Raw genomic sequence first — 111272 nt, forward strand, 5'->3', positions numbered from 1 at the left:
CGCGGCGCGCATCCGACGGCCCATATCCGCGCTATCGATCTAGACGAATTCCAGCGCTGGCAAGCGGCCTGCGACGGGCTGGTCGGCATGGTGACACTGTCACCGCACAGCCCCGACGCACCCGAGAAGATCCGGCACCTGGTGCGCATGGGCACTCAGGTGGCCATCGGTCATACCCATGCCACGCCAGCCCAGATTGCGGCGGCAGCCGAGGCCGGTGCGAGCATTTCGACCCATCTGGGCAATGGCATTGCCGCCACCCTGCCCCGGCATCCCAACGCGATCTGGGCCCAACTGGCCGACGACCGGCTCACTGCCGGGCTGATCGCCGATGGCCACCATCTCGATGCCGATACGTTCAAGGTCATGCTGCGCGCCAAAGGTCCGAACAGGGCCTTCCTGGTTTCCGATGCCGTGGCTTTGGGCGGACTGTCGCCGGGTCGCTATCACCAGCCGATTGGCGGAGACGTCGAATTGAGCGCTGATGGGCGGCTGAGTTTGGCCGGCACGCCTTACCTTGCCGGCGCGGCACGCAACCTGGCCGAAGGCGTCGCCAGCGCCATCGCCATGGCCGACATCACGCTCGCCGAGGCGCTCGACCTCGCCAGCCGTCAGGCCGGCCGGTTGATGGGCGGTCGCGGCAGGCTGGAAATCGGCGCCGCAGCAGACCTGATCTGCTTCGACTGGAAACCGGGGCAAACCAACCTCGATATCCGCAACGTCTATCTGCGCGGGGAGCGCGTTGTGGGATGACGGGTGGCGATCGCAACAGCCAGTTGCGCGACTGGCGCAATAAATATGTGGCCCTCAACCAGGCAAGCCTGCAATGGCTTCTCGATCGCCCCGCTTTGCCCGGTGGGTGGCTCAATACCAAGGTCAACAGCCTGACGCTGGCCGACTACGGTCCCGATGACGGCCTGAGGGCACCGCAATTCACCTATGGCTGGATCCAGGGCCGCGGGCTGGAAGCGCTGGTGACCCATGCCGATTATCTGCAGGCCGAAGCCCCTGATCTGGCCGCACGGGCCATGGACAGGGCTCGCGCACTCTACGACAGCCTCGCCGCGCTCTATGCGGAATATGGCAACGGCTATTTCCTCTACGATGGCGCCCGAATTCCCGTTCACATGGATGCCACCGGCCAGGCGCATCGGCAGCTATCGGGCGCCGGCTTTGCCACCTATTCGCAGGCCTTCATGCTGAAAGGCCTCATTGCCGCTGCCCAGCGCTTCGACACACCGCGCGAAGCCACCTGGCGCGGGCATATGCAGGTGCTCATTGCCGATCTGGAAAAGGGACGCTTCATCCAGAATGAGCGCCAGCCGCTCGATGCGGCAGCCCTGGCCGGCGAGCGCGAAAATTACGGTCCCCGCATGATCCTGCTCGGCGCCGCGGCCCTGCTGCAGGAGTTGGGCCATGGGAGCGATGCTGCCTTCGGCAATCGCTTCATCGATCATGTTCTCAACCGCCACATGGATGCCAAAACGCATCTGCTGCGCGACGAGCCGGACGGCGAGCTATGCAATCCGGGCCATGCCATCGAGTTTTTCGGCTTCGCCCTCGACTTCGTCGCTGCGGATGATCCGCGTATTCCACAATTGCTGCAGGGATTGCAGGCCAGTTGCGAGGCCGGGTTTCACGGCCCCGGCATCGGCATTGCCGTATCCGTCAAGACCGGCGCGGTGCTCGAACCCCATTTCCCCTGGTGGACGCTGCCCGAGACGATCCGGGCGACGGCCCTGGCCTATGAGCGGAACGGCGACGCGCGGTTCATCGAATTCTGGCACCGGGCGGACAGCGCTTTCTGGCAGAATTACCTGCGTTCCGATGCGCCCATGGCCTTCCAGAACCGCGACTGGACCGGACCGGTGGACCGGGTGCCGGCAACACCCGATCTCGACCCGCTTTATCATACCGGCTTGTCGCTATTGGGCGCGATAAGGGCGGTCGACCGCCTCACCCGATAATGCGGCCCAGCACATCGATCCAGTTGCGCCAGGCCAGCCGTTCGATCAGCTCCCGGCCATAGCCGGCATCGGCCAGCGCCTTGGTCAGAACAGGCATGCCGGCAATATCGCCAATGGCCTCCGGCACCACCGCGCCATCGAAATCCGAGCCGAACCCTACCCGACCTTCGCCCAGCCGTTCGATCAGATAGTCGAGCTGCCGCACCATGAGCGCGATATCCGTATCGGCGCGCATGTCGCCGTCATCCCGCAGGAAGGCGGTGGCGAAGTTGAGCCCCACCATGCCGTCGGAATCCCTGATGGCATCGAGCTGACGGTCGGTCAGGTTGCGGGCGGCCGGGCACAAAGCATGGGCGTTGGAATGCGTCGCCACCAGCGGTGACTGCGACAGCTTGGCCACATCCCAAAAGCCCTGCTCGGTAATGTGCGAAAGGTCGACCAGCATGCCGAGCCGGTTGCACTGCCGCACCAGCTCGCGCCCGGCGTCGGTCAGACCCGGCCCGGTATCGGGTGAACTGGGAAAGCGGAACGGAACGCCGTAGCCATACCGGTTGGGCCTGCTCCAGACCGGTCCCAGCGATCGCAGCCCGGCGGCATACAGCACCTCCAGCATGTCGAAATTCGCGTCGATCGGCTCGGCGCCTTCCAGATGCAGCACAATGGCAAGCTTGCCGGCGGCAAAGGCCGCTTCGATATCCGCCCGGTTCAAACACAGTGCCACCCGGCCACCGGCCTGGTCCAGGATGCGACGCAGCAGTGCGACCTGCGCGAGCATCGATGCCTGGGCGGTTTCGAGCGCCAGCAGACCCGGCAGCGGCATGTCGACGCCGTCGGCCGTACGATGCTCGGCAAAATCGAAACTGCCGCCCGACGGGCAGAAAACGGCGAACAGCCCGCCGGCCACGCCTCCCCTCAACGCGCGCGGCAGGTCGATATGACCATCCGTCGAACCATTGAGGAAGGCACCGACCGGATCGGCCACGCCCGACATGACGAGCCGCCCGAGCACATCATTATGCCCGTCGAAAACCCTGACTGGGTTAGTCATTCGCTTCTATCTCCGTGAAGCTGTGTTTCTGGCCCGGCACCGCCGCCAGCAGCCGTTTCGTGTAGTCCGATTGCGGGCTGCCCAGCACCGCCGCGACGCTGCCGGCCTCGGCAATCCTGCCGCGCTGCATCACCACGATCGTATCGCTGATCTGGGCCGCCACGCGCAGGTCGTGGGTGATGAAGAGAATGCTGAGGTCGAGCCGCCGCCTGATATCGTCGAGCAGCCGCACCACCTGCTGCTGCACCGTGGCATCGAGAGCCGAAACAGCCTCGTCGGCAATCAGCACCTCGGGTTGCAAGGCCAGCGCGCGGGCGATGCAGATGCGCTGCCGCTGCCCGCCGCTGAACTGGTAGGGAAACCGATCCAGCGAATCCGGCCGCAACCCGACCAGTTCCATCAGCTCGGCGGCGCGGGCCATGGCCTCTTTCCGCGAGGTGCCGAAATTCATCGGCCCCTCGATGATGGATTCGCCCACTTTGCGGCGCGGATTGAGTGAGCGATTGGGGTCCTGGAACACCATCTGCACGCGCTGGCCATGCCGGCGAGACCCGGCACCTTGCGGGGCATCTCCACCCACCACGATCTGCCCGTCGGACGGGGCAGTCAGGCCGGCAAGGCAGCGCGCCAGCGTGCTTTTGCCCGAACCGGATTCCCCCACCACGCTCAGCACTTCCCCGCGCCGCAGCGTCAGGTCCACGCCACCCACGGCGTCGAACCGCTCCTGGCGGAACAGGCCTTTGCGACGCGAAAAACTCTTGCGCAGGTCGGTCATGCGCACCAGCACCGGCCCGAGTTCCTTGGGCTCGGCGCGCACGCTGCCCAGTTCCGGAATGGCGTTGATCAGGGCGCGCGTATAGTCCTGCTGGGGATTTCCCAGCACGGCCTCAGCGCTACCCTGCTCGACCACCTGCCCATGCTGCATGACCACGACATGGTCGGCAATGTCGCGGACCACGCCGATATCATGGGTGATGAACAGCACGCCCGTGCCGCGCCGCACCTGCAGGTCCTTGATGAGGCGCAGGATTTCGGCCTGCGTGGTCACGTCCAGCGCGGTGGTCGGTTCATCGGCGATGAGCAGCATGGGATCGAGGATCAGCGCCATGGCGATCATGACGCGCTGCCGCTGTCCACCGGACAGCTCATGCGGATAGGCCCGGCTGATCTGTTCCGGACTGGGAAGCTGCACCGCCTGCAAGGCCGCCAGAACCTGCTCTCGCCGCTCCCCGGCGCCGAGCTGCGGGCGGTGGATCTTGAGGACCTCCTCGATCTGCGCGCCCACATTCACCACGGGATGCAGCGCGGTCATCGGCTCCTGGAAAATCATCGACACGTCGCGGCCGACGATCTGCCGCCTCTCCTGCGGCGTGATATTCAGCAGGTCCCGCCCGGCCAGCGAAATGGTCCCGCGCACTCCGCGTTGCAGCACGCGCGGCAGCAGGCCCATCGTGGCCATGGCGGTCAGGGATTTTCCCGAGCCGGATTCGCCCACCAGGCACACCATCTCGCCACGGCGAATGCGAAGGTCGAGATTGGCCACGGCATGCGGACGGTCGGCCCCGATCGGCAGGTCGATCTGCAGACCCGCAATGTCGAGCACTGCAGGCTCTTTGGTCTGGTTCATGTCAGTCACTCTTGAGCCGCAGCGGATCGGTGGAATCGCGCAGGCCATCCCCCACCAGATTGACGGCGAGAACCGTGGCGGTGAGGAACAGCGCCGGCACGAACACGCCCCAGGGCGCGATCTGGAAGGCCAGGCGCCCCTCGGCGATCATGTTGCCCCAACTGGGCATTTCCGGCGGCATACCGACACCCAGGAAGCTCAGCAGTGATTCCGCCACGATGGCATTGGCGCCGACATAGGTGCCGATGACGATGAGCGGCGCGAGCGCGTTGGGAATGAAATGCCGCCACAGCAACATGGGCAGCCGCGTCCCGCCCATGCGCGCCGCTTCGACATAGGGTTCGGTGCGGATGGACAGCGCCAGGCTACGTGTCAGGCGCACCGTATCGGGCAGGCTGGGAATGCCGATGGCAATCAGCAGCGCCCACAATCCGCCGCCCCACATGACGACCATGGCAACGCCGACCAGCACCGCCGGCATGGCCATGATACCGTCGATCACCCGCATGATCAGGCCATCCAGCCAGCGCACCGAGCCGGCCAGCAGGCCAAGCAGCACGCCGACGCAAAGTACGGCGACACCGACAAGAAATCCCACCGTGAGCGAGATGCGGCCACCATGCAGCGCCCGTGTCAGCACGTCCCGGCCGATGCGGTCGGTTCCGAGCCAGTGTTCACCCGATGGCGGCTGTAGCCGCGTGGCGGGATTGATATCGGTGGGACCATAGGGGCTGATCCACGGCGCCAGCACGGCGGTGGCAATCAGCACGGCTAGGACCACGAGACCCAGTATCGTGACGGGATCGAGCTGCAGCCGCCGCATGGCGGGCGCGGATGCGACGTCGCTCATTGGCGGATCCTCGGATCGAGCAGCGCATAGATCATGTCGACCACCATGTTGACGAAGATGTAGATGAGCGCCGTCACCAGGATGACGCCCTGGATGATCGGGAAGTCGCGTTTGAGAATGGCTTCCGTAACCAGCCGGCCCAGGCCGGGAATGTTGAACAGCGTCTCAGTCACCACCACGCCGCCTAGCAGGCCGGCAAAGCTGGAGCCGATAATGGTGATGATCGGCACCGCGGCACAGCGCAGGGCGTGGGCCGTGAGAACGCGCAGCGGCGTGGCGCCCTTGGCCCGTGCAGTCCGCACGAAATCTTCCTTGAGCATGTCGAGCACCGCCGCGCGGCTGACGCGGGCGAAGAGCGACATGTAAAACGCGCCCAAGGTAATGATCGGAAGGGTCATGCCCCGCAGGAATTGTCCCAAGTCAGTCTGCGGCGGCGTAAAGCCCTGCACCGGAAACCAGCCGGGCACCAAAGCGAGCCAATAGACCAGCGTATAGGCCACGATGAAGATCGGCAGCGAAAAGCCGATCGAGGCCACGCCCATCAGCAGCTTGTCGGGCCAGCGCCCTGCGGTGACGGCCGCGAACGTGCCCATGGGCACGCCCAGCAGGACGGCGAAGAGCAGCGTGCCGATGGCCAGCGCAATGGTCGGGCCGATGCGCACGGAGATCATGTCGACGACAGGTGTGCCGTAGAACAGCGAGCTTCCCAGATCACCCCGCAGGGTGCTGCCGGCCCAGTCGAGAAACTGGATCGGCAGCGGACGGTTGAGCCCAAGCGCTTCGCGCAGCGTCTCCACCTCGGCGGCGCCGGCACTGTCGCCAGCGATGATCCGGGCGGGATCGCTCCCGCCCAGATGCACCACAAGAAAGACCGCCAGCATGACGATGGCGATGACCGGCACTGTTGCCAGGGCACGCCGGAGCAGGAATGAGATCATCTATTGCGCGACCTTGGTCACCCCGTAGAGCGGCGATGCCGCGCCGATGACGACATTATCGACATTGACGTTCCAGGCATCGAACAACTGATATTGGCCACCCGGAACGAATGTCATCAGCTCATAGACGCGCTTCTGGAACTCGTCGGCAATCTCACGACGCTCCGCCGGATCGGAGGTGAGGGCAAAGCGTGCCTTGATGGCTTCCGCCTCCTCATCGCACGGCCATCCGGCCCAGGCCGCTTCGCAATTGGTCTTGCCCGGCAGGTTCGAGATCGGCGTGTCGAGCAGACCGCCGGAAGCGGTAGTGATGAACATGTTCCATCCGCCTTCCGATTGCGGCTCGGTCTTGGCCCGGCGCTGGATGATGCTCGCCCAGTCGGAGGCTGCCAGTTCGACATTGAAGCCGATGCTGCGCAATTCCTGCGCCGCGATGAGCGCGAAATTGTTCACCGTGGGCAGGTCGGTGGGCTGCAGCAGCACGATGGACTCGCCGCCATAACCGCTTTCTTCCACCAGTTTGCGGGCCGATTCCACGTCGCCCGAACCGATAAGCTCGGTACCGACATCGGTGGAATAAGGGCTATCGCAGGTATAGATCGACCGGCACTCCTTGCCCTCCCCTGGCGCAACGGCGGCCTGCAGATAGCTCTGCTGATCCACCACCATGGCGAAAGCCTGCCGCGCCTTGGCATTGTCGAAGGGCGGGTTGAGCGAGTTGAAGCGCAGGACGATCAGTTCGCCGCGCGGATCGCGCGCCGCCACTTCCAGGTTGCTGTCCGCCCGCAGGATGGGCAGCATGTCAGCCGGCGGGCCTTCCACGAAATCCACCTCGCCGGCCATCAGCGCATTGGCGGCCGTCTGGCGATCAGCGATGAAGGTCCAGACAATGCGATCCGTTCCGGCAACCTTACCGCCCGACAGCATGTCCTGCGGCTCCGAACGCGGCACATAGGCCGCGTTGCGGTCAAAGACCAACTGGATGCCCGGCTTGGATTCCTCGGCATTGTAGCTATAGGGACCTGAACCGACCGGCACGGTAAACGGAATATTGGGGTCCTCACCGATCAGCGACTTCGGATACATGAAGGGAATGGGCTGATCCACCTTGGCCAGTACGTCCAGCACCAGGCCATAAGGCGCGTTCAGCGTCAGCACAAAGGTCTTGTCGTCAACCGCGACCAGGGATTCAGTGCTCGCCTTGAGCGTCCCGCCCATGCCGTCCTTGGCAAAGAACCGCTCCAGCGAAGCCACGCAATCCTCGGCTGTTACCGGCGTTCCATCGTGCCACGCCAGCCCGTCGCGCAGCACGAAGGTATAGACCAGCCCGTCATCGCTCACCGTGTAGTTGTCGACCATCTGCGGATGCGGGACCAGGTTGCTGTCCATCGAAAACAGCGTGTCGAACACCAGGAAGCCCATATTGCCGGTGATCTTGGCCGTGGTCTGGCTGGGGTCGAGCGTCGGCAGGTCGCTCGACGGCACGAATTTCAGCACGCTTTCCTGCGCGAAGACCGGACCGGCCAGCGCGGTTCCGGCCAGCAAGGCCACGGCCAGAGCAGCCGCGAAAAAGTTACGTTTAGGCATCACCAATTCTCCCTTGTCGCGCCACTACGGGGCACGCGCCGATCCTCCTTGCCCGCGCGGTCCGCAATCTGGAGCAAGCGCTGAAGCAATGTTAGAAACGCTACAGTGCAACCGGTTGCATGTCAACGCAGCCGTAAGTAGGATACCGGCCTCAACACAGGGAATGCCACGCGGCTTCACATGACCCATATTCCGCCCCTCCAGCCTGAAATGCACAAACAGGATTATATTTCAAAGCTCTGGGAGCTGTTTCGCGCCCAGCCGGCACCGGCGCCACAGGTCATTCGAGCGACGGAGGAAGACCGCGGCGACTATGTGGTCGAGACCCTCGATCTGGACTATGCCGGCACCAGCATTCGTGGATTTCTGACACGCCCCAAGGCAACCGGTCGCCATCCTGCCATGCTCTATGCCCATGCACATGGCCGTCGTTATGACATCGGAGCGGGCGAATTGCTGGATGGGCGCGCCGCGTTGCGCGGTCCGCTGGGACCGGTCTTTGCCCGAGCCGGTTTCGTCACCCTGTGCATCGACATGCCGTGTTTCGGCGCACGGTCAGGCGTGTCGGAAGACGCGCTGGTGAAACAGACGCTGTGGCGCGGGCACACCGTCATGGGACAGATGCTGAGCGAACTATCCGGTGCGCTGAGCTACCTCTGCGCACGCAGCGATGTCGATGCGGAGCGCATCGGCACGTTCGGCATATCCATGGGCGCCACCCATGCCTATATGCTGGCCGGGCTCGACGCTCGCATAAAGGCCGTCGCCCATCTGTGCTGCTATGCCGATTTCGAGACACTGATCGAGCTCGATCATCACGACCTGCACGGCCATTATCTCACCATTCCCGGGTTTTCCCACGCAACGTCGGTGGGACAGATCGCCGGCCTCGTCGCGCCACGGCCGCAGCTCATCTGCAATGGGGCTGACGATCCGCTGACTCCGCCGGCAGCGATCGCACGCGCCTACCAGGAAACCGAAGCCGCCTACCAGGCATCCGGCAGTCCGGAAAACCTGAGCTACATCGCCTATCCAGACACCGGGCATACCGAGACCGATGCCATGCGAGACGAGGTCATGGCGTTCTTCGCCACGCATCTGGGACACGCCAAAGGCTAAGCTTGGGGCCTAGAGCGTCCCCCGCAGCGGCGGCGCGTCGGCCGTGATCACGTCGCGACCGAAGACACCGGTATCCTTGGGCACAAGGCGCACCACCGAATAGCCGCGCTCCTGCAATTGCGCCAGGAACAGCGGCAGGGTCTGCACCGTGCGCTGGTGGATATCGTGGAACAGGATAATGCCACTGCCCCGCGCATCCAGCCGGGCCATGGTCCGCGCCACGACGGTTTCGGGTGTATCCTTGTAGTAATCCTTGCTGTCGATATCGACATCCAGAATGACCATGCTGCCCTGCATGAGGTTGGTGCGCAGGAATCCGGTCTGCGACAGGTAGGGAAAGCGGAAGAAGGGCGAGAGCACCTGCCCGCCCCCAGCCAGTGCCAGCCGCACCGCCCTCTCGCCCTTGGCGATTTCGTCCAGCGCCGCCTGTCGATCGAGCGTGCCGAGATCGACATGATCGAATGTATGGCTGCCCACGGTGTGGCCACTCGCCGCCACCTGCTGCGCCAGCGCCGGATGCGCCTGTGCCGACGACCCCAGCATCAGGAAAGTTGCCTTGACGCCGAAGTCCCGCAAGGTGGCAAGAATTTCGGTCGTCTTGCCGGGCCGCGGGCCATCGTCGAAGGTCAGGATGACTTCGCCGGGACGCAGGATGATGTCCGTCGTTGAGGCCACGGCCAGCGTCCGTCCCCCGAGATTGCCGGCCGAAAAGACCCGTTCCGGCATGGGCTGCTGGGAAATGGGCTGCGAGGCCTGCAGGATGCTGTTGGTGATCAGCGGCGCCGTATTGGCCACCCTATGCGGCTCGGGCGGCTTGGCACAGCCAGCCAGTGCCACGCCCGCAACCACAAGACACATAACAAAACGCGAAAGCGACACGGTCTGAACTCAGCACGATAAAAGCTGAGCTCACTTTTCGTGATTATGGTTAACAATCCCCTCGCGAAACCTTAAGGACTACTTACCCGCCAGTGATTTAGCCTTGCGGCCCAACGTATCCAGCGCGCTGAGAAAAGCCGAACGATCGGCCGGTCGGAACCCGGCATTGTAGCCCTTGATCTCCCCCGTCTCGCGCAGATGCTGCTTGAGGTCGCGCATGGCCAGCGCCATGCCGATGGAGGCCGTGGTGAATGGCTTGCCGGTAAAACCCAGCACATGGCAGCCCTTGTCGATGGCACGGCTGGCCAGCGGAATATCGGCGGTGAGCACGATATCGTTGGGCTGCGCAGCATCCACGATCCAGTCGTCGGCCGCGTCGGCCCCTGCCGGCACCACCACGACGCGGATCATCGGATCGCGCGACGGCCGTACGCCGCCATTGCTCACCAGCGTGATGACCAGCCCCAACCGCTCGGCCACCCGCATGGCCTCGTCCTTGACAGGGCAGGCATCGGCATCGACGAAAATACTCGGCTCAGGCATGGGCAATGACGTCTTTCACGAAGGCCAGCCGCTCGGCGACCGGCACCTTGGGCAGTTCGACGATGCGATAGCCCAGTTCTTCATAGACGTCACGCATGGGCTGGTAGATGCGCTGCGCATGCTCCCAGCCCTCGATGCGCTCGGCATCGGTGGCAAATATCTCGCGCCAGGGCGGCGCGAAGAAGACTACCGGATTATAGCGATAAAGCGTGGCGGCCCGGTGATAGTGCTGACTGTCGGCAATCCCGAGCATCCGGCCATAGGCAACAAGGTCGGGGATACCACGGTCGCAGAGCACCGGTCCGGACGCACTTCGCAGGCTCTGCCAGCTCTGGATATCCCGATCCAGCATGAGTTCGGCAAACATGGTCGGGTTGCGCCATTGCACCGCCGGTCCGTCAATCGCGGCCTGGCTCTGGATGACCGCCCGCGCGGCCTCCTGCCCGATGCCCAATCCAGCGCCCGCGGCAGCTTCGAGGAGTGTCGTCTTGCCGCCGGCAGGCGCTCCGGTAACGATGAAGAGATTGTCGGCATGCTGAGTCATGATGCGTCCTCGAGGCAGAAGGGGAGACGAAAATGCAGGGAAAGGTGATCGACAAGGCCGCTTGGGCGGATGCCACAGTGGGTATCGATAGCTGGCGAGGAGAATTCGAGGGCGGCGCCCATGGCGCTGGTATCAGCGTGATTTTCGTCCACACTGAAAAGATAGGTGGAGGGCCGCGCCTGCACAAACACCCCTATCCCGAAACCTTCATCATTCGCAATGGCCGGGTGCGCTTCACTGTCGGCGACGAGACGATCGAGGCCACGGCCGGACAGATCGTGGTCTGCCCCGCCAATGTGCCGCACAAATTCGAAAATCTTGGCCCCGGACTATTGGAGCAGATCGATATTCACGAGGCCGGCGCCTTCGAGACCATCTGGCTGGAATAAGGGCCCACGTCTATTTCGGTGGGTGAAGCCTGGTATCGAGCGCAGAGCCCTCCTGCGACCGCAGGGCGTAGCGTCCAACAGCTTGCGCCGCGATGAAGACGAGGTTCCAGCTATTGGTCGAAACCACGCTGGGCACCAGCACGAAGGGATGCGCCCGCAGCAATGCATCTCCGAAGGCCTGCTGACCCGCACTCGGTATGCCGGGGCGCAGCCAGCTCGCATTGGGCAACACCGACGCCTCGACCACATACACATCGCGCGGATCGAGCACCCGCAGCGACGTCAGGACATGGGGAATAGTATCCATCCGCTTGAAGCCGCGATGCACCGCCACTTCCAGGATGGTCGTCGACGCGTCGAGCGCACAATAGACCGCCCTGGTACCGGCGCTACTCCACCGCCCGCCAAACCGATAGGCGCCCTCCCCGCTATCCCAGGTTGCGGCGAACTGGCTGGCATCGAGCCGCCAGGCAATGAGATCGGTTCCGCCCAGCGGGCCGGGCAGCGGTGCCGTCACACATAGACCCCGTATTCGATCTGGCCGAGCAAGGTTTCCACCAGCTCCGCACCAGCCGACGTGGTCAGCAGGTCGAGCGGCTTGTGGCCATTCAGCCCGATGGCCGGCTCATTGAGCCATTCCTCGGCATCGCGCTGGCTGCCCATGATTGCCGTGGCCTTGGCCAGTATCTCGGCGAATTTCCACACCCGCCCGCTCTGCTCGACGCTGAGCGGCTGGCCGGGATCGGCGCGGCGGCGCTGCAGCGTACGCACGCTCATGCCGATGGCCTTTTCGAAGGCCACGGCATCGAGCACGGTCAACTGCCCCTCGAGATAGCTCAGCGCCTCACCGGGCAGGCCGGCCGCGATGAGCTGATGGGCATCGAGCCCGTCATGCACGGCCTGCTTGAGCAGCCGCTTGCCACCCAGCAGCGCCGAGGCGCATACAGGCTCGCTCACAAAGGGCATTTGGGCAGCTTCGGCCAGACCGTGCATGGCAACCTCCGTCATGTGTCGCAATATTTACGCCACATGTCGCAAATTGTCAATCAATACACCACCACGCTTCTGATGCTCTCACCCGAATGCATCATCTCGAACCCCTTGTTGATGTCTTCGAGCCGCAGCGTATGGGTGATCATCGGATCGATCTCGATCTTGCCGTCGAGATACCAGTCCACGATCTTCGGCACGTCGGTGCGGCCCTTGGCGCCGCCGAAGGCCGTCCCCATCCAGGTGCGGCCGGTCACCAGCTGGAATGGACGTGTGGAGATTTCCTTGCCGGCACCGGCCACGCCGATCACCACCGACTTGCCCCAGCCGCGATGGCTGCATTCCAGCGCCTGACGCATAACCGTGGTGTTACCGGTGCAATCGAACGTGTAGTCGGCGCCGCCGATGAGATCGCCCCGCCTTTTGGTCAAATTGACCAGATAGGGCACCACGTCTTCCCCGATTTCCTTCGGATTGACGAAATGCGTCATCCCGAACCGCTCGCCCCAGGCCTTCTTGTCATTGTTGATATCGACGCCAATGATCATGTCAGCTCCAGCCAGCCGCAGCCCCTGGATCACATTGAGCCCGATACCGCCCAGCCCGAACACTACCGCCGTCGCGCCGATCTCCACTTTGGCGGTATTGATGACAGCGCCAATGCCGGTGGTCACGCCACAGCCGACATAGCAGACCTTGTCGAAGGCGGCCGATGCATCAATCTTGGCCACCGCGATCTCGGGCAGCACAGTGAAATTGGAGAAGGTCGAGCAGCCCATGTAATGATGGATCGGCTTGCCCTCGAACGAGAAGCGCGACGTGCCATCGGGCATCAGCCCCTGCCCCTGCGTCGCGCGGATGGCCGTGCATAGATTGGTCTTGCCCGAGCGGCAGGAATAGCATTCGCGACATTCCGGCGTGTAGAGCGGAATGACGTGGTCGCCCTTCCTAAGGCTGGTGACGCCTGACCCAACATCCACCACCACGCCCGCGCCTTCATGCCCGAGAATGGCCGGGAACAGCCCCTCGGGATCGGCGCCGGACAGGGTGAAGTCATCGGTGTGGCAGATACCCGTCGCCTTGATTTCGATCATCACCTCGCCGGCCTTGGGGCCGTCGAGGTCCACCTCGACGATTTCGAGCGGCTTGCCGGGCTGGAAGGCAACGGCGGCGCGGGTCTTCATGGGGATTCTCCTGTTCGGTTTCCCCATGACTTGGCACAGGCCCGCCTTGCGGGCAACCGAGCCCTATTGTCCCCCGCCCAGCGTCAGCGCCACATTCACCGTGGCTGCCAGGATCACCGTATTGAAGAAAAAGGCGAACGTACTGTGGGCAATGACGCGCCGCCGCATGCTGTTGGACGTCACCTTGATATCAGAGGTCGCAACGGCCGCGCCCAGCACATAGGAAAAGTAGAGGAACGCCACGCCGTTGGGCTCCTCGTCGCCAGGAAAGCTCAGGCCTCCGGCAACCTCGGTATCGCCAGCCGCCTCCTCGGGCGCCTCGTAATATTCATAGGCATAGTGCAGGGCTGCCATCGTGTGGAAGGCAAACCACCCCAGCAGCACCGAAGTCACCGAGATCACCACCTCGCCGATATCGGGATCATCCCCGCCGTTGAGCGCGAGGAACAGGGAAACCACGCAGACCACCACCACGCCCACGGCAATGAAGAAAATTCCCCCGACCGGGGCATCTTCTTCGCGCGCATGTTTGGCGAGAAATTCCGGCGTCAGCTTCGGCAGCTTCCTTGCCACCATGCCGAGGTAGCACAGGAAAAACGCATTGCCGGCAATGCCGACCGCATAGGCCGGCACCAGCCAGATCGTCAGCACAAAGGCCGCAAGCCCCACGCCACACGCCTGATAGAACAATCTATGCCTGTGTGACATGCGGCGCGAAAACATAGAAAAGCGGTTCTTGGACATTGCAGGCTACCAGGAGACGACAGCGCACTGTGCGCCGCCGGCCCGATAGCGTCAAACCAGCCCGTTCTGCGCACCCGGCCCCGGCGTGGCGCCCGGAGGCACCTTGCCGAGAATGATCATGCCCAGCACTTCATCCTTGGTCACGTCCTCGGTACGGGCGCTGCCCACCACCTGGCCGTTCTTCATCACCACGACCCGATCCGCGAGATCGAATACGTCATGGATATCGTGGCTGATGAGGAAAATGCCGATACCATCGGATTTGAGCTGCTTGATGAGTTCCCCCACCTGCGCCGTTTCCTGCGGCCCCAAAGCTGCCGTCGGCTCATCCATGATCAGGATGCGCGCATTGAACAGGATGGCGCGGGCAATGGCGACCGACTGGCGCTGGCCGCCCGACAAAGCCTTTACCGGCTCCTTGAAGCGCCGGAAATTCGGATTGAGCCGGCCCATCACCTCGCGGGCCTTGGATTCCATCGCCGCATCATCGAGCGTGCCGATCGCCGTGGTGATCTCGCGCCCGAGGAACAGGTTGGCGGCCGCATCGACATTGTCGGCCACGGCAAGCTGCTGGTAGATCGTCTCGATGCCATAGGCCTTGGCATCGCGCGGATTGTTGATCGACACATCCTCGCCGTTGATGCGGATCGAGCCCGCATCCCGCTTGTAGGCGCCCGACAGTATCTTGATCAGCGTCGACTTGCCCGCGCCATTGTGGCCGAGCAGTCCCACGACCTCGCCGGGAAACAGGTCGATCGAGGCCCGGTCCACGGCGCGGATACCGCCGAAGGAGATCGAGATGTCATTCATCTCGACGAGAGGTGTCTTGGTGTCCAGCATGACAAGGACTCCCTAGTGTTTATTGCGGCGGTAGAGCGTGTCGAGCCACACCGCGAAAACGAGGACCGCACCGACCACGATGGATTGCAGCGGGCTGTCGAGCCCCATCAGCACCATGCCCGATTGCAGCGACTGCATGACCAGCGCACCCAGCAGCGCCCCTGCAATAGTGCCCACACCGCCCGCCAGTGACGTGCCGCCGATCACCGCCGCGGCGATCACATAAAGCTCATCCAGTGTGCCCAGCGCATTGGTCGCTGCATTGAGACGGGCCGATGAAATGGCCGCCGCGATGGCGCAGAGCGCCCCCATCAGCATGAATATCTTGACCGTCACCCAGCGCGTATTGATGCCGGCCAGCTCCGCCGCTTCGGGATTGCCGCCCATGGCAAACACATAGCGGCCGAAGCGCGTGCGCGTGGCGATAAAGGTCATGACCACGCCGACGCCCAGCGCGATCAGCACCGGGATGGCGATGCCATGCGAGATGAAAAGGCCACTTTCGGGCACCGCAATGCCATTGGCCTCGGCATAGCGTTCGGCAATCCGCACCGGCCAGGGATAGGCATTGGCAACCGTCACGGCGCCGACGACCAGCCCGCAGCCGATAATCGCCAGGGTGACTTCGGCCCAGATCGGCCGCAGCGGAAAATTGAAGCGCAGGCGCTGCCGCCGACCCCAATAGAGGCCGATGAGAATGGCCGCACAGGCGATAACCCCGACCACCCAGCTCCACAGCGCCCCCACCGAGCCCGCCGGGCCACCGCCCATGAGCTGGAATGTCGGATCCATCGGCGCCACCGTGCGGCCCATGGTTACCCACCAGGCCGCGCCGCGCCAGACCAGGTAGCCGCCCAGCGTCACGATGAAGGCCGGCACGCGCAGATAGGCGATGATCGTCCCCTGCAGCGCTCCAATGCCCACGCCAACGATCAGGCCGGCCGCCAGCGACAGCACCCAGATCATCGGATGCCCCAGGCCCAGCCCAAGCTGGCTGGGCAGGATGTCAGTCTGCATCACCCCCATCACCATGCCGACCACGCCCAGGATCGAGCCCACCGACAGGTCGATATTGCGGGTGACGATAACCAGCACCATGCCGGTGACCATGACCGCCACCGAGGCCGTCTGCACCGACAGGTTCCACAGATTGCGCGGCGTCAGGAACAGCCCGCCCGAAAAGATGTTGAAGCCGATCCAGATGATCGCCAGGGCCCCGATCATGCCCAGCAGGCGCGTATCGAGTTCAGTTGCCATCAGGAAGCGTTGCAGCGGATTCTGCACGAACCGGCTCGGATGAACATTGGTTGGAATGGCGTGCTGATCTGCCAAAGGTGCGTCTCCCCGCTCGGCTGCCCCGCCATCCGGCGGTGCTGTCCTGTCACGACGATGCCGCAGCGCGAACGCCGCGGCACCGTTTAAGTCAGGATATTACGTTTACGTCTCAATCACACGCGGCAACCGAACCGGCGGCCACGCCGGCGCAGACCACATCCTTGGACACCCAGCCGGCGTCGATGACGACGTCGAGATTATCCTTGGTGATGGCGACGGGAGCGATGAAGAAGGCATTCATGGCAACGCCCTTCGGCCCACCATTGAACGGCACCACGCCGGTGACGGCGTCGAGTGCGGTGCCGCCAGCCAGTTCGAGCGCCACTTCAGCGGCCTTCTTGCCCAGTTCGCGCGCATCCTTCCAGACCGAGACGGTCTGGGTGCCGAGCGCGATGCGGTTGAGGGCGGCATGGTCGCCGTCCTGGCCCGAAACCGGCACCGAGCCGGCCAGGCCCTGCGCAGCCAGCGCAGCGATGGCGCCGCCGGCCGTGCCGTCATTGGAAGCCACGACAGCGTCGACTTCGTTATTATTGGCGGTCAGGAACTGTTCCATATTCGCCTGGGCGACTTCGGGGTTCCAGTTGTCGGTATAGGCTTCGCCGACATTCTTGATCGCGCCGGAATCGATGCCGGCCTGCAGCACTTCCATCTGTCCTTCGAACAGGAAGTCCGCATTCGGGTCGGCCGAGTTGCCCTTGATGAAGACATAGTTGCCTTCCGGCTGGACGGCAGCGACGCCGGCAGCCTGCAGGCGCCCGACTTCCTTGTTGTCGAAGGTCAGGTAGAAGGCATCGGGGTTTTCGATCAGGCGGTCATAGCCGACCACCGGAATGCCCTCGGCCACGGCAGCGGCAACGGCGGGGCCGACAGCCTCACTATCCTGGGCCAGCACGATGATAGCATCGGCACCCTGCGCGATGAGGCTTTCGATATCGGTGAGCTGCTTGGATGCCGACGACTGCGCGTCAGCCGAGATATAGGTCGCGCCGGCGGCCTCAAGCACGCCCTTGATGGCGGCTTCGTCGGTCTTCCAGCGCTCTTCCTGGAAGTTGTTCCAGCTCACGCCGACAACGATATCGTCCTGGGCATAGCTGGCCACGCCACCCACGCCGGAAATGACGGTCGTGCACAGCAAGACCGTGAGAAACTTGTTCATATCTGTCCTCCCTCGCAGGCAGTCCTGCCCGCATACGTGCCGGTGGCTTCGCCCCAGCGGGCACTCTCCACCAGCGCCCTGAGCATTAATTTCACTGCTCGAAAAAACATGTGGCATACTGCCGTCAGCTGAGTCAACTTCAATTTCGAAACCCGAAATAAATACAGTTTGCGATATTGGCCGGGGAATGGTGTGTTGCAGCGGTGTGAGGAGTAAAGCGGTTGGCGCGGAACGTCAGCGATAGCGACAGCGTCCGGCGTCAGAACCGGGGCCTGGTCCTCGCCGCCCTGCGCGTACAGGGGCCTTTGTCACGCACGGCGCTTGCGGCGGGCACGGGGCTCAGCCATGCCAGCATCACCGCCATCACCCACGATCTCATCAACCAGCAGGTCATTGCCGAGCTGGAGCCACAGGAAAAAGCCGATACGCGCGGCCGCGGCCGTCCGGCCACCCTGGTCGGCTTCAACCGCCAGATCGGCGCGGCCGCCTTGTTCGAAGTCGATGTTAACAGGGCGCGCCTGTCACTGATCGACTATGGTGGCATATTGGTGGATCGCATCGAATCCCCGGTCACCCCCACCACTTTCGCCAATACGCCGCCAGCCGTTTTCTTCGCCGAGCGCCTGCGCCAGCTCCAGGCCCGCAACCCGATAGAGGCCGCCAGCCTGCGGCGGGTCGCCATCTCGGTGCAGGGCATTCTCGACCGCGACGGCGATGGCCTCAAATGGTCGCCCATCGCCCATCTCGCCAACCGCCCCTTCGCCCATGAACTGGCAGCGGCCTTCGCCGTTCCGGTGGCCTTGCACAAGCGCGGGCGCTTGCTCGCCGAAGGCGCACGCTGGCTCGATCCGGCTTTGCACGATGCCAGCGTCGCCACTGTCTTCGTTGGCTCCACCGTCGCCATGGGCATGACCTTTCGCGGCCAGATCATGGGCCGCGGCGACGAAGGCGCCACCGAGTTCGGCCATATGAACCACCTGCCCAACGGCGCGCTGTGCCGTTGCGGCATGCGCGGCTGCATCGAGGCCTATGCGTCCGACTATGGCGTGCTGCGCACCGCCTATTCCGTGCCCGAAACCGCCACCCCTGCCCCCGCCGTGCCACAACAGGAATATGACGGACTGATCGCCCGCGCCGAAGCCGGTGATCGCGCCGCCACCCATGCCTTCAATATTGCTGGCCGCGCCGTGGGCTTCGGGCTCAGCCGCATGATGGCGGTGTTCGACCCCTCCCATGTGTTCATCGTCGGCCCCGGCGCCCGCGCCTTCGGGCTGATGCAGGCCGAAATCAACGCCGCGCTGGCCAGCGCCCTGGTCTGCCGCGTCAACGGCCTGCCCCGGATCGTCGCCCATCACGACGAGAAGGAGCCCATTTTCAAGGGCCTGCTGATGAAGACGCTGAACGAGATCGACCAGTCCGACATCGCCGCTCTGGCCTGAGCCCGAGCCAGTCGAACGTCTGTATTCGCACCCCATCACGATTAACCAACAGTTACAATCATCGGCTATGCTTGGGCCGGAGATAGTATCCAGCACCCTTCCCCGGCGTATATACTCCGGGTGAACGGGGCCTAGTCACTATGACCAAGATCGTACCGGTTATCCTTGCGGGCGGCCAGGGCACGCGGCTATGGCCCATGTCGCGCGCCGCGCGGCCCAAGCAGTTCCTGCCCCTGACTGGCCCTGCCAGCCTGTTCCAGAAGACCCTGGCGCGTGTCGCTGACTCCGCCGTCTATACCCCGGCCATCGTCATCACCAATTCCGACTATCGCTTCATCGTCGCCGAGCAGGCTGCCGAACAGGGCGTACCGCTGGCCGGCATTCTGCTTGAACCGGTCGTCCGCAACACCGCCGTGGCCATTGCTGCCGCCGCCGCCTTTGCCGGCGACACGTTCGGCACCGATGCTGTCCTCCACGTCCTGCCCTCCGACCACAATGTGGCCGTTGACGACGGCTACTGGACAGCCCTGCACCAGGCCCGCGATGCGGCGACAGCCGGCCAATTGGTCACCTTCGGCATTATGCCCACCCATGCCGAAACCGGCTTCGGCTACATCAAGGCCGCCGCCAGCGTCGGCGCCGGCGTCCACCCGGTCGAGCGTTTCGTCGAAAAACCCGATGCCATCAGGGCCGGACAAATGCTCGCCGAAGGCGGCTATTTCTGGAATTCCGGCATGTTTATGCTCGGTGTCGGCACCTTCCTGCACGAATGCGAAACCCTGGCGCCGCAAACCCTTGCCGCCGCCCGCGATGCCGTAGCGCAGGCCCGCAGCGACCTCGATTTCATCCGCCTCGACGAAGCCGCCTTCGCCACCGCACCCGATATCTCGGTGGATTATGCCATCTTCGAAAAGACCACCCGGGCGGCCATCGTCGCCGTCGATTTCGGCTGGTCGGACCTGGGCAGTTGGGATGCCGTCTGGAAAAATGCCAGCCGCGACACCGCCGAGAACCTCGCGCAGGGCCCGGTGACGCTCGACCAGGTCAGCAATTCGCTCGTCGTCTCCGATCACGCCCATGTCGCGGTCCACGGCCTCGACGACATCGCCGTCATCGCCACCAATGACGCCGTCTATGTCGGCCGCCTGTCGGAGGCCCAGAAGGTCGGCGCCATGGTCAAGACGCTGCGCGCCGGCAAGGACACCGCCTCCCTCACCGAAATCCACCGCACCGCCTACCGCCCCTGGGGCGGCTATACCTCAGTGCTCAGCGGCGAGCGCTTCCAGGTCAAGCGGCTCTTCGTCAAGCCCGGCAAGAAGCTGAGCCTGCAGAAACACCACCACCGCGCCGAACACTGGATCGTGGTGCGCGGCACCGCCGAAGTCACCGTGGACGGCGAGACCAGCGAGCTCAGCGAAAACCAGTCCATCTACCTACCCCTCGGCTGCATCCACCGCCTCGCCAATCCCGGCAAGATCGAGCTGGAACTCATCGAAGTACAGACCGGCTCCTATCTCGGCGAAGACGACATCATCCGCATCGAAGACGAATTCGGCCGGGTGTGAGGAGCGTCCACGGCATCTAAAGCAGGTATGGTCATGTTCGGAGCAGCACTCTTCGGGGTTATGGGCGCCACCCTTCTCATCATGGCGGCACGCGGCGCGCTGTCCGGCAGCATCAACGCCTTGCACCGCTTTGGTGGCAGCCCCGTCCCGCTGAACGGGCAGGCGTCGCTTTTCTGGTTCTGGTTCTCGGCCCACGCAATATTGGGCCTGCTATGCCTGAGCCTAGCCGTCTACATGTTCTGGAGCTCCCGCAAGGAAAAGGCCGCTGAAGATCGGTTTCTTCGGCACCGCCGCGCGCTGGCCCCACCGAAGGACAACAGGCCGGAAGCCTGACCACCATGCACACCATCGGGCAAATGGTGCCGGCAGCAGGGTTCGAACCCGCGACCCCCTGATGAACACCTTCTCCGAGGACGCGCTGGACCAGCGCCTGGCCTCGGCCCAGCCCACCCAGATTTTCCCGCTATCCATGCAGGTCCTCGACGTTTCCGGCCGCACGCAGGAGGCATTGGCCCTCAACGAAGTCTCGCTGTTCCGCTCCACCTACCAGGCCGCCAAGATCCAGATCATCGTCGATGGCGACGTCAGGCTTGAGGAACTGATCTGCGACGGCGTGCTGCTCTCCACCCCTGCCGGCTCCACCGCCTACAATCTCTCCGCCCATGGCCCCATCCTGCCGATCGAGGCGCCCTTGCTGGCTTTGACCCCGATCTCCCCCTTCCGCCCCCCGCCGCTGGCGCGGCGCCATTCTCTCCAACCGGGCCGAGGTCAAATTCGTCACGCGCGAGGCACCCAAGCGCCCCATCAGCGCCGTTGCCGACAATGTCGAGTTCCAGAACGTGCTCGAAGTCACCGTCCGCGAAGACCGCACCCACGGCGTCACCCTGCTCTTCGACCCCGGCACCAGCCTGGAAGAACGCGTCCTGAGCGAACAGTTCCGCTTTTAGCCCACTCAACCCAAGAGCGGCTGGCACCATATAGCCCACCCACGGAGCCCCCCTCGCCCCTGGCGGGAGAGGGGGTAATTTCCTCGTCCAGAGGAAATTACGGGTGAGGGGTTCTCTCCACGAGTCAGATGCTCGCAGGTCCCCTACTCAGGAAGGTACGAGCCCAGGATTGATCCTAAGCCGCCGGCAGCGCCAGCCTGGCCTCCCCCATCGGCAGCGCCATTGCCCCCGCCGTTTCCCCGGCAAACGCCGTCATCACCCCGCGCGCCGCCTTGCGCGCCAGCAGGATATTCTGCTCGCTGAGATAGGCAAATGCCTCCTCGAGTTCCTCGGGGATCACCCCGCCATGTTCGGCAATCAGTTCTTCGGTCAGGACAGTCACCACATAGTGGCGCGCCGCCGCGTCGTCGGCCAGGTCGCTGGCCCGCGCATGCAGCACCAGCCGGGCCAGCAGGTTGCGTACGCCCTCGCCCAGCCCGCACCGCACCAGCAGCGCATTGAGCGCCGGCCGGCTGCCATTTTCCAGCAGGCCGAACACCTTGCTTCGCGGCGCCCGCGCCAGTTCGGCCAGGCATTCGGCAAAGAACATCACATGGCCCGTCACCACGGCATGCAGCAGCACCCTGGTATTGACCCGATCGCTCACGATCAGCCCGGCCACATAGGCTCCCGCCCCGGTCCGCGCCGCCTCGCGCTCACCAATGGCCGACAGCGCCGTGTCGCCGCAATCGCGCAGGATACGCCCCAGCCGATCCTCTTCCACCGCGCCCTTGACGATACGGGCGCCCCGCAAAGCCTCGGTCGCCTTCTGCACCAGCAGCAGCCGCGCCGCCGCCGGCAATTCCGGCCGCGCCAGCAGCGCCCCGCGCATTTCGGCATTGCCACCCAGCGAAACCGCCAGCTCCGCCAGCAGCCCATCGCCCAGCGCCACGTCATGCCGGCGCAGCAGCCGCAAGGTCACCGGATCATGCCCCCGCGCCACGATGGCCGCAGCCAGGCGCGGGCTCAGCCTGGTCCGCTGCACCACCGCCACCAGCATGGAAAGATCCAGCGTCTTGATCAGCCCCATCAGGTCCGCATCGATCAGAACGGGAGAATATTGCATCACCGCCCGCGCGATCACCGCGCTGTCATGCAGCAGCGCCAGCATAATCGGCCGCGGCGCCTCGCTGGAATGCAGCAGGCCATAGGCCAGAGCCGCCCGCACCTTCACCGACGGATCATCAAGAAACCCGATCAGCGCCGCATAAAGCGCCGCCTGCTCGTCCGCAGGTCCGACATGGTTGAGATAGGCCAGGGCCGAAAGATGCGCCGCGCTGCCCCGCTCCTCGCTGTCAGGCGATTGAGATAGCGACACGAACTCCTGATACCCAACCATTCCACTCTCCGCACAGCGCGGAACTCACCCTAAAGGCGAAGATTTAAGGAACGGTTCACCATAAATGCGGCGGAGCGGGTTCTACAGGGCCGAGAGCACGAACCCGAACAACTGGCCGGTGCCGGCCCACAGGCCCGCAAACAGCGCCCAACTGGCCAAGGCCCCACCCAGGATGATCCAGCCACGCGGCAGCAGCAGGGAGCGCTGGGTCTGAACGGCTGCAGTGGTCCGGCGCATATCCGCCTCCTTGGCGTCTCGCGGGCACTCGCCCACTACATCTCACTACGCGGCCCACTCGTTAAGCTTCCCTCAACGCCGGTCCACCGCTTTTATCGAGGCCGGCGGCATCGCGCCGATCTCCGTCCGGATACCTACCGGCAGGTAAACGCGTCTGGCGGTCCGACGTTGCGCCTACTGCGCGTAGAGCTGCGTGAAGAAGGCCCCACTATCGCCCTCGCTACTGGTCCCCGACAGGTCCTCGGCTTCATTCTTGAACAGGCCGGTAAACGACATATTTGCCGGGGAGAAGCGCGACGGCACCACCGGCAGCTCCGGCACAGCCGGCTGGCTGGCCATCTGCTGCGCCGCAAAGGCCGCATTGGTCGGCCCGCCTTCATGCTTGGACACCAGGACGCGATAGACGTCGCGGATCGTCCGCGCCTCACCATTGGAATAGAAGATCGCCCGATTGGCCGCCGCCTGCTTGGGAAACAGGTTTGCCGCAATCTGGTCCGGGTCCTGCAACCCCGCGGTAAACATCCGCTCGGCCCCCTGCGCCCCCAGGAAATGGGCGATATAGAGCTCTCCCGCGCTCGGCATCCGCCCGAAGCGCTGGCTCAGATAGTCGCCGTTGCTCTTGGTGAAGGCCGCCGCCAGGTCCGAGGCGATCTTGGGATCTTCCCGCAGCTTGAGAATGTCCGCCTTGGTCGCGGCATCGCGCACGAAATAGTCGCCGTCGGCCGACCGCTCGATATTGCTGGCAATATCGCCATAGCCCAGCCGGGGCCCCTCTTCCTTCATCACCTGCAGCCAGGTGCTTTCGAGAAACTGGAACAGCCCCACCGCCGACGAGGTCTGCGCCTTGGCCTGCGGATTGAGGCTGCTTTCGCGCATCGCCGTCTGCAGGAGATAGTCGAAATCCACACCATTCCGGTCGCCGGCCGCCGTCAGCACATAGGCCAGGCTCTGTGGCACGGAAATTGGCTGTACGCCCATGGAAAGCTGCGACTCAGGGTTGGCTTGGTGTCCCGACTACAGCACCAGAATGGTTAACCACCTGTTAACCATTCCACCCCCCCCAAGACCTCATGGTGAGCTTGTCGAACCACGAGGTCGCGCGAGTGGAGCTATCCTGCCACGCCCTCGTCCTTCGACAGGCTCAGGATGAGGTCTGCTACACCCCCCAATAGCTCACCACATCTCCCAAAGCCGGCCGCGGCCGATCCTCAATCACCGCCGTCGGCGTGCCGATATGCACGAAACCCACGAACCGCTCCCCGTCCCGCGCGCCCAGCATCGCCGCCGCCTCCGCGTCGAACGTGTACCACCGCGTCACCCACGATGCCGCAAAGCCCAGCGCATGCGCCGCATGCACCAGATTGAACGCCACATTGCCCGCCGACAGCAATTGCTCGAATTCCGGCACTTTCGGATGCTCCTTAGGCGCGGAAATCACCCCGATGGTCAGCGGCGCCGGCAAAAACCGCTGCCGCTCGATTTCCTTCCCCGCCTCATCCAGTCCCGGATTGTTCCGCGCCGCGATCGCGGCCAGCTTCTCCCCTGCCTGCCGCCGCGCCTCGCCCGCAATCACCACCAGCCGCCACGGCGTGATCTTGCCATGATCAGGCACCCGCGTTCCAATGGTCAGAATTTGCTCCAGTTCCGCCGCATCCGGCCCCGGCTCCTTCAGGAATGCGATACCGACCGAACGGCGGGTGAGCAGATAGTCGCGCAGAGCGGCATTGGCAGGCATTGCAAAACTCCATTTCGATCCCTGACCACTATCCACAAGCCGAAGCAAAATCCACCGCCCGCGCCATCGGGTGTTTTCTTCCCGTGTGGTCTGTGACACAGCTTTTCCCTAATCACGTCCTAGTAGGACGCAACTGATTCAACCGCTTGGCGCCGGATGCCAGGGAGACGAGATGCCTTTGCGACCCCGATTTGCCCTCCTGGCTTTGCTGGCTGTCGTGGCGTCCTTCGGCCCCGCACCTGCCCTTCCGACCGTTTTCGCGCAGGAAACCGCGGCCGAAATGCCGCCCATGCCGCGCCCCCCGCCCCGATCCCGACAACCTGCCGGCTGGTCCCGTGCCGGTGCCCGCCCCCCGTCCTGCGCCGACGGCCGCGACCGACGCCATTGCGGCCCTCACCTCGGTGCCCCAGCCCGTTTCCCTCAATGTCCGCATCACCCAGGATGGCGCGCCCATTCCCGATGGCGTGGTCTGGCGCATCTTCGATACCCAGCCCGATGCCAATGGCGAACTCGCCCTCGTCGCCAAATCCGATGTCGGCAGCCCCACAGTGGAACTGCCCCCCGGCGAATATGTCGTCCACGTCGCCTATGGCCGCGCCCAGACCAGCGAGCCGCTATCCGTCGTCCCCGGCGCCAATGAAAAGAGCTTCATTCTCGATGCCGGCGCCCTGCGGCTCAATTCCGCCGTGACCGGCGACATCGCCATTCCGGTGGGTCTGTTGAAATTCGACGTCTTCACCGCCGGCGAGGAAACCGATCGGGCCCTGGTGGCCGAGGGCCTCAAGCCCAACGACATCGTCACGCTCAATGCCGGCACCTACCACATCGTCTCCTATTTCGGCACGACCAATGCCGTGGTCCGGGCCGACCTGCGCGTCGAGGCCGGCCAGCTCACCGATGCCACGCTCTACCACCATGCCAGCCAGGTCGGCTTCAAGCTCGTCTCCGAAGAGGGCGGCGAGGCCATTGCCGACGTCGAATGGACGGTCAAGACCACCGATGGCGCCACCATCTTCTCCGAACTCGGCGCCTTCCCCTCCACGGTTCTGGCCGAAGGGGAATACCTCGTCCTCGCCAAGCAGGGCAGCCAGGTCTTCAACCGCGAATTCGAGGTCCAGGCCGGCTCTCCGCGCGAAATTGAAGTCCTCACCACGGTTTACTAGCACCGGACGCCACCGCCTTTGCCCTTGAAGCGCGGCGGCCGATGCCCCAGATTGCCGAAACGTCAAAGCGGGAGAACACGATGACGCCGTTCAGCACCACGTCCCGGCAGCGCCTGGCCATTCTGGCCACCGCCTGCCTCATGAGCGTTGCCCTGCCGGCCGGCAGTGCCTGGGCCCAGAAGGTCAAGGACAAGGGCACCACGCCCCCCGCGACCAGTGCCATGGCCACCGAGTCAGAAATCACCGTCGACATCCCCAGCATCGACGCCGTCGATTCCAATGTCGATGAAGCCACCCTCCGCGCCATTTTCAGCGGCGAGCTGGTCGACAATGCCGATGCGCTGGCCGGATTGACCGCCACCAGCATCACCATCCCCAAAATCACCCTCTCGGCCACCACCACGCTCGATGGCGAGACCAACGAAGCCACCGTTACCTTCTCCGATCTGGTGCTGTCAGACATCTCCGACGGCACCGCTGCCTCGGTGAGCCTGGCCACCATGAGCATGGATGCCGGCGATAATGGCAGCGGCGAATTCGGCCCCCTCTCCGCTTCCGGCTTCAATATCGGTGGCGTGCTCGGCCTCTATGGCCTGGTCGATGCCGGCGGCCAGACCGAACTCGAAACCATCTATACCGATTTCAGTTTCGAGGGCGGCAGCTTCGAATCCCCGAAATCAGTTGCACCATGGGCGCCACCAGCGCCGCCGAATTCAAGGCGCGCCCGCTGAAATATTCCTTCGGCGAGATCATGGCGCTGGCCGAAACGCTCGATGCCCAGGAAGACGATCCCTCCCCCGAGGTTATCGGCGCCGCCCTGCGCATGTATGTCGATATTTTCACCGCCTTTGAAACCTCCCCCGCCACCTTCGGCGGCTTCGATTGCGCCGGCACCGACGATGACGGCCGCGCGATCAGCTTCTCCATTGCCGGCATGTCCATGGGCGGCATGAGCCCGGGCATCTACCCCGCCTTCTCGATGGATGGCCTGGACATGACCATCGAGGACGACGGTTCGGTGCAGGTGGGCAACATGACCGTCAAGGAAATGGACCTCTCCGCCCCGATCGCCGCCATCGAGGGCGCCCCCGAAGCCATTGACGAAGCCTGGTTCATGGCCAATGCCCGCTCGCTCATCCCCGCCTTCGCCGGCTTCTCCTTCAGCGATGTCGCGGTGGACGTGCCCGATCCCGACAGCGATGGCGAACGCATCAAGGTCAGCCTCGGCGCCTTCGACCTGTCGCTGGCCGACTATCTCAACGGCATTCCCACCAATGTGCTGACCACGGCCAGCAACATCCTCGTCACCCTGCCCGAAGATACCGACGACGAGCAGTTGCGCCAGTTGATCGATCTCGGCATCACCGAAATCGACGCCGGCTTCGCCATCGACGCCGCCTGGAACGAGGCCGACAACGCCATCGCCATCAACGAAATCTCGGTTACCGGCGCCAATCTGGCCACTGTCAAGCTGGCCGGCACCATAGCGAACGCCACCGAAGCCCTGTTCGGCCTCGACGAGAACCAGGCTCTGGCCGCCGCCATGGGTGTCGCCATTGCCAACCTCAAGCTCGACGTCACCGATACCGGCCTCTCCGACATCATCCTGGCCACCGTCGCCGCCGAGCAGGGCTCCGACCCCGCCACCATGCGCCCGGTCTTCGCCGGCCTGGCCGAAGGCACCGTGATCGGCCTGCTGGCCGGCGCCGCCGAAGCCCAGAAGGTCGGCGCCGCCATCAACAGCTTCGTCAGCGGCAAGGCCAAATACCTGACCATCGACATGACCGCCAAGGAAGCCCCCGGTCTCGGCCTCATGGACTTCATGGCCGCCGAAGACGACCCCACCGTCCTCATCGGCAAAGTCACCATCGACGCCACGGCGAAGTAGGGTCGCTCCGCGACCGGTCTTTGCGGGAATACCCCCACCTAACCTCCCCCTGATAGGGGGAGGAACAGACCCAGCTTGAGGCACAACGCTGCCACACGCACCGCACGGATTCCTCCCCCTATCAGGGGGAGGTTAGGGGGTATCCCAACAAAAACTCACCTCCGCCGCTACCCCACCTCCCGCGCCGCCACAGCCAGCCCCCACTCCAGCAGCTCCCGCGCGCCAGCCTCCGTCCCCGCCTCGACATAACACCGCAATTCCGGCGCATTACCCGAAGCCCGGAAATGCACCACGTCCCCCGCCGCCGTCCGGAACTGCAACCCATCGATGTCAGACAGCCCCGCAATCCCATGCGGCGCGAACACCCCCGCGCATACTCAGCATCCCCACCCAGCCGCGCCAGAAACGCCGCGCTCGTCTCCCCCGGCACATCCTGCAGCCTTCCGGCCAGCGCATGCTGCAACGGCAAATCCGCCACTACATCAGCAACGCCGCGCCCCTTCCGCGCCGCCAGCCCCAGCGTACACAGCAGCGGCAATACCGCGTCACGCGTCACCAGCGGCGGCAGCGCCACCCCGGCCGCCTTCACATTTTCCCCCACAAACGTCCCGCCATTGGCCTCGAACCCGATCACCGCACCCGGCGCCTCGGCCATGGCCGCGACCACATAGGGCGAGCCCACCCGCGTCCTGACCACGCGCGAAAACGCCCCCGTCCGCTCGATGCCCGAATTGGAGGTCACCGGCGTCACCACGCTCTGCGCCCCCAGATAGCGCGCCGTGATCAGCCCCAGCGCATCCCCGCGCACGAAACGGCCCGCGCCATCCATCAGCAGCGGCCGGTCGCCATCGCCATCCGTCGCCGCAATGGCGTCGAGCCCATATTCTGCCACCCAGCCCGCCAGCGGCGCAAACACCGCATCGCCAAACGCCTCGGTATCGACAGCGACGAAATCCTCACTACGCCCCAGGCTCACCACCGCGGCCCCAAAATCCCGCAGGATACGGCTCAGCAGGTCCCGCGCCACGCTCGAATGCTCGAACACCCCGATCCGCCATCCCGCCAGCACGCCTTCGGGCAACAGTCCGGCAAACCGCGCCACATAGCGCGCCTCCGCCGCCGCAGCCTCATCCGCCATCTCGCCCACAAAATCGGGAACCATCTCTTCCCGCAATGCCGCGACGATCCCGGCCTCGTCCGCCTTGCTGATTTCCCCACTGGGCAGGTAAAATTTGAGCCCGTTGCGATCCTCCGGAATATGGCTCCCCGTCACCATGATCGCCGCGCCGCCAGCCGCCATGGCATGCAGCGCCAAAGCCGGCGTCGGCAGCGTCCCGCAATCCACCGGCACCAGCCCCGCCGCCGCAATCGCCGCCGCGCAATCGCGCATGATGGCCGGGCTCGACACCCGGAAATCCCGCCCCAGAAACACCCTGCCACCGTCAGCCAGCCCGGCATGCCGCAGGAACGCCGCCACATAGGCCCGCGCCGCCTGCCCCTCCAGCTCCGCTGCCAGCCCGCGCAATCCACTGGTGCCGAATTTAAGGCTGCCCCCAGCCATCATGCTCTCCCGTAATAATCCCTGAACCAGTCGACGAACCCCGCCACACCAGCCGCAACCGGCGTTTCCGGCAATTGCCCCACCAATTCCCGTAACAAGGCGGTATCCGATTGCGTCGCCACCACGTCCCCGGGCTGCATCGGCAGCATATTGAGCTGCGCCTTCTGCCCGAGCGCCCCCTCGATGGCCCCGATGAAATCCATCAGCTCGGTCTGCTTCCCGCCGGCAATATTGACCACCCGGAACGGCGCCACTGCCGAAAGGCTGTCATGCGCCACCGGCCTGCCCTGCTCCGGCACCACGTCCTTCAGCCGGTCGATAGCCGCCACCAGGTCGTCGATATAGGTGAAATCCCGCCGCATCCGCCCATGGCCATAAACATCGATGGGCCGCCCCTCGAGGATCGCCGTGGCAAACTTGATCGGCGCCATGTCCGGCCGCCCCCACGGCCCATAGACCGTGAAAAACCGCAGGCAGGTGGAGGCAATGCCGAACAGATGGGCATAGGAATGCACCATCGCCTCCCCCGCCTTCTTGGTCGCCGCATAGAGCGATACCGGCCCGTCGGCCCGGTCCGTCTCGGCAAAGGGCAGTTTGGTATTCCCGCCATAGACCGAACTGGTCGACGCAAAGAGGAAATGCCGCGGCGGCGCAGCCCGCATGGCCTCCAGCAGATTGCCCGTACCCACCACATTGGATTGCACATAGCTCTGCGGCGCTTCCAGGCTATACCGAACCCCCGCCTGTGCCGCGAGATGCACCACGATCTCGGCCTCGCTCCGCGCCAAGGCCGCCGCCAGCCCCGCCGCGTCCTCCAGCATGCCCTCGATAGCAGTGAATGCCGGCTCCCGCGCCAGCAGGGCCAGCCGCGCCCGTTTCAGCGTCGGGTCGTAATAATTGGTAACCCCATCGTAACCGGTCACCTTATGTCCAGCGGCCAGCAGATGCCGCGCCAGGTGAAACCCGATGAACCCGGCCGTCCCGGTGACGAATATCTTCACGTCATGCTCTCATTCCGCCGCATCGGCCAGCCCGCCGCCATCGCCAGCGCCGGCCGGTCGCCCGATGCTCGTATAGGCAAAGCCATGCCGCGCCACCTCGTCATGCCGATACACATTGCGCAGGTCCACCAGAACGGGCGCCGCCATGGCGTCCTTGAGCCGCGCCAGGTCGAGCGAGCGGAATTCGTTCCACTCCGTCACCAGCACCAGCGCATCGGCCCCCTCGGCCACGTCATAGGCACTCTCGCCGAATTCCAGCCCCTCGATCAGCTCCCGCGCCGCCACCATACCCTGCGGATCATACGCCACCACGCGCGCGCCCTTGTCGAGCAGCCCCCTGACAATATCGATCGACGGCGCCTCGCGCATATCGTCGGTATTGGGCTTGAAGGTCAGCCCCAGCACGCCGATCACCTTGCCGCGCACCTCCCCGCCACACGCCGCGATCACCCGTCGCGCCATGGCCCGCTTGCGCTGCTCGTTGATGGCGATCGTGGTCTCCACCAGCCGCATCGGACTACCGAAATCCTCGCCGATCCGCACCAGCGCCTGCGTATCCTTGGGAAAGCACGAACCGCCGAAGCCCGGCCCGGCATGCAGGAATTTGCTCCCGATCCGGTTATCCAGCCCCATGCCCCGCGCCACCTGCTGCACATCGGCGCCCGCCGCCTCGCACAGATCGGCCATCTCGTTGATGAAGGTGATCTTCATGGCCAGGAACGCATTGGCGGCATACTTGATCATCTCCGCCGTGCGCCGCCCGGTAAACACCAGCGGCGCCTGGTTGAGATAGAGCGGCCGATAGACCTCGGTCATCACGACCCGCGCCCGCTCGTCCTCGATCCCCACCACGATCCGGTCGGGCCGCTTGAAATCCTCGATCGCCGCGCCCTCGCGCAGAAATTCCGGGTTGGACACCACGGCCACGTCGGCCTCCGGATTGGCCGCCGCGATGATCCGCGCCACCTCGTCCCCCGTCCCCACAGGCACGGTCGATTTCGTCGCGACCACGGTAAAGCCACTGACGCTCAGCGCTACTTCACGCGCCACCGCATACACATAGCTCAGGTCGGCATGACCATCGCCGCGCCGCGAGGGCGTCCCCACGGCGATGAACACCACCTCGGCGCCAGCCACCGCCCCCGCCAGGTCGGTAGTGAACGACAACCGCCCCGCACCCAGATTGGTCGCGACCAGCCCGGCCAGATCCGGCTCGAATATCGGAATTTCCCCGCGCCGCAGCGCCGCGATCCTGCCCTCGTCCTTGTCGATGCACACCACGTCATGGCCAAAATCGGCAAGGCAGGCTCCGGTCACCAGCCCCACATAGCCGGCGCCGGCAATGGCAATCTTCATCCTGGTGATCTCCCGGGGCGACATGGCGATGATAGCGTTAGGCCATCTTCATGTCGCTATTGAAACGCCCCCGTCACTGCGTGTCGGATGGATTGCCGCGCAGTTTCTTGACCTCCGAGCGGATCGACTTGCCCTCCAGCCGCCTGCGCTTACTCGCCAGCGTCGGCCGCGTCGCCACCCGCGCCTTGGGCACATGCGATCCCGCCACCAGCAACCCCACCAGCCGCTCCAGCGCATCGGTCCGGTTCATCGGCTGGTCCCGATGCGAATTGGCCGTGATGACGATCACCCCGTCCTTGGTCAGCCGCTTGCCCGCCAAGACCGCCACCCGCCGCTTCATCGCCTCGGGAATATTGGGCGAATTGGCCAGGTCGAACCGCAACTGCACCGCGCTCGACACCTTGTTGACATTCTGCCCCCCCGGCCCCGCCGCCCGCACGAACGTCTCCTCGATCTCGGAAGGATCGATAGAGATGGAACGGGTGATGGGGATCGGTTCCGGCATAAGTAAGAGTACCCCCTCCTAGCCTCCCCCTGAAAAGGGGGAGGAACAGATCCAGCCTGAGGCACAACATTGCCACACCCACCAGCCAGATTCCTCCCCCTATCAGGGGGAGGCTAGGAGGGGGTATCCCACAAAAGACTCTTCCGGCCGCTAGTTCCGATACCGTCCAGCGAAAATAATCTCGCCCTCATGCACGGTCAGCCCCTTGATGGTCGCCCGATACTTCCCCGGCAATCCCTCGGCCTCCACTACCCAGCCCTTCTTCAGCATACCGGCAAACACCTTCTCGCCGATATCCTTGAAGTCGCCCGGCCCCAACGCATTCTCCTCGCCGAGATGCGTCAGGGCCTTGATTTCGCGGTTGGATGGCCGTTGCGGCATCAGGCAGCCTTGGCCTTGAGATCGGGCGCGGTGGCTTCCGCCATTAGCGCCACCAGCGCATCCATGAACGGCTCCACCTTCTGGCCCTCGGTGCCGAGCCGGCGCACCGAAACACTGCCCTCCTCGGCCTCGCGCTTGCCCACCACGAACAGCAGCGGCACCTTGCCCACCGAGTGCTCGCGCACCTTGTAGTTGATCTTCTCGTTACGAACGTCGAGTTCGGCGCGAATGCCCGCCGCCTTGAGCTGGCCCACCAGCTTTTCGGCATAGTCATCCGCTTCCGACACGATGGTCGCCACGACGACCTGGGTCGGCGCCAGCCACATCGGCATCTTGCCGGCATAGTTCTCGATCATCATGCCGATGAACCGCTCCAGCGATCCCAAAATCGCCCGGTGCAGCATCACGGCATATTGCCGCGACCCATCCTCGGCCACATAGGTCGCATCGAGCCGCTCCGGCAGCACATAGTCGAGCTGCAGCGTTCCCACCTGCCACGACCGTCCGATGGCGTCCTTGAGGTGGAATTCGAGCTTGGGCGCATAGAATGCCCCCTCACCCTCGGCGATCTCGAAATCATAGCCGGTCGCGCGCAGGGCATCGCCCAGCGCCTTCTCGGCCGCATCCCACCGCTCGATCGTGCCGCCGAACTTCTCCGGCCGCGTGGCGAGTTTGATCACCACATTGTCGAAGCCCATATGCCCATAGACCGAATAGAGCAGATGCACGAAATGCTCGGTCTCGCTCTGGATCTGGTCTTCCCGGCAGAAGATATGCGCATCGTCCTGCGTCATCTGCCGCACGCGCATCAGCCCATGCAAAGCCCCATGCGCCTCGTTGCGGTGGCAGCAACCGAATTCAGCCATGCGCAGAGGCAGATCGCGGTAGCTCTTGATGCCCTGGTTGAAGATCTGGATATGCGCCGGGCAGTTCATCGGCTTGAGCGCCATCAGCTCGCCCGTGCCGGATAGAACCGGCCCTTCCTCTTCCGTGCCGGGCACTTCGTCGGGCACCACGAACATGTTTTCGCGATACTTGCCCCAATGCCCCGAGGCCTCCCAGAACTTCGAGCTCATAAGCTGCGGGGTCTTCACCTCCACATAGCCCGATGAATTCAGCCGGCGGCGGATATACGCCTCCATCTGGTTGTAGAGCACATAGCCCTTCGGGTGCCAGAACACCGACCCCTGCGCTTCCGGCTGGAAGTGATAGAGGTCCATCTCCTGCCCGATCTTGCGGTGGTCGCGCTTCTCGGCCTCCTCCACCATGTGGAGATAGGCATCCAGCTCATCCTTGGTCGCAAAGGCGGTGCCATAGATGCGGCTCAGCACCGGATTGTTGCTGTCACCGCGCCAATAGGCGCCCGCCACCTTGGTCAGCTTGAACGCCGTGCCGACATCCCTCACGCTCCGCATATGCGGCCCGCGGCACAGGTCGATCCACTGCCCCTGCTTGTACATCTTCAGCGACTGGTCAGCCGGAATGGCATCCACCAGTTCCACCTTGAACGCCTCGCCCCGCGCCCGGAAGAACTCCTTGGCCTGGTCGCGCGTCCAGATTTCCTTGGTAAAGGCCGCGCCGCGATCGATGATCTCGGCCATCTTCTTCTCGATGGCCGGAAAATCCTCTTCCGAGAACGGTTCGTCCCGCTTGAAGTCGTAGTAGAAGCCGTTCTCGATGACCGGCCCGATCGTCACCTGCGTACCCGGCCACAGCTCCTGCACGGCTTCGGCCAGCACGTGTGCGGCATCGTGGCGGATCAGCTCCAGCGCATCCTTGCTACCGCTGTCCCGCGTCACGAATTCGATCTTGCCGTCGCCTTCCAGCACGTCACTGAGGTCGCTCAACACGCCATTCCAGCGCATCGCCACCGTCTTCTTGGCCAGGCTCTTGGAGATACCCTCGACCACGGTGGTCCCGGTGGTGCCACGCGCATAGTCGCGAGCTGCACCGTCGGGGAACGTCACCTTGATCGTCATTTCAGGTCTCCAGAAATTGGGATGATGCAGCGGAAATCGCTACAAGGGCGCCTGTCTAGCACGCTTTCCGCGCAATTCCAGCCGCCGTCGGCGCAAAACCGCATTGCCAACCCATGGTGTCATTCCCGCGAAAGCGGGAACCTCTGTTTCAAGCTGCCAGTCTCGGTAACGGAGGTCCCCGCTTTCGCGGGGATGACTAGCCCCCTACCCCGGCAACCCCTCAAACTGCGGCAGCCCATCCGTAATCTCGAACCACGGCGCCTTCGATCCCACGAACATATGGAATTGCGGCCGGATGCTCGGCGTATCCACCATCGTGCCCATGGCCACATGGCCATTCCCGTTCTCGGCGATATACGAATAGAGAAACGATCCACAATGCCGGCAATGCACGTCATGGCTGCCCGGCGGCTCTCCATAGACCAGCAATGCGTCCTGCCCCTGCACCAGCCTGATCTTATCGAACACGATCGCCGCCATCGGCTTGAAGGCCGAACCTGTAGCGCGTCGGCACCGCGAACAATGGCAGTTGAATGCGGCATGAAATTCGTCCGGCACTTCATATCGCACCGCGCCGCACAGGCAGGTCCCGCTAATGATCGTGCTCATGCCCCAGCCCCCTCCACGCCCCATAGCGCCACGGCGCATACCACCGCCCGCGCTCCGGCACTCTCTCGGGCACCGGGTCATAGCCATGCGTTCCGCCCGGCCGGCAGCGCCAGAACCGCGCCAGCCCCATCCAGCCCCCCGGCCAGAAGCCGAATTGCCAGATCGCGTCGCGCGTATATTCCGAGCAGGTCGGCAAATGCCGGCAGGTCCGCCCCATGAAGGCCGAGAACGTATAGCGATAGAGGCTGATCAGCAGCACCGCGGCAAATTTGAACGGCAGGTCCACCACGCGCCAGAACCCGGCGACGACTCGATCCATCAGCCCGCCGCCGCAACCGATTCAACCGACTCGGCTTTTTCGATTGCCTCAACCACCGCATCAAACACCAGCAGCGTCGACATATGCCGCGCGGAATAATCCCGCACCGGTTCGAGATAGCGCAGATCGTCCCATTTGCCCGTGGGCGGCGCGCCATTTTCCTTGAGCATGGCGTGCATTTTCTCGCGGATTTCCCGGAACTCGCCTACAGGCGTCCCGACGATTTCCCGCGCCACCACCGCCGCCGAGGTCTGCCCCAGCGCACAGGCGGAAATCTCGTGCCCGTAGCCGGTGATCACGCCCCCCCCGAACCTGCACATCCACCTCGATCATCGAGCCGCAGACCCGGCTCACCTTGCGCGCGCTGCCATCGGCATCATCAAGCCGCCCCGGCTGCGGCGCATTGCCGGCCAGGTCGAGAATCTTCTGGGAATAGAGATCGCTAAGTTCCATCAAACGGGCAATTCTGTTTCTTGTCGCTACCGTCGCCACAACTTATATAGGGGCTCCGAAGCGGGCCGCCATCAACAATACGCGCTGCCCTCCAGGAACCAATCCACGCTTGGCGCATCCAATGCGCATTGAAGCGAAAAGGAACCGCCGATGGACGCCCGCGTCAACCCGCTGAACAATCAGCCTGCCAACAGCAAGCAGCCGCGCCGCCCTAACCAGGAGGAGGCCGAGGCCGCCGTGCGCACGCTCATCGCCTGGGCCGGCGACGATCCGACGCGCGAAGGCCTGCTCGAAACCCCCGGCCGCGTCACCCGCGCCTATGGCGAATTCTTCGCCGGCTACGAGCAGGACGCCAAGACCATCCTCTCCAAGACCTTCAAGGAAGTCGGCGGCTATGACGATATCGTCCTGGTCAAGGACATCCCGTTCAGCTCCCATTGCGAACACCACATGGTGCCCTTCGTCGGCAAGGCCCATATCGCCTATCTGCCGCATGACGGCGTGGTCGGCCTCTCCAAGCTGGCCCGCCTCGTCGATGTCTTCGCCCGGCGCCTGCAGACCCAGGAAAACCTGACGGCGCAGATCATCGACGCCATCAACGAACATCTCGGTCCGCGCGGTGCCGCCGTCATGCTCGAAGCCGAGCATATGTGCATGTCCATGCGCGGCGTCCACGCCCACGGCGCCGCCACCGTCACCCACCGCTTCACCGGCGTCTTCGCCGAAGACCGCGTCGAACAGGACCGCTTCTTCGCCATGATCGGCAAGCGCTGACTGGTGCCACACCCACCGCACGTCACCCTCGGGCTTGACCCGAGGGCTCTGCACTTAACGAGCGCTCAGCAAGTATAGAGCCCTCGGGTCAAGCCCGAGGGTGACGATGCTTGAGTGCCTTCCGTCTGGATCAATCCGTCCCGCAGCGGTATGAAACCCCATGACCCTCACCCTCACCTTCACCGACCCCGCCCTCCTTTCCCACGCCGAGCTTGAAGAAGGCACCGCCTTCGCCCCCCGCTTCGACGCGGCGGGCCTCGTGACCGTGGTCACCGTGGAATCCGGCAGCAATGACGTGCTGATGCTGGCCTATATGAATGCCGAAGCCCTCTCGCTGACCCTCGAAACCGGCGTCGCCCACTACTGGTCCCGCTCCCGCGGCAAAATCTGGAAAAAGGGCGAAACCTCCGGCGAAATCCAGCAGGTCGTCGAGTTCCGCACCGATTGCGACCAGGACGCCATCGTCCTCGTGGTCACCCAGACCGGCCGCGGCGCCGCCTGCCACACAGGCCGCAAGACCTGCTTCTATCGCCGCGCCGTGGTCAGCGGCGGAACTGTCACGCTGGAAGACACCGGCCTGCCAAAACTGTTCGATCCGAAGGACGTGTACGGGAACTGAGGCACGCCCTCGTGGTTCGAGGCGCTGAAGAAGCGCACCTCACCATGAGGGCTACTGGAATGCCGGGCTATTAGCAGCCCTCATGGTGAGGTGCGAGCCCTTCGCGAGCCTCGAACCACGAGGGCGTGGCACGATCCCTACCCCGCCTTCCGCTCGAACAGCCCCACCATCAATATCCCGGCGAAAAACCCGCCCAGATGCGCCTGCCAGGCCACCGACATATCCATGCCCGTCACTAGCGGCAGCAGCGGCACCGCCGCATTCAGCACCACCCAGATCAGGATGAACATGCTGGCCCGCTTGTCCCGCCACAGCTCGCCGAAACTCGCCAGCCGCCGCCCCAGCACCACCCGCTCCCCCGTTTCGGGATGCTGCGCCACGATGACAGGCTGGAAGATGAAGCGCATTGCCGCTCCGGTCAGCCCCGCCACGCCCCCCGAAGCGCCAATGAGATAGGCGCCCGAATAAAGCGTCGTCGCCGCGAACAAAGCCGCCCCCGCCGCCGCCGATACGAAGAAGATCGCCAGCATCGGCCCAGCCCCATAGCGCCGCGACACCGGCGTCGCGAAAATGGCGAACCAGGCGGCATTGACCAGCAGGTGCTCCCAGCCGGCATGCAACAGCGCATGGCTGAACGGCGTCCAGATCAGCGGCACGGCCAGCGACAGGTCATCCAGTCCCGCAATGATACGCAGCGGCTGGAAGGCGAACCAGAACACCAGTTGCATCTGCCCGGCCTGGTTAAGCACCAGGGTTGACGCCAGGTGAATCGCCACCAGCAGGCCGAGAACCGCCGTCACATCGCCCGGCAGCAGGAAGACGGGCTCACGCCCCTGCTGCTGCGGATTTTCCGGTGCCTGACCTTGTTCACTCATCACTTCACTCCGACTCGCTGGTGCCCTGCGCCTTACGCTTCTGTTTTCCACATTGCCCCGGCGACGTTAACCTTAACTGTTCTTTAAGAGCGCTTTTGCCCCGCGCTTTTGCCAAAGTCGTCCCCGCGGCGGCTGCGTTCCCTTGGGGAGAACGCCCGTCCATTCGTGGCGGTCGAGAACATACTATGCAGAAGACGAGCACCAGGACGCTTTACGATTACTGGAATTCCATTCGCGGAGCGCGCAGCGCCCCCGATCGCAAGGATATCGACCCCACGCGGATTCGCGACGCCCTGGCCAATACCTTCATTCTCGAACTCGACGAGAGCGACAAATTCTCCTTCCGCCTCGCCGGTTCGCATCTGTGCACCAGCTATTGCCGCGAGCTCAAGGGCCGGTCTTTCTCGGCATTGTGGCACGAGCGCGACAATGACGCGATGGAAACCCTGCTCCGCGCCGTCACCGAGGATCACGCCGTCGCCCTCGTCACCTTCCAGGGCACCACTGCGCTCCACACCAAGGTCAGCTTCGAGACCATCCTCATGCCCTTGCGGCACAATGGCTCGACCCATACCCGCCTGCTCGGCGCCATGACCGCCCTCGAAGAGCCCTATTGGCTCGGCGTCCAGCCCATCCTCGAGCAGCGCATTACCGGCCTGCGCCTGATCTGGCCGGATGACGTGGCGATGGAGGATTCGGTGCGCGAAGTGGCGACCAATGTCGTCAACGACGTGAGCTTTTCCAGCGCCGCCACGGCTCCCCTGGCCATCCCCGCCGTCGTCTATGGCCGCACGGCCCGCCGCTATGCCCATCTGGCCGTCATCGACGGCGGTCGTCAGTAAGTATTTTCTCTACTAAACCCGTTCAATTTGCGCGGCATCGCTCTGCGCAAAACCACGGACGGTAATACTTTGCGTTAACCAAACCCGGATAGCTTGTTGTGGAAACACAAGCCTTCATGGTCCGGCGAATGCTCAGCGACGACCTTCCTTCCCCGCAGTTCATTGCCCCGGCCCGGCCCCGCGCCGAAGCAGGCAGGTTCCAACGCGTGCAGGTCTCCGTGCTCGGCCGCTACATGCTGGCCGACCGCCGCGAATTCCCCTGCCAGATTCTCGAAATGTCCCCCGGCGACGCTGTGGTCATCGCCCCCGTTGCCGGCATCGAAGGCGAAAAGGTCATCGCCTATATCGATCATATCGGCCGGATCGAGGGCACCATCATCAGCCAGGCCGAGGGCGGCTTCCTGATGGATATCGCCGCTTCGCCGCGCAAGCGCGACAAGATGGCCGCCCAGCTCACCTGGCTGGCCAACAAGGATGTCCTCAACCTCCCCGAGGATCGCCGCCACGAGCGCGTCGTCCCCGATATCCGCCATTCCACCGTCGTGCTCGACGATGGCCGGCGCTACAATTGCAAGATCATCGACATTTCCCTCTCCGGCGCCGCCATCGAGCTCGATGTGCGTCCCGCCATGGGCACCCCGGTCACTTTGGGCCGCATGCGCGCCCGCGTCGTCCGTCATTTCCAGAATGGCGTCGCGGTCGAATTCGCCTCCGCCCAGGAAATGCTGACCGTCATCCAGCAAAACCTCCGCATGAACTAAGCGGGCTTACCCGGCTTCTTCTTCTCTTGTTAGGGAACTTGGATGCTTGGGCTCTTTCCCCTTCTCCCCTTGAGGGAGAAGGTGCCCGAAGGGCGGATGAGGGGTCGTTTCCCCATTCATTGAAGCATGGGCGAGCGCAGCACCCCTCACCCGGTTCTTCCGCTGAACGCGAAGAACCACCCTCTCCCTCAAGGGGAGAGGGATGCCGCCCCAGCCCCATGGTTAACCCAATCCAAATTCAATCGATAAAACACGCATAAAAACTGCGTGGCACTTTTCCGATCGCCCTAAGTTGCGCCGCCTAACGTGGTCTCCATCAGGGAGATCACACAATGCGTTTCAACACGAAAGGACTGGCAGCCGCGCTCATCAGTGCCCTTATGGCACTGGCTGTCACCGTTCCGGCGCAGGCATTCGACACCACCAATGTCGCCTTTGTGCAGACCGTGGGGGGCACCACCTCCATTCCGGTGGGTCATGCCGAATTCTGCCGCAGCCGTCCCGATGAATGCGGCCCCAATGCCAATCCCGTCGCCGCCGTGTCGCTGGACGAAGGCCTGTGGCAGCAGTTGCTGACCGTCAATGCCGGCATCAACCAGGCCGTCATCCCGGTCACCGACCAGGACCTCTACCAGGTTGCCGAATTCTGGACCTATCCCAATGGCTATGGCGATTGCGAGGACTACGTCCTGGCCAAGCGCCGCGCGCTGATCGAGGCCGGCTGGCCCGCCAGCGCCCTGCTGATCTCTGTCGTCAAGCAGGCCAATGGCGAGGGCCATGCCGTGCTGCTGGTCCGCACCGACCGCGGCGACCTCGTGCTCGACAACCAGGTCGGCACCGTGGATCTGTGGAGCCAGACGCCCTACAAGTTCATCAAGCGCCAGTCCCAGGCCAATGCCGGCCAGTGGGTCGACATGATCGACACCCGCGATATCGTGACCGTCACCGCCGGCATCAACTAGACAGGGAAGCTCGCTATCCAGGACCCTGGATACCAAGCTTCGGATTTCCGGACCCCGCCCAAAGCCTATCCCTGATAGGGGTCTGATGAATGAAGCCAGCTTCGAGCCCCGAAGCTGGCTTCATTGTTTTCCATCCACGGTGTCATTCCCGCGAAAGCGGGAACCCCCGTTCCTCTTGCGAAAGAAGTGCGCCCCCTAAAACCGCACCGCCACATAAACGCCCATGAACAGCAGCCCGGTGAGGAACGCCCAGCCAAACGCCACCACGGCCGAAACCAGCGCCGATGTCATGGAAATCGTGCCGTCTTCCTCATGCTGCCAGCCCATCTGCAGCATGATGTAGGGCCCGCAGATAAAGCTCATCACCAGGTTGCCCATCGAGCTGATGAAGGTCTTGCCGTCATAGCGCAGCATGGCCGGCTGGCGCGCCAGCCATTGATAGAGATGCGTCCCCGCCCCGGCCAGGCACAAGCCAACGCCGATCAGAAAGGCCGCGAGCAGCAATTCCTTGGTCATACCAATCCGTCCCCGCAGCCATTCGTTAACGCTTCATTAAGCATATTGTCTGCCCTATGGCCTGTCACGTCCCCTTGGCTGATTTGGTTAATGCTGCAGATGCAGTCGCAATCGGCGCCCGCCGTCCGCCATTCCGGCCCGTCCTCGCTGGCCTATAACCTGTCGGGAATTGCCGTTCTGGTGCTGCTGCTGGCCGTCGGGGCGGCCTATCTCATCGACAGCCTGAGCCAGACCAGCCGCATCCCGGCCCCCGCACTCGATGACGGCGATCCCGTTTCGCAGACCATTTCCGGCCGCGAACTATCGATTCCCACATCCTGGTTCCGCTATGGCGAGCAGATCCGCGACGGCTTCACCAGTCAGATCGACCTGCGCATTCCCTATGCGCCCGAAGGCGCCGAAGCCCCCGCCTCGGTCGACATAACCCTGCTGCCACGCAGCCGCGTGCGCGCCAGCGCCAGCCTGCTCGACCGCGTCTATCTGCATCAATTTGCCGATGAAACCCTGGGCGGCGTTCCAGGCCTGGTAGGAAAACCCATGTTGGCGGGCAATGGCTATGCCGGCGAAAGCGTCTGGTACGACGCCCTCTCGCCTGCCCCCTTTGTCGCCAAATGCGAGCAACCCCTCGCCCCCGATGCCGCCGCCCAATGCGTCCGCACCGTCTATCTCCCCAGCGGCATCGCCGCCGTCTACACCTTCGACGCCGCCCTGCTGCAATCCTGGCGCCACTTCGACCCCGAAATGCAACGCTGGCTAGGCGCTATAGGGGCTTGGTGAGCGTCTGCTAGGCCGCAAGCACCGGCCGGATTCCTCCCCCTATCAGGGGGAGGCTAGGAGGGGGTATCCCCCAAAACTCGAGCCTCAGCTCACCTCATCCAAATCGATATCGAGGATCGACATATTGAAGATGTACGAAATATCGCCGTCCTCGTCGTCCACGTGAATGAGCCCGATCGATTCATCGCCAATGAACACTTCGACGGAATCGTTGAGCTTGGCGCGCGGCCGCACGTCGATGTTCTTGTTGTTGAACTTCAACTGCAGGAACTTCTGCAGCTTGATGATCTCGGGATGGTTCACTGTCGGTGTCCTGCTGATTTGCGTTGAGCCGGCAATCTAGTCACCCTGACAACGCATACAACCCCTGACCGGTGCCATTTTAGCGGGAACAAACCGTCCAGCAGGCTTGCGAGGGCATTGCCGCGCCCCACCCACCAGCCGGATTCCTCCCCCTATCAGGGGGAGGCTAGGAGGGGGTATCCCAAGACTCCTCAGCCGTTCAGATCGTGCACTAAAACAACCTGATCCATAACCAGCGCCGGCTGCGCACAGCCCGCCTCCCCGATCACCTTGGCCGGCACGCCCGCCACGGTCACGCGTGGCGGCACTTCCTTGAGCACCACCGAGCCGGCTCCGATGCGCGAGCAGTCGCCGATCCTGATATTGCCCAGCACCTTGGCCCCGGCCCCGATCAGCACGCCATTGCCGATCTTGGGGTGGCGGTCCTGGTCCGATTTGCCCGTGCCGCCCAGCGTCACATTCTGCAGCATCGACACATTGTCGCCGACCACAGCCGTCTCGCCGATCACCAGCCCCGTGCCATGGTCGAGCATGATGCCCCGCCCCATCGGCACCGCCGGGTTGATATCCACCTGGAACACCTGGCTGGCCCGGCTCTGTAGATAAAGCGCAAAATCCCGCCGCCCCGCTCTGTACATGGCATGGGCAAAGCGATGCGTCTGGATGGCCTGGTAGCCCTTGAAGAACAGCAGCGGCTCGATGGCTCGATGGCAGGCCGGGTCGCGTTCCAGCGTCGCCGCCAGGTCCACCCGCGCCATCTCCCCGATCTCGGGGGCATCGCTCAGCGTCTCGGCAAAAGCCTGCCGGATCAGGTCGGCCGACACATCGTCGTGATTCAGCCGCGCCGCCAGACGATGCGCCAGCGCCTGCTCGAACGTGTCGTGATTGAGAATCGCCGAAATCGCCATGCCGGACAGCGACGGTTCGGCCGCCACGATCTGCCGCGCACCGGCCCGAACGGCCTCCCACACGGGGTCAACCGCTTTGATCTCTGCCGATTTCCTGGCACTGCTGGACATGGGCGAGTCTCCGCTTCATCGAGAAACACCGATATAAGCCATATGATGCTCCGGGACAAAGCCCGGACGCATGGTTTGGTTCACATTTACCTGTCTCAGACGAAATTCCTGCCCAGGAAGCCCAGCGCGGCGGCCTTGAACGCCTTGTCGCCCGTCGCCCGCATGTGGTCCCGCTTGGGAATGACGAAAGCCTCGGCCTGCGGCAGCAGGTCCGCCAGCGCATCAGGCGCGCCGGCCATCACATCCTCTTCCCCCACCGCCACCAGCACCGGCACCGCGATCCGCCGCACATCGGCCCGCGCCATGGCCTGGCGCGAGGTTTCCATGCAGGCCGCCAGCGCTTCCCGGTCCGACCCGGTATGGTCGGCAAAAATCCGGAATTGCCGCGCCGTCCGATGAGTCAAATCGTCCAGCGACGGCGCCAGCAGGCCGGCAATGATCTCATTGCCATCGCGCAACCCGTTGATCAGGTTCATGCCCATGCCGCCGAAAATGGCGCAGACCACCCGCTCCGGGTGCTCGAAGGCCAGGAAGGCACTTATCCGCGCGCCCATCGAATAGCCTAGAATGGCCGCGCGCTCGATGCCGAGATGGTCGAGCAATGCCAGCGCATCGCGCGACATATCCCCTGGATAGTATCGCTCGGGGTCATGCGGCTTGTCCGAATTCCCGTGCCCCCGGTTGTCGAGCACGATGGCGCGATAGCCCGCGCCGGTCAGCGCCTCCACCCATCCGGTGTCAATCCAGTTAACCTTGCCGCTCGAGGCAAAACCGTGGATGCAGAGCACGGGAAGCCCCGTGCCGAAGGACTCATACGCCAGTGTCAGGCCGTCGGATTGAAAACTCGCCATGCGCAGGTTCCGCTCGTCGATGCTAACAGTGTGTTAGCATTAAGCCGCCAAATGCGGTGGAGTGTGGACTGGTTCGAAGAGTGTCTCCGGGGCCTTTCCTTGCCCCCCGTCCTTGGCATATGGTCCGCGCAAATCAAACAGGTTTTTCTCGCCATGGCCCACGGCACCACGCCCCATTTCCACAATACCGAAGGCCTTCGCCAGATCGAGGTCGGGTCCAAGGAATTCCAGTGCGTCGGCGCCCTGCCGCCCTTCGACCATCCCCATATCTATATCGACATGGGCAAGGACAATGAGGCGGTTTGTTCTTATTGTTCAACGCATTACGTCTACAATTCGCGCCTGGCGCCCGGCACGTCCAACCCGCCCTCCGCGGTCTTCCGCGCCGACGACGCCGCCTAAGCATCCGCCATGCCCGGCACGGGCCGCACCTATTACATAGCCGGCGCCGGAATCGCCGGCATGACGCTGGCTCTGGCGCTCGCCAAGTTCGGCGCCACCGTGGTGATCCTCGAGCGCAGCCTCACCATTTCCGAATTCGGGGCTGGCCTGCAGATCAGCCCTAACGCCCGGAAAATCCTCGACAATCTCGGCCTGGACCAGGCGCTCTCTGCCCGCAGCCTCGAGCCTGATGGCATCGACATCTACCCCCATCGCGGTTCTGCGCCACTGGTGACGCTGGAACTCGGCGCCGTCATGCAGCAGCGCTTCGGCGCCCCCTATGCCGTCATGCACCGCGCCGATCTCGCCGACGCCCTCTACAAGGCCTGCCGGCGTTTCGCCAATATCGACATCGTCTTCGGTGTCAGAAATTGGGATGTGGTCTCCCACGCCCGCGGCGTCACGGTTTCCATCGACGAGGCCAACGGCCAGACCCGCACCGGCCGCGGCCACGCCTTCATCGGCGCCGACGGCGTCCATTCCCGTACCCGCACCGACATAATCGGCGGCCCGCCAGCCCGCTATACCAACAGCGCCGCCTGGCGCACCCTGCTGCAAGCCCCTGCAGTCAAAGACAAATTGCCGCTCGACCGGGTCTCAGTCTTCCTCGCGCGCGACTTCCACGCGGTCACTTATCCCCTGCCCCATCGGGGTCAGGTAAACTTGGCCCTGTTCGCCCCACAGCGAAATCCGTCCGACAAAGGAGAAAGTCCCGCCCTGCCGCAGAGCATCACCCGCTGGCCGCTGCTATCCTCGATCATCGAGACGGCAAGCGACTGGACCTCCTGGCCGCTCTACACCGTTGCCGCGCCATCATGGCACCGCGGCAATATCGGCCTTCTCGGCGATGCCGCTCACGCCATGGTGCCATTCCAGGCCCAGGGCGCCGCCATGGCCATCGAGGATGCCGCGGTCCTCGCCCCCCTGCTCATCGCCGAGTCCCATGCCGAAACCGCCTTCGAAAAATACCACGAAAGCCGCCACCGCCGCACCGCCCGCACCGCAGGCCTCTCGGCCGCCAATGGCCGCATTTTCCACCTGCCATGGCCACTAAGCACGGCCCGCAACACCGTAATCGCCCTGCAAGGCAGCCGAGGCCACCTGCGCCGGCTGGCCTGGCTCTACGGCTACGAGCCCTGACGCCCATACGCCGCCAGAAACACCCGCACCGCTTCCTTCGCCACCACCCGCAATTGCGCATCATCAGGCAATTCGCCATCGCCCATCAACATGGCGCGATTGACCGGCTCGGCCATGACCAGCCAGTTGAAATTGGTCGCCGCGACCTCCGGCTCCGGGCAGGCCAGCAGCGCGCGCCTGTCGAGCCGCCCGAAAATCCCCGCCAGCACCTGCATCGCCCGCTGCGGCCCGCGCTCATAGAGCACCCGCGCCAGGTCGGGAAACCGGCTGACCTCACCGATCACCAGCCGGCGCAATTGCATCAGCCGCGGCGTCATCACCACCGAGAGCTGCCGGTGGGCATAGTCGAACAGGAATCGCTCCAGCGCCGCGGCACTCTCAGGCTCGGCCGGCGCCGTATGCACACGCAGGTCGGCCGCCCCGGTCATCGAGGTCACCACCTCGATGAACAGCGCTTCCTTGCTGCCGAAATTCTTGTAGACGGTCTGCTTGGACACGCCGGACATGGCGGCGATTTCGTCCATGTTGGCCCCGAGATAACCGGCCTTGAGAAAGGTCTCCGTCGCCGCCGCCAGCACCGCCTGCCGCTTGCGCTCGGAACGCCCCGCCCCAACAGGCACATCGTCATGATCCACAGCCATCATCGTCTCCAGCCAAAGCATCGCGTGGAAAAGCCTGTCCCGGACCTGATCCGGTTTCCCGCAAAAAACCACGCGACAACAAGGAGATAGAGCCACGGATTGATTCTCAATCGCATCAGGCTTCGAACTCCACTTGACAATCATACTGGACAGTCTAGTTTGATGCAACTTCAGAACTAGACCGTCCAGTTCTCATCGAGAGGAGACTCCGCCATGCCAGCCTCACGTCCCAACACGCTCGCCGTCCCCGGCGCCGAGCTCTATTACGAAACCTGCGGCACTGGCCCGCTGCTGCTGATCATCCCCGGCGGCCCACAAGATGCCGGCGTCTTCGCTGAACTCGCGGCGGAATTGTCCAACCAATACAAGGTTCTCGCTTTCGATCCCCGCGGCAATTCCCGCACCACGACCGAAGCCGAACCAGGCACCCTCGACGTCGATCTCGTCGCCGACGACGCCGCCGCGCTGATATCAGCCAATGGCGGCGGCCCGGCCTTCGTCTTCGGCACCAGCGGCGGCGCCCAGATCGGCCTCAGCCTCGCCGCCCGCCACCCCGACAGCGTCGCAGCCCTGGTGGCCCACGAGCCCCCGACCATCATGCTCCTGCCCGATCCCGAGCCCGCTTTGGCCGGTGAACGCGCCCTCCATGAAACCTACAAGCGCGATGGCGTCGAGGCCGCCATGGGTCAGTTCTTCGCCGAAAACGGCCTCGACGGCGACGATTCCGAGGGCCCGCCGGACTTCGACATGCCGCCCGAAGCCGCCGAAACCTTCGCCCGCGTCTCCGCCAATTTCGAATACTGGCTGGCCCACGGCATGCTTCCCCTCAGCACCTACCAGCCCCGGCTCGACGTTCTGCGCAGCGGCAAACCCCGCATCACCGTCGCCATCGGCGAGCAATCCGCCGGCCAGCCCATCGAGGCCATGGGCCAGGCCCTGGTCGCCCGACTGGGCATTGCCCCTACCCCCTTCCCTGGCGACCATATGGGTTTCGAGACCGACGCCGCCGGCTTCGCCGCAGCCCTCGACCGCGCCTTCAAGGAGACCCAGCATGGCTAAGGATGAAGCCGAAAAATACCTGATGGAAAATGCCGTCTCCCCCGATCACAAGGTCCGGGTCGACAAGGCCCGCTTCATGGCGATGAAGGAGGCGGTGCTTGCCGTATTGCCCGTGGAGGCCCCCGGCATGACCCCGGCCGAACTGCGCGAAGCCATCCGACCGATCCTGTCGCAGGAACACTTCCCCGGCGGCGAAAAGGCCGGCTGGTGGATGAAAGGCGTGCAGCTCGACCTGGAATTCAAGGGCATCATCGCCCGCGGCAGCACCAAGCCGGTTAAGATCTACAAGCTCTGATCGGCTACCGAGCTTCGCTGACCAACCTACTCAGCCGCGCCCACAGGTCCTCGATCGTATCGGCAAACTGCACGGCTCGCTCATAACCCGGCAGACCCGGCGACAGCACGTCGGCGGCATAGCCCCGCATGACCTCATAGGCCCGGTGCCGGTTGAGCATCACCACCGGCGGCGTCCGCCCCTGCGCCCGCGCCGCCGCCCAACTGCCGAACAGCGTCGAGGCCGAGGCCAGCGAGCCGGGCAAAGCCACATAGGCATCGGCCAGTTGCGCCACCCGCGTCAGCCGCTCGTCGCGGTCCGGCAACACTTCCATCGTCACGCCGGCCAAAGCCCTGGGCAGCGCAATGGTCGCATCGGCCACGATCTGCACCAGCCCGCCCGCCGTCCGCGCTGCCGTGATCAGCGGCACCGGAATGACCCCATTTTCCGCCAGGCACACGATATGGGCGCCGCGCCGGGCGAAATACGTCCCCGCCTGGCCCATGATCGACGCCCGCTCAGGGTCGCCCGGCCCCTTGTCCGAGGCGAAGACGGCAACGACGGGTACGGTGGTGGCGGGATCCGTCATGTTCATCGGCCGCGCTTCAAGCCGCCGAGAATGCCGCGCACCAGCGCGCTGCCGAGCCGATTGGCCACGGTGCGCGCCAGCGAATTCATTGCTGCTTCGCTCGGCGTCTGTCGGCTCGAACTACGGCGCGGCTTGTCGTCCTGATAGGTCCGCTGGGCCTTGGCCGCCTCGTCATCCTGCCGCTGGCGTTCCTCGGCCAATTGCCGGTCGCGCGCCTTCTGCGCCAGCTTTTCAAAGGCCGATTCCCGGTCAACGACAGTGTCGTAAAGCCCCGCCACCGGCGAATTGGCAATGATCGACCGGCGTTCCTCGGGCAGCAACGGCCCCACCTGCGCCGAAGGCGGCCGGATCAACGTGCGCCCCACCACCGAAGGAATACCCTTGGCTTCCAGCACCGAAACCAGCGCCTCGCCAATGCCGAGCTGGGTGATGACTTCGGCCGTCGAAAACTCCGGATTGGGCCGGAATGTATCGGCCGCCACCCGCACCGCTTTCTGCTCGCGCGGCGTATAGGCGCGCAAGGCGTGCTGCACCCGGTTGGACAACTGCGCCAGCACCGATTCGGGAATATCGACCGGGTTCTGCGTCACGAAATAGACGCCGACGCCCTTGGAGCGCACCAGCCGCACCACCTGCTCGACCTTGTCGATCAGCACTTTGGGCGCATCGTCGAACAGCAGATGCGCCTCGTCGAAAAAGAACACCAGCTTCGGCTTGTCCGGGTCGCCCACTTCGGGCAGTTCCTCGAACAGCTCGCTCAGCATCCACAGCAGGAACGTCGCGTAAAGCCTTGGGGCGCGCATCAATTCGTCCGCCGCCAGGATCGAGATAAAACCCTTCCCGTCCCGGTCGGTCCGCATCAGGTCGGCAATATCCAGCGCCCGTTCGCCGAAGAAATTCTCCGCCCCCTGCTGTTCCAGCACCAGCAAGGCCCGCTGGATAGCGCCTATCGAGGCCGTCGAGACATTGCCGTAGCGCGTCGAAATTTCCTTGGCCCGCTCCTGGATATCCACCAGCAGGGCCCTCAGATCCTTGAGGTCGAGCAGCAGTAACCCTTCGTCATCGGCCAGCTTGAAGGCGATGTTGAGCACGCCTTCCTGCGTGTCGTTGAGCTCGAGCATACGGCTCAGCAGCAGCGCGCCCATTTCCGAAATGGTGGCGCGGATCGGATGGCCCTGCCGCCCGAACAGATCCCAGAAAATTACCGGGAACACATCGTCCTTGAAGTCGTCAAAGCCGATATCCTTGGCCCGCTGGCTCTGCCAGTCCTGCGCCGCGCCCATCTTGCCGACGCCGCTCAAGTCGCCCTTGATATCGGCGGCAAATACCGGCACCCCGGCGGCCGAAAATCCCTCGGCCATCACCTGCAAAGTCACCGTCTTGCCGGTACCGGTCGCCCCGGTCACCAGCCCATGGCGGTTACCATATTTCAGGGCGAGGTATTCGGGATGCGTGCTGACCCCGAGAAAGATCTTGTCGTCAACGAGCATCGCGTCGCCATCCTTTAGAGTTGGGTTCTTATAGCCGCCCCGGTCGCGGCGGGACAACTCGTAACTCTGTTTTCCATTGTTGATGGCGGGATCGGCCCGGGCACGGCACAATGGAAACATGAGAAAAACCATGCTCGCCAATCGCCGCCATGTCCTTGCCGGACTTGCCATTCTGGCCGCCACGCCGGCCGCACGCGCCCAGTCCGTGCTCGATGCGACGACGCTCGGCGTCGTCGGCGGCACCGGCCAGAATCAGGGTGCAGCCCTGCAGGTCGCGCTCGATCGGGCAGCGGCCACCGGCCAGGTGCTGCAATTGCCCGCCGGCATCATCCATGTGCGCGGTCTCGATTTCCCGTCCAACCTTGTGGTCCAGGGTGTTCCAGGCAGCACCGAATTGACCCTGCAGCCCGACGGCAATGCCATGTCCATCTATGATCGCGGCACGCTGGTGCTACGCGACATCGGCTTCGCCGCGGGCCAGGCCGGCCTCACCATCGAAGCCAGCGACGATATCACCCTCGAGCGCTGCCGCTTCCGGGTCTCCGATATCGGCGTCAGCATCAACGATGCCGGTGTCACCATACGCGATTGCCATTTCACCGAATTGGGCGATGCCGCCATTCATGCCATGGACAGCCGCGGCCTGTTCATATCAGGCAACACCATCACCCATTGCGGCAATGCCGGCATCCGCATCTGGCGCTCCGAAAACGGCGCGGACGGCTCCATCGTCACCGGCAACCGCATCGCCAATATCGAATGGCGCGGCGGCGGCAACGGGCAGAATGGCAATGGCATCAACGTGTTCAAGGCCGACGAGGTCATCGTCGCCAGCAATCACCTCGCCGATTGCGCCTTCACCGCCGTGCGCCTCAACTCCACCCATAACAGCCAGGTCAGCGGCAATACCTGCCTGCGCTCGGGCGAAGTGGCGATCTTCTCCGAATTCGCCTTTTCCGGCTCGGTCATCGCCAACAACATCATCGACACCGCCGCCACCGGCATCTCGATCACCAACCTCGATACCGGCGGACAACTGGCCGTCTGCTCGGGCAATATCGTGCGAAACATCACCCCGGCCTCGCTGGTAAACCCCGACACCATCCCCATCGGCATTTTCGCCGAAGCCGAAACAGCCATCACAGGCAATACGGTGCAGAACGTACCCGGCGTCGCCATCGCGGCGGGCTACGGCACTTTCCTGCGCAATGTACTGATCAGCGCCAATGTGGTCAGCGACAGCAATATCGGCATCGGCGTCAGCGTAGTGGATGGAGCCGGAGCGGTGATGATTGCGGACAACGCCATCTCCGCCCGCGACTACGCAATCGTCGGCCTCGCCTGGTCGGACGTGGTCGAACCGGATCTCATCGCCAATGCCGGGCGCTATGGAAATGTGAGCCTGCGGTAGATCAGCAGGCCCGCAATTCCCCGACTTTGGCCCCGCGCACGCTTTTGATCGGCTGATGCGCCAGCGTCTCAAGCAATGCCTTTTGTTCCGCATCCGGGTTGGCCAGTTTCAGCAGCATACCGGCCAGCATGGCCTGTGACGCGGCAATATTGCCGTCGTCGCATTTGAGGGCATAGCCCCAGCCCTTGTTTCGGATGGCGCCGCATTGCACGCCTTCGGCGCCGATCTTCTGCATCAGGCGACCCTTGAACGCCGTCATCAGCAGCGTATCGGCATGGCCGGTGCCCGCCACTAAGTGGGGATGGCTGGTTGCCGCATCGAACAGGCGTTGGGCTGCCGTCCCGAGTTCAGTCGACAGGCCCTTGCCCGTCGCCATGCGCGCAAAGCCAAAGGCAAAGGCCCGCAGGGGCGCGGCGAAAGTGGGAATGGAGCAGCCGTCGGTGCCGCATTTGCCCTCGGTCAGGCTCTCGCCGATCACCGCCTCGACGGCGCCGCGCACGGCCTTCTGCACATCATGCTCGCGACCGACATAGCCCGCCGTCGGTACGCCCATCGCCAAAGCCACGCTCAACATGCCGGAATGCTTGCCCGAACAATTATTGTGCAAGGCGCTGGGCTCGCTACCCGCCGCCCGCAGGGCTTCGCGTGCCGTCGCATTGGTCGGCATATGCGCACCGCATTCCAGATCGGCCACCGAAAGCCCCATGCGGGTCAGCAGGCCCCTGGCCGTGGCCACATGCACATCCTCGCCATGATGGCTGGCGCAAGCCAGCGCCAGTTCCTCCTCGGAGTGGTGGAACCGCTCATCGGCATGGCGTGCAAAGATCGGCAGCGCCTGCATGGACTTGATGGCCGAACGCGGAAAGACCGGCCGTTCGATATCGCCTTCCGAGGCGATGATACGGCCATCGGCATCCACCACGGCATAGGCGCCACGATGGCGGTTTTCGACCCAGTTGCCGCGAATGGTCTCGGCAAGAACGGGATTGGCAGTCATCACAAAAAACTCCGGTCCAGGCTGGTTCTCACGAACAGCGCAGGACCGGAAAAGTCAACAGAGCATGGGAAGGAGGCAGGCACGAAACTGGTATCGGCGAGGGTGGAGGCCCGGACAGAATGCGGTTTACGATCTGCGGCGATGGTTGAGCCGCAATCCGCCGGGTCTCCGCCGTCGCCGATATCCGAGGCGCCTCTTGGCGCTCTCGTCAGGGGCGCCTCAAAGCGAAGCGCGCCCGACCGGCATTAGAGGTCCCAGTCGTGAACGACGGTGAGGTAGCGGGAATTGACCCAGCCCGCGGTGTTCTGCGCCCCCACCAGGCACCAGTCCGAACCGGACTTGGCCTCGATGCAGCGCTCCACCCAGACATGGCTGCCCGGGGTGAAGGCGCCGACCTGCTGCGAATAGGAAGCCGGCCATTTGCGGACATTGAGCTGGTCCCAATGGGCCACGCCCGTCACCTGGGCCAGTTGATCCACCTGGTAGCCGGCGGCCATGGCGGGCTGCACGGCGAAAGCGCCAGCGGCGACGACAACCAGGCCGCAAAGCGAGGCGACGAGTACTTTTTCTTGGTTCTTGTTCATTCTGTCCCCCTGGACATCTCGTTTGTGGGATCACCCTGCCCGACCCGGCTTGAACTGGTCCTGAGACCCGTGTTCAGAAACCGTTCATCTGGCGGGCAGGGTTGCGGGCCAGGTCAACGCATGTCGCGCTGGTGGACATAGAGGTAGATGCTGTCGCCGCCGCCGAAGAACAGCGACACCACGTCATGCTGGTCGTAGCCCTTGGCGGTCAGGGCAGCCATCAGCGTCCTGTTGCGGGCCAGCGGCAGCCGCAGCGTGTCGACATTGCCGTCGATGAATAGCCAGCTATAGTCGTTGCCACGACCGATCAGGCCATACTCGCAAACGGGCACGAGATAGACCGGCTGCCCGTTGATCGATTCGATATCGGCCCGGCTGACGCGCGGCATGAAGCCCAGTTGATCGTCACAGTCACTGTTTTCGTGCGTGATGGGATTGTTCGGACCACCGGGTACAGCAGCGAACTGCGCGGCGCTGGGCAGCGTGGTGGCGGCGGTGGCAAGGCCGACTAGAACGGCCAAGGCGGTAAGTTTCAACATCTGACGTCTCCTGTGTTTGGGTGGCCAACTCATGCGGCCTTCTCGATGTGTCATCGAGCGTGACGCTGTTCTGAGCCCTGGCCCTTGAATGCTCCCTGAGACGCGCGTTCATCAGCGGTTTACCCTCTTCACCCGCACCGGAAGCCGTTGGCAGACGGGCGGTTCCGGCTTAGGCTGGCGCCGAGGCAAGGATAAAAATAGCCTGCAAACAGAGGAGGTTCGCATGCCCAAGGTTCTGGTGACGGGTGGCAGCGGCAAGCTGGGGCGCGCGGTGCTGCGGGACCTGGTGGCGCATGGCTACGACGTGCTCAACATCGACCAGCAGGCCCTGCCCGAACCCATTTGCCCCAGCGTGCGGATCGACCTGACCAATTTCGGCGAAGTCGCCGCCGCCATCCTGGGTGGCGTGGACGAGCGCAAGGGACCCTTCGATGCCGTGGTGCATCTGGCCGCCATTCCGGCGCCGGGCCTCGCCGCCAATGCCCGCACCTTCGCCAATAATGTCCCGACCACCTACAACGTCTTCGAGGCCAGCCGCCTTGCCGGCATCAAGAACATCGTCTTCGCCTCCAGCGAAACCGTGTTGGGCCTGCCCTTCGACACGCCCCCGCCCTATGCCCCGGTCGACGAGGAATACTATCCGCGCCCTGAATCGGCCTATTCGCTCGGCAAATTGCTGGACGAGACCATAGCCGCCCAGTTCTGCCGCTGGGACCCGGAGTTGCGCATTGTCGGCCTGCGCTTTTCCAATGTCATGAACCCGGAAGACTACGCCGCCTTCCCAAAATTCGACGCCGATCCGCGCAGCCGCAAATGGAACCTCTGGGCCTATATCGACGCCCGCGACGGCGCCCAGGCCGTCCGTCGCTCGATCCAGGCGGATTTCACGGGCTTCGAGGCCTTCATCATCGCCAATGCCGACACGGTCATGAGCCGCTCCAACATGTCGCTGCTGGCCGAGGTCTTCCCCGATGTGCCCACCAAGGGCAACCTCACGGCCAATGGCACGCTGCTCAGCATCGAAAAGGCCAAAAACATGCTGGGCTTTTCGCCGCAATATTCCTGGCGCAACGAGGTCGCCGCCAAAGGCTGACTATCGCCAAATTTGCATACGGAATGTGCAGAAACGTATCTTGTGCCTTTTATGGGCAGCGGCATACCTTTTTGCCGATGCCCAGTCCCGACCTCTCCATTCTGATCATCGGCGAGAACCCCATCCGAGCTGCCATCATCGAGGATGGGCTGCGGGAGGCCGGCCACTCGCGCGTCTCGATGCTTCATGAGGTCAACGCGGCAGCCCGGACCATCCAGGCCGCCCTGCCCGACGCCATCATAATCGACCTCGAAAGCCCCAGCGGCGGCACACTCGATCATTTCTTCTCGCTGTCCCGCACGATCCAACGGCCCATTGCCATATTCGTGGATCGCTCGGATGGCGCCATGATCGACAAGGCTGTCGCCGCTGGCGTCGCCGCCTATGTGGTCGATGGAATGAGGAAGGAGCGCGCCAAACCCATCCTCGACATGGCCATTGCGCGTTTCAACGCCTTCGCCAGCCTCACCCGCGAATTGGAGCAGGCGCGCGGCGAACTTGAAGATCGCAAGCTCATCGAACAGGCCAAGGGCATCCTCATGCGGACGCGCAATCTCAGCGAGGCTGACGCTTATGGCCTGCTCCGCTCCACCGCCATGAACCAGAACCAGAGAATGGTCGACATCGCCCGCGGCCTGGTGACGAGTGCCGCCCTGCTCGGTTCATAGGAAATCGCGGCGCGCTGCACGCACCTGATGGAACCACTTGCCGGCGTTCGGCCTTGCGTTGAATGGTCCGCCTGTGTCAACTGCGCGACACAACGAGGCCGGTCAGGATTCACAAGGTTAGCGCCCAAGTATGCAAGCAGCGACCCGTTCACGCCTGACCCTCGCCTGCATTCTGGTGACCATCCTGCTGGATATGATCGGCGTCGGCATCATCGTGCCGGTGCTGCCCGAACTGCTCGAAGATCTTACCGGCGGCAGCGTCGCCGATGCCGCTGTCATCGGCGGTTATCTTATCTTCGCCTACGCCTTCATGCAGTTCGTTTTCTCCCCTGTCCTGGGCAATCTCTCCGATCGTTTCGGTCGCCGCCCGGTGCTGCTGGCATCCCTGCTTGGCCTCACCTTCGACTACCTGATGATGTCGATCGCTCCGGTGGTCTGGTACCTGTTCATCGGCCGCATCATTGCCGGCATAGCGGGCGCTGCCCTGGCCACGGCCACCGCCTATATGGCCGATATTACCCCGCCCCATAAGCGCACGCACCGCTTCGGCCTCATCGGCGCGGCCTTCGGCCTCGGCTTCATTATCGGCCCGGTCATCGGCGGCGAGCTTGGCGAATTCGGCCCGCGCGTCCCCTTCTACGCGGCGGCCGGTCTGGCCTTCGCCAATTTCCTGTTTGGTCTGCTGGTCCTGCCGGAAAGCCTGCCCAAGGCCTCGCGCCGCAAATTCGACATCCGCCGCGCCAATCCGCTCGGCGCCGTGGTCGCCTTGAAGGCATATCCCTCGGTATTGTGGTTGCTGGCCGTGCTGTTTTTCTTCCAGCTTTCGGCGCAGGCGCTGCCCACCGTGTTCAGCTATTTCACGGTGGAAGTGTTCAACTTCAGTTCCTCGGCCATCGGCCGCACGCTGGGCGCCTTTGGGCTGGGCTTCGCCATCAGCCAGGCCGTGATCGCCGGGCCTCTGTCGCGCGGAATTGGCGAACCGGCCGTCGCCATGATCGGCCTGCTGGCGGCGGTGGCAGCCTTCGCCGCGCTCGGCTTTTCCAGCGATCTCTACATGCTCTATCTGGCGATCATGGTCGGCGCGGTCAGCGGTCTGGCGCCCCCCGCGATCAATGGTGTCCTGTCGCGGCAGGTGCCCGACAACAGCCAGGGCGAATTGCAGGGCGCGGTGAATGCCGCCAGTTCCCTGGCCACGATTATCGGCCCGTTGGCGGCGACGCAGATTTTCTCCTACTACACCACCACGCCCGGCTCGGCGGACTATTTCCCCGGCGCCCCATTCCTGGCAGCCAGTGTGAGCGTGTTCGCCGCTTTGGTGATCTTTGCCGTTGCGGCCTGGCGCTTCGAGCTTGGCCGCCGGCCCAGTGTCGCCGACCACCCGCACGTCCCCGAAACGCCGCCGCCAGGCCAGGTGCGTATCGCACCCATCGAAGAAGATGCCGATGGAAATCCGTCCCGCAACTGATGCCGACCACGAAGCGATCCTGGACATTGTCGCGCCCACGCTGGCGGCCGGCGAAACCTATGCTATCGCCCGCGATCTCGACCGGGTCGGTGCCGGCGCCTACTGGTTCGGGCCGACGCACGAGGTCTTTGTCGCCCAGGAGGACGGCACCGTGCTCGGCACCTATTACCTCATGGCCAACCAGCAGGGCGGCGGCGCCCATGTCGCCAATTGCGGCTACATGACTGCCCCTGCGGCCCAGGGCAAGGGCGTGGCCCGCGCCATGTGCGAGCATTCGCTGCTCCGCGCGAAAGAGCGCGGCTTCCGCGCCATGCAGTTCAACCACGTCGTCTCGACCAACGCCCGCGCCGTCGCCTTGTGGCAGAAGCTAGGCTTCGACATCGTCGGCACCCTGCCCCAGGCTTTCAACCACCCGGGGCACGGTTATGTCGACAGCTACGTGATGTTCCGCTCGCTCATCTAGCGGCACGTACGCCATCGATCACATTGCTTCCCAACTGCAATCCTGCTGCCGCCATTTAACTGTTCCTTATGGGAAAATCGGCCTCATGGCTGAACGGGAGTTGTGAGTCCAACAGTGTCCGGACAGTTTTTCTTTTCTCTGCTGAATCCGGTGGTCACGGCAATGCTGGCGACCACCTTTCTGCTGCTGTGGCGCCAGCGCCCGGACCAGACCTATCTTGCCGTACTGAGCCTGTCCTTCTTCGCCTGCGGCCTAGCCTTCGTGGCCAATGACTTCATGCAGCCCTTCGATTCTCCGCTGTCGCGCATCGTGGCCAATGTGTTTTTCCTGGCCGCGACGGTGGGCGCCTGCATCGGCGCACTACTGCGCGCCAAAGTCGCCGTTCCCGTCAGGTTTTTTGCCCTTGTCTGTGGCCTCTGCGCAGCCGGCTTTTGCTGGTTCCTCTTCGTGTCGCCATCGACCGAAGCGCGCATCTACGTCGTCAACGCCGCCTATGTCGTCATCGGCTCGGCTTCCGCCCTCGCCCTGATCCGCGCCCGCCCGTCCAGCGGCCTGGACTGGACCTTTGTGGTACTGATGGTGTGCCTTATAAGCTTGGGGATTATCCGCCCGTTCGCGGCCTTCATGGACAGTCTCGACACCTATGGCGGCGGCGCCCTGCGCTACTCCACCTATTGGGCCACCGTCCAGGCCGCGACGCCCGCCCTTGCCATAGCCGTGGGCATCGCCTTCCTCGTCGCCCTTGCCGAAAGGGTAAACGACGAGTTGCGCCTCGAGGCCGACCGCGACTTCCTCACCGGCCTGCTCAACCGGCGCGGCTTTCACAAAGGCGTCCACCTGGCCCTGGCCGGCAACCGTTTTGGGGCTCTTCGGCCTGCGGTCATCATGGTCGATATCGACAATTTCAAGCGCATCAACGACGAGTTCGGCCATGCCGTGGGCGACGATGTCATCGCTGCGATTGCCCATGTCCTGACCAAACACGGCGAAGCCGATTTGACCGCGCGCACCGGCGGGGAAGAATTCACCCTGTTCTACCGCACCGGCACGGACGAAGACCTGCGGGAGCGGGCCGACGACATAAGGCTGGCGGTATCTCAGGCCCGCATTCCCGAAGAATGCCCGGTCACGGTGAGCCTGGGCCTGTATTCGGGCGCTCGCCACGACACGATTGCCGAGATGATGGCGGCCGCCGATCAGGCCCTTTATGACGCCAAGCGTTCCGGGAAGGATCGCGCCGTCCTGGGCACCAGTACTTCGCCCCCGGCGGATGCCAATCTGGACCAGCGCCAGTTCCGCCAGCCCAAGACAGGCTGACAGCCAACAAAAAACCCCGCCGAAGCGGGGCTTTCTCGTCGCTTATTTTCCCAGCGTGCTGGGCCAGGTACCGTGCAGATCGCTGCCCCGGCCGACAATCTCGAAGCCATGGGCACCGAAGAAATCGCGCTGACCCTGGATCAGGTTGGCCGTGCCCTGCGCCTGGCGGTAGCTGTCAAAATAGCTCAGCGCCGCCGACAGGCAGATCATCGGGAATTCGCCGACGGCTGCCGCCGCGACGACCTTGCGCAGGCTGGGATGGCTGTCCTTCATGATGGCCACAAAATCGGGCACCACGAGCAGATTGGCATTGCCGCCCTTCTCATAGGCGGCCGACATCTGATCGAGGAAGCGCGAGCGGATGATGCAGCCGGCGCGCCAGATCTTGGCGATGGTCGCCAGCGGCAGGTTCCAGCCATTTTCCTCGGAGGCCTTGGCGATCACCGCAAAGCCCTGCGCATAGCTGACGATCTTGCCAGCCAGCAGCGCCTTTTCGAGATCGGCCAGCGTCACGTCCGTCTTGGCGCGGCTGGGCTTGCCGTAAATGCCCTCGGCCGCCACGCGCTCATCCTTGCGCGACGAGATCGAACGGGCCGCAACAGCGCCCTCGATGGCCGTTGCCGGCACGCCCATCTGCTGCGCGGCAATGGCGGACCACACGCCGGTACCCTTCTGGCCAGCCTTGTCGAGGATCAGTTCGACCAGCGGCTTGCCGGTCGGCTCGTCCACGGCGGCCAACACATGGCCGGTGATTTCGATCAGGTACGAATTGAGTGGACCCTTGTTCCACGCCTTGAACACTTCTGCGCAAGCGGTTGGATTCATGCCCAGACCATCGCGCATCACGCCATAGACTTCGGCGATCATCTGCATGTCGCCATATTCGATGCCGTTATGGATGGTCTTGACGAAATGGCCCGCGCCACCCTCGCCCAGATAGGCCACGCAGGGCTCGCCGTTGAACTTGGCGGCAATGGCGGTCAGCACCGGCTCGGCATTATGCCACTGCGCCTTGGACCCGCCGACCATGATCGAGGGACCATGGCGCGCGCCCTCCTCGCCACCAGACACGCCGACGCCGAGATAGCCGATGCCCTTGGGCTTGAGATAGTCGAAACGGCGCTGGGTATCGGTGAACAGCGAATTGCCGCATTCGATGATAGCGTCGCCCTGTTCCAGATGCGGCAGCAACTGCTCGATCATGTCATCCACCGGCTGGCCGGCCTTGACCATGATGATGATGGAGCGCGGGCGCTTCACCGCCGCGACGAAATCGGCCAGCTCATACTTGGCGATGGTCTTGCCATCGAGGCCTTCCTTCTTGGCCTCGGCCACAAATTCGTCGATACGCCCGGAAGACCGGTTATGGACCGCGATAGTGTAACCCTTTTCGGCAATGTTGAGGGCGAGGTTGGAACCCATCACCGCCAGGCCGATCAGGCCGATATCCGCAGTCGACATACAAGCAGTCCTTCCGAGATTTCTTCGACGCATGCACTTAACGCATGGCGCCGAACCTGACCACAAACCAGCTTGCGACGGAAGTCGTATTTACGGGTTTTTGAGCAAACCTCCGCTTCATGTATGGAAGATTTTTGTCGCATGGGTTCCAAACTTGCCACTGGCCGGCCCGTCCTCTAACAACGGCAGTAGTCAGCCCATGGATAGTGCGACATGACCAGCATCGCCGACCAGTTCAGCCTCGCCGGTAAACGTGCCCTGGTAACCGGCTCCAGCCGCGGCCTCGGCTATGCCATGGCCGCCGCCCTGGCCGGTGCGGGCGCCGCCGTCGTGCTCAATGCCCGCGACACCGTCGCCCTTGGCGCTGCTGCCCAGGACCTGGCCGCCACGGGTGCCACGGTCAACGCTGTGGCCTTCGACGTCACCAGCCGCGACAGTATCGATGAGGCCGTGACTCATATCGAGAACGAGATCGGTCCGATCGACATCCTCATCAACAATGCCGGCATGCAGTTCCGCTCCAGCCTCGAAGCCTTTCCGCCCGAACGGTTCGACCAGGTCATAGCCACCAACCTGACCTCGGTCTTCAATGTCAGCCAGCCGGTGGCCCGCCACATGATCGCCCGCGGCCGCGGCAAGATCATCAATATCTGTTCGCTGCTATCTGAGCTGTCGCGCCCGTCCGTCGCACCCTATGCGGCCACCAAGGCGGCCGTCGCCAATATCACGCGCGGTATGGCGGTCGACTGGGCCCGCCACGGCCTCAACGTCAACGGCATCGCGCCGGGCTATTTCGCCACCGAACTCAACGAAGCGCTGCTCAAGGACGACAAATTCAACGCCTGGATCGAGACCCGCACGCCGATGGGCCGCTGGGGCCAGCCGGAAGAACTGGGCGGCGCGGTGGTGTTCCTCGCCTCTGAAGCCGCGCGCTTCGTCAATGGCCACATTCTCTATGTCGATGGCGCCTTCACCGCGACCGTCTAGGACAGGACGCCATGCCGCTTACCCCATCTCGCATCATCATCGCCATGGGCGTCAGCTCGTCGGGTAAATCGACCGTCGGCCAATCCATCGCGCGGCGCCTGCATGTGCCCTTCCTCGATGGCGACGGCTATCACCCCGAGGCCAATGTCGAAAAGATGCGCGCCGGCATTCCCCTCAATGACGAGGACCGCTGGCCCTGGCTGGAACGGCTGGCCACAGCTTTGCACGAAGCCGCCGACCGCAAGGGCGCTTCGGTCGGCGCCTGCTCGGCGCTCAAACGCGCCTATCGCGACTTCCTGGTCGAAAAGGCCGGCGAGCCCATCACCTTCGTTTATCTCGACGGCTCCCGCGACGTCATAGGCGAACGCATGGCGCGGCGTCACCACGAATACATGCCGGCCAGCTTGCTCGACAGCCAGTTCGCAACGCTGGAAATCCCCGATCCGGAAACGGAAAATGTCCTGGCCGTTCCGGTTACCGATAGTGTCGAAAAGATCACCCAGACCGTGACCAAGGCGCTCGACCACCTCAAGACCTTCAAGCGCTGGCAATAGACCGCCGGCGTGCCAGCAGCGCAGCACCGCGCGGGGCCAGCCGGTAGCCGATTTCGAGGCTCTCCGTGAGCCCCAACGCCTTGAGCTGGCGCACTTTGGCTTTCAACTTGAGCTTGTCGAGACCCACCTCGTCCGCCAACGATTGCGCCAGCCGACCCGGATAAGCCTCGATCAGCAACAGCATCTGCTCGGTCCAGGCTCCCCGCGCATCGAGCCGCGCCAATGCCGGCTCCACCGCATCCAGATCGTCCATCGACTCGCGCAGCGCGATACGTGGGTCGGCCTCGCCCGGCCGCACCTGTATGCGGTGGAGCGCACCCGGCTTGCCCTTGTCGAGCCAGGTTTCCAGTGCCGCAAGATCGGCGAAGCCGGCTCGCCTGAGATCATCGGTCGAGACCGCCGCCAATGTCACGACGTCGACGGCGTCGATGGCCAGCACACCCTTTGCCGTCACCAACGTCCCGCCGGTCTTGACCGTGGGTCGCGTCCAGCGCCGGAACAGGATATCTACCCGCCCGGCCCAGATCGCATCGAGATCGGCGGACCGGATCAGCATCGCCTACTCCGCTGCCGCCGGCGTGGCGACAAACCGCCCCTGACCATAGGCGACCAGCGCCGCCGCCCCAACCACGACCAGCGCTCCGCTGACCGACCAGATATCCAGCGCCACGCCCAGCAGCGCCAGGTCGAACAGGAACGCCCAGATGATGCCCGAATATTCATAGGCCGCGAGCAGCGATACCGGCGCGCGGGCCACCGCCTCCATCATCAGCACATGGCCGACGCCACCCAGCACGCCTGCCCCAGCCAGCAGCATGAAGGCATAGGTGTCGAGCTCGGCCCAGCCGAACAGCGTCGTCGCCAGCCCGACCAGGCTGCAGATCACCGCGAAGCTGAGGGCAATGCTGGCCGGCGGATCAGTCCGCGTCAGGTCTTTCACCTGCACGCGCGACAGCGCATTGGTCGCCGCCATCGCCACGCCTGCCGCGACCCCGATCAGCGTGCCCTCGCGCACTTCCGCGCCGACCAGAGACGGATAGAGCATCAGCAATATGCCGGCAAAGCCCAGCACCACGCCGACGAAGATCACGGCACCCGGCCGCTCGCGCAGGAACGTCATGGCGGCCACGATGGAGAGGATCGGCGCCAGATAGCTCAGTGCCGTGGCCAGACCCACCGACAGATAGGCCAGCGAGATGAACGAGAAGAACATCACCGCGCAGCCCAGCAGGCCCCTTATCAGGTGCTTGTGCGGATATTTCGTCCGCAGCGACGCTCCCAGCTGGCCGCGAAACGCCATGTAGATCACAATGGGAATGAGCGCGACAAAGCTGCGCCAGAACACCAGTTGCCCCACCGGGGCAATCTTGGCGGCTTCGTGAATGGCAGCGGACATGGCCGCCATCACGATGAGCGCGACGGTGGCCAGCCACAGGGCGGCGGCGGGATTCGGCTTGGTCATGTGGCAGCATTAGCGCTGCAGCGTTTGCAGGAAAAGTGGCAACCACTTTTCCGGTTCGAAAACGCGGCGAAACAGATCGGCGCCGGCCTGTCACGCCGGCGCCCTAACCCGTCGTCAGTCCGCCTGTCGCTTGGCCCATGACCGCATGGCGGTGATGAGGTAATCGGCAAAGCCCGGCTCGATGATCTCGTAGCGCGCCCGGAAATCGGGATGCTCGTAGATATCGGCCAACCCGGCATAGGCCGCGGGCGCGCATTCCCGGCCCCAGGACTGCGCAACCCAGGCGCGGTGGCGCTCGATCATCGGATCGAGGCTTGTCGCCTGTGGCGGAATACCCCGGCGCAGGCCTTCGGCCAGCCCCTGCTCTACTGCTTCGAGTTCCTTCATCGCGACAGCCATCTCGTCCTGGCTCATATCCGCCATGGCCTTGCGGCTGCGCTCGATCTGCGCCTCCATATCGCTGCCGTAACGGTCGATGAGCCACTGTTCGTAGGCGGCCTGTTTCTCGGGCGATACCACGCCCGAATACAAATCTGCGTCCTTCATGGCGCGATCTCCTTTCAGTCTGGCGATCGTGCGGTCGATCGTCTTGACCATTCTGGCGTATCGCTCGGCCTGCTCCTCAAGCCGCTCACGCTGCTTCTGCAGCGTGGCCAGCTTGTCGAAGCCCGGCGCATCGAGAATGGCCGCGATTTCCGCGAGCGGAATATCGAGCTCCCGATGGATCAGAATCTGCTGCAGGCGCAGCAATTCCTCTTCGCCGTAATAGCGATAGCGATTGTCGCCAGTGAACGCGGGCTTCAGCAGGCCTATTTCGTCATAGTGATGCAATGCCCGCACCGAGATGCCGGCAAGCTGCGCCAATTGATTGACTGTGTAGGTCTTCATCTGTCCACGTCTCCGCAAGACAGGTGGATAGTCCCTCACGCCGCGTCAGGGTCAACCCGGAATGGCATCGGCGCGAGAAAGGCTCGCATTATTGTAGCGATCGTCCTGAGTCACCTCGACACCCACCCAGTCGGGCAGGGTCACGACCTGCGCCTCGTCGTCCAGTTCCACCTCGGCAAGCACCAGGCCCTCATGCCGCCCCAGGAACACATCGACTTCCCAGATCAGCCCGCCATAGGGCACCAGATGGCGCCGCTTCTCGATCACATGCGGCTCGGCCATGCCAAGCAGCTCGCGTGCATCGGCAACGGGGATTTCATACTCATATTCGGCGCGCGAAATGCCTTCCACCGCACCCTTGAGCGTCAGCACGGCTCGCATGTCGTCCGTAGTGCGCACCCGCACGGTCGCCTTGGCGTTCGATGACAGATAGCCCTGCCGCAGCAGCATGCTGCCGGTTGCCGCCGCCTGCCAGGCATCCGACATGACCAGAAACTTGCGTTCGATCTCCCGTCCCACGCTCAGAATCCGAAGGTCATCTGCCCGGCCGGTGTGCCCACCGACACGCCCTCCAGCTCCAGCATCCTGAGCTTGGATTCCGCCCCGCCCGGTGCCGAAAATCCGCCCGGCTTGCCGTCGCTGGCCAGCACGCGATGGCAAGGAATGATCAGCGGGATGGGGTTTGCGCCCATCGCAGCGCCCACTGCCCGCGACAGCGTCACGTCGCCCAGTTCCCGCGCCAGCGCACCATAAGTGGTGGTCGCACCCCAGCCGATCCTGACCAGCAGGTCATAAGCCCGGCGGTTGAATTCCGTCACGCCATGCAAATCCAGTGGGATCCCTGAAAAGTCCACCGCCTCTCCCTCGGCATAGTCCTCGATGCGGTTGATCACCGCCTCGATCGCCCGCGTCGGCTCGCCGGCCTGCGCCTTGTCGCGGTTGATCCGCTGCAACAGCGCTGCCCGATCCAGCCCCGGCAATTGCACACGCGCCACCCCGGCCTCGGTCCAGCCGATGCCGAATTCGCCCAAAGCCGTGTCGAAAATCGTGGTTTCCATCGCCCGACCTTATGATCGCAAAGCGTCGCTTTCCAGACCTAGCGCCCCGCTACTGACAGATCCTGTCGCCAGCATGGTTCATAGGCCCGAAAACCACCAACAGGAGCATTCCTATGGCCCGGATCGTCGGCTATATCGCAACCAGCCTCGATGGCTTCATCGCAACGCCCGACGAGAATCTCGACTGGCTCACCCAGCAACCCGATCTCAATCTGGGCGAGCACGACTATCGCAATTTCATCAAGACCATAAGCACCGTGGTCATGGGCCGCGCCACTTATGACTGGGTGGCAAAATATCCCGGCGAATGGGAGTATGCCGGCAAGCGGGTCATCGTCGTCACCTCGCGCCCTATCGATAATCCCAAGGGTCCGCTGGAGACCCGCTCCGATGTTCCGGCCCTGATCGACGAGCTTCGCGCCCTCGACGACGGCAATGTCTGGATGCTGGGCGGCGGCAAGTTGCAGATGGCCTTCATGGAGCGCGGCGCGCTCGACGAAATCGAGATCTATGTCATCTCCGAGATCATCGGCGGCGGCCTGCCGCTGTTTCCGCCGACGGGCTTGCGCGCCTCCCCCAAGCTGGTCTCGGCGCAGAGCTTCGGCACGGCCTGCGCGCGCCTCCACTATCGCTTCGACTGAAGCGCCGAGGGCCGCCCCGATGGGACGGCCCTCATTCAATTCCAGCGTATGGCTCAGCGCTTGAGCGCGTCACGCGCTGCGTCCTTGGCCTCGCCGACCTTCTGCTGAACCTTGCCGACAGCCTTGTCGAGCTTGCCTTCGGCCTGCAGCTTCTCATTGCCGGTCAAGCCGCCGGCGGCGTCCTTGAGGGCACCCTTGACCTGCTTGCCGGCGCCTTTGATTTCATCCTTGTGCATGACTGCCTCCTTGGGGCTGGTGTCGCCATGAGCAACGGCCAAGCTCGCGGGATGTTCCGTTAAATTGCTGTCATGTCGTACAAAATATCGGCCGGTCAAAGCGCAACCCCGCCGGCATTGGCCAAACCCGCAATGGTCTGCTACACGGCGCGCCATGCCCGGACCCATGCCCACCTTGCTCGACTACCATCCCCCGCTCGAGCCCTATCTCAACGTGCTCCATGTCGATGACGACATGCTTGTCGTCGACAAGCAGAGTGGCCTGCTGAGCGTGCCGGGCAAGGACCCGTCGCTGTGGGACTGCATCGAATATCGTGCCCGCCAGACCTGGCCCACGGCCGGCATGTGCCATAGGCTCGACAAGGACACGTCGGGCGTCCTCGTGCTGGCGCTCAACAAGCGCGCCCATGGCCGCATCGGCAGCCAGTTCGAGCATCGCAAGACCACCAAGGCCTATATCGCCCGCGTCGCCGGCATCATCGCGGAGGATAGCGGCCTGGTCGACCTGCCGCTGGCCACCGATTGGGAGAACAAGCCGCGCCAGCGCGTGGACTACGAAAACGGCCGCCCGTCGCAGACCGAATGGACCGTGCTGGAGCGCGAGGCCAACGCCACCCGCGTCCGGCTGCACCCGCTCACCGGGCGCACGCATCAGCTCCGGGTTCACATGAAGGCTATCGGCCATGTGATTCTGGGCGATGCCTTTTATGCCGACCCGGAAAGTTTCGCCGCCGCCGACCGGCTGCAACTGCATGCCGCCGAACTGGGGCTCACCCACCCGACGACAGGCGAATTCATGACCTTCGTCGCGCCCACGCCCTTCTAGGCTTCGCCGAGGTAACTCACCTCGATGCGCTGGAACAGATGGCCCGGCTTCATCGTATCGAGCCATTTGCGGAAATCGGCCACATCCTTGAACCCGGCGCGCCGCGCCTCGGCCTCGCTGACATCGGTAGGTTCCATGTCGGTGATGGCGCCGATCTGCAGCAGGCCTACCTTGGTCTTGAGTGTCCCGCCTGACTTGACCGACGGACGGCTCCAGCGCCGGAACACCAGGTCGACCTTGCCGGCTTTGATCTCTTCGAGCAGTTCGCGCTTGAGCAACATCAGTCCAGTACCGCCTGTGCCGTTATTTCGATCCGCAGGCCCTTGGCCAGCAATTCCTTGACCACCACCGTCGCTCGCACCGGATAGGGCTGGGTGGTGAAGAATTCGCGATAGACCGCGTTCATTCCGGCCGCATCGGCGCTGTCGATGAGGAAAATCTGCACCATCACCAGATTGGCCAGCGTGCCGCCCGCGGCCTGCACCGCGATCTCCAGATTCTGGATGCACCGTCGCGCCTGGGCCTCGATGCCGCCTTCCACGATCACACCCGTGTCAGGATCCTCGGCAATCGCCACCAGCCACAGATGCTTGCCGGCCCGCACCGCATCGTTGATGGGCGACGACGACGGCGCAATGCCGGTTTCAATCCGTTTGATCATGTGGCCTCCAACCATGGTGCGGGCGGCGGGACTTGAACCCGCACGGGGCTACCCCCTCCGGATTTTAAGTCCGGTGTGTCTACCATTCCACCACGCCCGCGTCGGCTCGCAGGTAGCATGGGGCGGAAGACGATGTCTAATGTTCCTCAAATGGAAACCGTGTCTTTTCCCATAGGTGGTCTACTCCCCACACTTTGGCCTTTTGCTCCTCTTGCTTTCGCAGCAAGTCCGCGATGGCCGGCCGGCCTAGGGCGCGCGTCGCTTGCACCAGCGCACCTAACTCTTCAGCCGGACCATGCTGGACCGCAGCAGAATTTGCCCCGCTGGCATCGTTGTTCAGGATAGAAAGGGCCTCTTCGAACCGCCCTAAAGCTATCAAGACGATGGCGTATCGCACTGGGTAATCGTAGATGGGGACCGGACCCAAGGGGCGCCCCATAATCTTGCTTGTCGCCTCCAGGAAGTCGAAAATAGTGTCAATCCTGCTGAGTTCTTCGATCGCCAGCCGACAATTGGCAAGGAAATCGGCCTCAAATCCTTCTTGGTCTATCTTGTAGCAGCTTTGCAGCCTGCTCCACACGAAGCCGCTCTGACCGCTGGGCACCGCAAACAGAGGGTCAGCGTAAAACAGTAGCCGCGGCCTTAGTCGATCACCGGTGCGATCGACATAAACGCCGCGCGCAAAATGCCGCACCGGCTTGATGACCAGATTGCGCCCAATCAGGACTAACCGGCTATCGGTATCCAGTAGTGGCGCAGTCCATGATCTGACTTGCTTAATGGTCGTCATCGTGACGGGTGATATTTGGCCGTATGACAATGACATAGATCGTAGCACCAGCGTACCGTTGGGCAAGACGCCTCATGTAGTCATTCAATTGGTCCGCCCGAAGACGGGCATTTCCGGTTTTGACTTCAAAATCACATATGACAGTTGGCCGCTCAGGCGGTCGCAGATCGACCACGTCCAGCCGACTTGTTCCCGCCCCCCCGTAAGGAGCGAGGTCACCAGAACCCCCAATGGAAAGCTCTGTGTAGACACCGCGATACATGAATGGGGAATCACGCTTCGCTTGTTCAACATTATTCTTGACTAAGTTGTGCAAAGCGATGCCGGCCCTTGGACCGCCGAAATCAGGTTGATCTGCTGCCAGCGCAAATGCTGCTTGGTCGGTCCATGATTGGACCTGCGGCAAGAGAGGGCAGGCGTCCCGAGCCTGTTCTGCCGTGAGGCTTCCAACGAAAATGGGCACGACCAACGGTTTGTCATCCGGTCCACCGTTTGGCGCAATGCCATTCGTCCAAGTCTTGTATGTGATGATCTGCGCGTCGGCGTCTCCCGCGCCCATCGCTTCAGGAGCGGCCCTAAACATCTCGTAGAGTGCCGACACCCCCGAGGCCAAAATGTTCAGACCGATCAAACCCGCAGTTGGAATAACCACCGGGCCGACGGGTTTGGGTTCCGGCTGGTTGGTCGGCCGGACATGCCCTGAATGCGGGTCTAGCGGGTCATTGAGGAATGCCATATGCCGCCGTGTCCGGACCACCCTTGGCCCAGCCGGAGACCATTTGCTTTGCAGGAGCGGCTCGTCATCCGCGCCAACATAGAAGGTCTGGGAACCGCCTTCCGTATGGACGCGAACCGTCTCGCCCGTCCGTAGCGTCACGACGTGTCCCACGTTCGCAGCAGCAAACGTTGAATTGATGCTTGTCCCATCGTTCAATAGGACAGTCGACGCTGCCAGGCTCCCGTCCGGTCGGCTCAGCGTATCGATACTCGCCCAAAGCACACCCGGATCGGTGTTGACCCGTCGCTCCCGCACCATCGCCAGCATGGCATCGGGCACGTTAGGATCGCCATAGTAGGGCTCCGCCCAGCAACGGCAGTTGGGTTCGTGGCCGGGATGACCATGCGCCGGCGGGCTGATCCAGGGGAATACGCGTCCGTTGAGTGCCGCATGCGTGGTACGAACACGGTCGTCGTCCGCTGTGCGCCAAGTGTAGTGCGTCGTCTGGCGGCCTGCGGGGAGCCGGTGAGCCAGAGACTCGACTGATGCCTCCGCATTAAGGCGCTTCGCCTCGTTCACCAGGGCGGCGATGCGCTCATATACCTCGGGCACACGACCGTGACGGACGTAGCTTTCAAATGCACCACGGCGAGCCGCGCTTTCCAGGCGCAGCCGCTTTTTCTCAAGGTCTTTTGGTAGCTGTCCCATGCCCCGCTCCAGATCAAAAATCTGGCCTCAGGGTCTCACAGCTTTGTCTGACGGGGATAAGTCGGCCGAGCCTCAGTCCGTCCCGCCGCTGATCGGGGCGACATAGGCCACATCAAGGTCCCACGGGAAGAAAATCCAGGTGTCCTGGCTGACTTCGGTGATGAAGGTATCGACCAGTTCGCGGCCCTTGGGTTTTGCGTAAACTGTCGCAAAGTGCGCGCCGGGGAGCATTTCGCGGACGACGCGGGCGGTGGAGCCGGTGTCGACGAGGTCGTCGACGATCAGTACTTTGCCGCCATTCTTCGCCACGTCGAGGATCGGCTGGCTGATGGGCTTGAGCACCTGGATGCCGCCCTGGTTCTGGTGATCGTAGCTCTTGACGGCCACGGTCTCGACCGTGCGGATGTTGAGTTCGCGCGCCACGATGGCGGCTGGCACTAGGCCTCCGCGGGCGATGGCGACAACCGCGTCGAACGTGCCCATGCCCGCCAGCCGCCAAGCCAGCGCCCGGCTGTCGCGATGGAACTGGTCCCAGGTGACGGGGAACGACTTCTGGTTCGGATTGTTCACGGTGGGAGCTCCTGGGCCGGCGCTGCCCCAGCGCCGGGATGAATGAGAAGCGTCGTGCTTAGCAAACCCTAGCCACCGCGCCAATCGCCGTGCGCGATTATGCCCAGCAAGTGCGCGGGTCAGTAAGCGTCATCAGGCAGAGCGATACCGGCCTTGCGATGCGCCTCGGTTACCATTTCGCGCACCTTGCCGGCTGCTTCTTCCAGGCGGGCGGCCTCGGACGAGCGCAGCACCAGCTCGGTCATCACCCGATCCTTGCCCATCTGAGGATAGCTGCCCATCTTGACGTCAGGATATTGCGCCTGCAGCGCGCCGAGCGGCCCGCCCAAAGTCCCCTCGCCCACCGCGGCCCTGACGGCCACCGACAGGACCTTCTTGCCGCCCTTGAGGACCGGCACCAGCGCCTCGAGCATGGCCCGCATGATGACAGGCACGCCGGCCATGACATGCACATTGCCGATGCGGAAGCCCGGCGCGGCGCTGACGGAGTTGACGATGAGCGAAGCGCCTTCGGGAATCCGCGCCATGCGTAGCCGGGCCTCGTTGACCTCGGTGCCGGTTTCCCTCCAGCGCGCTTCCAGCATGGCGCGGGCCTCGGCATGGATCGGCAAGGCCACCCCGAACGCCTTGGCAATGGCGTCGGCGGTGATGTCGTCATGCGTCGGCCCGATGCCGCCAGTGGTGAACACATAAGTGTAGCGGGCGCGCAGGGCGTTGACGGCATCGACGATATCGTCGGTCTCGTCGCTGACCACGCGCACTTCCTTGAGGTCGATCCCCAGATCGGTGCAGAAATCGGCGGTGGCGCCAATATTGACGTCCTTGGTACGTCCCGAAAGGATTTCGTCGCCAATGACGAGGAGACCGGCGGTAACGGTGTCTGGACTGGGCATGGGAGATTCCGTGGCTTGCTGCCTGCCAGCAATGCCCCTGCGGGATATCGGCGTCAAGCGAGCGCCCCACCCTTCCAATATCAGGGGCAAGCGACTAATTTGAGCGTAATTCTCCGGAGTCCCGCATGATCACCTTCGTCGATGCCCCCGCCAAAGCCCGCCGCACGCCCGGCGTCATTCCGCTGCATGGCACGGAAGGCTTCGAAGGCATGCGCAAGGCCGGGGCGCTGACGGCGCAGGCGCTCGACATTCTCACCGAATATGTCGAGCCGGGCGTGCCCACCGCCACCATCGACAAGGTCGCCTATGAATTCGCGCGCGATAACGGCGCCGTGCCGGCCACCATTTTCTACAAGGGCTACCGCCATTCGCTCTGCACCTCGATCAACCACGTGGTCTGTCACGGCATTCCCGACGAGCGCCCGCTGCGCGACGGCGATATCGTCAATGTGGACCTGACGCTGGTTGTCGATGGCTGGCATGGCGATTCCAGCCGCATGTATCCGGTGGGGGAGATTTCGCGGAAGGCCGAGCGGCTGATCGAGATCACCTATGCCAGCCTCGAAGCCGGCATTGCCGCAGCCCAGCCAGGCAAGACCACCGGCGATATCGGCGCCGCCATCCAGGCCGTGGCGGAGGGCGAACGCATGAGCGTGGTGCGCGATTTCGTCGGCCATGGGCTGGGCAAGCTGTTTCACGATGAGCCCAATATCATGCATTTCGGCACGCCGGGCACTGGCGTCCCGCTGAAGCCCGGCATGATCTTCACCATCGAGCCGATGATCAATCTCGGCCGCCCGCATGTGAAAATCCTGTCCGACGGCTGGACCGCTGTCACCCGCGACCGCACCCTGTCGGCGCAGTGCGAGCATTCCATCGGCATCACCGAAACCGGCTGCGAGATTTTTACGCTGTCGCCCGGCGGGCTGTTCAACCCCATGGCCGTGCGGGCAGCATGAGCAAGGAGCGGCGCGACGCGTTCGCCGAAGCCAGCTATCCGGCGCCGGACATCCCCCAGCAGGCCGACGACCATGCCGGCCATCGCCAGCGCGTGCGCGAACGCTTCCTCAAGGTCGGGGGTGACGCGCTGGAAGATTACGAATTGCTCGAACTGGCTTTGCAACTGGCCATTCCCCGTCGCGACACCAAGGCCCTGGCCAAGGCGCTGCTGCGCGAATTCGGTTCCTTCTCCGGCGTGTTCAATGCCAGCCAGGCGCGGCTGGAAAAGGTGGAAGGGCTGGGCGCCACCTCGGTCGCCCATATCAAGGTCATCCAGGCCGTTGCTGCCCGCTTCGGGCGTGACCGGATCGACAACGAACAACCGATCCTCGGCTCCTGGAGCCAGTTGATCGATTACTGCCGCAGCCAGATGGCCTTCGAAACCATCGAGCAGTTCCGCATCCTGTTTCTCGACAAGAAAAACCGGCTGATCGCCGATGAGGTGCAGCAGACCGGCACCGTCGATCACACCCCGGTCTATCCGCGCGAGGTCATCAAGCGGACGCTGGAGCTTTCGGCCACCGCGCTGATCCTGGTGCACAACCATCCGTCCGGCGATCCCTCCCCGTCATCGGCAGATGTGCGGATGACCAGGGAAATATCGGACATAGCCAAGCCCCTGGGGATAACTTTGCACGATCACATCATTATCGGGAAGTCGGGCCACGCCTCGCTGCGCGGCCTCAAGCTACTCTGACTTCTCCGTGGCGGCCGCCGGGTGGTTCGTGCCGGTGAGACGGTCGAACGTCTGCCGCACGCTGCGTATCGCCGCCTTGAGCTGCGGATTGGCCTTGATGGCGGCCCGTGTCTGCTGGAAAACCCGGTGCGCCTTGACGATGACCGCGCCTTGCGGCGTCAGCCCGATATAGTGCTGGCGCAGCGGCGCCTGCACATTGCACCAATGCCGCTTCTCGTCGGTGAAGCCGCTGCCCATGTCGAACACGCTCATGCCCTGGTCGAACACGGTCTGCATCACCCGCAGCAGGCACTGCTTGCCCGGCGACCCGTTCTGGATCGCAGGATCGTCGCTCATCGAGGAGATGAGGCAGAACATGCGGTCATTGTGGACCACATTGTAGCGCACCGCGACTATATCGCCGTTGAGCCGCAGCACATGCAGCCGCACATCGACGCCGGACCCGGCCTTGGCCAGGTCGTGGTAGAAGCCGATCAGCCCGTCGCGCACGAAGGTATCGCGGATCCCCATGGCCTTGAAGCGTGCCGAGCGCTGGATGAACATGGTCTCGATGGCGCAGGTAGTGTCGCCACCATTGCGCACTTCCTCGAAGCTCACCGCGCCCATGGCGTTGAGCCGATCACCCTGCTGCCGGTCATGCTTGCGGCGCGACTTGCTCCGCTGCAGGCGGTCACATTCTTCCCAGCTGGAATATTCCGAACGATAGAGCGTTTCGACAGCCAGGGTATCGCCCAGTTCATCGAACAGCCCGCTATAGCCGCCGACCTCGGTCGGAATTGAGCGGAGATAGACCACGTCACCGCCTTCGAGGCGGCTGAACATGGTCTTCCACAGCAGGCTGCGTGATAGCGGGTCGAGGGCGGCAAGGCGGCCATAGCTGGAGACGGGCGCATAGCAGCCGACATTGGCCCCCGGAAACCAGGTGAAGACCGGCACGCCATTGACGCGTTTGCGGTGCAGCGGCAGCAGCGCCACGGCCTCGCCATCGACATATCCCACCACGTAGCGCTGGTCTGCCCGCGCTATGCCGTGGTGGAGCAGCCAGGCGTGAATGAAGTCGAAGTTCTGGCCGGGCGACTCGATGCCGCCGGCCTGCAAACGCCGCCAGGTTGCTTCCACCGCTTCAAGGTCATCGGTGATCTCGGCAGTAATTTCGCCGGCCACCCGACTGGCCATTGGCTCGCCGCCGGTGACAGCCCGATTGTCGAGCAACGGGGATGTGATTTCAAAGGCAGGCATGAGAACTCCTTGGGAGTGCACTCTGCCTCAGGCGAAGTAAACCCAAGTTCAACATCTCACGCGCAAATCGTTATGCAGCGCAAAAACGTTTGAAGGTTAAGCTGGACTTACCGCTAGCCGAAGGTTGCCAGTACAGGGAAAGTCTCGAGGAACCAGTAGGACAGGCGCGTGAAATTGCCAGTGAGGAACAGCACGCCGGTCACCACCAGCAGCCCGCCCATGACGCGCTCGACCGTATGCAGATGCTTCTTGAAGCCCTGGAAGAAGGTCAGGAACGGCCCGATGGCAATACCGGCCAGGAAGAACGGCACGCCCAGCCCGAGCGAATAGATGCCCAGCAAACCGGCCCCCTCCCACGCCGTGTCACGGCTGGCGGCAACCGACAGCACCGCGGCCAGCACCGGCCCGATGCAGGGCGTCCAGCCAATGGCAAAGGCCAGTCCCAGCAGGAACCCGCCAAGCGGTCCGCTGGCCATGCCCGGCCCCTGATGGCGCAATTGCCGGTCCAGCAGGCCGATGCGGTAGACGCCGAGAAAGTGCAGGCCCATGGCGATGATCAGCACGCCGGCAATTGGCGTCAGGATCGGCAGCGCCTGCCGGAAGGCCTGCCCGAAAGCGGTGGCCGTAGCACCCAGCGTGACGAAGACCACGGCAAAGCCGAGAATGAAGAACAGCGAGGTGAAGGCCACCCGCCGTTGCAAAGCGGCGGCACCGGCATCATCGGCGCGCAACTGGTCGAAGCTCGCCCCGCTCATATAGGTGAGATAGGGCGGCACCAGCGGCAGCACGCAAGGGCTGAGAAAACTCAGCACGCCTGCGCCGAATACCAATGGCAGAGAAAATTCCACGAGGCCGACGCTCCTATTGCGCGGTGGTTGTACCGCCTCGGACTGACAAAGCAACGCGCCCAGTGTCGCATCGCCGCTTTGTGATCGCCATGGCAAAGCGCCGCCTGTGATGCGGTTGTCGGATGCGGACCGCAAGTGCGGCCGCGGGTGGGCGGACCCCGAGACGGCTTACGTCTCTGAGATAATTTTTAGTGAGACGCTCGCCGTCTCGGGGTGCCGGTTTTTGGAGCAGTACGGGGGTCGCGCACACGCTTCCGCCCGGACTCGGACCTGTGCGAGCAGCGAAGCCGCACCCGGCGCCTTCCGCCACTGTTCGCCTGCAGGCCGCCCATGCGGAGGATGGGTGGAGGATACGCGCGATTTTGGGGAGGGGGATAAGATGGATAGGTCTGTGCGTGTGGCTTACCCCCACCCTCACTCCCTCCCCACAAGGGGGAGGGAAGCCTGGCCGGTGCTTGCGAAAGCATCGAGTGAAACTCGGAACGTGGTCATGCGCCTCCCTCCCCCTTGTGGGGAGGGAATGAGGGTGGGGGTGTCGAGGGTTCCGCAGACTCCGAGTTACTGGAGCGCTCGACACCCCCACCCTGCTCGATCACGGACTTAGCTGGCGCTAAGTCCTATCTCGCTTCCCCTCCCCACAAGGGGGAGGGTGGGTCCGGTGGTCGTCCCCAATAGTGCCTCGGCCTGGGTCCCGGCTCGAGGCCGGGATGACATCGGGGGTGGGGTGGGATGGTGCCACGTTCCACCGCGCGTCGATGGCCGCAGCGGCGCTTGTGCCGGCAGGGCAAAGCCGACTACTCTGTGCTCGTTTCCGGCACGGAGCGGTTGTGATGGTCAAACCATTGGCGACGATCCTGGTTGTGCTGACGCTCTTTGTGGGGCCGGCGGCGTTTGCCCAGGCGGTTTCATCTCCCGAGCCCGCCGATCCCCTACCGGGGCAGTCCGGCGGAACCTATGCCGATCTCGTTCAACTCGTCGCGCCGGGAATTGTCCTCGACGGGGACGCCTATACGGGCGGCCATTCGCTCGACATCAGGCACCTGGCCGGCTGGGACGAAGGCGTGCCTCTGCCCGAAGCCGGGCATCTGCACATCTCGGCCCTGCCCCTCGATTCCCGGCTGGTCTTGCTGCTGGATTTCGGTCCGACGGAGTATGACGTCGCCGAAATCGCCATCCTCGCGCTGTTCGATCTCGCGGATGTGCCGCGCCTGCTCGACGCAGCCAATGCCGGCGCCCAGCGTTGGACCGGCTTCTTCGAACCGGCCCATATTCCACTCGGCGACGATGCCGGCCTGCTGCTGACGCAGAGTACGCATTTCAATTCCAGCCAGGGCTACGCGACCTTGACCCTGACCCTGGCACGGGATGGCCGGTTCGAACTGATCGACATGGTCTCGACCCTCAGCGAAAACCTCTGCGCCTATGAACGCACCCAATCACTCGATGTGAAACCGGCGGCGGCCGAGCCCCTGGCCGATATCATGGTCGTCGTAACCGACGAAACCACGCCCCATGCCGAAACCTGCTCCGACGCCGCTCCCGAGCCGGGCACCAACGAGATTGCCGTGACCTATCATTGGGACGCTGCAGCGGGGCGCTACACGGCTGATTCAGACGCATTCGACGTGCTGGCGCGCGAAAACGAGGCACGCTTCTGAACGCTTATCCGACGGATAGCTAACCGGGGCACACTTGCCCCCTGCCCGCTGCGGCCCTATAGCAGCCTCGTTCCCCACGCGGCTGAGGTGCCCTCCCCATGACCACCCGTCCCATCCGCATTGCTCCCTCCATTCTCTCGGCCGATTTTGCCCGGCTCGGCGAGGAGATTGCGTCGATCGACGCCGCAGGCGCGGACTATATCCATGTCGATGTGATGGACGGGCATTTCGTGCCCAATATCAGCTTCGGCCCGCTGGTCATGGCTTCGGTGCGCAAGCGCACCGCCAAGCCCTTCGACGTGCATCTGATGATCGCGCCGGTCGATCCCTATGTGGCGGCCTTCGCCAAGGCCGGCGCCGATATCATTACCGTCCATGCCGAAGCCGGCCCGCATCTGCACCGCACGCTGCAGGCCATCCGGGCCGAGGGCAAGAAGGCTGGCGTGGCGATCAACCCGGCGACGCCTGTCTCGGCGCTGGAAAACGTCATCGGCGACATCGACCTGCTGCTGATCATGTCGGTCAATCCGGGCTTTGGCGGCCAGAGCTTTATTCCGCAGAGCCTTGCCAAGATCAGGCAGGCCGCTGCGCTGATCGGCAATCGCCCTATCGATCTCGAAGTCGATGGTGGCATTACATCAGACAATGCCCGCGACGTCGCGGCGGCCGGCGCCAATGTGTTCGTCGCTGGCTCCTCCGTCTATCGCGGCAATGACGCCGCGACCTATGGCCCGCGTATATCAGCCATCCGCAATGCTGCTTCGAGCCGCCTCGCCTGACTCAAATTCTGAACCGGAAAGCCCAAGCCCATGATTCCGCGCTACTCCCGCCCCGAAATGGTCGCCATCTGGTCTGCCGAGACGCGGTTCGCCATCTGGTTCGAGATCGAGGCGCATGCGACCACCAAGCTGGCCGAACTCGGCGTGGTGCCCAAGGAGTCGGCGCAGAACATCTGGGACGTGATGAATGCCCGCAAGGCCGAGAAAGGTGACTACGGTTTCGACGTGGCCCGCATCGACGAGATCGAGCGCACCACCAAGCATGACGTCATCGCTTTCCTGACCCATCTCAGCGAGATCGTCGGGCCCGATGCCCGTTTCGTGCATCAGGGCATGACCAGCTCGGACATTCTCGACACCACGCTTTCGGTGCAGATGGCCCGCGCGTCGGACCTGCTGATAGCGGATGTCGATGCCCTGCTCGCCGCCCTCAAGCGCCGCGCTTTCGAGCACAAGAACACCATCACCATCGGCCGCAGCCACGGCATCCATGCCGAGCCGACCACGTTCGGCGTCAAGCTGGCCGAAGCCTATGCCGAATTCAGCCGCAACCGGGCGCGTCTGGTCGCGGCACGGGCGGAGATCGCCACGGCGGCCATTTCCGGCGCCATCGGCTCCTTCGCCAATATCGATCCGCAGGTGGAGGAATATGTCGCCGAAAAGCTGGGGCTGAGCGTGGAACCGGTCTCGACGCAGGTCATCCCGCGCGACCGCCATGCCATGTTCTTCGCCACGCTCGGCGTCGTCGCCAGTTCCATCGAGCGCGTTGCCATCGAAATCCGCCACCTGCAGCGCACCGAAGTGCTGGAGGCCGAGGAATTCTTTTCGCCCGGCCAGAAGGGCAGCTCGGCCATGCCGCACAAGCGCAATCCCGTGCTGACCGAAAACCTCACCGGCCTTGCCCGCCTGGTGCGTGGCATGGTGACCCCGGCGCTGGAAAACGTCGCGCTGTGGCATGAGCGCGATATCTCGCACTCCTCGGTGGAGCGTATGATCGGCCCCGACGCCACGGTGACGCTGGATTTCGCGCTGGCCCGCCTGACCGGCGTCATCGACAAGCTGGTGGTCTATCCCGAGAACATGCGGAAAAATCTAGACCTGCTCGGCGGGCTGCATAATTCCCAGCGCATGCTGCTGGCGCTGACCCAGGCCGGCTATAGCCGCGAAGACAGCTATGCCGCCGTGCAGCGCAACGCCATGAAGGTGTGGGAGCATCGCGGCGACCGCGCCGGACTGTTTGCGCAGAACCTCAAGGCGGACCCGCAAGTGACTCTTGATGATGCACAAATCGACGCCATGTTCGACGATGCCTACCACCTCAAGCATGTCGATACGATCTTCAAGCGGGTGTTCGGCGAGGCGTGATGGCAATCACCTACGCTCAGGAAACCGGGCTCACGGCTGAAGACTATGTCGGCGTTATCGGCCAGACGATCATGCGCGACAGGCGGCCGCTGGCCAATACGGCGCGTATCCAGGCCATGCTCGACGGTGCCAATTTTGTCGTCACCGCCCGCGATGACGATGGCACACTGGTCGGGCTTGCTCGCTGCATTACCGACCATGCCTGGATCTGCTACTGCGCCGAACTGGCGGTGCGCGACAGCCATCAGGGGCAAGGCATCGGCCGGGCGATTCTCGACAAGGCCGCCGAACTGCTCGGGCCGCGCATCGGCCTCACGCTGATGGCCGACGAGGAAGCCGTGGGTTTCTACCGGAATATCGGCATGGAGCCAGCCAACGGTTTCTGGCGGCCGAGGAGCGATCGCTCATGAAGATTTCCGAATGCGACATTCTCATCCTGCCCGGTCTTGGTGGCGGTTCGCCTGGCCATTGGCAATTCCGCTGGGCCGAGCGCATGGCCAATGCCGCCATCGTCGAACAGGCCGACTGGAACGAGCCCGAACTCGATGACTGGGTCGATACCATCGACCAGGCTTGCCGGTTGACCACGCGGCGGGTTGTGCTGGTGGCCCATTCGGTGGCGGTTTCCGCCGTCGCCCATGCCGCCCAGCGCCTGCCGGACAATGTGCGCGGCGCCTTCCTGGTCGCGCCGACCGATGTGGAACTCAGCCCCGCCATACCGCCGGAAGTGGCGCCGTTCCGGCCCATTCCGCGCGATCCGTTCCCCTTCCCCTCCATGGTGGTCGCCTCCACCAACGACGTCTATTGCAGCGTCGATCGGGCAGTGGAATTCGCCACCTGCTGGGGTTCGGATTTCCATCTGGCCGGAGAGGCCGGCCACATCAACCTCGCCTCGGGCCACGGCCCCTGGCCTGAGGGCCTGCTGATGTTCACCCGCCTGATGCAGAGGTTGCGATGAGCTACGAGCTGGTATCAGGGACGCCTAGCGTCGAGGATTATCGCCGGCTGCGCCGGGTCGCGGGGCTGAGCGAGAAATCGCAGGCGGCGGCCGAGGCTGGACTGCCCAATACCTGGCATGCCGTGACCATCCGGCATGATGGAAGCACGATCGGCATGGGCCGGGTCATCGGCGATGGCGGCACCGCATTCCAGATCGTCGACATCGCGGTCGAGCCCGAGCACCAGGGCCAGGGGCTCGGCAAGCGGATTGTCGCTGCGCTGGTCGATCACCTGCGCGCCCATGCCCCGGCCAGCGCCTATGTGAGCCTCATTGCCGACGGCGATGCGCAATATCTCTACGCCAAATACGGCTTCGCACCCGTCATGCCCGAATCCATCGGCATGGGAATGCGCATCGGCTGATCGCCATCGCTCTGCCGCAAATGCGCCGACCTGCCCCAAATCTTGGCGAAAATGCTCACCGGCAGCATTAAATCTTCTTAACTTGAGGATAGGCCCAGCCGCGCCTAAACCACCTGTCGCTGGTTTGGAGACGCCGGCGGGACCGAGAGAGCCCGCGACGCGACGGCCCCCGAAAACCGGCCAACAGGACCGCGCGCGGCCCGATCCGTCTCATGGAGACATCATCATGCGCAAATTCATCATTCCCGCTTTCATCGCCCTGCTTGTCGCCGCTCCCGGCGCAGCCTTCGCGGCAACGGCAGCACCCGCCGCCACGGGGGACCAGACCATGGCGGGCACGGTCAAGTTCTTCAGCACTACGGCCCGCTCGCTCGAGCTGGCGGACGGCTCCTGGTACTACCTGCCGATCGGTTTCAAGGCCCCGGACCTGAAGGCGGGCGACAAGGTGACGGTACACTGGAAAATGGATGGCACCGCCCATGACGTAACGGCCATCGACGTCGGCTGATCGCCGCCAAGAAAAAGGGGAGCCGGTGCAATACCGGCTCCCCTTTTCATTCAGCGCGGGCGATCAGCCTTCGGCGGCGATCTGCTCGTTGGCGACATTCACCAGGCTCGCCATCTTCTGGCGAATCACGTCCTCGCCGATGGTGAGGCCCTTGGCCTGGAGATCGGCGGAAACCTTGCGGAACACGTCCTCATCGCCGGCTTCCTCGAAATCGGCAGCCACCACTTCGGCGGCATAGGCATTGGCCGCGTCGCCGGTATGGCCCAGCAGTTCGGCAGCCCAGATGCCGAGCAGCTTGTTGCGGCGGGCTTCCGCCTTGAATTTCTTTTCGGCGTCGAAGGCGAACTTGGCCTCCTGACCCTTCTGCCGATCCTCGAACTGGCTCATGCAAACTCTCCCGCTTGTCTCTGTCAGTGTCGCCGCTTCGGCGTCGCCAATCGACATAGGGGGTCTGGCTTGCCAAATCAACGTCCGGCGCTGCGACCTTATGCACCGTGCGATGGGTGGCTATCCCGGTCCATCATGCAAAAGAGCTTGCATTTTTGCTCACTTCTGGCGCATGAAGCGGCCGAATTCTCCCCTCCTCCAACGGTCCCGGATTCCCAATGAACCGTCGTCGCAAAATCTATGAGGGCAAGGCCAAGATCCTGTTCGAAGGTCCCGAGCCCGGCACTCTGGTTCAGTATTTCAAGGACGATACGACCGCCGGAGACGGCGCGCGTCACGAAATCATCGATGGCAAGGGCGTCCTCAACAACCGGATTTCCGAGTTCGTCTTCACTCGGCTCAACGGGTTGGGCATCCCGACTCACTTCCTCAAGCGCATCAACATGCGCGAGCAGCTGATCAAGGAAGTCGAGATCATCCCGCTCGAGATCATCGTGCGCAACTATGCCGCCGGCTCGCTGGTCAAGCGCCTCGGGCTCGAGCCGGGCACTCAGTTGCCGCGCTCGATCATCGAATTCTGCTACAAGGACGATGCTCTGCATGACCCCATGGTCAGCGAAGAGCATATCACCGCCTTCGGCTGGGCCACCCCGGCCGAGCTCGACGACATCATGAGCCTGGCCATCCGCGTCAACGACTTCCTGACCGGCCTGTTCATGGGCGTCGGCATCCAGCTCGTCGATTTCAAGATCGAATGCGGGCGCCTCTATGAGGGCGACCTGATGCGCATCGTGCTGGCCGACGAGATCAGCCCCGACAGCTGCCGGCTGTGGGACATCAAGACCCGCAACAAGATGGACAAGGACCGCTTCCGCGAAAACCTTGGCGGGCTGATCGAGAACTACCGCGAAGTCGCCCAGCGCCTGGGCATCCTGGTCGAAACCGACAATGCGCTGACCACCGGTCCGCGTCTCGTCCAGTAGTCTTCTCGTTTAGGGTATTGCCATGAAAGCGCGTGTCACCGTCACCCTCAAGGCCGGCGTCCTCGACCCCCAGGGCCAGGCGATCGAAGGCTCGCTCAAGAGCCTCGGCTTTTCGGGTGTTGCAGCGGTGCGTCAGGGCAAGGTCTTCGACCTTGTCCTCGACGGAACCGACGAGGCGGCAGCGCGTTCCGCCCTCACCAGCATGTGTGAAAAGCTGCTGTCCAATACCGTGATCGAAAACTACGCGGTCGAAATCTCAAATTAACGCCTTCGGGCGATACTTCATGTCGCGCCGCGCACTGGCGCAGGACCACACAGCCATGTTCAAAACCATTTCCCTCTCGGTCATGTTCTTCGCCACCCTTGGCCTGCTTTTCGCAGCTTACGCCTCGGTTCCGGTCTAGTCAGGGCGCTTTGCGCCTGAGGATCTGCAGCGGCCCCGTTTCGGGACCGACCTGCGCCAGCAGCGCATAGCCGGACAGCATGACGGCGATCTGGGGGTCCTGGCTCGCCCAGCCGATCCAGTCGAACTGGTCTCCACCGGCAAGGATGATATCGGGCGGATTGGCCAGCATATCGTCCCTCAAGCGGCTTCGCTCATAGGTTTCCAATGCCGCCATCTCCTGCACGACAGCAGGGTCGGTGGTGGCAATGCGCTGCCTGACGGCACCAAGCGTGATCCACAGGCATGGTCCGGAATTGACCAGCGTCCCACCGAGGTCGCGGTGCAGCGGGCTGGCGATCTCCAGTTGCGATGTAAGGTTTGCGATTTTGAGGCCGGGGCCGAGCGGCGCCAGCACCTCCAGTGCTTCATTGCGCAAGCTGTTGCCCTGAATGGCGTGAATGCCGGGCGCAGCCAGCAGGCATACCGCCAGTACAATCGGAATGGCCTTGCCCCTGCCCTGCGCGTTGCGATCAACGAAGCATTGCGCAAAGACCAGGCCGAGCAGCAGTTGCGTGGGCAGCAGGTGATAGACAAACCCCTTGCCCTGCACCAGGTAGGCGAGAAAGAAGCCCAAGGCCGCCGCGACATATTGGCCATTGGGGCCGCTGACCATCTCGCGCCGGTAGAGCAGCACAAGGCCGGCCAATAGCAGCCAGATCGGCACCAGCGGCAGTCCGAACACCAGCGAGACCAGCGACGCCCGGTCCGCCAGATAGGCGGTCGAGGCCAAAGGCAGCATGGTGCTGAAAAAGCTCGGGAACCAGACCCAGACGGTAAGCCAGTAGGCGATGAGCACCAGTCCGGCCAGCACATGCTCCGGATTGAAGATAGCGCGCCAGGACCGAGCCCTGAATGCGCTGTAGAGAGCAACGAGCAGGATCGGCAGGGCGAAATGCGGCTTGATGGTCATGACCAGGCCTGCAGCCAGCCCGGCAATCGCCATATGGGCAAAGGCCGGTGTCCGGCCGGTGCTGCGCAAGGCGCTGACGGCAAGCAGCGGCAGCAGCAGGATGACGGCAATATGCTCGCGTTCGCCGAAATTCTGGCCCGGCAGAGTGGTCAGGGCAGTGCTGGCGACGAGCCACCAGGTGCCCGTATTCGACACCAGCCCGCCACGGCGCAGGATGGCAGTGCCGATTGCCAGAGCAAGCACAGCCAGCAGCAGCACCGCAGCAACCACGATGGGTTCGGCCGGCACGCCGATGGCCTGGGCCAGCGCCACGAAGGGCAGGTATAGCAGCGCCGACATCGGCGGATTGAGCTCGTAGATGTCGATATAAAGGTGCTGGCCCGCCAGCATGCGCTCGCCGACGGTCAACAGCCACGAGACATCGGGATTGAGCCCACCCACCATCTGGATGGCGAAGGCCAGCAGGATGACCGCCGCCACCGCCAGTCGAAGGGCAAGCGGCATCTAGACGACCCCGATGGCTGCGTATTGAGCACCCAAAGGCAGGTTGGTGAGGAAACTCTCCAGCCGTCGCGCCCATGGCGCCGCGGTGGGCAGGAAAAGGAAGTTCTCGATGGAGGCATCGGAAAAGCCGGCCTCCAACATGGTGCGGCGTGTACGACGCTGCGACAGCAGGACCGCATCGGCGTCGAATGCGCAGCGGGCCACGGCCAGCCGCGTGAGCGGGTTGAACGGATTATGCTCGATCACCACCGCGATCCCGCCCGGCCGCACCGTGCGGCGCATCTCGCGAAGAAAGGCCTGCCACTGGGCTGGCGGCACGTGGTGCATGACGCAGACCGTCAGCACGATATCGAATTGCCCATCGGCATAGGGCAACACATCGTCGGCACTGGTGTCATAGCGGGCGAAGCTATTCTCGCGCCGCGCCCGCTCCACCGATTTGTCCGATACGTCGCAGCCGGTGATCGTACCGAACATGCCTTGCAGATGGGGATGCAGCCGCCCGACGCCGCAGCCGATATCGAGCAGACTGAGCGCATCGGAATCGGCGAAATGCCGGCGCGTGATCCTGGACAGCAGGTCGGCCTTGGCCGCCATGAAGAAATCATGCCGCAGGCCGGAAAAGCTGATCGACTCCTCGACTATGCTCTCGTAGCCGGCCTGGATTTCGTCGAACTGCGCGTCGCTCATGCGCTCGCCCGCTTCCCGGCCGTCTCTTCCGCTTCGAAACCGATCTTGCGGGAGACGACATAGAGCGGCCGCCGCTTCACTTCGGCATGGATGCGGCCGACATAAAGCCCCACGACACCGGTCAGCAGCATGTTGACGCCGCAGAGCAGAGAAATCACCACGATGGTGGACGCCCAGCCATCGACCAGTCCGTCCGTCCAGAACAGCGCCCGCAACAGCACGTAGATACCGTAGGTGAGCGAGCCTGCCGAGACGATCGCCCCGGCCCAGATGGCAAGCCGCAGAGGTGCGTCGGAAAAGCTGATAATGGCACTGGCGGCAAGGCTCAGCATCTTGCGCAGCGGGTATTTGCTGACGCCTGCTGCCCGCGCTTCCCGCTCATAGGGCACCGACGCCTGGCGGAAGCCGATCCAGGCGAACATGCCGCGCACATAGCGATTGGTTTCCGGCAATTGCAGGAAGGCATCGACCGCCGCGCGATCTACCAGCCGGAAGTCGCCGACATCGTGCGGAATGTCGATCGCCGCCAGTCGGTTGATCAGCCGGTAGAACAGATGCGCGGTCGCGCGCTTGAGCGGGCTTTCGGCAGCACGGGAAATGCGCTGCGCGTAAACGACCTCATAGCCCTCCCGCCACTTGGCGATCATGGCGAGGACGGTTTCGGGCGGATCCTGCAGATCGGCATCCATGATGATGACGGCCTGGCCGCGCGCTGCCTCGAGACCAGCGGTGATGGCGATCTGATGGCCGAAGTTTCGTGCCAGGCGCAGGTAGCAATAGCGATCATTCTCGCGCGCGAGATTGGCAAGGAAGACCGGGCTGGAATCGCTGCTGCCGTCATCGACGAAGATGACTTCGGCCGGCCCGTCCACCTTGGCCAGCAGCCGTTCCAAGCGACGCAGAAGCAGCGGAATGACGGCTTCTTCATTGTAAACCGGGATGACAAAACTGTAGATTATCTCGCCCATTTCGCACCCCGAAGCCCGCGGTTACCTTCGCTTTCAAAGTTTAATCCGCGTTTAACTTCGGTCCCGCCCACGTCCCTTTTATTCGCCGCGCCCAAGAGTGAGTCGCCTAAACCGTGCTAACTTTGGCTGGGCGCTCTAAGACTGAGTCCGATTTGGTCATCAAGACTGAGTCGAAATGCGCCAGTTTCCAGCGAGACTGAGTCGACTTTGCTAAACCGTTGATTTTTAATGTTATTATTAGACTGGCAAGTTGAGTTTCTGCGCACAATTGGTAGCTCTCGTCAGATTGCGTGTGCATGAATGCCACCAGCGGGTTGAACCACGCGGCAGCTTTGCGCCCACCCACAGCGATTTCCTAAAAGCTGCCGTCACGAGAGGCTGTGCGGGTGGCTCAAGAGGGGTGGGAAGCCGCCATCTCGATCACTCAATTTATCGGCAGATATGCACCCTATGCGGCCATTCCAGCAACCACAGTTGATGACCTAGGCAGACAGTTCGAGCAGCGTCACAGGGGTTCCCAGACGGCCGCACTATTCGAAGCCGCGGCCGTCGACTCACGCGTTACCAATCGTCCCACCAGGTCGAGCCGCATAGGGGGCAGGTCGGCACCCTCTGGGGGTTGCTCCATCCTGGCACGGATGATCTGGACTGCAGCCGCGCCCATCTCCCGATGCGGGGAATGAATGGTCGTCAGGCGGGGGGAAACTCGGGCGGCGATGGGGTAGTCGGCAAAGCCAACGACCGAAACCTGTTCAGGCACCTTTATGCCCAGCCGCAGCAGCTCGGAGAGGACGGTGACAGCGACCCCGTCATTGCCGCAGAAAAACGCCGTCGGTTGGAAATCTGCGGCGAGCAGCGGCTCCATCAGGGTGCGGAAATCGCCCGCCTCGTCGTCGTCGGGGAAGGAGAGTTCACGCAGGCTGGTCCCTTCGGTTTTGGCAATTGCCGCCGCAAACCCCTGCAGTCGATCGATGCGGCCGGGATAACCCGGGCGTCCATGCACATAAACAAAGGCACGATGTCCCAAGCGCAGCAGATGGTCCGCAACGACAGCCATCGCCTCACGATCGGCGGCCCCGACCTGATCCATGGGATAGAGGGCATGGGGCGCAGGACCAATGCGAACGCAGGGAATACCGGTCACGCGCGCCGCCTCGATCATCGCGTTGTCCTGCGGCCCGACGAGAATGAAGCCGGCGGCGTTGTCCACCAAGCGGCCCGGCAGGGTGGCATCGTCGGTAAAGCTTCGCTGCACGACCCCGGTAGCTTCGAGCATGTCGAAACCAGGGTCACACCGGTGCATCCGAACAATCGACACGATCTGCTCATGGATTTTCGGGCCAGGAATGCATTTGGCGGAATGATCCTTAGTACCGCCAGAGCGTCATATCTGAACTCTGACTGCTCAATCGTCACCTGGCATATTCTTGGATAGAACAGATTCGGCGCCCCTAACTCGGCCAGGCAGCGGTGCGTGCAGTGCTCTAGGCAGGAGGCCAATGAACCGGCCGTGGCCCAGGTCGGTATTCCGAGGCCCCAGACCAGGCTTGGCGGAGAACGTGGTCGCCAGTGCAGCAAGACGCTTTCTGCAGTACCGGAAAGCACGGCAGGATGCGTTTCCGCCCTCGACCGCTGAACCACACGATGCGGCGTCTGCCTACGAGCCTGCCGTGCAGGGATCGATGCTGGCATCGCTGGAACAATGAGGGCAGCTTCCACCGCGATGAATTGCCGGACCTCAAGGCGCATTTGATCCTCGCCAATCCCGTCAATATCTCTGATTGGGTCTACGGGCCGTTACTGTCCGCAGAGGCTGTCTCGCGAGATCGAAAGTCGGATCGTCAGGCCCTCGGTGTCCCAACGGCGGGACATCTCACCACCTAGTTGCCGCTCAACCGTGGCGCGCGCGATCTGGCTCCCAAATCCCGCTGTTTCAGCGGGTGTCACGGGTGGTCCGCCCCGTTCGATCCAAGTGAGCATGAATTGCTCCTCTACTACCTCACAGTTGATGTCCACATAGCCCTCGGGCGATGAGAAAGCCCCGTACTTGGCGGCGTTGGTTGCGAATTCATGCACGAGCAACGCAAGGCCGGTCAGGGATGGACCCACAATGACAGCGTCTGCCCCGTTGATCGAGACCCGCTCTCGTCCATCGTCGGTCTGATCGTTGTAGGGCTGCAGAACCATTCGGATTAAAGTGTGCAGGGTCGTTGACTGCTCGTTTAGAGGCGCATCCCCCGGTCCTCTTGGTAGGATAAAGGCGTGGGCCTGTGACAACGCATTCAACCTGTCGCGCACCGCCTCTACAAGGCCCTCCACGCTGTCTGCAGATCGTGAACTGAGAGTAACCACGCTGCTGGCCAGTGCGAACAGGTTTTTGATCCGATGGTTCATCTCCTCGAGGAGCAATTGCTGCTGCTCTTCGGCACGCCTGCGGTCGGTTATGTCGCGAGCAATCTTGGACGCCCCTATAACCTTGCCCTGCGGATTTTTGATGGGCGAGACCGTCAATGAGATTTCGACTAGGCTTCCATCCTTGCGCCGCCTGATAGTCTCAAAATGTTCAATGCGCTCGCCCCGTCGAATGCGGGCTAGAATGTCCGGCTCCTCGTGTTGCCGATCAGCAGGGATGAGAACCATCACCGGCAGGCCGATTATCTCGTCCGCTAGGTATCCGAAAAGCCGCTCCGCTCCCCTGTTCCAACTGGTGATAACGCCGTTGAGGTCTTTCGAGAGGATGGCATCGTCTGATGCTTCCACGATTGCGGCAAGTTGCTGTGCTGCGGCATCGGCCTGGTGACGCGCGGTAATGTCCATCAGCATGTTCACCCCGCCAATGAGGTTGCCAGCACGGTCAAATAGCGGGGTGGGATAGGGAAGGAAATGGACCCGTGTGCCATCAGGACGTTCGGCAACGGCCTCCAGTCCCCGATTGGGCCTCCGTTCCGTGAGCGCCAAGGCCATTGGGCACTCGTTGTGCGGCAGGGGTGTGCCATCTGGCCAGAAGAGTTTCCATGAACCGCAGAACTCGCTATTGCCAAGCTCGGGACGAACACCCCAAAGCGCGGTAGCAGCTTCGTTGTAGTATGTGATGTGCCCCGCTGCGTCGGTGGTGTAGATCGCGGCAGGCAGCGCCTCCAGCAACTCTTCAAGCTGCCGCCCGGGTGCACCCAAGGGGAGCATAGAGCGGAATAATTTAGCGGAGGCTGGGGCCTGTTTCATGGCTATAAATGTATGCCACTGACCGTCAGTTAGCACCACCGAATTGTCAAGGTGAAGACTAAGGCTGCAGTGCCCGTTCGCCCTTTCCCAAGGAACCGAACCAGTGTCGACCGACTTGGGACAGACGTCAAACCTGCCCTTCTGCTAGCGACCCCATTTCGGACATTTGCGCTTCGCCCGCATGGTGCTGCTTCCAGCCTAAGTGGCCGCTAGGCCCTTATATCGAGGTGGCAACGGATGAGCCGTCCACAAAGAAAAATATACCGTCATGAAGACGATAGAAGCCGTTCTGTGGGACCGGAAGTTCCAACATTTCTCGTTTCGATAGGCCTGCGTAGACGCCCCGAACAATTCGGCCGAACAGTCCGTGTGATATAGCTATCGTCGGACGCCCTGTATCTGCAATCCAAGCTTTAGCACGGTTACAAGCATCGTCGAAACTCTCACCGTCAGGCGATCGGAAATACCAATCGAAAGCGTCAGAACCGTCAAGATAGCCAGGAAACTCGGATTCGATTTCAAATTTGGTCATTCCGTCCCATGAGCCAACCGTGACCTCCATGAGCCGGACATCTTCGGAGCTGGCAAGTGAAAGCATGCGTTGGATCCTGCCTGCCATCTCGCGGGTTCTTCCGAGAGGGCTTATTTGCATCTCAAAAGCCTGTTCTTGTTCAGAAAGTTCACGATAAAGAACGCCAGCGACAAAATCTGCCTGTGCGATGCCTAGCGATGTAAGGGGTGAATCTTTTTGACCCTGAAACCGCCCAAGAGTGTTCCAAACAGTTTCACTATGGCGCAACAAGTAGATAGTACACATGCGAATATTTCTCACAGACCAACTTGATACAAACAGACAATCGCATGATCAAATAAGGACCGCAATTGGCGCTAAGCCGACTTCTGCACTCGATATCGGACGGATCGCTATCCACCCCCAAGGAGCCGGTCAGCAGCCGACCCCGCTACGACCGTTGAGGTCAGCTTCGCCGCTTCCTGAAACCAGAAAATGGTCGGTTGCTAAGACGGGTCCTAACTGGGGAATTGATCGTCGCTGCGCGTAACCCCATTGGGAACGATCAAGCGGCCATCTTTCCAGCGACTCCGCAGGTACCAACGAAAATATCTGAGCGGTGAACGCAAAAAAAGCCCCGGCGTTTCCACCGAGGCCCTTGTCTGGAATGCGATTAGGCCGATAGCCGTCCGCTAGAACTTCACACGCAGTCCGGCATTTCCCTTCAGCGTGTAACTGTCGCCGAAGTTGCCCAAGCTCGTATTTGCCGATGCTTCGCCAAAGAGCGAATATTTGTCGTCGCCCCAGTTGTAAGAGCCGCCGATACCGATGCCGCCCCACAGCGGATCGTTTTCGCTGGTGAACTTAACCCCGGCAACGTCAGTCTGCGATCCATCGAGGAAATCGTAGTAGAGATTGGCGATGCCATAGACGTGCGAGCGGCTGATCTGACCACCTTCGTCGTGCCACTCGTTCTGATAATCGGCGGAGATGCCAAGACGGCCCTTGAGGCTGCTACTGCGATCCAGGCCGACTGAAGCGCCGAACGCATCGGTAAAATCGTCGAATTTGACTTCCGAATAAGCCAGTTGGGCCTGGGGAGTGACCGACCAGTTCGGGCCCAGAGCAATTTTCTGCCCGCCTTCGATGCTAAGGCCATACCCAAAGCCGTTATTGCCGCTCGTCAAACCGAGCCCGGCGGTTCGAGACGACAGATTGCTGTCGTACCAGCTCACCTGCGCCTGGCCATCAAGATAAAAGCCATTATTCGCGTACCAGGTCAGCGTGCCGCCCAGGCCGTAACCGGTGCTGCTGATCGAGCCGTCGCCAAATATGGAGGCAATATCAGAGGATATGGTTCCGTAATGGCCGGAGATGCCGCCGATCAGGCGACCGGCCTCTTCATCGTAAAGCAATCCGTCGACACCGGCCTGAAGCCTCCAGAGATCGACATCATATTGAGCGCCGCTGGTGGAGGTTTTGGGATTGAAATTGGCATGCCCTGCTTCGATCCGACCCCAGGCGCCATTGCCCTCTATGGTGCCATCGGCGGGCGTGCCGGTGTCAACAACGCCTGCGCCCGACCACGACCGATTACCGACACGCTGCTGCAAGGTTCCCAGGGCGTTGAAGCTCTGCAGAACATTGGCGTAACTCTCATAAAGCGGCACGCCGGGCTGATAGAGCGGCGCCGGAGGCGTTACGGGCGGCACCGGCGGGATAACCGGAGCCAATGAGGAGCGCAGATACCAGTCGCCATCGGCAGGCGTGCTCACACCATTCTGGTAGAGTCGATAGGCATAGGCCCCGCCGACCACGGCCTGGTCACCCTCGAACACATAGTCCCCGGCCAGCGCAAACGCGCCGGCATCGGAAAGGCCACCGACATCGACGATCTTGATGCCTTCGATCGTCGGGGCGCCCGCGCCGCCAAGATTGATGACGCCGACCTGCGTCGGACCGGTCCCGAGAATGGAATCCCCCGTGATGAGCAGCAGATCGGACGGCGAGCCATCGCCGCCGAGTACGGATTCGATTTCCAGAGTGCCCCCATTGCTGGTGTAGTTGCCGGCAACGGTCAGTGTACCGATCGAATTGCCGGGCGCGATGGTGCCGCCGGCATGGTTTGTGGTGGCGCCGACAGTGCCGGTACCCTGAAGCCTGCCACCATAAATATCCATAGTGCCACCGAGGTCGCCGTTCACCGCCAATGTGCCGCCACGGACGCTGGCAAGGCCGGTGAAGCCCGCCTGGTCGGCGTTGAATATTGTGTGCCCGGCGACCTGGTTGATTTCGCCGTTGCCATTGATCGGGAGATCGAAGACGTATCCGGTTTCGGTGTGGTTGAAATTGACCGCACCGCTCGCCGCGAGCGTAACCGCCGACGCTTCGAGGGTGCCGGCGGCGGCCGCGGCCTCACCAGCCGCTCCACCGATGTTCAGCGTACCGTCGCTGTCCGCAGCCGTGCCGCCCAGCACGAGGGCTGCAGCGCCACCGCCCACGACCACTTTGCCGTCATCGGCGATGGTCAGGACGCCCTTGCCGCCGGTTCCGACAGCGATGGTATCCCCTCTCAACTCCGACCCGGCGCCGGAAACGAGAGCGCTGAACTCTGTGGCACCACGGCTCGGGCGTGCGATGGTTATCCCCGTTCCGGTCATCACCCCGCCCTCGAGGATCGACAGAGTTCCGCGAGACAGTTCCAATATTCCGGTCGAGTCCCAACGCGAACCGTTGCCAACCACCTCTACGGTTGACCAGCCGTTTCCATATGTCACGGACGCGCCGGCGGTGCCGAGTCGCATACTACCCACGTTGATCTGGCCGCCGTCACGGACGGAGTAATATCCCGTCCCGCTGCCGGAAGAAAAAGACGAGGCCGATAGCGTTGATCCCTGCCCGGTCACAAGAACGTTGGCGACAGCATCGCTTACGCTTGGAGATGTGCCAAAAAACCGCAGACCAGCACTGTCGGCGCCAAAATACCCGCCATCCTCGATGGTGATCGTTGCATAGGATGCACTCCCGGCGCTGACGTCAAGGAAACTGGTGCCGGTCGCAACAAGTCGGCTTCCCTGGCCGGAAACGGTCAGACTCGCCGTTTCGCCTGAGCCCGCCAATTGCATCTGGGTCGCAGCGGCGTTCGTATTTCCGTAGGTGATGTCGCTGCCGCCGGTGACGAGCGTGTGACCGCCGTTGAGATCGATTCTGGTGATGCCGGATGCTGTCACGCCGTCGAACACGAGCTGACCCCCGCCATCCTGGCGCAGGATGCCGGTATTCAACACGCCTGAACCGAGGATATTGCCTGTCAGGGTGAGCGTGGCATCGCTGTCAAGATCGAAGGCCTGGCCGGAGGCAAGCGTGAGGGCGTTGGCGCCAGTTTCGATGGTGATCGCCTTTCCGGCGATCGCGGGCGGCGGGTTGCCGAGCTGGATGCTGCCCGTCAGTGTGATGGTGGACGCCTCATCGGAACTCCCTTGAGCGTCCTGTATCGCCTGGTAGAGTTCGGTTTCGTTTGAGGCGAAGAAGGATGCCGCCAGCGCCGTCGAGGGGACTGCCGCCGACAGCGCCAGGGCGGCTATGCAGACGCCCGAGAGAAGTTCGTATTTCCTGTTGGATCTGGTGTATGAGGCGCCCCCGCCTGCACGTGTCAGCATCTTTCTTGTCTCCGCAATACGCACTGCCTGAAATCGGTAAATGGCAATGACTATGGATTGATTGGCTTGGGTCGATATTGAACCAAGGCCTGTTGATCGACTTTTTCCGAACCAGCTTGTTGGCAATGCGATGGGCGGAAAATGCCGAGCATGCCGGGAATGGCGGTGCCTGCCCTTCTGTCGCCATCATTGGATGGCGAGCACGTCTGCAGGGCAAGCAAATCTCTAATATTATTGTGTATTGATAGTACTTTAACGCTTTGGTTAACCAGGGTCGTCGAAATTGAAAATGCGGTACTATATCTCCTTTCATCTGTAGGCCGTGTCGGTCTGCCCGATGATGCCACCGTCGAACCGGGCTGAATTTCTGTTGTTATGGCACCCGCAGATATCTGGCCGCCGCTAGCGCCGTATCGGGCTTGGGGAAACGGAGCTCTTGAGCAGGAAGTCTCTTGCGGATGGTCTCATGGATGAGCGGGTGCAGATCGATGGCGCCGCCGATGAAGGCAAGCGTGCGCGGGCCGGCACGGGCGATCAACGTCTCGGCCAATCCGACAAGTTCGATGCCGGCGCGGGTCAGAAGATCAATCGCCACAAAATCCTGATCGTCCGCAGCGCGGCCAACCGCGACGGCAAGCGTGCCTATGCGCCCGCGGTCTCCCGAATAAACGAACTGACGCACGTCGCCCCAATCGCTCCCACCGATCGCCGCGAAAATGTGCCGCGCCAAATGCGGCATAGCATCGAAACATCCGTCTCTGTCATGGCCGCGATAGAGGCAATCGAGGGCCCGCAGCGCAATCCAGCTGCCGGACCCCGCATCATCAATAAGGATGCCGCGCCCACCGATCCGTGTCTGCGAATTGTCCTCGGCGATATAAACGCCAAAAGACCCAGTTCCCGCAGAGACAAGATGGCCCTCACCCGGCCGGAAGACAGCATGATAGGCCGCTGTGATGTCGTCGATGAGGCTTACTGGAACGCTGAATGTAGCGGAGAAGAGAGCAAGAGCGTCTTGCTGCACATTTGGACCATAGCCGGTTACCCCCGCATGGATTTCCGAAACGGGAATGCTGCGCTGTGCCAGCTGGCCTGCAATATCGTTGAGCACCCGGGTGAGGCGCGCGCGTTCGGCTGAATTGAAGACATGGGCGGTTGCGCCCTCGGCGTGTCCTCGAGCGATCTCCGTCCCATGCTGATCGCAGGCCACCCATCGGCTTCCCGTGCCGCCGATGTCCATGCCAAGGTGGACCGCTAGGTCCGGTGCTTCGACTGTCATGGTCAAAGCGTGCGTCCTGCTTCATCAAAGAAATGCAGCGACTCCGTTGTCGGCCTGACCCAGACCGTGTCCTGAGGACGATAGTTGTGACGCCCGGTCTGTACGACGACGAGTTCATCGCCACCGGAGCGCAGGATGAAGGTCGCTTCGTTGCCAGTTGGTTCGATGACGGCAACGTCCACCGCGAGAGCGCCATCGCTAGGACTGGCATCAAGCTGAATATGCTCCGGGCGGATACCCAGGGATACCGCATCGGCGGCGCGGGCGCGCTGGGCGGGATCGAGCGATATCGACAGGCCGGCCTTGGTGGTGAATGACAGCGCGCCGTTCTGCTCGGTCATTTGACCATCAAAGAAATTCATCGACGGCGAGCCGATGAACCCGGCGACGAACTTGTTCGCCGGACGATCATAGAGCTCAAGCGGGGCGCCGATCTGTTCCACATTTCCAGCACGCATCACCACGATCTTGTCGGCCATCGTCATGGCTTCGACCTGGTCGTGCGTGACATAAACTGTGGTCGCCTTGAGGCGTTGATGCAGTTCCTTGATTTCCGCGCGCATCGAGACACGCAGCTTGGCGTCGAGATTGGATAGCGGTTCATCGAAGAGGAAAACCTGGGGGTTGCGCACGATAGCGCGTCCCATGGCAACGCGTTGACGCTGACCACCCGAAAGTTGCTTGGGGTAGCGTTTGGCCAGAGCCTCAAGATCAAGCGAGCGCATGACCTCAGCCACCTTGCGGTCGCGCTCTGCCTTGGGCACACGCGCCATGTAGAGCGGGAAGCCGATATTGTCGGCCACCGTCTTGTTCGGATAAAGCGCGTAGTTCTGGAACACCATGGCGATGTCGCGGTCCTTGGGAGGGACGTTGTTGACCACTTTTTCGCCGATGGCGATTTCGCCGCCGCTGATCGTTTCCAGTCCCGCGATCATGCGGAGCAGGGTCGACTTGCCGCATCCTGAGGGGCCGACCAGCGCTACGAATTCACCGTCCACGATATCCAGCGAGATGCTGGAGATGATCTCGGTCGGACCGTAGCTCTTTTTCAGGGCTCTGATGCTGAGTTCTGCCACCTGAATGTCCTTTCGTTTGTCGACGTTGTCAGCCTTTGACGGCACCGGCAGAGAGACCGGCCACCAGGTAGCGCTGTACGAACAGGAAGAAGATGAGCGCGGGAACGGTGAAGATCACGGCGGCAGCCATCATCTGGCTCCAGTCCAATGTGTATTCCCCGCGGAATGAGGTCAGGCCCACAGACAGAACCCAATTGTCCTGCGAAGCGATCAGCGTGCGGGCGAGAAAAAACTCGTCCCAGCCGGAAATGAATGACATCGCCACGACCACCACGAGACCCGGAAGTGCCAGTGGCAGGACCACACGATAGAACGCGCCGAGCTGGGTGCAGCCATCGATCATGGCCTGCTGTTCGATTTCCACCGGGATCTGGTCAAAGAAACCCTTGAGAAGCCAAATGGCGACCGGAAGGATGAAGGCGGTGTCGGCGATGGCGAGGCCAAAAAGCGTGTTGTAGAGCCCCAACTGCTGGAAGATGACAAAGAGAGGCACCACGATCAGCGCCGCCGGCAGCAATTGGGAGAACAGGATCAGGATGGTGAAGGTCGAGGTTGTCCTGGTCTTGAACCGCGACAGCGCATAGGCGGCGTTGATCGCGATGATGGTGGAGAACAGCGACGTGCTGCCCGCGACGATGACGGTGTTGATGAACCACCGGCCTATGGCGCGCTCCTCAAAGATGGTCCAGTAGGATTCCAGTGTGAAGCCGCTTGGAATGAGGTGAGGCGGCCAGGAGAACATGCTCTCGGTTTCCACCGAAGAGACGAACATCCAGTAATAGGGAAAGAAGACGATCGCAGCGAAGACCAGGGTCAGGATGAACCAGAAGGCGCTGACGATTTTCTGTGCGTGAGAGGGGTTCATCTGGCGTCCTTCCCTTGCCTGGTGGCCCAGAAATAAACCACGCTGAAGAACAGCAGGATCATGAGCAGCGTGGTGCCGACAGCGGCCGCGTAGCCGATCCTCTGGTACTCAAAGGCCGTGTTGTAGGTGAGGATGGACAGGGTCTCGGTGGAGCGCGCCGGACCCCCGCGCGTCATGGCATAGATCATGGTGACACGCCGGAACGAGTTCAGCGTGAGCAGCAGAACGAGAATGATGTTCACCGAGCGTAGCCCAGGCAGCGTGACATGAAAGAAACGCGAGACGGGGCCGGCGCCGTCGATCGTCGCAGCCTCATACTGCTCCTTGGGGATCATCTGCAGGCCGGCAAGCAAGATCAGCATGGCGAGCGGAAACTGTTGCCAGGCCGTGAGCGCCACCAAGGCCGGGAGTGCCAGATGGGATTGGGACAGCCAGGGCAGTGGTTCGCTGATCAGGCCGAGCGCCGTGAACACATAGTTGAGGACACCGAATTGCGGATCAAGCATCCAGACGAAGATCAGAACCGCGACGACCTCGGGAATAGCCCAAGGCAGAATGAAAATCGTGCGGATGAGGCCACGGCCGGCAAATTCGCGGTTCAGCAATAAGGCAAAACCCAGACCCAGCGCATAGGTCGCGGTCACCGAGGCGATGCCATAGATGGCGGTGACCCGAAAGGAGTTCCAGAAATACTCATCCTGAAACAAGGCATTGAAATTCGCGAAGCCGATGAAGCGGCCTTCCGAATAGGTGAGGATACGCGTGTTGTAGAAGCTGAGTGCGATGCCTTGAAGGATCGGCCAGATCAGGATCACGACGAGGAGCAGACCCACCGGGCCCAAGAGCCACAGAGGCAGAAGGTTTGATCTCTTAATGGATGACAGCATGCTGGGGCGCTCCGCTTCATCATCCCGGAGTGCAACTCGTGCACTCCGGGGCGTTAAGATCAATCGTTACAGAGTGGCTGACCAGTTTTCCAACTTGGTCTGGAGGGTATTGAGCCCATCTTCAACCGAAGCACGGCCCGAATAGATTTCGGACAGGGCATCGACAACCATCTGGCGGAACTCACCAGCGTCGATCAGGTAGCCGGGAGGCGCATAGCCGATACCGCCGGGATATTGAGCGGCAATGGTCGCCATATTGCCCACCCAGGCGTTTTCTTCGAGAAACGCCGCGCTCGGCTCCGCAGTGGTGCCGGGGATCTGGAGCAGATCTTCCAGCCAACGGCGCTGAGGTTCTTCACCCATATAGGCCGTCAACAGCTCACACGCCTGTTCCGGATTCGCTGCCTTGGCCGGAATAACGAAGAACGCACCACCCGTCACCGCCGCATGGGTCGGAGTCGGTACGACCTCAAAATCGACGTCGGCCATCATATCCGGCTTCTGGCTCTGAATTTGGGTCATCAGCCATGGGCCCTCGAACATGATGGCCACCTTGCCATCGACGAACAGATCGCGCGCCTGGATAACACCCAGACCGACAGGTGCCAGGTCCTCATCGAGGAAGCGCTTCACCCAGCCGATAGCCTCGATATTGCGGGGATCGTTGGCCGTGATCGTGCCGTCGGGCTGGGACCAGTCCGAACCAAAGCCGAGAACCCATTGCATGGAGTTGATGTAGACATGCAGGGGAGCGGCCATGTCGTTGCCGAAGGCATAGCCATAGGCACCGGTCTTTTCCTTGACCGCGAGCGATGCGGCATAGAGTTCTTCGACCGTGCGCGGCATTTCTTCGATGCCGGCTTCGGCGAGGAGCTTCCTGTTCACCACCACGGACCACGGGCTCATGGTGACCGGGACGCCGTAGGTGACGCCATCGACCTTGGCGAAGTCGACCGACTTGAGCAGGCGATCGCCAAAACCACCGTCTGCGATACATTGATCGAGCGGCGCCAGGGTGCCGGCATTGATCATCGGGGGCAACATGCTGGTGAAAGCCGTCATCAGGTCGGGAACTGCACCACCGGCAATCTGGGTGACCACGACCTTTTCGAAATCGGCCGATGGGATCTGAGTGGCGGAAACCGTGTTGCCAGAGGCCGCTTCAAAGTCGGCCGTATTTCCCTTGAACCACTCGCCGACCTGGCCTTCTTCCCACATCCAGCTTGGCACGTTGAGGGTGACACCCTGAGCCTGTGCCGAAACTGAACCGAGCAGCAATGCCGCCGTTGCCGATAGAACCAAAGTTTTCATCATAGTCTCCCTTGTTTAGTTGCTGGCTGCTCCGGCGCCCGATTCACTCAGTGCCGTTCGCAGAATTCCGTTGGCCTGGACGAGCCTTTGCTGCGCCTCTCCCGCATCAAGCCCGGACAGGATGGTAAAGATGGCGAGCTTGATGTTGTTGTCGGCGCGGGCCAGCGCCGCTTCCGCCTCCCCAAGGGAGGCATCTGTCGCCTGGCAGATAATGCGCAATGCGCGGGCCTTGAGCTTGTCGTTGGTCGCACGCATGTCGACCATGAGATTGCCGAAGGTCTTGCCGATGCGGACCATGCTGGCCGTGGTCAGCATATTGAGCACCGTTTTCTGCGCTGTGCCGGACTTGAGCCGTGTCGAACCGGTCAATACTTCAGGGCCGACTACCGGCACGATGGCCAGTTGTGCGACTTCGGTGATGGGCGATCCCGGATTGCAGGTTACCCCGATCGTCACCGCGCCGAGTGCCCTGGCGTGGCGAAGGCCAGCCAGCACATAAGGCGTACGTCCGGAAGCAGCCACCCCCACTACGATATCCTGCGCCGTCAGTTGATGCTTTTTCAGATCATCGACAGCAGCGGCCTCGTTGTCCTCGGCCCCTTCCATGGCATGCCGTAATGCATGATCCCCGCCGGCAATGATCCCCACAACCATCGCTTCGTCGACACCGAATGTCGGCGGGCATTCCGACGCATCGAGAACGCCAAGCCGTCCGCTGGTGCCGGCGCCGGTATAGATCAGGCGGCCGCCGGCGAGAAATGCCGAGCTGATGAGCTCCACGGCCTGCGCAATTTCGGGAAGAACCGCTTCGACCGCCTCGGCGACCCGACGATCCTCCTTGTTCATCACCCTCACCAGTTCGAGCGCACTGGCGCCATCCAGACCTTCGGTCGATGGATTTCTCCCTTCGGAGATTAACTGCTCGAGCTCTGTCACCAGATTGTGGGTCATGACGAGGTCCTTCGCGTGCAGATCAACGCGGCAACTGAACCGGCTGTCCGAGGCGCGCGGCCTCGATCAGGGCGCTGATGATCTTGGTATTGGCCAAACCCTCTTCGCCGGTGGCGAGCACAGGCTTGTCAAAGAGTACGGCTTCAACGAAATGCACTACGGCATCAAGCACGAAGCCCGTCAGATTCGGACCGAACGGAGGGACCAGCATGTCAGGGAATGTGCCCTTCTGCTGGGTATAGAGTTCCATCGTCCGGTTATGCGAGCCATCAATCTGGATAGCACCCTTGCTGCCCAGCAACTCGACCTTGAGGTCTTTGACGGTGTTGTAGGTATCGGGCAGGATCCAGGCATGCTCGAAAACGCCGACCGTGCCGCTCTCATACTCGACGGTCGCGACGTGGAAATCAGGAGCATCGACACCCATTCCCTTGAGGATTCCATCGCGCGCAACCACATAGGCTCGCACCGGCTTGTCGTTGAGGATCCAGCCGACCACGTCGATCATGTGGCTGCCCAAGAACCACAGGGCGGATGACTGGCTCGACCATTTCAGCATGTCGCGTGGCACCGCCACCGTGTTGCTCAAACGGGTATACACATAAGAGGGCTTGCCAATATCGCCGCGAGCAACAGCGTCTCGCGCAGCGACCATGGGCGGGTTGGCGCGATTGTGGAAATCCACCATCAGCTTGACGCCGGCCTCATTGGCTGCGGCAATCATGGCTTCGGCATCTTCGACGGTCGTCGCCAGCGGCTTTTCCACCAGGATATGCTTGCCCGCCTTGGCAGCGGCCACGACGGCCGCGCGATGCGCCGGGTCCGGGGTTGCCACCGAGACAGCCATGACCTCGGGATCGGCCATGATCTCATTGAAATCCGTGGTGAAAGCCTCGGCGCCGTAGGTTTCTGCGACTGACTTCGCACGCGCCTCGTCCAGGTCGCAGACATATTTGAAGTCCACCAAGGGGTGCCGTTGGTAGGCCTGCGCGTGGCGCTGGCCAAACAATCCCGCGCCGATAAGGGCAAATCCCTTTTTCATAAACTTCCTCGTGTGTGAGCGACGGTGCGAAATACTTGTGCGCCGTCAGAAACTTTCGCTAGACCAAAACAATGATACCGGTATTATGTTGCGGTATCTGCATGTTCCCGATTGAGATAGGGGGCCACAAGAATGCCGCAGAGAGGGGCATGCCGAGCATTAGGCCAGTAACTCCAGAAAAGTTGGGCGTTATGGCTACGAAATGTCCGACTCAAGCTATGGAGCTTTGCAGTTCCGCAACTCAAACAGCGTTGTGTCTCCTATCTCAACCCGTTAGTGGTATGATACATGTATCACAAATTGCGTCAATAGGCTGATATGGACAAGACCGGTACCTTAATTGATCTTCTGATCGAGCGTATCAACGAGGGCGTCTACCCACGCGGGGAGGCCGTTCCGTCAGAGCGGCAGCTTGTCGAGGAATTGGGGCTGTCCCGCACCACGGTCAGGCGGGCCATCGACGACCTGGTTCACAAGGGGCGCTTGGAGCGGCAACCGGGCCGGGGCACGTTCGTGTCAGGGGCCACGCCAGGCGGTGGCAGGGACGTCCAGGTCCAAAAGGTTGTGGCAGTGGTCGTGCCGACCTTCTCCAACCCGTACTATGGGGAGATGGTGAATGGCATCGAGAAGGAAGCCAGGCGCTTCGATCTTCGCCTTATGGTCAGCCAATCCGACTATTCCATCACGACCGAGGATCAGGTTTTGGAGCAGTCGGCTGCCGATCCTTCAATATGTGGTGCCTTGATCGTCCCAGATTCCACGGAACGCGGGACGCGTGGCATGCAGAAGTTTCTGCATGTGGGCAAGCCGGCGGTTTATATCGGCCGTTGGCCAAAAGATGTTGCGTGTGACGGCGTGCGAATCGACTACCGAATGGCGGCGCAGCAGGCCGTTCAGCACTTGATCGACCTGGGGCACCAGCGCATAGCCTATATTGAGGGCTTGCCAATTCTGCCCGGCTTTTCCCCCGTAGACGGCTATAATGACGTGCTGCGCGCACACAGATTACCCATAAAGTCCGAACTGGTGCGCATCTACGATCAGCCCTCTGAGACCACGGGCCGCAAAGCAGTGTTGGACCTGATCGCCGAGGACATAGAATTCTCGGCGGTTTTCGCGCGCAACGACATCACTGCGATGGGCGTTCTGCAGGGGCTACGCGAGGCCGGGCTGCGCACACCTCAGGATGTCTCTGTCATCTCAATCGCCAATAGCCTTTGGGCGCGGTCCATGGAGCCCCCGCTCACCAGCGTAAACTCGCACCCATTCTCGGTAGGTCAGATGGCGCTTCAGCTACTAAACAACCGCTTAGAAAAAAGCTACTGCGGCCCCCCAATCAAAGCCGTGCTTGACCCGGATCTAATTGTTCGAGCCTCAACTGCACGGCGCTAGAGTGATGGATTCATCTCGGCCGCAACGGACCATGAAATCGCCGCTCAGCGATCGTGTTAGCCGCCGCGTAAGCTCAATACGGCTGTAACCTATTGTGTCAAGCGGCCCTACTATACGATGGTTTCTTTTCACGGGCGGTCGGAGGTCACATGACTTTTGAACGATGGTTTTGATCTGGCCAATCGTGCCCTGGCCGGCGTGTCGACATCAACGTTGAACCGTGAACAAGCACGGCGCAGAAACGTTTGGGCGACTCCGGCCGAACAGCAGTTTTTGGGTAGCATCTGAGGAGACTGATCGCCCGTACTAAGGCGCAAAGCTCGACCTCATCATTTGAAGGGGCTTCAGGGGTGGTGCCACCCACCATTGAAGAAGACCTCATAGCGCGGGCCGAGTGCCGTCCGCACCCGGAAGACCAGTTCTTGGTCCGGATGCCGAGCCATGAGATTGTGATGAACGGAATGAGAAAGCGCTGCGCGATGATCGGCGGCGCCACGATCCTTAGCAGCGCCCGAGCCGTGCGAGCTGACAAAGACCTCGATCGCGGCATCTAGTGCCGATACTCTCGGCAATGGGGGACAGGAAAATGCGCGCATTGTCATTGGGCACGACCCCGTCCTTGCTCCGTTCGAACAGGGGCACACCCAGTTGCGCCTCGACCTGCTGAACGTTTTTGCTGACCGCGCTCTGCGTCATGTTCAGCGCTTGGGCCACTGCCGTCAAGTTTTGCCGGAGCAGAACCTCCAGGCAGATTCGCAAGCTCGGAGGTCTGGTATCTCGCACAGTCCCTCCTCGCGTGTAGTAGCATTGGTCCGGCTCTCCGCGTGACGCAACGACGCGGGCCCTTAGCAAACACGCCCTTCTCTCTGCCAGTGCGTACGTCGCTATGGTCTTAATCCGCCGTGGCGCGCAGCATGCGCATGAGGGTGTCGTTGCGGAAAACGAAATGCTCGGCCAATGCGCCTATGACGTGAACGCCGATGGCCGGCACCAGGATCAGCCGGCCGATCTCGTGCAGTTCCGCGGCAACTTCCAAGCCCAGGAACCAGGCCGTCGCACCAGTCAGCGGCATGAGGAAGATAAAGCCATAGAGCAGGACATGCGTGGCATGGCCCAGCCATCTGAGAATGGCGGGCGTGTCCTTGTAGGGCGCTGGCGCGCCGCGCAGCAGGCGAACGATGAGCCGGATGGCGGCCAGTAAGAGCACGGTTAGCCCCACAACCATGTGCAGCAAAGCCCCGTTTTCGTCTTCAACCTGTTTCCCATCGAGCTGGTCCGCGAAAGCATGTTGCATGGCTTCGTTGACGAAGAGCTGGAAAATGACCAGCGCGGCGATGGTCCAGTGCAGGACAATCTGGATGCGGGAATAGCCCCTGGGCTGCGGCATGAGCGATCCTGTGCGGCGGGATGGGACAGGAACTCATCCGGGGGCGCCGCGTTCCCTGCCTGAAGCTCATTGTGCGGGGGGAAATGGAGCGGGCGGTTCCGGCCAGCGCGAAACGAACTGGAAAGCTGGCGCTAACGACGCTGGCCGGCATGGGGCTTGCTGCCTGCAATACCGAACAGAGCGCCTTGCATCCGGCAGGGTCCGATGCGGTGGACCTGGCCAATCTCTTCTGGTTCATGACGATCGGCGGCGCCCTGGTCTGGTGCATCCTGATGGGAGCGGCGATCTACGCCGTCGTCGGCAAGAAGCGGCCGCGAAGCGAGCGCTTCGCCGATCGCTTCGTCTTCGTGGGCGGCGTGGTCTTTCCCACGACGGGCCTGGCCGCCCTGCTGATCTTGGGGCTGGCGCTACTGCCCGACTGGGCGGAAGGCGATGTCCCCGACTTGCGGGTGCATGTCGTGGCCGAGCAGTTCTGGTGGCGGCTGGACTATGAGGACGCTGATGGCATGGCCATAGCCAGCGCCAACGAGGTTCACTTGCCGGTGGGCGCTACCGTCGAATTCGTCCTCACCAGCACCGATGTGATCCATTCCTTCTGGATTCCCACTCTGGGCGGGAAGATGGATGCCATACCGGGTCGCAGCAACGTGCTGCGGCTGCGGCCGGAAAAGGCGGGCGTCTATCGCGGGGTCTGCGCCGAGTTCTGCGGATCGTCCCATGCGCTCATGGCGTTTCCGGTCGTGGTGCACGAGCCTGACGATTTCGCCGCTTGGCTCGCGGCGCAAGGCCAGCCCGCGACCGCTGCCGGCGCCGAAGCCTTCCTCGCCGCCGGCTGTGGGGCCTGTCACGTGGTGCGCGGCATCAGCGACGCCGGATCGGTCGGTCCCGACCTCACCCATTTTGCCGGCCGGCGCACTATTGGCGCCGGCACGCTGCCACTGACCGCGGCCAATCTGGCCGACTGGCTGGTGGCGCCTGCTCATATCAAGCCGGGCGTGCGCATGCCCTCCTTCGCCACGCTGCCGGATGACGAGCGGCAAGCCATCGTCGATTTTCTGCTGGAGCTCAAATGACCGACAAGGCCGCCGAGGAGAAACGCCTGGCCCGGGTCTGGGCCCGCCCCCGGGGCTGGGGCTATTTTTCCGACGTGAACAATTCGGTGGTCGGCCTCTGGTATATCGCGGCGGCCTTTGCCTTCATGCTGTTCGGCGGCGCGCTGGCGCTGATCATCCGGTTGCAACTGGCGGTGCCTGACAATGGCCTGGTTTCCGCCGAAACCTACAACCAGCTTTTCACCCTGCATGGCACGGTGATGATGTTCCTGTTCGCCGTGCCGATCTTCGAGGCGGTGGCCATCCTCATCCTGCCGGCCATGCTGGGCGCGCGCGACCTGCCGTTTCCGCGGCTGTCGGCCTTTGGTTTCTGGTGCTTTCTCATCGGTGGCGTCTTCGTCTGCGGCTCGATCTTCTTCAATGCCGCGCCCGATGCCGGCTGGTTCATGTATCCGCCCCTGTCGACCGAGCAATCGGGCATCGGCGCCGATATCTGGCTGCTAGGGCTGAGCTTCATCGAGGTCGCCTCGATCGCCGCGGCGGTGGAACTGATCGTCGGCGTGCTCAAATGCCGGGCGCCGGGCATGCATATCAACCTCACCCCGCCCTATGGCTGGTATGTGCTGGTGGTGGGCGCGATGATCCTCTTCGCCTTCCCGCCACTGATCGCCGGCGACTTCCTGTTCGAGCTGGAACGGGCCTTCGACTGGCCGTTCTTCGACGTCACAAGAGGCGGCGATCCGCTGCTGTGGCAGCACCTGTTCTGGATTTTCGGGCACCCGGAAGTCTACATAATCTTCCTGCCAGCCATCGCCTTGCTGGCCATGATCATCCCCACCTTCGCCCAGCGCCCCATCGCCGGCTATTCGTGGATCGTGCTGTCGGCCATCGGCACCGGCTTCCTGAGCTTCGGGCTGTGGGTGCACCACATGTTCACCACCGGCCTGCCCTCGATTTCGCTGGGCTTCTTCTCGGCGGCATCGGAAGCGGTGGCCATCCCCACCGGCATCCAGCTCTTCGTCTTCATCGCCACGGTGATGCTGGGCAATGTGGTGCGCACCGTGCCCATGCTGTTCTGCCTGGGGGCGCTGGCCACCTTCATCGTGGGCGGACTGACCGGCGTGATGATCGCCGTGGCGCCGTTCGATTTCCAGGTGCACGACACCTATTTCATCGTCGCCCACCTGCATTACACGCTGATCGGCGGCATGCTGTTTCCGGTGATGGCGGGCGTCCGGTATTATTACCCGTTCGCCACCGGGAAGCTGCTGTCGCGCAAGCTGGGTATCTGGTCGTTCTGGCTGAGCTTCATCGGCTTCAACGTGGCCTTCCTGCCCATGCACCTGACCGGGCTGCTGGGCATGCCGCGCCGCGTCTTTACCTATGGCGCCGAGCGCGGTTGGGACACGCTCAACATGATTTCGACCATCGGCGCCTTCGTGCTGGCGGCCGGCTTCCTGCTCTTCGTGTGGGATTGCGTGCGGCCGAAGCGCGGACAGGCCTACGCCCCACGCAACGTGTGGAATGCCGGGACGCTGGAATGGGTCGGCAAGGTGCCGGCCGATGACTATGGCCTGCGCTCCATCCCGCAGATCAACAGCCGCTACCCGCTGTGGGACGACAAGGATCTGCTCGCCACCATCGATGAGGGCCGCGGCCTATTGGCCCATGCCCGGGAGGGCCGGCGCGAAACGCTGGTGACCTCGGTGCTCGATGCCGAGCCGGTGCAGGTATTGCGGGTGGGCACGCCGACCTGGCTGCCCATGCTGGCGGCGATCGGTCTGGGTGGCACCTTCATCTTCCCGGTGTGGAAGCTGTGGTGGCTGACGCTGGGCAGTGGCCTATTCTTCCTGGCCGTGCTGCTCTACTGGCTCTGGACCGGCACGGGCGAAATTCCCGAGAAGCAGAGCAAGGATATCGGCGACGGCAGGCGCGTGCCGCTTTATGTCGCCGGGCCGAGATCCACCGGCTGGTGGGCTATGTTCATCACCATGACGGGCGACCTCACGGCCTTCCTCGCCGTGTTGTTCGGCTATTTCTTCTTCTGGACCATCCATACCGACTTTCCGCCTGTCGGCGTCGATGGACCGGGCTGGCAATGGCCACTCATGGCCGGCGGGCTGACCCTTGCCACCTGGACCGTTACGCTGGGCGCGCGGTTCGCCAATGCGGCCGGACAGGTCGTGCTGTCGCGCATCCTGCTGGGCGCCGGACTGCTCGGCGCCGCGGCATCCGGGCTGGCGCTGATGGCGGGGCCATGGACGACAGGGCTCGATCCCACGTCGCATGCCTATCCAGCCATCGTCTGGGGGCTGGTGGTGTGGGTCGTGCTCCACCTCATGGCCGGCATCATCATGCAGGCCTACTGCCTGGCCCGCTCGGTCTTCAACCGGCTGACGCCGACGCATGACGCGGACCTGTGGAATGTCACGCTCTACTGGCACTTCACCGGATTCTGCGCGTTGCTCACCGCATTGGTCATCGGAGGCTTTCCGCTACTGCAATGAGTGCCAAACGCGCCCACAACGAAGTCGAACGCGAAACCGGCCATGGCACCGACCTGTGGCGGGTCATCGCCGCGCCGATCATCTGGGCCGGGCATTTCCTGTTCTGCTACGTCTATGCGGCCATCTATTGCGAAAAGGCGGGACGCAGCGCCTCGCTCGACCATCCCACCACCGTGGTCATCGTGGCGACCCTGGTCGCGCTGGCGGGCATTGGCTGGTCGACGCACCACATCTGGCGGGTGCGGGCGCGCAGCCTCACCGACCATGATTTCGAATATGAGCATAATACGCCCGAGGAACGACACCGCTTCCTCAGCCATGTGGCGCTGATGCTCTGCGTGCTGTCGGCGGTCGCGGTGCTCTATGTCACCATCCCCATGCTCTATCTGGGGACGTGCCAATGATCGACCGGGCGCTGACCATTGCCGGTATTGTCGTGCTGCTGCTGGCCTGGGCCGGCCCGCTGCCCGGCATGGTGGCAGGCAGTTTCGCCGCGCATATGACACTGCACATGGTCGTGGTGGGGATCGGCGTGCCGCTGCTGGCCGCCGGTATCGGGCCGCTGGTCGCCCAAAGGGGCTGGCTTGGCTCGCAGCTTGCGCTGCCGATCGCCGTCAGCGTGCTCGATCTCGTGGTGGTCTGGGGCTGGCATGCCCCGGCCCTACATCACGCCTCACGCAGCCTGCCCTGGGCGCTGGCCATCGAGCAGGCCAGCTTCGCCATCGTCTCGCTGCTGGTCTGGCTGGTGGCGCTGGGCAGCACCAGCCAGACGCGGCAGAGCGCAGCGCTGGCAGGCGCCATGGCGCTGTTCTTCACTTCGATGCACATGACCTTGCTGGGCGCGTTGATCGGGCTGGCGCCGCGCTCCATCTACGAACATCTCCATCATGCCGGCGGGCTGCCGGCCCTGGTCGACCAGCAACTGGGCGGCGTCATCATGCTGGGCATCGGCGGGGTCATCTACCTGGCCGGCGGGCTGGTGCTGATGGCGCGCGTGCTGCAGCGGGCGCCCTCATGACCAAGCTCCGGCCATTCTTCATCGGCGGTGTTCTGGGGGCGTTGGGGCTCGGCTTACTGCCCCTCAGCGGCCTGCTGTCCAGTTCGGCCGAACCAAGCCAGCCGCCCGTGCTCGACTGGTATTTCAACCTCGCGGCGCAGCAATCGATCACCCTGCGCTCGCTGGGCGTCGACGTGCCGCCACTCGACAGGCCGGGCATGGCAGAACGTGGCGCTGGCCACTACGAAATGGTCTGCGTCACCTGCCACGGCAGTCCCGTCGCGCCACCGGAGCAATTTGCCCGCAATCTCAGCCCGCAACCGCCCCAGTTGGTGCAACGCATGGCGCAATGGCATCCCGAAGCGCGCATCTTCGCCACGATCAAACATGGCATCCGTCGCACCGCCATGCCGGGCTGGCCGACGCAGATGCGCGATGACGAAGTCTGGGACATGGTGGCCTTCCTGCTGACTTTGCCCGAACTGGACGCCGATGCCTATGGCCGACTGACCTCGGGCACCGCGGACAATCACTGCGCACGCTGCCATGGCGAAAATGGCGAAGGCGCCATTCCCGGCATACCGCGGCTCGATATCCAGAGCCCGGCCTATCTCGAAGCTGCCCTCAAGGCTTTCCGTGACGGCACGCGCCAGAGCGGCACGATGATGGCTGCCGCCCGTGTGCTGACCGACGCGCAGATAGAGGAACTGGCGCAGGACTATGGACGTGGCACGAACGTCCCGGCGGCAAGTGAAACTACGGCAGAAGCCATTGTCCGCCACGGCCTGCCCGACCGGGACGTGCCAGCCTGCGACTCCTGCCATGACGACAATGCGCGGCTCGGCTATCCGCGGCTGGCTGGCCAGGATGCGGACTACCTGCTGAACCAGCTCAAGCTGTTCAAGGCGCTCGGCGCCGAGCGCGGTGGGCCCAACGCCCATATCATGGCCCAAGTCGTGCGCGGTCTCGACGAAGCCCAGATGGAAGCGCTGGCGGAATGGTATGGCCGCTAACAGACCGCCATGGCAAACGCCGCGCAATCGTCTCACGCGGCGTTTGCTTCAACCGGAGGCGGACTACTCGCCGCCCGATTGCTCCGCGTCTGCGGCACCTGGCGAGTCGGCGAGGGCCCAGGCGATGACCGCGTCACCCAGCCTGGTTTCCATGGGCGTATGCCCGCCGGCCATCATCGCCAGATACTGTGTTCCCTCCACCTCGTAGACGATCGGCGTTGCCTGGCCGCCGGCCGGCAGTTCGTCGCTCCACAACTCTTCGCCGGTCTCGATGCTGTAGGCCCGGATCATGTCGTCGGTGGTGGCCGCGACGAAGATGAGGCCGCTGGCGGTGACAATCGGGCCGCCATTGTTCGGCGTGCCGATGGTGAGCGGCAGCATGGACGGAATGTTGAACGGCCCATTCCGGCGCGCCGAGCCGAAGGGCTGGTCCCACAGCGTCTCGCCGGTCGCCAGGTCGATGGCGCGAAGCCCACCATAAGGCGGCTGCTTGCACATCAGCTTGGTGAAATCCGAGCGCCAGCCGACATTGATCTCGATGGCATAGGGCGCGCCGATCTGCGGATCGCCGCCGACACCATCCTCGTAGATGGCTGTGCTGATCCCGGCCTCTTCGGCCTCCGTGCGCTCGACCAGGCGAAGCCGGTTGGGCACGTCGTTATAGTTGGCGATTAGGATACCGCGTTCCTCGTCGACCGCCATCGAACCCCAGTCCTGCCCGCCATTGTAGCCTGGATATTGGATATACCAGTCCGTCGTCGGGGGCGTGTACATGCCCTCGTAGCTCGCCTGGCGATACTGGATGCGGCACCAGAGTTGGTCCAGCGGAGTCATGCCCCACATGTCCCGCTCCTCCAGCGGGTCCATGGCCAGGGAATGGTAGGTCGAGAAGGGCTGCACGGGCGAGAGATAGTCAGGCTCGACGCCGCCCTGTGGCACCTCGCGCTCCTCGGGGACAAATAGCGGCTCGCCGGTCTCACGATTGAGCACGTAGATATCGCCCTGCTTGCTGGAAATCAGAACAGCCGGCACCGAGCCGCCTTCGGCCGGGAAATCCACCAGCGCAGGCTGGCTGCCCAAGTCATAGTCCCAGACGTCGTGATGGACGGTCTGGAAATGCCACACATCCTCACCCGTCGTCACGTCCACCGCGACGAGGGAGGTGGCGTAGTCGTTCTCGGCCTCGCTGCGGTTGGAGCCGAAATAGTCTACCGCAGAATTGCCGAGCGGCAGGTAGACCAGGCCGAGTTCCTCATCGGCAGCGGCTGTCGTCCACATATTAGGCGTCCCGCGGGTGTAGACCTCGCCTCCGGCTGGGGCACCACGGTTGTCCGGATTGCCCAGGTCCCACGCCCATACGAGTTCGCCCGTGACCGCGTCATAACCCCGGACCACGCCGGAAGGGGCGTCCTCATCTTCGTTGTCGTTGACATTATAGCCGACCACGGCAATGCCGCGGATGATGGTGGGTGCCGAGGTCAGGCCGATCCAGCGCGGAACGGTGTCGCCTAGCCCCTCCTCCACCGAGAGCTGGCCGCCATCGCCGAATTCCGGGCATAGCTGGCCCATATCGGCGTCGAGCGCTAGGAGGCGGCCATCCTCGGTGCCCGCAATGATGCGGCGAGCGCAGAGGTCGTCGGGGGCGGCCTCGGGGTCTTCGAAATAGGCGACGCCGCGGCAGGCACCGATGGCCAGGACATCGGGAGAAATGCCCGGATCGTAGCGCCACTCCTCAAGTCCGCTGCGGGCATCGACGGCGATAACCACGTTGGTCGGCGTACAAATGAAAAGATCATCTCCAATCTTGAGCGGCGTATTTTCCGGCGACCAACGCTGGGTTTCCGGCTTGGGATCGGGCGGCATGACGCCGGTATTGAATTCCCAGACGCGCTCCAGTGTGGCGACATTATCAGGCGTGATCTGCGCCAGCGGAGAATGGCGTGTCCCAAATTGCGTGCCGCCATAGGCCGGCCAGTCCGCCCCGGTCTGGGGCATCGGCATGGCGGCGCGCAGCACCACGCCGGTGGGGCTGGCCAGGGTGGCCGCGGGAGCGGCGTCTGCGGCTGGTGGCGCCGCCGTCGTATCGGTTGCCTCGGGCACCGTGCCGGGGCCTGGATCGACCGTGGGGGCCACGCCTCCGGGCGCATCGCCGGCATCGTCGGGCAGCACGGCATCGGCCGGATTTTCCGCCGGTACGGCCGGTTGAGGTTCCTGGGGTTCTGGCTCCTGCTCCTGGGCGATGACCGGGTTGTTATCGGACAGGTTGAAGACCAGTCCGATAGAGGCCAGCACGGCGAGGCCCGCGACGCCGGCCGCGACCGCGCCACGCATCCGTCCGCGATCACGATAGAGCGCGGGGATGGTGGCCAGCACGAGAACCAGGATGACCGTAGGGGCCACGAGCCGGGGCACCTGCGCCCATCCGTCGAAGCCCACTTCCCACAAGGCCCATGCCAATGTGCCCATAAAGGTCACCAGATAGAGCCAGACGCCCAGCATGGAATGGCGGAACAGGAACCAGGCGGAGATCAGAAGTCCCAATCCCGCCAGCGCATAGTACCAGGAACCGCCAAGAGCGATGAGCCAGATGCCGCCGAGCA

Annotated in this window: 117 protein-coding genes, 1 tRNA gene and 3 pseudogenes (2 of these 121 cut by a window edge); 48 read left to right on the forward strand and 73 right to left on the reverse strand. The window is 63.2% G+C overall.

Features of this window, described 5'->3' with window-relative positions; all coding sequences use genetic code 11:
- Together FPZ08_RS07280 and FPZ08_RS07285 are read left to right on the forward strand one after the other, a co-directional pair.
- Nucleotides 1-753, forward strand: the 3' portion of a protein-coding gene (locus tag FPZ08_RS07280) for an N-acetylglucosamine-6-phosphate deacetylase (RefSeq protein ID WP_146289357.1). The gene continues 393 nt to the left of window position 1, outside the view; the window shows 753 of its 1146 coding nt (coding positions 394-1146); its start codon lies off the left edge, out of view; its stop codon occupies nt 751-753.
- The gene (locus FPZ08_RS07285) at nt 750-1967 is read left to right on the forward strand and encodes an AGE family epimerase/isomerase (protein WP_146289358.1); all 1218 of its coding nucleotides are present in this window, start codon (nt 750-752) and stop codon (nt 1965-1967) included. Before FPZ08_RS07280 ends, FPZ08_RS07285 begins: the two co-directional genes overlap by 4 nt.
- Here FPZ08_RS07285 and FPZ08_RS07290 read toward each other — a convergent pair.
- Genes FPZ08_RS07290 through FPZ08_RS07310 form a run of 5 tightly spaced genes read right to left on the reverse strand, consistent with a single transcriptional unit; the run spans nt 1957 to nt 8017 of the window.
- Nucleotides 1957-3015, reverse strand: coding sequence for a dipeptidase (locus tag FPZ08_RS07290; RefSeq protein WP_146289359.1), 1059 nt, complete (start codon nt 3013-3015; stop codon nt 1957-1959). The two genes, FPZ08_RS07285 and FPZ08_RS07290, sit on opposite strands and share 11 nt — an antisense overlap.
- Entirely contained in the window at nt 3008-4642 is a 1635-nt protein-coding gene (locus FPZ08_RS07295) for a dipeptide ABC transporter ATP-binding protein (protein WP_146289360.1), read from the reverse strand. The genes FPZ08_RS07290 and FPZ08_RS07295 overlap by 8 nt, the downstream gene beginning before the upstream one ends.
- Before the next feature lies 1 nt (nt 4643).
- On the reverse strand, nt 4644-5492 hold the full coding sequence (locus FPZ08_RS07300) for an ABC transporter permease (RefSeq protein WP_146289361.1): 849 nt from the start codon (nt 5490-5492) through the stop codon (nt 4644-4646).
- Nucleotides 5489-6430 (reverse strand): ABC transporter permease, encoded by a 942-nt coding sequence (locus FPZ08_RS07305; RefSeq protein WP_146289362.1) that lies wholly within the window; start codon nt 6428-6430, stop codon nt 5489-5491. The genes FPZ08_RS07300 and FPZ08_RS07305 overlap by 4 nt, the downstream gene beginning before the upstream one ends.
- Entirely contained in the window at nt 6431-8017 is a 1587-nt protein-coding gene (locus FPZ08_RS07310; protein WP_146289363.1) for an ABC transporter substrate-binding protein, read from the reverse strand. It abuts the gene before it with no gap.
- 210 nt (nt 8018-8227) lie between these two features.
- Here FPZ08_RS07310 and FPZ08_RS07315 point away from each other — a divergent pair, with 210 nt between their 5' ends.
- The gene (locus tag FPZ08_RS07315) at nt 8228-9136 is read left to right on the forward strand and encodes an alpha/beta hydrolase family protein (RefSeq protein ID WP_146289364.1); all 909 of its coding nucleotides are present in this window, start codon (nt 8228-8230) and stop codon (nt 9134-9136) included.
- A 9-nt stretch (nt 9137-9145) separates the two neighbouring features.
- On the opposite strand, the gene FPZ08_RS07320 is transcribed toward FPZ08_RS07315, so the two are convergent.
- The 3 genes from FPZ08_RS07320 to FPZ08_RS07330 form a co-directional block, all read right to left on the reverse strand.
- On the reverse strand, nt 9146-10015 hold the full coding sequence (locus FPZ08_RS07320; RefSeq protein WP_246132824.1) for a polysaccharide deacetylase family protein: 870 nt from the start codon (nt 10013-10015) through the stop codon (nt 9146-9148).
- A gap of 78 nt (nt 10016-10093) precedes the next feature.
- A complete protein-coding gene (locus tag FPZ08_RS07325; protein WP_146289365.1) occupies nt 10094-10558 on the reverse strand; it encodes a YaiI/YqxD family protein in 465 nt (154 codons plus the stop codon).
- On the reverse strand, nt 10551-11102 hold the full coding sequence (locus FPZ08_RS07330; protein WP_146289366.1) for an AAA family ATPase: 552 nt from the start codon (nt 11100-11102) through the stop codon (nt 10551-10553). Before FPZ08_RS07330 ends, FPZ08_RS07325 begins: the two co-directional genes overlap by 8 nt.
- Before the next feature lie 32 nt (nt 11103-11134).
- Here FPZ08_RS07330 and FPZ08_RS07335 point away from each other — a divergent pair, with 32 nt between their 5' ends.
- Nucleotides 11135-11491: a cupin domain-containing protein gene (locus FPZ08_RS07335; protein ID WP_146289367.1), complete on the forward strand. Its 357-nt coding sequence runs from the start codon at nt 11135-11137 to the stop codon at nt 11489-11491.
- 10 nt (nt 11492-11501) lie between these two features.
- Here the strand turns inward: FPZ08_RS07335 and FPZ08_RS07340 are convergent, their stop codons facing one another.
- The 7 genes from FPZ08_RS07340 to xylF all read right to left on the reverse strand — a co-directional run bounded on the left by FPZ08_RS07340 (nt 11502) and on the right by xylF (nt 17740).
- The gene (locus tag FPZ08_RS07340; protein ID WP_146289368.1) at nt 11502-12008 is read right to left on the reverse strand and encodes an RES family NAD+ phosphorylase; all 507 of its coding nucleotides are present in this window, start codon (nt 12006-12008) and stop codon (nt 11502-11504) included.
- On the reverse strand, nt 12005-12475 hold the full coding sequence (gene parS / locus FPZ08_RS07345; protein WP_425457598.1) for a type II RES/Xre toxin-antitoxin system antitoxin: 471 nt from the start codon (nt 12473-12475) through the stop codon (nt 12005-12007). The genes FPZ08_RS07340 and parS overlap by 4 nt, the downstream gene beginning before the upstream one ends.
- A gap of 62 nt (nt 12476-12537) precedes the next feature.
- Complete coding sequence (locus FPZ08_RS07350; protein WP_146289370.1) at nt 12538-13665, reverse strand: S-(hydroxymethyl)glutathione dehydrogenase/class III alcohol dehydrogenase; 1128 nt, start codon at nt 13663-13665, stop codon at nt 12538-12540.
- Nucleotides 13666-13728: 63 nt separating this feature from the next.
- On the reverse strand, nt 13729-14334 hold the full coding sequence (locus FPZ08_RS07355) for a DUF1345 domain-containing protein (RefSeq protein WP_186767241.1): 606 nt from the start codon (nt 14332-14334) through the stop codon (nt 13729-13731).
- 126 nt (nt 14335-14460) lie between these two features.
- On the reverse strand, nt 14461-15249 hold the full coding sequence (locus FPZ08_RS07360; protein WP_146289372.1) for an ATP-binding cassette domain-containing protein: 789 nt from the start codon (nt 15247-15249) through the stop codon (nt 14461-14463).
- Nucleotides 15250-15261: 12 nt separating this feature from the next.
- Nucleotides 15262-16581, reverse strand: coding sequence for a sugar ABC transporter permease (locus FPZ08_RS07365; protein WP_425457577.1), 1320 nt, complete (start codon nt 16579-16581; stop codon nt 15262-15264).
- A 112-nt stretch (nt 16582-16693) separates the two neighbouring features.
- Nucleotides 16694-17740 carry a D-xylose ABC transporter substrate-binding protein gene (xylF, locus tag FPZ08_RS07370; protein ID WP_146289373.1) on the reverse strand — a complete coding sequence of 349 codons (1047 nt, stop codon included), beginning with the start codon at nt 17738-17740 and terminating at the stop codon, nt 16694-16696.
- A gap of 221 nt (nt 17741-17961) precedes the next feature.
- On the opposite strand from xylF, the gene FPZ08_RS07375 reads away from it, so the two are divergent.
- The 4 genes and pseudogenes from FPZ08_RS07375 to FPZ08_RS22995 all read left to right on the forward strand — a co-directional run.
- On the forward strand, nt 17962-19179 hold the full coding sequence (locus FPZ08_RS07375; RefSeq protein WP_146289374.1) for an ROK family protein: 1218 nt from the start codon (nt 17962-17964) through the stop codon (nt 19177-19179).
- Nucleotides 19180-19319: 140 nt separating this feature from the next.
- Nucleotides 19320-20744: a mannose-1-phosphate guanylyltransferase/mannose-6-phosphate isomerase gene (locus FPZ08_RS07380; RefSeq protein ID WP_146289375.1), complete on the forward strand. Its 1425-nt coding sequence runs from the start codon at nt 19320-19322 to the stop codon at nt 20742-20744.
- A 33-nt stretch (nt 20745-20777) separates the two neighbouring features.
- Entirely contained in the window at nt 20778-21077 is a 300-nt protein-coding gene (locus tag FPZ08_RS07385) for a hypothetical protein (protein ID WP_146289376.1), read from the forward strand.
- A 136-nt stretch (nt 21078-21213) separates the two neighbouring features.
- Nucleotides 21214-21405 (forward strand): annotated as a pseudogene (locus FPZ08_RS22995) (NAD kinase); the annotation flags it as partial.
- A 461-nt stretch (nt 21406-21866) separates the two neighbouring features.
- On the opposite strand, the gene FPZ08_RS07395 reads toward FPZ08_RS22995, so the two are convergent.
- The 4 genes from FPZ08_RS07395 to FPZ08_RS07405 form a co-directional block, all read right to left on the reverse strand.
- Entirely contained in the window at nt 21867-23069 is a 1203-nt protein-coding gene (locus FPZ08_RS07395) for a DUF2336 domain-containing protein (RefSeq protein WP_146289377.1), read from the reverse strand.
- An 81-nt stretch (nt 23070-23150) separates the two neighbouring features.
- Nucleotides 23151-23306, reverse strand: coding sequence for a hypothetical protein (locus tag FPZ08_RS21870; protein ID WP_186767242.1), 156 nt, complete (start codon nt 23304-23306; stop codon nt 23151-23153).
- A gap of 174 nt (nt 23307-23480) precedes the next feature.
- A complete protein-coding gene (locus FPZ08_RS07400) occupies nt 23481-24284 on the reverse strand; it encodes a transglycosylase SLT domain-containing protein (protein WP_146289378.1) in 804 nt (267 codons plus the stop codon).
- 178 nt (nt 24285-24462) lie between these two features.
- The gene (locus tag FPZ08_RS07405; protein WP_146289379.1) at nt 24463-25041 is read right to left on the reverse strand and encodes a nitroreductase family protein; all 579 of its coding nucleotides are present in this window, start codon (nt 25039-25041) and stop codon (nt 24463-24465) included.
- Between the two features lie 341 nt (nt 25042-25382).
- Here FPZ08_RS07405 and FPZ08_RS07410 point away from each other — a divergent pair, with 341 nt between their 5' ends.
- The 3 genes from FPZ08_RS07410 to FPZ08_RS07420 all read left to right on the forward strand — a co-directional run bounded on the left by FPZ08_RS07410 (nt 25383) and on the right by FPZ08_RS07420 (nt 28092).
- Nucleotides 25383-26204, forward strand: coding sequence for a hypothetical protein (locus FPZ08_RS07410; RefSeq protein WP_146289380.1), 822 nt, complete (start codon nt 25383-25385; stop codon nt 26202-26204).
- A gap of 80 nt (nt 26205-26284) precedes the next feature.
- Nucleotides 26285-26935 (forward strand): hypothetical protein, encoded by a 651-nt coding sequence (locus FPZ08_RS07415; protein WP_146289381.1) that lies wholly within the window; start codon nt 26285-26287, stop codon nt 26933-26935.
- Nucleotides 26893-28092: a hypothetical protein gene (locus tag FPZ08_RS07420; protein WP_146289382.1), complete on the forward strand. Its 1200-nt coding sequence runs from the start codon at nt 26893-26895 to the stop codon at nt 28090-28092. The genes FPZ08_RS07415 and FPZ08_RS07420 overlap by 43 nt, the downstream gene beginning before the upstream one ends.
- Nucleotides 28093-28259: 167 nt before the next feature.
- Here FPZ08_RS07420 and FPZ08_RS07425 read toward each other — a convergent pair.
- From FPZ08_RS07425 to FPZ08_RS07465, 9 genes and pseudogenes are all read right to left on the reverse strand, one after another.
- A pseudogene (locus FPZ08_RS07425) lies at nt 28260-29653 on the reverse strand (phosphohexomutase domain-containing protein).
- Complete coding sequence (locus FPZ08_RS07430) at nt 29653-30654, reverse strand: NAD-dependent epimerase/dehydratase family protein (RefSeq protein ID WP_146289383.1); 1002 nt, start codon at nt 30652-30654, stop codon at nt 29653-29655. Before FPZ08_RS07430 ends, FPZ08_RS07425 begins: the two are co-directional and overlap by 1 nt.
- A gap of 9 nt (nt 30655-30663) precedes the next feature.
- A complete protein-coding gene (locus tag FPZ08_RS07435) occupies nt 30664-32010 on the reverse strand; it encodes a UDP-glucose dehydrogenase family protein (RefSeq protein WP_146289384.1) in 1347 nt (448 codons plus the stop codon).
- Between the two features lie 73 nt (nt 32011-32083).
- Complete coding sequence (gene arfB, locus FPZ08_RS07440; RefSeq protein WP_146289385.1) at nt 32084-32515, reverse strand: alternative ribosome rescue aminoacyl-tRNA hydrolase ArfB; 432 nt, start codon at nt 32513-32515, stop codon at nt 32084-32086.
- A 150-nt stretch (nt 32516-32665) separates the two neighbouring features.
- On the reverse strand, nt 32666-32896 hold the full coding sequence (locus FPZ08_RS07445; protein WP_056232468.1) for a hypothetical protein: 231 nt from the start codon (nt 32894-32896) through the stop codon (nt 32666-32668).
- Nucleotides 32896-34875: a threonine--tRNA ligase gene (gene thrS / locus FPZ08_RS07450; protein ID WP_146289386.1), complete on the reverse strand. Its 1980-nt coding sequence runs from the start codon at nt 34873-34875 to the stop codon at nt 32896-32898. Before thrS ends, FPZ08_RS07445 begins: the two co-directional genes overlap by 1 nt.
- 204 nt (nt 34876-35079) lie before the next feature.
- Nucleotides 35080-35484 carry a GFA family protein gene (locus FPZ08_RS07455; protein ID WP_146289387.1) on the reverse strand — a complete coding sequence of 135 codons (405 nt, stop codon included), beginning with the start codon at nt 35482-35484 and terminating at the stop codon, nt 35080-35082.
- Nucleotides 35468-35803 (reverse strand): membrane protein insertion efficiency factor YidD, encoded by a 336-nt coding sequence (yidD, locus tag FPZ08_RS07460; protein ID WP_146289388.1) that lies wholly within the window; start codon nt 35801-35803, stop codon nt 35468-35470. Before yidD ends, FPZ08_RS07455 begins: the two co-directional genes overlap by 17 nt.
- A pseudogene (locus FPZ08_RS07465) lies at nt 35803-36256 on the reverse strand (iron-sulfur cluster assembly scaffold protein). The gene yidD and the pseudogene FPZ08_RS07465 overlap by 1 nt, the downstream one beginning before the upstream one ends.
- A 150-nt stretch (nt 36257-36406) precedes the next feature.
- On the opposite strand from FPZ08_RS07465, the gene folE reads away from it, so the two are divergent.
- On the forward strand, nt 36407-37030 hold the full coding sequence (folE, locus tag FPZ08_RS07470; RefSeq protein WP_146289389.1) for a GTP cyclohydrolase I FolE: 624 nt from the start codon (nt 36407-36409) through the stop codon (nt 37028-37030).
- A gap of 160 nt (nt 37031-37190) precedes the next feature.
- On the forward strand, nt 37191-37649 hold the full coding sequence (gene hisI / locus FPZ08_RS07475; RefSeq protein WP_146289390.1) for a phosphoribosyl-AMP cyclohydrolase: 459 nt from the start codon (nt 37191-37193) through the stop codon (nt 37647-37649).
- A 137-nt stretch (nt 37650-37786) separates the two neighbouring features.
- Here hisI and FPZ08_RS07480 read toward each other — a convergent pair whose 3' ends face one another.
- Nucleotides 37787-38524: a rhomboid family intramembrane serine protease gene (locus FPZ08_RS07480; protein WP_146289391.1), complete on the reverse strand. Its 738-nt coding sequence runs from the start codon at nt 38522-38524 to the stop codon at nt 37787-37789.
- 185 nt (nt 38525-38709) lie between these two features.
- On the opposite strand from FPZ08_RS07480, the gene FPZ08_RS07485 reads away from it, so the two are divergent.
- The 3 genes from FPZ08_RS07485 (at nt 38710) to FPZ08_RS07495 (ending at nt 41089) form a co-directional block, all read left to right on the forward strand.
- Complete coding sequence (locus FPZ08_RS07485; RefSeq protein WP_146289392.1) at nt 38710-39366, forward strand: PAS domain-containing protein; 657 nt, start codon at nt 38710-38712, stop codon at nt 39364-39366.
- Nucleotides 39367-39482: 116 nt separating this feature from the next.
- Nucleotides 39483-40127, forward strand: a complete 645-nt coding sequence (locus FPZ08_RS07490; protein ID WP_425457578.1) for a PilZ domain-containing protein — start codon at nt 39483-39485, stop codon at nt 40125-40127.
- Nucleotides 40128-40459: 332 nt separating this feature from the next.
- On the forward strand, nt 40460-41089 hold the full coding sequence (locus tag FPZ08_RS07495) for a transglutaminase-like cysteine peptidase (RefSeq protein ID WP_146289393.1): 630 nt from the start codon (nt 40460-40462) through the stop codon (nt 41087-41089).
- A gap of 195 nt (nt 41090-41284) precedes the next feature.
- Here FPZ08_RS07495 and FPZ08_RS07500 read toward each other — a convergent pair whose 3' ends face one another.
- Complete coding sequence (locus tag FPZ08_RS07500; RefSeq protein WP_146289394.1) at nt 41285-41605, reverse strand: DUF6949 family protein; 321 nt, start codon at nt 41603-41605, stop codon at nt 41285-41287.
- A 90-nt stretch (nt 41606-41695) separates the two neighbouring features.
- On the opposite strand from FPZ08_RS07500, the gene FPZ08_RS07505 reads away from it, so the two are divergent.
- Nucleotides 41696-42382, forward strand: a complete 687-nt coding sequence (locus tag FPZ08_RS07505; protein WP_146289395.1) for a hypothetical protein — start codon at nt 41696-41698, stop codon at nt 42380-42382.
- A gap of 84 nt (nt 42383-42466) precedes the next feature.
- On the opposite strand, the gene FPZ08_RS07510 is transcribed toward FPZ08_RS07505, so the two are convergent.
- From FPZ08_RS07510 to FPZ08_RS07520, 3 genes are all read right to left on the reverse strand, one after another.
- Nucleotides 42467-42685 (reverse strand): DUF3126 family protein, encoded by a 219-nt coding sequence (locus FPZ08_RS07510; RefSeq protein WP_146289396.1) that lies wholly within the window; start codon nt 42683-42685, stop codon nt 42467-42469.
- A 191-nt stretch (nt 42686-42876) separates the two neighbouring features.
- The gene (cysE, locus tag FPZ08_RS07515; protein WP_146289397.1) at nt 42877-43704 is read right to left on the reverse strand and encodes a serine O-acetyltransferase; all 828 of its coding nucleotides are present in this window, start codon (nt 43702-43704) and stop codon (nt 42877-42879) included.
- 95 nt (nt 43705-43799) lie between these two features.
- The gene (locus FPZ08_RS07520; protein WP_146289398.1) at nt 43800-44555 is read right to left on the reverse strand and encodes an alpha/beta fold hydrolase; all 756 of its coding nucleotides are present in this window, start codon (nt 44553-44555) and stop codon (nt 43800-43802) included.
- A gap of 153 nt (nt 44556-44708) precedes the next feature.
- Here FPZ08_RS07520 and FPZ08_RS07525 point away from each other — a divergent pair, with 153 nt between their 5' ends.
- The gene (locus tag FPZ08_RS07525; RefSeq protein ID WP_146289399.1) at nt 44709-44957 is read left to right on the forward strand and encodes a zinc-finger domain-containing protein; all 249 of its coding nucleotides are present in this window, start codon (nt 44709-44711) and stop codon (nt 44955-44957) included.
- A 9-nt stretch (nt 44958-44966) separates the two neighbouring features.
- On the forward strand, nt 44967-46136 hold the full coding sequence (locus FPZ08_RS07530) for an FAD-dependent monooxygenase (RefSeq protein WP_146289400.1): 1170 nt from the start codon (nt 44967-44969) through the stop codon (nt 46134-46136).
- Here FPZ08_RS07530 and FPZ08_RS07535 read toward each other — a convergent pair.
- Entirely contained in the window at nt 46124-46777 is a 654-nt protein-coding gene (locus FPZ08_RS07535) for a TetR/AcrR family transcriptional regulator (protein ID WP_246132825.1), read from the reverse strand. The two genes, FPZ08_RS07530 and FPZ08_RS07535, sit on opposite strands and share 13 nt — an antisense overlap.
- A gap of 213 nt (nt 46778-46990) precedes the next feature.
- Here FPZ08_RS07535 and FPZ08_RS07540 point away from each other — a divergent pair, with 213 nt between their 5' ends.
- Nucleotides 46991-47836 (forward strand): alpha/beta hydrolase, encoded by an 846-nt coding sequence (locus FPZ08_RS07540; RefSeq protein WP_146289402.1) that lies wholly within the window; start codon nt 46991-46993, stop codon nt 47834-47836.
- Nucleotides 47829-48131 carry a DUF6958 family protein gene (locus FPZ08_RS07545; RefSeq protein ID WP_146289403.1) on the forward strand — a complete coding sequence of 101 codons (303 nt, stop codon included), beginning with the start codon at nt 47829-47831 and terminating at the stop codon, nt 48129-48131. The genes FPZ08_RS07540 and FPZ08_RS07545 overlap by 8 nt, the downstream gene beginning before the upstream one ends.
- Before the next feature lie 4 nt (nt 48132-48135).
- Here the strand turns inward: FPZ08_RS07545 and FPZ08_RS07550 are convergent, their stop codons facing one another.
- Nucleotides 48136-48705, reverse strand: a complete 570-nt coding sequence (locus tag FPZ08_RS07550) for an LOG family protein (RefSeq protein WP_146289404.1) — start codon at nt 48703-48705, stop codon at nt 48136-48138.
- On the reverse strand, nt 48702-50189 hold the full coding sequence (locus tag FPZ08_RS07555) for a helicase HerA-like domain-containing protein (protein ID WP_146289405.1): 1488 nt from the start codon (nt 50187-50189) through the stop codon (nt 48702-48704). The genes FPZ08_RS07550 and FPZ08_RS07555 overlap by 4 nt, the downstream gene beginning before the upstream one ends.
- Before the next feature lie 130 nt (nt 50190-50319).
- On the opposite strand from FPZ08_RS07555, the gene FPZ08_RS07560 reads away from it, so the two are divergent.
- Nucleotides 50320-51600 carry a TIGR03808 family TAT-translocated repetitive protein gene (locus FPZ08_RS07560; RefSeq protein WP_186767243.1) on the forward strand — a complete coding sequence of 427 codons (1281 nt, stop codon included), beginning with the start codon at nt 50320-50322 and terminating at the stop codon, nt 51598-51600.
- Between the two features lies 1 nt (nt 51601).
- Here FPZ08_RS07560 and FPZ08_RS07565 read toward each other — a convergent pair whose 3' ends face one another.
- The 3 genes from FPZ08_RS07565 to FPZ08_RS07575 form a co-directional block, all read right to left on the reverse strand.
- Nucleotides 51602-52597, reverse strand: coding sequence for an asparaginase (locus FPZ08_RS07565; RefSeq protein WP_146289407.1), 996 nt, complete (start codon nt 52595-52597; stop codon nt 51602-51604).
- Nucleotides 52598-52842: 245 nt separating this feature from the next.
- Nucleotides 52843-53181 carry an SH3 domain-containing protein gene (locus FPZ08_RS07570; RefSeq protein WP_146289408.1) on the reverse strand — a complete coding sequence of 113 codons (339 nt, stop codon included), beginning with the start codon at nt 53179-53181 and terminating at the stop codon, nt 52843-52845.
- 113 nt (nt 53182-53294) lie between these two features.
- Nucleotides 53295-53720 (reverse strand): hypothetical protein, encoded by a 426-nt coding sequence (locus tag FPZ08_RS07575; protein WP_146289409.1) that lies wholly within the window; start codon nt 53718-53720, stop codon nt 53295-53297.
- A 223-nt stretch (nt 53721-53943) separates the two neighbouring features.
- Here FPZ08_RS07575 and FPZ08_RS07580 point away from each other — a divergent pair, with 223 nt between their 5' ends.
- The 5 genes from FPZ08_RS07580 to FPZ08_RS07600 all read left to right on the forward strand — a co-directional run bounded on the left by FPZ08_RS07580 (nt 53944) and on the right by FPZ08_RS07600 (nt 58726).
- Nucleotides 53944-54813: an NAD-dependent epimerase/dehydratase family protein gene (locus FPZ08_RS07580; protein WP_146289410.1), complete on the forward strand. Its 870-nt coding sequence runs from the start codon at nt 53944-53946 to the stop codon at nt 54811-54813.
- A gap of 77 nt (nt 54814-54890) precedes the next feature.
- Nucleotides 54891-55481: an ANTAR domain-containing response regulator gene (locus FPZ08_RS07585; protein ID WP_146289411.1), complete on the forward strand. Its 591-nt coding sequence runs from the start codon at nt 54891-54893 to the stop codon at nt 55479-55481.
- 130 nt (nt 55482-55611) lie between these two features.
- Nucleotides 55612-56946, forward strand: a complete 1335-nt coding sequence (locus FPZ08_RS07590; RefSeq protein WP_146289412.1) for a TCR/Tet family MFS transporter — start codon at nt 55612-55614, stop codon at nt 56944-56946.
- Nucleotides 56924-57409 carry a GNAT family N-acetyltransferase gene (locus FPZ08_RS07595; RefSeq protein WP_146289413.1) on the forward strand — a complete coding sequence of 162 codons (486 nt, stop codon included), beginning with the start codon at nt 56924-56926 and terminating at the stop codon, nt 57407-57409. Before FPZ08_RS07590 ends, FPZ08_RS07595 begins: the two co-directional genes overlap by 23 nt.
- Before the next feature lie 114 nt (nt 57410-57523).
- Nucleotides 57524-58726: a GGDEF domain-containing protein gene (locus FPZ08_RS07600; protein WP_146289414.1), complete on the forward strand. Its 1203-nt coding sequence runs from the start codon at nt 57524-57526 to the stop codon at nt 58724-58726.
- Between the two features lie 42 nt (nt 58727-58768).
- Here FPZ08_RS07600 and gndA read toward each other — a convergent pair whose 3' ends face one another.
- Nucleotides 58769-60187 carry an NADP-dependent phosphogluconate dehydrogenase gene (gene gndA, locus FPZ08_RS07605; protein WP_146289415.1) on the reverse strand — a complete coding sequence of 473 codons (1419 nt, stop codon included), beginning with the start codon at nt 60185-60187 and terminating at the stop codon, nt 58769-58771.
- A 213-nt stretch (nt 60188-60400) separates the two neighbouring features.
- Between gndA and FPZ08_RS07610 the strand changes: the two genes are divergently transcribed.
- Nucleotides 60401-61174 carry an SDR family oxidoreductase gene (locus tag FPZ08_RS07610; RefSeq protein WP_146289416.1) on the forward strand — a complete coding sequence of 258 codons (774 nt, stop codon included), beginning with the start codon at nt 60401-60403 and terminating at the stop codon, nt 61172-61174.
- 11 nt (nt 61175-61185) lie between these two features.
- Nucleotides 61186-61728, forward strand: coding sequence for a gluconokinase (locus FPZ08_RS07615; RefSeq protein WP_246132826.1), 543 nt, complete (start codon nt 61186-61188; stop codon nt 61726-61728).
- Here FPZ08_RS07615 and FPZ08_RS07620 read toward each other — a convergent pair.
- The 5 genes from FPZ08_RS07620 to FPZ08_RS07640 form a co-directional block, all read right to left on the reverse strand.
- Nucleotides 61712-62284, reverse strand: coding sequence for a hypothetical protein (locus FPZ08_RS07620; protein ID WP_146289417.1), 573 nt, complete (start codon nt 62282-62284; stop codon nt 61712-61714). The genes FPZ08_RS07615 and FPZ08_RS07620 overlap by 17 nt on opposite strands.
- Nucleotides 62285-62287: 3 nt before the next feature.
- Entirely contained in the window at nt 62288-63190 is a 903-nt protein-coding gene (locus tag FPZ08_RS07625) for a DMT family transporter (protein WP_146289418.1), read from the reverse strand.
- Between the two features lie 114 nt (nt 63191-63304).
- Entirely contained in the window at nt 63305-64078 is a 774-nt protein-coding gene (locus tag FPZ08_RS07630) for a MerR family transcriptional regulator (RefSeq protein WP_146289419.1), read from the reverse strand.
- Between the two features lie 51 nt (nt 64079-64129).
- The gene (locus FPZ08_RS07635; RefSeq protein WP_146289420.1) at nt 64130-64597 is read right to left on the reverse strand and encodes a CYTH domain-containing protein; all 468 of its coding nucleotides are present in this window, start codon (nt 64595-64597) and stop codon (nt 64130-64132) included.
- Between the two features lie 2 nt (nt 64598-64599).
- Complete coding sequence (locus tag FPZ08_RS07640) at nt 64600-65136, reverse strand: methylated-DNA--[protein]-cysteine S-methyltransferase (RefSeq protein ID WP_146289421.1); 537 nt, start codon at nt 65134-65136, stop codon at nt 64600-64602.
- A 113-nt stretch (nt 65137-65249) separates the two neighbouring features.
- Between FPZ08_RS07640 and FPZ08_RS07645 the strand changes: the two genes are divergently transcribed.
- The gene (locus FPZ08_RS07645; RefSeq protein WP_146289422.1) at nt 65250-65777 is read left to right on the forward strand and encodes a dihydrofolate reductase family protein; all 528 of its coding nucleotides are present in this window, start codon (nt 65250-65252) and stop codon (nt 65775-65777) included.
- 53 nt (nt 65778-65830) lie between these two features.
- Here FPZ08_RS07645 and FPZ08_RS07650 read toward each other — a convergent pair whose 3' ends face one another.
- Entirely contained in the window at nt 65831-66013 is a 183-nt protein-coding gene (locus tag FPZ08_RS07650; RefSeq protein WP_146289423.1) for a CsbD family protein, read from the reverse strand.
- A 154-nt stretch (nt 66014-66167) separates the two neighbouring features.
- On the opposite strand from FPZ08_RS07650, the gene FPZ08_RS07655 reads away from it, so the two are divergent.
- Nucleotides 66168-66839 (forward strand): RluA family pseudouridine synthase, encoded by a 672-nt coding sequence (locus tag FPZ08_RS07655; RefSeq protein WP_146289424.1) that lies wholly within the window; start codon nt 66168-66170, stop codon nt 66837-66839.
- Here FPZ08_RS07655 and FPZ08_RS07660 read toward each other — a convergent pair.
- The 7 genes from FPZ08_RS07660 to FPZ08_RS07690 form a co-directional block, all read right to left on the reverse strand.
- Nucleotides 66836-67120 (reverse strand): ASCH domain-containing protein, encoded by a 285-nt coding sequence (locus tag FPZ08_RS07660; RefSeq protein WP_146289425.1) that lies wholly within the window; start codon nt 67118-67120, stop codon nt 66836-66838. The two genes, FPZ08_RS07655 and FPZ08_RS07660, sit on opposite strands and share 4 nt — an antisense overlap.
- Nucleotides 67120-67500 (reverse strand): RidA family protein, encoded by a 381-nt coding sequence (locus FPZ08_RS07665; RefSeq protein WP_146289426.1) that lies wholly within the window; start codon nt 67498-67500, stop codon nt 67120-67122. Before FPZ08_RS07665 ends, FPZ08_RS07660 begins: the two co-directional genes overlap by 1 nt.
- A 14-nt stretch (nt 67501-67514) precedes the next feature.
- A tRNA-Leu gene (locus FPZ08_RS07670) sits at nt 67515-67600 on the reverse strand.
- A 36-nt stretch (nt 67601-67636) separates the two neighbouring features.
- The gene (locus tag FPZ08_RS07675) at nt 67637-68290 is read right to left on the reverse strand and encodes a hypothetical protein (protein ID WP_146289427.1); all 654 of its coding nucleotides are present in this window, start codon (nt 68288-68290) and stop codon (nt 67637-67639) included.
- Nucleotides 68277-69716, reverse strand: coding sequence for a phage minor head protein (locus FPZ08_RS07680; RefSeq protein ID WP_146289428.1), 1440 nt, complete (start codon nt 69714-69716; stop codon nt 68277-68279). The genes FPZ08_RS07675 and FPZ08_RS07680 overlap by 14 nt, the downstream gene beginning before the upstream one ends.
- A 72-nt stretch (nt 69717-69788) precedes the next feature.
- A complete protein-coding gene (gene gpt / locus FPZ08_RS07685; RefSeq protein WP_146289429.1) occupies nt 69789-70286 on the reverse strand; it encodes a xanthine phosphoribosyltransferase in 498 nt (165 codons plus the stop codon).
- A 119-nt stretch (nt 70287-70405) separates the two neighbouring features.
- The gene (locus FPZ08_RS07690) at nt 70406-71179 is read right to left on the reverse strand and encodes a competence/damage-inducible protein A (RefSeq protein WP_146289430.1); all 774 of its coding nucleotides are present in this window, start codon (nt 71177-71179) and stop codon (nt 70406-70408) included.
- 125 nt (nt 71180-71304) lie between these two features.
- Here FPZ08_RS07690 and map point away from each other — a divergent pair, with 125 nt between their 5' ends.
- On the forward strand, nt 71305-72138 hold the full coding sequence (map, locus tag FPZ08_RS07695) for a type I methionyl aminopeptidase (protein WP_146289431.1): 834 nt from the start codon (nt 71305-71307) through the stop codon (nt 72136-72138).
- Nucleotides 72135-72875 (forward strand): RadC family protein, encoded by a 741-nt coding sequence (gene radC / locus FPZ08_RS07700; protein ID WP_146289432.1) that lies wholly within the window; start codon nt 72135-72137, stop codon nt 72873-72875. Before map ends, radC begins: the two co-directional genes overlap by 4 nt.
- On the opposite strand, the gene FPZ08_RS07705 is transcribed toward radC, so the two are convergent.
- Both FPZ08_RS07705 and FPZ08_RS07710 read right to left on the reverse strand, forming a co-directional pair.
- A complete protein-coding gene (locus FPZ08_RS07705) occupies nt 72867-74114 on the reverse strand; it encodes a GNAT family N-acetyltransferase (protein ID WP_146289433.1) in 1248 nt (415 codons plus the stop codon). The genes radC and FPZ08_RS07705 overlap by 9 nt on opposite strands.
- Nucleotides 74115-74227: 113 nt before the next feature.
- Nucleotides 74228-74962 (reverse strand): cytochrome c biogenesis CcdA family protein, encoded by a 735-nt coding sequence (locus FPZ08_RS07710; RefSeq protein WP_146289434.1) that lies wholly within the window; start codon nt 74960-74962, stop codon nt 74228-74230.
- 830 nt (nt 74963-75792) lie between these two features.
- Between FPZ08_RS07710 and FPZ08_RS07715 the strand changes: the two genes are divergently transcribed.
- From FPZ08_RS07715 to FPZ08_RS07745, 7 genes are all read left to right on the forward strand, one after another.
- Nucleotides 75793-76620, forward strand: coding sequence for a hypothetical protein (locus tag FPZ08_RS07715; protein ID WP_146289435.1), 828 nt, complete (start codon nt 75793-75795; stop codon nt 76618-76620).
- Nucleotides 76621-76718: 98 nt separating this feature from the next.
- Complete coding sequence (rpe, locus tag FPZ08_RS07720) at nt 76719-77399, forward strand: ribulose-phosphate 3-epimerase (RefSeq protein ID WP_146289436.1); 681 nt, start codon at nt 76719-76721, stop codon at nt 77397-77399.
- A gap of 30 nt (nt 77400-77429) precedes the next feature.
- On the forward strand, nt 77430-78764 hold the full coding sequence (gene purB / locus FPZ08_RS07725) for an adenylosuccinate lyase (protein WP_146289437.1): 1335 nt from the start codon (nt 77430-77432) through the stop codon (nt 78762-78764).
- Nucleotides 78764-79174 carry a GNAT family N-acetyltransferase gene (locus FPZ08_RS07730; RefSeq protein WP_146289438.1) on the forward strand — a complete coding sequence of 137 codons (411 nt, stop codon included), beginning with the start codon at nt 78764-78766 and terminating at the stop codon, nt 79172-79174. Before purB ends, FPZ08_RS07730 begins: the two co-directional genes overlap by 1 nt.
- Nucleotides 79171-79722: an RBBP9/YdeN family alpha/beta hydrolase gene (locus FPZ08_RS07735; RefSeq protein ID WP_146289439.1), complete on the forward strand. Its 552-nt coding sequence runs from the start codon at nt 79171-79173 to the stop codon at nt 79720-79722. Before FPZ08_RS07730 ends, FPZ08_RS07735 begins: the two co-directional genes overlap by 4 nt.
- The gene (locus FPZ08_RS07740; protein ID WP_146289440.1) at nt 79719-80126 is read left to right on the forward strand and encodes a GNAT family N-acetyltransferase; all 408 of its coding nucleotides are present in this window, start codon (nt 79719-79721) and stop codon (nt 80124-80126) included. Before FPZ08_RS07735 ends, FPZ08_RS07740 begins: the two co-directional genes overlap by 4 nt.
- 226 nt (nt 80127-80352) lie before the next feature.
- On the forward strand, nt 80353-80634 hold the full coding sequence (locus tag FPZ08_RS07745) for a DUF1344 domain-containing protein (RefSeq protein ID WP_146289441.1): 282 nt from the start codon (nt 80353-80355) through the stop codon (nt 80632-80634).
- A gap of 63 nt (nt 80635-80697) precedes the next feature.
- Here FPZ08_RS07745 and FPZ08_RS07750 read toward each other — a convergent pair whose 3' ends face one another.
- Nucleotides 80698-81021: a DUF1476 domain-containing protein gene (locus FPZ08_RS07750; RefSeq protein WP_146289442.1), complete on the reverse strand. Its 324-nt coding sequence runs from the start codon at nt 81019-81021 to the stop codon at nt 80698-80700.
- A gap of 218 nt (nt 81022-81239) precedes the next feature.
- Between FPZ08_RS07750 and purC the strand changes: the two genes are divergently transcribed.
- Complete coding sequence (gene purC / locus FPZ08_RS07755; RefSeq protein ID WP_146289443.1) at nt 81240-82004, forward strand: phosphoribosylaminoimidazolesuccinocarboxamide synthase; 765 nt, start codon at nt 81240-81242, stop codon at nt 82002-82004.
- 22 nt (nt 82005-82026) lie between these two features.
- Nucleotides 82027-82269: a phosphoribosylformylglycinamidine synthase subunit PurS gene (purS, locus tag FPZ08_RS07760; protein WP_146289444.1), complete on the forward strand. Its 243-nt coding sequence runs from the start codon at nt 82027-82029 to the stop codon at nt 82267-82269.
- 139 nt (nt 82270-82408) lie between these two features.
- Here the strand turns inward: purS and FPZ08_RS07765 are convergent, their stop codons facing one another.
- The 14 genes from FPZ08_RS07765 to FPZ08_RS07835 form a co-directional block, all read right to left on the reverse strand.
- Complete coding sequence (locus tag FPZ08_RS07765; RefSeq protein WP_146289445.1) at nt 82409-83863, reverse strand: hypothetical protein; 1455 nt, start codon at nt 83861-83863, stop codon at nt 82409-82411.
- Nucleotides 83864-84553, reverse strand: coding sequence for a methyltransferase domain-containing protein (locus FPZ08_RS07770; RefSeq protein ID WP_146289446.1), 690 nt, complete (start codon nt 84551-84553; stop codon nt 83864-83866).
- Entirely contained in the window at nt 84550-85521 is a 972-nt protein-coding gene (locus FPZ08_RS07775) for a glycosyltransferase family 2 protein (RefSeq protein WP_146289447.1), read from the reverse strand. The genes FPZ08_RS07770 and FPZ08_RS07775 overlap by 4 nt, the downstream gene beginning before the upstream one ends.
- Nucleotides 85522-86026: 505 nt before the next feature.
- Nucleotides 86027-86797: a LacI family DNA-binding transcriptional regulator gene (locus FPZ08_RS07780; RefSeq protein ID WP_186767244.1), complete on the reverse strand. Its 771-nt coding sequence runs from the start codon at nt 86795-86797 to the stop codon at nt 86027-86029.
- 521 nt (nt 86798-87318) lie between these two features.
- A complete protein-coding gene (locus tag FPZ08_RS07790) occupies nt 87319-88743 on the reverse strand; it encodes a PAS domain S-box protein (RefSeq protein WP_146289450.1) in 1425 nt (474 codons plus the stop codon).
- A gap of 217 nt (nt 88744-88960) precedes the next feature.
- Entirely contained in the window at nt 88961-89560 is a 600-nt protein-coding gene (locus FPZ08_RS07795; protein ID WP_146289451.1) for a histidine phosphatase family protein, read from the reverse strand.
- A gap of 386 nt (nt 89561-89946) precedes the next feature.
- Nucleotides 89947-92913: an autotransporter family protein gene (locus tag FPZ08_RS07800; RefSeq protein ID WP_246132827.1), complete on the reverse strand. Its 2967-nt coding sequence runs from the start codon at nt 92911-92913 to the stop codon at nt 89947-89949.
- Nucleotides 92914-93286: 373 nt separating this feature from the next.
- Nucleotides 93287-94192 carry an N-acetylglucosamine kinase gene (locus tag FPZ08_RS07805; protein WP_246132882.1) on the reverse strand — a complete coding sequence of 302 codons (906 nt, stop codon included), beginning with the start codon at nt 94190-94192 and terminating at the stop codon, nt 93287-93289.
- Nucleotides 94193-94194: 2 nt separating this feature from the next.
- Nucleotides 94195-95268 carry an ABC transporter ATP-binding protein gene (locus FPZ08_RS07810; protein WP_146289453.1) on the reverse strand — a complete coding sequence of 358 codons (1074 nt, stop codon included), beginning with the start codon at nt 95266-95268 and terminating at the stop codon, nt 94195-94197.
- A 28-nt stretch (nt 95269-95296) separates the two neighbouring features.
- Nucleotides 95297-96133, reverse strand: coding sequence for a carbohydrate ABC transporter permease (locus tag FPZ08_RS07815; RefSeq protein WP_146289454.1), 837 nt, complete (start codon nt 96131-96133; stop codon nt 95297-95299).
- Nucleotides 96130-97020: a carbohydrate ABC transporter permease gene (locus FPZ08_RS07820; protein ID WP_146289455.1), complete on the reverse strand. Its 891-nt coding sequence runs from the start codon at nt 97018-97020 to the stop codon at nt 96130-96132. Before FPZ08_RS07820 ends, FPZ08_RS07815 begins: the two co-directional genes overlap by 4 nt.
- Before the next feature lie 66 nt (nt 97021-97086).
- On the reverse strand, nt 97087-98331 hold the full coding sequence (locus FPZ08_RS07825) for an ABC transporter substrate-binding protein (protein WP_186767245.1): 1245 nt from the start codon (nt 98329-98331) through the stop codon (nt 97087-97089).
- Nucleotides 98332-98346: 15 nt separating this feature from the next.
- A complete protein-coding gene (gene murQ / locus FPZ08_RS07830; RefSeq protein ID WP_146289457.1) occupies nt 98347-99282 on the reverse strand; it encodes an N-acetylmuramic acid 6-phosphate etherase in 936 nt (311 codons plus the stop codon).
- Between the two features lie 22 nt (nt 99283-99304).
- On the reverse strand, nt 99305-100324 hold the full coding sequence (locus tag FPZ08_RS07835; RefSeq protein ID WP_146289458.1) for a Gfo/Idh/MocA family protein: 1020 nt from the start codon (nt 100322-100324) through the stop codon (nt 99305-99307).
- A gap of 318 nt (nt 100325-100642) precedes the next feature.
- Here FPZ08_RS07835 and FPZ08_RS07840 point away from each other — a divergent pair, with 318 nt between their 5' ends.
- Nucleotides 100643-101716 (forward strand): GntR family transcriptional regulator, encoded by a 1074-nt coding sequence (locus tag FPZ08_RS07840; protein WP_146289459.1) that lies wholly within the window; start codon nt 100643-100645, stop codon nt 101714-101716.
- A gap of 501 nt (nt 101717-102217) precedes the next feature.
- On the opposite strand, the gene FPZ08_RS21875 is transcribed toward FPZ08_RS07840, so the two are convergent.
- Nucleotides 102218-102499, reverse strand: a complete 282-nt coding sequence (locus tag FPZ08_RS21875) for a helix-turn-helix domain-containing protein (protein WP_342780170.1) — start codon at nt 102497-102499, stop codon at nt 102218-102220.
- A 109-nt stretch (nt 102500-102608) separates the two neighbouring features.
- Complete coding sequence (locus FPZ08_RS07850; protein WP_146289461.1) at nt 102609-103103, reverse strand: cytochrome b; 495 nt, start codon at nt 103101-103103, stop codon at nt 102609-102611.
- A gap of 83 nt (nt 103104-103186) precedes the next feature.
- Between FPZ08_RS07850 and coxB the strand changes: the two genes are divergently transcribed.
- From coxB to FPZ08_RS07875, 5 genes are read left to right on the forward strand one after another with little or no spacing between them, the layout of a single operon-like run.
- A complete protein-coding gene (coxB, locus tag FPZ08_RS07855; RefSeq protein ID WP_246132829.1) occupies nt 103187-104176 on the forward strand; it encodes a cytochrome c oxidase subunit II in 990 nt (329 codons plus the stop codon).
- Nucleotides 104173-106662, forward strand: coding sequence for a cytochrome c oxidase subunit I (gene ctaD, locus FPZ08_RS07860; protein WP_146289462.1), 2490 nt, complete (start codon nt 104173-104175; stop codon nt 106660-106662). The genes coxB and ctaD overlap by 4 nt, the downstream gene beginning before the upstream one ends.
- Entirely contained in the window at nt 106659-107066 is a 408-nt protein-coding gene (locus FPZ08_RS07865) for a hypothetical protein (RefSeq protein WP_146289463.1), read from the forward strand. The genes ctaD and FPZ08_RS07865 overlap by 4 nt, the downstream gene beginning before the upstream one ends.
- On the forward strand, nt 107063-107680 hold the full coding sequence (locus FPZ08_RS07870; RefSeq protein ID WP_146289464.1) for a cytochrome c oxidase assembly protein: 618 nt from the start codon (nt 107063-107065) through the stop codon (nt 107678-107680). The genes FPZ08_RS07865 and FPZ08_RS07870 overlap by 4 nt, the downstream gene beginning before the upstream one ends.
- Entirely contained in the window at nt 107677-108672 is a 996-nt protein-coding gene (locus FPZ08_RS07875) for a c-type cytochrome (protein WP_146289465.1), read from the forward strand. Before FPZ08_RS07870 ends, FPZ08_RS07875 begins: the two co-directional genes overlap by 4 nt.
- Nucleotides 108673-108735: 63 nt before the next feature.
- Here the strand turns inward: FPZ08_RS07875 and FPZ08_RS07880 are convergent, their stop codons facing one another.
- Nucleotides 108736-111272: the 3' portion of an outer membrane protein assembly factor BamB family protein gene (locus FPZ08_RS07880; protein ID WP_146289466.1), read on the reverse strand. It continues 82 nt past the right edge of the window; the window shows 2537 of its 2619 coding nt (coding positions 83-2619); the start codon falls outside the window, past its right edge; the stop codon is at nt 108736-108738.

Origin of the sequence: Devosia ginsengisoli, from assembly GCF_007859655.1 — a bacterium.
Lineage (GTDB): Bacteria > Pseudomonadota > Alphaproteobacteria > Rhizobiales > Devosiaceae > Devosia > Devosia ginsengisoli.

Coding starts and splice junctions, on each gene's coding strand:
- FPZ08_RS07485 (WP_146289392.1), top strand. CDS start 38,710: ATGCAGAAGACGAGCACCAGGACGCTTTACGATTACTGGAATTCCATT.
- FPZ08_RS07805 (WP_246132882.1), bottom strand. CDS start 94,192: ATGACAGTCGAAGCACCGGACCTAGCGGTCCACCTTGGCATGGACATC.
- FPZ08_RS07705 (WP_146289433.1), bottom strand. CDS start 74,114: ATGCCTGCCTTTGAAATCACATCCCCGTTGCTCGACAATCGGGCTGTC.
- FPZ08_RS07315 (WP_146289364.1), top strand. CDS start 8,228: ATGCACAAACAGGATTATATTTCAAAGCTCTGGGAGCTGTTTCGCGCC.
- FPZ08_RS07675 (WP_146289427.1), bottom strand. CDS start 68,290: ATGACGACCATTAAGCAAGTCAGATCATGGACTGCGCCACTACTGGAT.
- FPZ08_RS07570 (WP_146289408.1), bottom strand. CDS start 53,181: ATGAACAAGAACCAAGAAAAAGTACTCGTCGCCTCGCTTTGCGGCCTG.
- FPZ08_RS07750 (WP_146289442.1), bottom strand. CDS start 81,021: ATGAGCCAGTTCGAGGATCGGCAGAAGGGTCAGGAGGCCAAGTTCGCC.
- FPZ08_RS07500 (WP_146289394.1), bottom strand. CDS start 41,605: ATGACCAAGGAATTGCTGCTCGCGGCCTTTCTGATCGGCGTTGGCTTG.
- map (WP_146289431.1), top strand. CDS start 71,305: ATGATCACCTTCGTCGATGCCCCCGCCAAAGCCCGCCGCACGCCCGGC.
- purS (WP_146289444.1), top strand. CDS start 82,027: ATGAAAGCGCGTGTCACCGTCACCCTCAAGGCCGGCGTCCTCGACCCC.
- FPZ08_RS07380 (WP_146289375.1), top strand. CDS start 19,320: ATGACCAAGATCGTACCGGTTATCCTTGCGGGCGGCCAGGGCACGCGG.
- FPZ08_RS07560 (WP_186767243.1), top strand. CDS start 50,320: ATGCTCGCCAATCGCCGCCATGTCCTTGCCGGACTTGCCATTCTGGCC.
- folE (WP_146289389.1), top strand. CDS start 36,407: ATGGACGCCCGCGTCAACCCGCTGAACAATCAGCCTGCCAACAGCAAG.
- FPZ08_RS07770 (WP_146289446.1), bottom strand. CDS start 84,553: ATGAGCGACGCGCAGTTCGACGAAATCCAGGCCGGCTACGAGAGCATA.
- FPZ08_RS07400 (WP_146289378.1), bottom strand. CDS start 24,284: ATGGGCGTACAGCCAATTTCCGTGCCACAGAGCCTGGCCTATGTGCTG.
- purC (WP_146289443.1), top strand. CDS start 81,240: ATGAACCGTCGTCGCAAAATCTATGAGGGCAAGGCCAAGATCCTGTTC.
- FPZ08_RS07555 (WP_146289405.1), bottom strand. CDS start 50,189: ATGCTCGTTGACGACAAGATCTTTCTCGGGGTCAGCACGCATCCCGAA.
- FPZ08_RS07835 (WP_146289458.1), bottom strand. CDS start 100,324: ATGAAAAAGGGATTTGCCCTTATCGGCGCGGGATTGTTTGGCCAGCGC.
- murQ (WP_146289457.1), bottom strand. CDS start 99,282: ATGACCCACAATCTGGTGACAGAGCTCGAGCAGTTAATCTCCGAAGGG.
- FPZ08_RS07800 (WP_246132827.1), bottom strand. CDS start 92,913: ATGCTGACACGTGCAGGCGGGGGCGCCTCATACACCAGATCCAACAGG.
- thrS (WP_146289386.1), bottom strand. CDS start 34,875: ATGACGATCAAGGTGACGTTCCCCGACGGTGCAGCTCGCGACTATGCG.
- FPZ08_RS07865 (WP_146289463.1), top strand. CDS start 106,659: ATGAGTGCCAAACGCGCCCACAACGAAGTCGAACGCGAAACCGGCCAT.
- FPZ08_RS07870 (WP_146289464.1), top strand. CDS start 107,063: ATGATCGACCGGGCGCTGACCATTGCCGGTATTGTCGTGCTGCTGCTG.
- FPZ08_RS07530 (WP_146289400.1), top strand. CDS start 44,967: ATGCCCGGCACGGGCCGCACCTATTACATAGCCGGCGCCGGAATCGCC.
- FPZ08_RS07615 (WP_246132826.1), top strand. CDS start 61,186: ATGCCGCTTACCCCATCTCGCATCATCATCGCCATGGGCGTCAGCTCG.
- FPZ08_RS07535 (WP_246132825.1), bottom strand. CDS start 46,777: ATGGCTGTGGATCATGACGATGTGCCTGTTGGGGCGGGGCGTTCCGAG.
- FPZ08_RS07415 (WP_146289381.1), top strand. CDS start 26,285: ATGACGCCGTTCAGCACCACGTCCCGGCAGCGCCTGGCCATTCTGGCC.
- FPZ08_RS07360 (WP_146289372.1), bottom strand. CDS start 15,249: ATGCTGGACACCAAGACACCTCTCGTCGAGATGAATGACATCTCGATC.
- FPZ08_RS07650 (WP_146289423.1), bottom strand. CDS start 66,013: ATGCACAAGGATGAAATCAAAGGCGCCGGCAAGCAGGTCAAGGGTGCC.
- FPZ08_RS07780 (WP_186767244.1), bottom strand. CDS start 86,797: ATGCTCGAAGCTACCGGGGTCGTGCAGCGAAGCTTTACCGACGATGCC.
- FPZ08_RS07730 (WP_146289438.1), top strand. CDS start 78,764: ATGGCAATCACCTACGCTCAGGAAACCGGGCTCACGGCTGAAGACTAT.
- FPZ08_RS07565 (WP_146289407.1), bottom strand. CDS start 52,597: ATGACTGCCAATCCCGTTCTTGCCGAGACCATTCGCGGCAACTGGGTC.
- FPZ08_RS07790 (WP_146289450.1), bottom strand. CDS start 88,743: ATGAAACAGGCCCCAGCCTCCGCTAAATTATTCCGCTCTATGCTCCCC.
- FPZ08_RS07580 (WP_146289410.1), top strand. CDS start 53,944: ATGCCCAAGGTTCTGGTGACGGGTGGCAGCGGCAAGCTGGGGCGCGCG.
- FPZ08_RS07625 (WP_146289418.1), bottom strand. CDS start 63,190: ATGACCAAGCCGAATCCCGCCGCCGCCCTGTGGCTGGCCACCGTCGCG.
- FPZ08_RS07640 (WP_146289421.1), bottom strand. CDS start 65,136: ATGGAAACCACGATTTTCGACACGGCTTTGGGCGAATTCGGCATCGGC.
- FPZ08_RS07875 (WP_146289465.1), top strand. CDS start 107,677: ATGACCAAGCTCCGGCCATTCTTCATCGGCGGTGTTCTGGGGGCGTTG.
- xylF (WP_146289373.1), bottom strand. CDS start 17,740: ATGAACAAGTTTCTCACGGTCTTGCTGTGCACGACCGTCATTTCCGGC.
- FPZ08_RS07540 (WP_146289402.1), top strand. CDS start 46,991: ATGCCAGCCTCACGTCCCAACACGCTCGCCGTCCCCGGCGCCGAGCTC.
- FPZ08_RS07655 (WP_146289424.1), top strand. CDS start 66,168: ATGCCCGGACCCATGCCCACCTTGCTCGACTACCATCCCCCGCTCGAG.
- FPZ08_RS07325 (WP_146289365.1), bottom strand. CDS start 10,558: ATGCCTGAGCCGAGTATTTTCGTCGATGCCGATGCCTGCCCTGTCAAG.
- FPZ08_RS07585 (WP_146289411.1), top strand. CDS start 54,891: ATGCCCAGTCCCGACCTCTCCATTCTGATCATCGGCGAGAACCCCATC.
- FPZ08_RS07715 (WP_146289435.1), top strand. CDS start 75,793: ATGGTCAAACCATTGGCGACGATCCTGGTTGTGCTGACGCTCTTTGTG.
- FPZ08_RS07290 (WP_146289359.1), bottom strand. CDS start 3,015: ATGACTAACCCAGTCAGGGTTTTCGACGGGCATAATGATGTGCTCGGG.
- FPZ08_RS07455 (WP_146289387.1), bottom strand. CDS start 35,484: ATGAGCACGATCATTAGCGGGACCTGCCTGTGCGGCGCGGTGCGATAT.
- FPZ08_RS07385 (WP_146289376.1), top strand. CDS start 20,778: ATGTTCGGAGCAGCACTCTTCGGGGTTATGGGCGCCACCCTTCTCATC.
- FPZ08_RS07575 (WP_146289409.1), bottom strand. CDS start 53,720: ATGTTGAAACTTACCGCCTTGGCCGTTCTAGTCGGCCTTGCCACCGCC.
- FPZ08_RS07550 (WP_146289404.1), bottom strand. CDS start 48,705: ATGAACATGACGGATCCCGCCACCACCGTACCCGTCGTTGCCGTCTTC.
- FPZ08_RS07395 (WP_146289377.1), bottom strand. CDS start 23,069: ATGGTTGGGTATCAGGAGTTCGTGTCGCTATCTCAATCGCCTGACAGC.
- FPZ08_RS07765 (WP_146289445.1), bottom strand. CDS start 83,863: ATGCCGCTTGCCCTTCGACTGGCGGTGGCGGCGGTCATCCTGCTGGCC.
- FPZ08_RS07350 (WP_146289370.1), bottom strand. CDS start 13,665: ATGAAGACCCGCGCCGCCGTTGCCTTCCAGCCCGGCAAGCCGCTCGAA.
- FPZ08_RS07620 (WP_146289417.1), bottom strand. CDS start 62,284: ATGCTGATCCGGTCCGCCGATCTCGATGCGATCTGGGCCGGGCGGGTA.
- FPZ08_RS07610 (WP_146289416.1), top strand. CDS start 60,401: ATGACCAGCATCGCCGACCAGTTCAGCCTCGCCGGTAAACGTGCCCTG.
- FPZ08_RS07680 (WP_146289428.1), bottom strand. CDS start 69,716: ATGGGACAGCTACCAAAAGACCTTGAGAAAAAGCGGCTGCGCCTGGAA.
- FPZ08_RS07795 (WP_146289451.1), bottom strand. CDS start 89,560: ATGTGTACTATCTACTTGTTGCGCCATAGTGAAACTGTTTGGAACACT.
- rpe (WP_146289436.1), top strand. CDS start 76,719: ATGACCACCCGTCCCATCCGCATTGCTCCCTCCATTCTCTCGGCCGAT.
- FPZ08_RS07495 (WP_146289393.1), top strand. CDS start 40,460: ATGCGTTTCAACACGAAAGGACTGGCAGCCGCGCTCATCAGTGCCCTT.
- FPZ08_RS07285 (WP_146289358.1), top strand. CDS start 750: ATGACGGGTGGCGATCGCAACAGCCAGTTGCGCGACTGGCGCAATAAA.
- FPZ08_RS07690 (WP_146289430.1), bottom strand. CDS start 71,179: ATGCCCAGTCCAGACACCGTTACCGCCGGTCTCCTCGTCATTGGCGAC.
- FPZ08_RS07505 (WP_146289395.1), top strand. CDS start 41,696: ATGCTGCAGATGCAGTCGCAATCGGCGCCCGCCGTCCGCCATTCCGGC.
- coxB (WP_246132829.1), top strand. CDS start 103,187: ATGGAGCGGGCGGTTCCGGCCAGCGCGAAACGAACTGGAAAGCTGGCG.
- FPZ08_RS07520 (WP_146289398.1), bottom strand. CDS start 44,555: ATGGCGAGTTTTCAATCCGACGGCCTGACACTGGCGTATGAGTCCTTC.
- arfB (WP_146289385.1), bottom strand. CDS start 32,515: ATGCCGGAACCGATCCCCATCACCCGTTCCATCTCTATCGATCCTTCC.
- FPZ08_RS07330 (WP_146289366.1), bottom strand. CDS start 11,102: ATGACTCAGCATGCCGACAATCTCTTCATCGTTACCGGAGCGCCTGCC.
- FPZ08_RS21870 (WP_186767242.1), bottom strand. CDS start 23,306: ATGCGCCGGACCACTGCAGCCGTTCAGACCCAGCGCTCCCTGCTGCTG.
- FPZ08_RS07665 (WP_146289426.1), bottom strand. CDS start 67,500: ATGATCAAACGGATTGAAACCGGCATTGCGCCGTCGTCGTCGCCCATC.
- FPZ08_RS07590 (WP_146289412.1), top strand. CDS start 55,612: ATGCAAGCAGCGACCCGTTCACGCCTGACCCTCGCCTGCATTCTGGTG.
- FPZ08_RS07820 (WP_146289455.1), bottom strand. CDS start 97,020: ATGCTGTCATCCATTAAGAGATCAAACCTTCTGCCTCTGTGGCTCTTG.
- FPZ08_RS07595 (WP_146289413.1), top strand. CDS start 56,924: ATGGAAATCCGTCCCGCAACTGATGCCGACCACGAAGCGATCCTGGAC.
- FPZ08_RS07740 (WP_146289440.1), top strand. CDS start 79,719: ATGAGCTACGAGCTGGTATCAGGGACGCCTAGCGTCGAGGATTATCGC.
- FPZ08_RS07305 (WP_146289362.1), bottom strand. CDS start 6,430: ATGATCTCATTCCTGCTCCGGCGTGCCCTGGCAACAGTGCCGGTCATC.
- FPZ08_RS07405 (WP_146289379.1), bottom strand. CDS start 25,041: ATGCCTGCCAATGCCGCTCTGCGCGACTATCTGCTCACCCGCCGTTCG.
- FPZ08_RS07300 (WP_146289361.1), bottom strand. CDS start 5,492: ATGAGCGACGTCGCATCCGCGCCCGCCATGCGGCGGCTGCAGCTCGAT.
- radC (WP_146289432.1), top strand. CDS start 72,135: ATGAGCAAGGAGCGGCGCGACGCGTTCGCCGAAGCCAGCTATCCGGCG.
- cysE (WP_146289397.1), bottom strand. CDS start 43,704: ATGTCCAGCAGTGCCAGGAAATCGGCAGAGATCAAAGCGGTTGACCCC.
- FPZ08_RS07775 (WP_146289447.1), bottom strand. CDS start 85,521: ATGGGCGAGATAATCTACAGTTTTGTCATCCCGGTTTACAATGAAGAA.
- FPZ08_RS07840 (WP_146289459.1), top strand. CDS start 100,643: ATGGACAAGACCGGTACCTTAATTGATCTTCTGATCGAGCGTATCAAC.
- FPZ08_RS07815 (WP_146289454.1), bottom strand. CDS start 96,133: ATGAACCCCTCTCACGCACAGAAAATCGTCAGCGCCTTCTGGTTCATC.
- FPZ08_RS07490 (WP_425457578.1), top strand. CDS start 39,483: ATGGTCCGGCGAATGCTCAGCGACGACCTTCCTTCCCCGCAGTTCATT.
- FPZ08_RS07850 (WP_146289461.1), bottom strand. CDS start 103,103: ATGCCGCAGCCCAGGGGCTATTCCCGCATCCAGATTGTCCTGCACTGG.
- FPZ08_RS07480 (WP_146289391.1), bottom strand. CDS start 38,524: ATGAGTGAACAAGGTCAGGCACCGGAAAATCCGCAGCAGCAGGGGCGT.
- ctaD (WP_146289462.1), top strand. CDS start 104,173: ATGACCGACAAGGCCGCCGAGGAGAAACGCCTGGCCCGGGTCTGGGCC.
- FPZ08_RS07545 (WP_146289403.1), top strand. CDS start 47,829: ATGGCTAAGGATGAAGCCGAAAAATACCTGATGGAAAATGCCGTCTCC.
- FPZ08_RS07525 (WP_146289399.1), top strand. CDS start 44,709: ATGGCCCACGGCACCACGCCCCATTTCCACAATACCGAAGGCCTTCGC.
- FPZ08_RS07645 (WP_146289422.1), top strand. CDS start 65,250: ATGGCCCGGATCGTCGGCTATATCGCAACCAGCCTCGATGGCTTCATC.
- FPZ08_RS07295 (WP_146289360.1), bottom strand. CDS start 4,642: ATGAACCAGACCAAAGAGCCTGCAGTGCTCGACATTGCGGGTCTGCAG.
- FPZ08_RS07660 (WP_146289425.1), bottom strand. CDS start 67,120: ATGTTGCTCAAGCGCGAACTGCTCGAAGAGATCAAAGCCGGCAAGGTC.
- FPZ08_RS07735 (WP_146289439.1), top strand. CDS start 79,171: ATGAAGATTTCCGAATGCGACATTCTCATCCTGCCCGGTCTTGGTGGC.
- FPZ08_RS07630 (WP_146289419.1), bottom strand. CDS start 64,078: ATGAAGACCTACACAGTCAATCAATTGGCGCAGCTTGCCGGCATCTCG.
- purB (WP_146289437.1), top strand. CDS start 77,430: ATGATTCCGCGCTACTCCCGCCCCGAAATGGTCGCCATCTGGTCTGCC.
- gndA (WP_146289415.1), bottom strand. CDS start 60,187: ATGTCGACTGCGGATATCGGCCTGATCGGCCTGGCGGTGATGGGTTCC.
- FPZ08_RS07420 (WP_146289382.1), top strand. CDS start 26,893: ATGGGCGCCACCAGCGCCGCCGAATTCAAGGCGCGCCCGCTGAAATAT.
- yidD (WP_146289388.1), bottom strand. CDS start 35,803: ATGGATCGAGTCGTCGCCGGGTTCTGGCGCGTGGTGGACCTGCCGTTC.
- FPZ08_RS07825 (WP_186767245.1), bottom strand. CDS start 98,331: ATGAAAACTTTGGTTCTATCGGCAACGGCGGCATTGCTGCTCGGTTCA.
- FPZ08_RS07745 (WP_146289441.1), top strand. CDS start 80,353: ATGCGCAAATTCATCATTCCCGCTTTCATCGCCCTGCTTGTCGCCGCT.
- FPZ08_RS07445 (WP_056232468.1), bottom strand. CDS start 32,896: ATGCCGCAACGGCCATCCAACCGCGAAATCAAGGCCCTGACGCATCTC.
- FPZ08_RS07435 (WP_146289384.1), bottom strand. CDS start 32,010: ATGAAGATTGCCATTGCCGGCGCCGGCTATGTGGGGCTGGTGACCGGA.
- FPZ08_RS07335 (WP_146289367.1), top strand. CDS start 11,135: ATGCAGGGAAAGGTGATCGACAAGGCCGCTTGGGCGGATGCCACAGTG.
- hisI (WP_146289390.1), top strand. CDS start 37,191: ATGACCCTCACCCTCACCTTCACCGACCCCGCCCTCCTTTCCCACGCC.
- FPZ08_RS07310 (WP_146289363.1), bottom strand. CDS start 8,017: ATGCCTAAACGTAACTTTTTCGCGGCTGCTCTGGCCGTGGCCTTGCTG.